71 protein-coding genes and 5 pseudogenes are annotated in these 82086 nt (G+C 65.5%); 40 read left to right on the top strand and 36 right to left on the bottom strand.

What is annotated here, in order from left to right:
* The 4 genes and pseudogenes from BO1_RS52685 to BO1_RS25065 all read left to right on the top strand — a co-directional run.
* Window positions 1-780, top strand: a pseudogene (locus BO1_RS52685) (ABC transporter permease); the annotation flags it as partial.
* A 2-nt stretch (window positions 781-782) separates the two neighbouring features.
* Window positions 783-1001 (top strand): annotated as a pseudogene (locus tag BO1_RS57905) (TolC family protein); the annotation flags it as partial.
* 144 nt (window positions 1002-1145) lie between these two features.
* Entirely contained in the window at window positions 1146-1595 is a 450-nt protein-coding gene (locus tag BO1_RS25060; protein WP_028219894.1) for a universal stress protein, read from the top strand.
* 90 nt (window positions 1596-1685) lie between these two features.
* Window positions 1686-2060, top strand: a complete 375-nt coding sequence (locus BO1_RS25065) for a hypothetical protein (RefSeq protein WP_028219895.1) — start codon at window positions 1686-1688, stop codon at window positions 2058-2060.
* Between the two features lie 137 nt (window positions 2061-2197).
* Here the strand turns inward: BO1_RS25065 and BO1_RS25070 are convergent, their stop codons facing one another.
* The 3 genes from BO1_RS25070 to acs all read right to left on the bottom strand — a co-directional run bounded on the left by BO1_RS25070 (window position 2198) and on the right by acs (window position 5388).
* Entirely contained in the window at window positions 2198-2638 is a 441-nt protein-coding gene (locus BO1_RS25070) for a hypothetical protein (RefSeq protein WP_028219896.1), read from the bottom strand.
* A gap of 143 nt (window positions 2639-2781) precedes the next feature.
* A complete protein-coding gene (locus tag BO1_RS25080; protein ID WP_028219897.1) occupies window positions 2782-3378 on the bottom strand; it encodes an acetate uptake transporter in 597 nt (198 codons plus the stop codon).
* 33 nt (window positions 3379-3411) lie between these two features.
* Complete coding sequence (gene acs, locus BO1_RS25085; RefSeq protein WP_028219898.1) at window positions 3412-5388, bottom strand: acetate--CoA ligase; 1977 nt, start codon at window positions 5386-5388, stop codon at window positions 3412-3414.
* A 303-nt stretch (window positions 5389-5691) separates the two neighbouring features.
* Between acs and atpD the strand changes: the two genes are divergently transcribed.
* The 10 genes and pseudogenes from atpD to BO1_RS61330 all read left to right on the top strand — a co-directional run.
* The gene (gene atpD, locus BO1_RS25095; RefSeq protein ID WP_043286395.1) at window positions 5692-7128 is read left to right on the top strand and encodes a F0F1 ATP synthase subunit beta; all 1437 of its coding nucleotides are present in this window, start codon (window positions 5692-5694) and stop codon (window positions 7126-7128) included.
* Window positions 7129-7138: 10 nt separating this feature from the next.
* A complete protein-coding gene (locus BO1_RS25100; RefSeq protein ID WP_028219901.1) occupies window positions 7139-7597 on the top strand; it encodes a F0F1 ATP synthase subunit epsilon in 459 nt (152 codons plus the stop codon).
* Window positions 7594-7899: an AtpZ/AtpI family protein gene (locus tag BO1_RS62080; RefSeq protein WP_043286398.1), complete on the top strand. Its 306-nt coding sequence runs from the start codon at window positions 7594-7596 to the stop codon at window positions 7897-7899. Before BO1_RS25100 ends, BO1_RS62080 begins: the two co-directional genes overlap by 4 nt.
* Window positions 7892-8191 (top strand): ATP synthase subunit I, encoded by a 300-nt coding sequence (locus tag BO1_RS52695; protein WP_043286400.1) that lies wholly within the window; start codon window positions 7892-7894, stop codon window positions 8189-8191. Before BO1_RS62080 ends, BO1_RS52695 begins: the two co-directional genes overlap by 8 nt.
* A complete protein-coding gene (locus BO1_RS52700; protein WP_043286402.1) occupies window positions 8188-8886 on the top strand; it encodes a F0F1 ATP synthase subunit A in 699 nt (232 codons plus the stop codon). The genes BO1_RS52695 and BO1_RS52700 overlap by 4 nt, the downstream gene beginning before the upstream one ends.
* Window positions 8883-9128: a F0F1 ATP synthase subunit C gene (locus tag BO1_RS25120; protein WP_028219903.1), complete on the top strand. Its 246-nt coding sequence runs from the start codon at window positions 8883-8885 to the stop codon at window positions 9126-9128. Before BO1_RS52700 ends, BO1_RS25120 begins: the two co-directional genes overlap by 4 nt.
* Window positions 9129-9138: 10 nt before the next feature.
* Window positions 9139-9888 (top strand): F0F1 ATP synthase subunit B family protein, encoded by a 750-nt coding sequence (locus BO1_RS25125; protein WP_028219904.1) that lies wholly within the window; start codon window positions 9139-9141, stop codon window positions 9886-9888.
* Window positions 9875-11422 (top strand): F0F1 ATP synthase subunit alpha, encoded by a 1548-nt coding sequence (locus tag BO1_RS52705; RefSeq protein WP_043286405.1) that lies wholly within the window; start codon window positions 9875-9877, stop codon window positions 11420-11422. The genes BO1_RS25125 and BO1_RS52705 overlap by 14 nt, the downstream gene beginning before the upstream one ends.
* Window positions 11419-12324 carry a F0F1 ATP synthase subunit gamma gene (locus BO1_RS25135; protein ID WP_028219905.1) on the top strand — a complete coding sequence of 302 codons (906 nt, stop codon included), beginning with the start codon at window positions 11419-11421 and terminating at the stop codon, window positions 12322-12324. Before BO1_RS52705 ends, BO1_RS25135 begins: the two co-directional genes overlap by 4 nt.
* 105 nt (window positions 12325-12429) lie before the next feature.
* Window positions 12430-12646: pseudogene (locus tag BO1_RS61330) on the top strand (BON domain-containing protein); the annotation flags it as partial.
* 96 nt (window positions 12647-12742) lie between these two features.
* Here BO1_RS61330 and BO1_RS25145 read toward each other — a convergent pair.
* Window positions 12743-13324, bottom strand: a complete 582-nt coding sequence (locus BO1_RS25145) for a hemerythrin domain-containing protein (protein ID WP_028219907.1) — start codon at window positions 13322-13324, stop codon at window positions 12743-12745.
* A 400-nt stretch (window positions 13325-13724) separates the two neighbouring features.
* Here BO1_RS25145 and BO1_RS25155 point away from each other — a divergent pair, with 400 nt between their 5' ends.
* Together BO1_RS25155 and BO1_RS25165 are read left to right on the top strand one after the other, a co-directional pair.
* A complete protein-coding gene (locus BO1_RS25155; protein WP_043286431.1) occupies window positions 13725-15494 on the top strand; it encodes a PHA/PHB synthase family protein in 1770 nt (589 codons plus the stop codon).
* 268 nt (window positions 15495-15762) lie between these two features.
* Window positions 15763-16800: a zinc-dependent alcohol dehydrogenase family protein gene (locus BO1_RS25165; protein WP_028219910.1), complete on the top strand. Its 1038-nt coding sequence runs from the start codon at window positions 15763-15765 to the stop codon at window positions 16798-16800.
* Window positions 16801-16902: 102 nt separating this feature from the next.
* On the opposite strand, the gene BO1_RS25170 is transcribed toward BO1_RS25165, so the two are convergent.
* Genes BO1_RS25170 through fdrA form a run of 6 tightly spaced genes read right to left on the bottom strand, consistent with a single transcriptional unit; the run spans window position 16903 to window position 24882 of the window.
* A complete protein-coding gene (locus BO1_RS25170; RefSeq protein ID WP_028219911.1) occupies window positions 16903-18492 on the bottom strand; it encodes a gamma-glutamyltransferase family protein in 1590 nt (529 codons plus the stop codon).
* Complete coding sequence (locus BO1_RS25175; protein ID WP_245643902.1) at window positions 18489-19937, bottom strand: YlbE family protein; 1449 nt, start codon at window positions 19935-19937, stop codon at window positions 18489-18491. Before BO1_RS25175 ends, BO1_RS25170 begins: the two co-directional genes overlap by 4 nt.
* Window positions 19938-19951: 14 nt before the next feature.
* The gene (locus BO1_RS25180) at window positions 19952-20860 is read right to left on the bottom strand and encodes an oxamate carbamoyltransferase subunit AllH family protein (RefSeq protein ID WP_028219913.1); all 909 of its coding nucleotides are present in this window, start codon (window positions 20858-20860) and stop codon (window positions 19952-19954) included.
* Complete coding sequence (gene arcC / locus BO1_RS25185) at window positions 20857-21807, bottom strand: carbamate kinase (RefSeq protein WP_028219914.1); 951 nt, start codon at window positions 21805-21807, stop codon at window positions 20857-20859. Before arcC ends, BO1_RS25180 begins: the two co-directional genes overlap by 4 nt.
* Window positions 21804-23285 (bottom strand): YlbE family protein, encoded by a 1482-nt coding sequence (locus tag BO1_RS52710; RefSeq protein WP_084688179.1) that lies wholly within the window; start codon window positions 23283-23285, stop codon window positions 21804-21806. The genes arcC and BO1_RS52710 overlap by 4 nt, the downstream gene beginning before the upstream one ends.
* Before the next feature lie 16 nt (window positions 23286-23301).
* Complete coding sequence (gene fdrA, locus BO1_RS52715) at window positions 23302-24882, bottom strand: acyl-CoA synthetase FdrA (protein ID WP_043286413.1); 1581 nt, start codon at window positions 24880-24882, stop codon at window positions 23302-23304.
* Between the two features lie 304 nt (window positions 24883-25186).
* On the opposite strand from fdrA, the gene BO1_RS25200 reads away from it, so the two are divergent.
* Window positions 25187-26137 (top strand): LysR family transcriptional regulator, encoded by a 951-nt coding sequence (locus BO1_RS25200; RefSeq protein ID WP_028219915.1) that lies wholly within the window; start codon window positions 25187-25189, stop codon window positions 26135-26137.
* A gap of 7 nt (window positions 26138-26144) precedes the next feature.
* Here the strand turns inward: BO1_RS25200 and BO1_RS25205 are convergent, their stop codons facing one another.
* From BO1_RS25205 to BO1_RS25230, 6 genes are all read right to left on the bottom strand, one after another.
* Window positions 26145-27254 (bottom strand): porin, encoded by a 1110-nt coding sequence (locus tag BO1_RS25205; RefSeq protein WP_028219916.1) that lies wholly within the window; start codon window positions 27252-27254, stop codon window positions 26145-26147.
* Window positions 27251-28078 carry a cysteine hydrolase family protein gene (locus BO1_RS52720; protein WP_084688182.1) on the bottom strand — a complete coding sequence of 276 codons (828 nt, stop codon included), beginning with the start codon at window positions 28076-28078 and terminating at the stop codon, window positions 27251-27253. Before BO1_RS52720 ends, BO1_RS25205 begins: the two co-directional genes overlap by 4 nt.
* A gap of 89 nt (window positions 28079-28167) precedes the next feature.
* Complete coding sequence (locus BO1_RS25215; RefSeq protein WP_028219917.1) at window positions 28168-29091, bottom strand: ABC transporter permease; 924 nt, start codon at window positions 29089-29091, stop codon at window positions 28168-28170.
* The gene (locus BO1_RS25220; protein ID WP_245643903.1) at window positions 29084-30205 is read right to left on the bottom strand and encodes an ABC transporter permease; all 1122 of its coding nucleotides are present in this window, start codon (window positions 30203-30205) and stop codon (window positions 29084-29086) included. The genes BO1_RS25215 and BO1_RS25220 overlap by 8 nt, the downstream gene beginning before the upstream one ends.
* Window positions 30198-31817 carry an ABC transporter ATP-binding protein gene (locus BO1_RS25225; RefSeq protein ID WP_028219919.1) on the bottom strand — a complete coding sequence of 540 codons (1620 nt, stop codon included), beginning with the start codon at window positions 31815-31817 and terminating at the stop codon, window positions 30198-30200. The genes BO1_RS25220 and BO1_RS25225 overlap by 8 nt, the downstream gene beginning before the upstream one ends.
* 4 nt (window positions 31818-31821) lie before the next feature.
* Window positions 31822-32811, bottom strand: coding sequence for a BMP family protein (locus BO1_RS25230; RefSeq protein ID WP_028219920.1), 990 nt, complete (start codon window positions 32809-32811; stop codon window positions 31822-31824).
* 367 nt (window positions 32812-33178) lie between these two features.
* Here BO1_RS25230 and BO1_RS25240 point away from each other — a divergent pair, with 367 nt between their 5' ends.
* Together BO1_RS25240 and BO1_RS25245 are read left to right on the top strand one after the other, a co-directional pair.
* Window positions 33179-34477, top strand: coding sequence for an amidohydrolase family protein (locus BO1_RS25240; RefSeq protein WP_028219921.1), 1299 nt, complete (start codon window positions 33179-33181; stop codon window positions 34475-34477).
* A complete protein-coding gene (locus BO1_RS25245; protein WP_028219922.1) occupies window positions 34474-35025 on the top strand; it encodes a DUF1097 domain-containing protein in 552 nt (183 codons plus the stop codon). Before BO1_RS25240 ends, BO1_RS25245 begins: the two co-directional genes overlap by 4 nt.
* A 44-nt stretch (window positions 35026-35069) precedes the next feature.
* Here the strand turns inward: BO1_RS25245 and BO1_RS25250 are convergent, their stop codons facing one another.
* From BO1_RS25250 to BO1_RS25280, 7 genes are all read right to left on the bottom strand, one after another.
* The gene (locus BO1_RS25250) at window positions 35070-35459 is read right to left on the bottom strand and encodes a carboxymuconolactone decarboxylase family protein (protein WP_028219923.1); all 390 of its coding nucleotides are present in this window, start codon (window positions 35457-35459) and stop codon (window positions 35070-35072) included.
* 77 nt (window positions 35460-35536) lie between these two features.
* On the bottom strand, window positions 35537-36952 hold the full coding sequence (locus tag BO1_RS25255) for a purine-cytosine permease family protein (RefSeq protein WP_028219924.1): 1416 nt from the start codon (window positions 36950-36952) through the stop codon (window positions 35537-35539).
* 116 nt (window positions 36953-37068) lie between these two features.
* A complete protein-coding gene (locus BO1_RS25260; protein WP_028219925.1) occupies window positions 37069-38538 on the bottom strand; it encodes an aldehyde dehydrogenase in 1470 nt (489 codons plus the stop codon).
* Between the two features lie 12 nt (window positions 38539-38550).
* Window positions 38551-39588, bottom strand: coding sequence for an LLM class flavin-dependent oxidoreductase (locus BO1_RS25265; RefSeq protein ID WP_028219926.1), 1038 nt, complete (start codon window positions 39586-39588; stop codon window positions 38551-38553).
* An 11-nt stretch (window positions 39589-39599) separates the two neighbouring features.
* Window positions 39600-40535 carry a flavin reductase gene (locus tag BO1_RS25270; protein WP_028219927.1) on the bottom strand — a complete coding sequence of 312 codons (936 nt, stop codon included), beginning with the start codon at window positions 40533-40535 and terminating at the stop codon, window positions 39600-39602.
* Between the two features lies 1 nt (window position 40536).
* On the bottom strand, window positions 40537-41364 hold the full coding sequence (locus BO1_RS25275; protein WP_028219928.1) for an alpha/beta fold hydrolase: 828 nt from the start codon (window positions 41362-41364) through the stop codon (window positions 40537-40539).
* The gene (locus BO1_RS25280; RefSeq protein ID WP_028219929.1) at window positions 41333-41935 is read right to left on the bottom strand and encodes an amino acid synthesis family protein; all 603 of its coding nucleotides are present in this window, start codon (window positions 41933-41935) and stop codon (window positions 41333-41335) included. The genes BO1_RS25275 and BO1_RS25280 overlap by 32 nt, the downstream gene beginning before the upstream one ends.
* Before the next feature lie 110 nt (window positions 41936-42045).
* Between BO1_RS25280 and BO1_RS25285 the strand changes: the two genes are divergently transcribed.
* The 10 genes from BO1_RS25285 (at window position 42046) to BO1_RS62085 (ending at window position 51204) form a co-directional block, all read left to right on the top strand.
* On the top strand, window positions 42046-42336 hold the full coding sequence (locus BO1_RS25285) for a DUF1330 domain-containing protein (RefSeq protein ID WP_028219930.1): 291 nt from the start codon (window positions 42046-42048) through the stop codon (window positions 42334-42336).
* 141 nt (window positions 42337-42477) lie between these two features.
* On the top strand, window positions 42478-43164 hold the full coding sequence (locus tag BO1_RS25290; protein ID WP_028219931.1) for a GntR family transcriptional regulator: 687 nt from the start codon (window positions 42478-42480) through the stop codon (window positions 43162-43164).
* Between the two features lie 259 nt (window positions 43165-43423).
* A complete protein-coding gene (locus BO1_RS25295) occupies window positions 43424-44386 on the top strand; it encodes a flavin reductase (RefSeq protein WP_028219932.1) in 963 nt (320 codons plus the stop codon).
* A 45-nt stretch (window positions 44387-44431) separates the two neighbouring features.
* Entirely contained in the window at window positions 44432-45463 is a 1032-nt protein-coding gene (locus BO1_RS25300) for an ABC transporter substrate-binding protein (RefSeq protein WP_028219933.1), read from the top strand.
* A gap of 136 nt (window positions 45464-45599) precedes the next feature.
* Window positions 45600-46484, top strand: coding sequence for an ABC transporter permease (locus BO1_RS25305; RefSeq protein WP_028219934.1), 885 nt, complete (start codon window positions 45600-45602; stop codon window positions 46482-46484).
* Window position 46485: 1 nt separating this feature from the next.
* Window positions 46486-47286: an ABC transporter permease gene (locus BO1_RS25310; protein WP_028219935.1), complete on the top strand. Its 801-nt coding sequence runs from the start codon at window positions 46486-46488 to the stop codon at window positions 47284-47286.
* 12 nt (window positions 47287-47298) lie between these two features.
* Window positions 47299-48405: an ABC transporter ATP-binding protein gene (locus BO1_RS25315; protein WP_028219936.1), complete on the top strand. Its 1107-nt coding sequence runs from the start codon at window positions 47299-47301 to the stop codon at window positions 48403-48405.
* A gap of 12 nt (window positions 48406-48417) precedes the next feature.
* Window positions 48418-49125 carry a GntR family transcriptional regulator gene (locus BO1_RS25320; RefSeq protein WP_028219937.1) on the top strand — a complete coding sequence of 236 codons (708 nt, stop codon included), beginning with the start codon at window positions 48418-48420 and terminating at the stop codon, window positions 49123-49125.
* 127 nt (window positions 49126-49252) lie between these two features.
* Window positions 49253-50713, top strand: a complete 1461-nt coding sequence (locus BO1_RS25325) for an NAD-dependent succinate-semialdehyde dehydrogenase (RefSeq protein ID WP_028219938.1) — start codon at window positions 49253-49255, stop codon at window positions 50711-50713.
* A 350-nt stretch (window positions 50714-51063) separates the two neighbouring features.
* Entirely contained in the window at window positions 51064-51204 is a 141-nt protein-coding gene (locus BO1_RS62085) for a glycine zipper 2TM domain-containing protein (protein WP_377784818.1), read from the top strand.
* Between the two features lie 86 nt (window positions 51205-51290).
* Here BO1_RS62085 and BO1_RS25330 read toward each other — a convergent pair whose 3' ends face one another.
* Together BO1_RS25330 and BO1_RS25335 are read right to left on the bottom strand one after the other, a co-directional pair.
* A complete protein-coding gene (locus BO1_RS25330) occupies window positions 51291-52700 on the bottom strand; it encodes a cation:dicarboxylate symporter family transporter (RefSeq protein WP_028219939.1) in 1410 nt (469 codons plus the stop codon).
* A gap of 26 nt (window positions 52701-52726) precedes the next feature.
* Window positions 52727-54097: a class-II fumarase/aspartase family protein gene (locus tag BO1_RS25335; protein WP_028219940.1), complete on the bottom strand. Its 1371-nt coding sequence runs from the start codon at window positions 54095-54097 to the stop codon at window positions 52727-52729.
* Window positions 54098-54257: 160 nt separating this feature from the next.
* Between BO1_RS25335 and BO1_RS25340 the strand changes: the two genes are divergently transcribed.
* The gene (locus tag BO1_RS25340; protein WP_028219941.1) at window positions 54258-55007 is read left to right on the top strand and encodes a GntR family transcriptional regulator; all 750 of its coding nucleotides are present in this window, start codon (window positions 54258-54260) and stop codon (window positions 55005-55007) included.
* A 102-nt stretch (window positions 55008-55109) separates the two neighbouring features.
* Here the strand turns inward: BO1_RS25340 and BO1_RS57915 are convergent, their stop codons facing one another.
* Both BO1_RS57915 and BO1_RS25345 read right to left on the bottom strand, forming a co-directional pair.
* Entirely contained in the window at window positions 55110-55391 is a 282-nt protein-coding gene (locus BO1_RS57915; protein ID WP_084688184.1) for a hypothetical protein, read from the bottom strand.
* Between the two features lie 106 nt (window positions 55392-55497).
* Window positions 55498-55968, bottom strand: a complete 471-nt coding sequence (locus tag BO1_RS25345) for a YbhB/YbcL family Raf kinase inhibitor-like protein (protein WP_028219942.1) — start codon at window positions 55966-55968, stop codon at window positions 55498-55500.
* A 762-nt stretch (window positions 55969-56730) separates the two neighbouring features.
* Between BO1_RS25345 and BO1_RS62310 the strand changes: the two genes are divergently transcribed.
* Window positions 56731-57891 (top strand): methyl-accepting chemotaxis protein, encoded by a 1161-nt coding sequence (locus BO1_RS62310; protein WP_281179199.1) that lies wholly within the window; start codon window positions 56731-56733, stop codon window positions 57889-57891.
* A gap of 8 nt (window positions 57892-57899) precedes the next feature.
* Here the strand turns inward: BO1_RS62310 and BO1_RS61335 are convergent.
* Window positions 57900-58166, bottom strand: a pseudogene (locus tag BO1_RS61335) (aromatic ring-hydroxylating dioxygenase subunit alpha); the annotation flags it as partial.
* 366 nt (window positions 58167-58532) lie between these two features.
* Here BO1_RS61335 and BO1_RS25360 point away from each other — a divergent pair.
* The 5 genes from BO1_RS25360 to BO1_RS25380 all read left to right on the top strand — a co-directional run bounded on the left by BO1_RS25360 (window position 58533) and on the right by BO1_RS25380 (window position 66804).
* Entirely contained in the window at window positions 58533-59702 is a 1170-nt protein-coding gene (locus tag BO1_RS25360) for a porin (RefSeq protein ID WP_028219943.1), read from the top strand.
* Between the two features lie 207 nt (window positions 59703-59909).
* Window positions 59910-60284, top strand: coding sequence for a hypothetical protein (locus BO1_RS52735; RefSeq protein ID WP_043286443.1), 375 nt, complete (start codon window positions 59910-59912; stop codon window positions 60282-60284).
* Window positions 60285-60856: 572 nt separating this feature from the next.
* Window positions 60857-63127, top strand: coding sequence for an outer membrane protein assembly factor BamA (gene bamA / locus BO1_RS25370; protein WP_084688188.1), 2271 nt, complete (start codon window positions 60857-60859; stop codon window positions 63125-63127).
* A gap of 142 nt (window positions 63128-63269) precedes the next feature.
* Window positions 63270-65546: an LPS-assembly protein LptD gene (locus BO1_RS25375; RefSeq protein WP_043286424.1), complete on the top strand. Its 2277-nt coding sequence runs from the start codon at window positions 63270-63272 to the stop codon at window positions 65544-65546.
* A gap of 121 nt (window positions 65547-65667) precedes the next feature.
* Window positions 65668-66804 carry a glycosyltransferase family 9 protein gene (locus tag BO1_RS25380; RefSeq protein ID WP_028219946.1) on the top strand — a complete coding sequence of 379 codons (1137 nt, stop codon included), beginning with the start codon at window positions 65668-65670 and terminating at the stop codon, window positions 66802-66804.
* 29 nt (window positions 66805-66833) lie between these two features.
* Here the strand turns inward: BO1_RS25380 and BO1_RS25385 are convergent, their stop codons facing one another.
* Window positions 66834-69515 (bottom strand): excinuclease ABC subunit UvrA, encoded by a 2682-nt coding sequence (locus tag BO1_RS25385; protein ID WP_028219947.1) that lies wholly within the window; start codon window positions 69513-69515, stop codon window positions 66834-66836.
* 123 nt (window positions 69516-69638) lie between these two features.
* On the bottom strand, window positions 69639-69887 hold the full coding sequence (locus tag BO1_RS25395) for a hypothetical protein (protein ID WP_028219948.1): 249 nt from the start codon (window positions 69885-69887) through the stop codon (window positions 69639-69641).
* Window positions 69888-70192: 305 nt separating this feature from the next.
* On the opposite strand from BO1_RS25395, the gene BO1_RS25400 reads away from it, so the two are divergent.
* Window positions 70193-70573 (top strand): TraR/DksA family transcriptional regulator, encoded by a 381-nt coding sequence (locus tag BO1_RS25400; RefSeq protein ID WP_028219949.1) that lies wholly within the window; start codon window positions 70193-70195, stop codon window positions 70571-70573.
* A 28-nt stretch (window positions 70574-70601) separates the two neighbouring features.
* Here the strand turns inward: BO1_RS25400 and aspA are convergent, their stop codons facing one another.
* From aspA to BO1_RS25415, 3 genes are all read right to left on the bottom strand, one after another.
* Window positions 70602-72029 carry an aspartate ammonia-lyase gene (aspA, locus tag BO1_RS25405; protein WP_028219950.1) on the bottom strand — a complete coding sequence of 476 codons (1428 nt, stop codon included), beginning with the start codon at window positions 72027-72029 and terminating at the stop codon, window positions 70602-70604.
* A gap of 87 nt (window positions 72030-72116) precedes the next feature.
* The gene (locus BO1_RS25410) at window positions 72117-73331 is read right to left on the bottom strand and encodes a tryptophan leader peptide (protein ID WP_245643904.1); all 1215 of its coding nucleotides are present in this window, start codon (window positions 73329-73331) and stop codon (window positions 72117-72119) included.
* Window positions 73332-73664: 333 nt separating this feature from the next.
* Complete coding sequence (locus tag BO1_RS25415) at window positions 73665-74210, bottom strand: hypothetical protein (protein ID WP_028219952.1); 546 nt, start codon at window positions 74208-74210, stop codon at window positions 73665-73667.
* 214 nt (window positions 74211-74424) lie between these two features.
* Here BO1_RS25415 and BO1_RS52740 point away from each other — a divergent pair, with 214 nt between their 5' ends.
* Window positions 74425-75411 carry a D-alanyl-D-alanine carboxypeptidase family protein gene (locus BO1_RS52740; RefSeq protein ID WP_084688185.1) on the top strand — a complete coding sequence of 329 codons (987 nt, stop codon included), beginning with the start codon at window positions 74425-74427 and terminating at the stop codon, window positions 75409-75411.
* A gap of 20 nt (window positions 75412-75431) precedes the next feature.
* Entirely contained in the window at window positions 75432-77936 is a 2505-nt protein-coding gene (locus BO1_RS25425) for a glycogen/starch/alpha-glucan phosphorylase (protein ID WP_028219953.1), read from the top strand.
* A gap of 70 nt (window positions 77937-78006) precedes the next feature.
* Here BO1_RS25425 and BO1_RS25430 read toward each other — a convergent pair whose 3' ends face one another.
* Entirely contained in the window at window positions 78007-78681 is a 675-nt protein-coding gene (locus BO1_RS25430) for an HAD family hydrolase (RefSeq protein WP_028219955.1), read from the bottom strand.
* A 382-nt stretch (window positions 78682-79063) separates the two neighbouring features.
* Window positions 79064-80068 (bottom strand): annotated as a pseudogene (locus BO1_RS52745) (glucokinase); the annotation flags it as partial.
* Between the two features lie 240 nt (window positions 80069-80308).
* On the opposite strand from BO1_RS52745, the gene fucP reads away from it, so the two are divergent.
* Window positions 80309-81619, top strand: coding sequence for an L-fucose:H+ symporter permease (gene fucP / locus BO1_RS25440; RefSeq protein WP_043286453.1), 1311 nt, complete (start codon window positions 80309-80311; stop codon window positions 81617-81619).
* A 211-nt stretch (window positions 81620-81830) separates the two neighbouring features.
* Here fucP and BO1_RS61790 read toward each other — a convergent pair whose 3' ends face one another.
* The gene (locus BO1_RS61790; protein WP_281179200.1) at window positions 81831-81959 is read right to left on the bottom strand and encodes a hypothetical protein; all 129 of its coding nucleotides are present in this window, start codon (window positions 81957-81959) and stop codon (window positions 81831-81833) included.
* Window positions 81960-82086 lie beyond the last annotated feature (127 nt).

Here is an 82086-nt window from a genome sequence, read left to right on the forward strand (position 1 = left end):
CCGCTTTACTCGGGCGCGGCGCTCGTGAAGCTGCGCGACGGCACCTATCAGGCGGCCACGGTCATCGGGCTCGACGACACCACGCTGTACGGCTGGCCGAAGATGAAGACCGGCCGCATCGAGGACATCTTTGCGGAAAACGGCTTCATCGCCGTGCAGGACGCGGAGTTCTACAAGCTCGGCAGCCCCGCGCCCGGCACCGACTTCGAGTTGAACGACCACCGCGCGGTGGTGGTCGGCATCGCCACGGTGGCGAGCGGCAGCCTGTTTGGCACCCCTACGCTTTACACGACGTACAGCCGCGCCATCCAGTACGTCCCGTCGACCCGCTACACCACCTCGTACATTCTCGTCGAGCCGAAGTCGGCCGCCGACGTCGCGCACATCAAGGCCGAGGTCGCGGCGCTCGGCTACATCGCCTACACGAAAGATGAGTTCATGCAGCACATCGCGGACTTCTACAAGTACGAGACGAGCCTCGGCACCAACATCCTCCTGATGACCGTGATCAGCTTCGTGGTCGGGCTGTCGATCTCCGGGCAGACCTTCTACACGTTCATTCTCGAGAACCTCGAAAAATTCGGCGCGCTCAAGGCCATCGGCGCGAAGCGGCGCGAGCTGGTCGCGATGATCCTGTTCCAGGCGGCGCTCACGGCGCTCACCGGCTATGGCCTCGGCGTCGGCCTGTGCGCGGCGTCGATCAGCCTCGCGCGGCTGCGCATCCGCGATTACGCCGCCATGATCACGTTCGGCAATCTCGCGATCGCGTTTGCGATGGTGGGCAGACGCGCGCGCTGGCGGCGGCACAAGAGGCGCTGCGGCTGCTGCGCGCCGACTATCGCGCGGGAACCGTGGATTACCTCCAGATCCTCGTTGCCGACGGCCAGTTGCACCAGGCGCAGATTGCCTGGCTCGAAGCCGACGCCCAGCGCCTGCAGGACACCGTCGCGCTCTATGCGGCATTGGGCGGCGGCTGGGGCGAGGCGAACGTCACGCGCTGAGCGGCTGATGCCGCACAGGGCATGCGTTCGCCCCCGAGCCCGATTGTCTCTTGATGCAAATCAACGGCGCGATGGAGCGCGATCCGATGATGGGTCAGGCAACGCAATGCGAGACGGGGGCGTCCCCCGGTGAGGAGAAAAAGCATGTACGAGAGAATTCTGATGGCGTTCGACGGCAGCGAGACCTCGAAGCACGCGCTCGGCGAGGCGCTGCGCTTCGCGCATCTGGCGGGCGCGCAACTTTGCGTGGCGCACGTGATCGACGTCGTGGCGCCGCTGGGCATGGGGCTGACCTACGTTCCCGCGGATCTGATCGCCACGTATCGGGAAGAAGCCAAAAAGCTGCTCGAAAGGGCGCGCGCCGAAGCGAAGGCGGCAGGCGTGAGCTGCGAGACGGAATTGCTGGAAGTGCAAGGCGTCACCGACAGCGTGGCCGACTGTCTGAACCGCTGCGCCACGCGCTTTGGTGCGCAGCTCGCCGTGCTCGGCACGCATGGCCGGCACGGCATCAAGCGTGCCTTCATCGGCAGCGTGGCGGAGGCGTTCGTGCGCGAGGCGCAGTGCCCAGTGCTGCTCGTGCGGGGTGACTCATGAGCCCCTCGTCCCTGGACGAGGAACATCGCTCGACGAGTGATCCGTGCGCTGCGCCTCGCGAGACGGGACTCGATTGATCAGGAGATTGAAATGAGAGACATCCCCCATGACGTGCCGGTTGCACCGCCTTCCATGCCGGCCGTGGGTGCGCGCATGATGCAGCTCGGCTTCGATCAGTTCGCGGCCGCGCAGGGCCTGCAGGCAAAGCGCGCCGAACGCGACCGCGCCGCGGCGCAACGCGCATGTGAGGCGTTTCAGCATGCATGCAGCAACGACGTGAAGTCCTTCGCGCAGACGTGGCAAATATTGATGCGCGAATACCTCGCGGCGAGCGTGGGCTTGTGGGAGCAAAGCCTGAGCGCGGCCGCGCGCAACCAGGCCGCCTATGGGGCGTTGCTTCGCGACATGGTCCTCGATGCCGAACAGGCCTGGACGCGCACGGGACTCACGCCGAAACAGGCGTAGCCGCGCCGAACCACGGCACCTCGCTCTCCAGGCAGTCTGTCCACAATTCCCATCCAAACGGGGTGTCGTCGAACAGCCGCTCTCTCATGGGCGCCGCGAGCTGCTGTGCGCAACGGCACGCGTACGGCGCATGCTTTTCAGCATGCCGTATCCGGCCGGCACGAGGGTTCCGGCAACTGTCCCCAGCCGACTGGCGCGTAGACGGCGCCACCCGCGAGTTCGACCAGCTCGGTAAAACGCTGGAGCGTCGCGCCCGCCATGATGTGCACGGTCGGCCCGCTGAAATAGCTATCGGTGCGCAGCCACGGTGCGCGCCGGTCGTTGATCTCCTGAACACTGAAGGGGTGCGCGTGCTCGCCCGTTTCCGGCGTGAGCAGCGCAGCGTCGAAGGCGACCTTGAGAATCTGGTCGGGTTCGCCGCCATAGGGCAGGCCTGCCACGGAGGTATAAGGCGCGCGCTCCCAATGATCGCCCCATTGCTGATCGAGCGGCGCGCGTGTGAAGTACGCCCACGGTGTGCATACATAGCAAAGGCGATAGGTCTCCTGAACCGCAGTCAGATCAACGCGTGTAGTCATTGCAGTTTCCTCCTTCGCCAGGCCGCCGTGCGCCGCTCAGGCCGCCGGCCTGCCGACGGTCTGCGCGAGGACGGGGACTTCGTCCTCGTTCAGGCGCAACGCGTCGGCGAGCAGCCGATGATGGATCCAGCCAGTCGCTTGTGTCACGCGGTGCGCGCGGCGGGGAGGTCCTCGGCGCCGGCGCTCGCGGGCGCGCCGGTTGGCAGGACGCGCCGCCCGTGCGTTTCGTTGATGATCTCCGCCGCCGAGAGATAGAAGGCGACGAGGGCCGTGAGGAGTCCCGCATATCCGCCTGCGTGGTGCAGGGTCAGCGATCCGGTCCACTCGCTGAAGGCGAGCAGGAAAAAGGTGATCCACAGCACCGCGAACAGCAGTTGCAGCGCGCGCGCCGCGCGCCACGTCGCGATCCACATATAGAACGTGAAGACGCCCCACAGCAGCAGATACCAGCCGACGAAAGCCGGCACGACGTGCTCGTGCAGGAACTGGAGATACAGCGCGAGCGACCACCAGAATGCGCCATAGGCGATGAACGCGGTGGCGCCGAACGTGTTGCCGCGCGGAATCTCGATGAGTCCCGCGATGGCCTGCGCGGTGCCGCCGAACGCGAGCGCGCAGGCGAGCACGAGGCCGAGCGAATCGCCGCCGAACCAGCCGGCGTTGATCATGCTGAGGAGCCACGTCGTGAGGGCGAATCCGGCGAGGCCGAGCGACGCGGGGTTGGGGGCAGTGGGCTTCATGTGGCTGTCTCCTGGATGATGGCTTGCGGGGGCTTAAGCGGCCTTGCTGAACTGCACGATGACGCCCGGGTTCTCGACGGTCGAGGTGTCCTGTTCGAGCGCCTCGCCCTTCGCGACCGAGCGCAGCAGGCGGCGCACGATCTTGCCGGAGCGTGTCTTGGGCATGGCGTCGCCGAAGCGGATCTCGCGCGGCTTGGCAATCGGCCCGATCTCGCGGCCGATCCACGTGCGCAGCTCGTCGGCGACGCGCTGCGCCTCGCCGTCGCGAGGGCGCGGCCCCTTGAGCACCACGAAGGCCACGATGGCCTCGCCCGTGGTCGCGTCGGGGCGGCCCACCACGGCGGCTTCGGCCACCTGCGGGTGGGCGGCGAGCGCGGACTCGATCTCGGCGGTGCCCATGCGGTGGCCGGAGACGTTGAGCACGTCGTCCACGCGTCCTGTGATCGTGAAATAGCCGGTCTCGGCGTCGCGGATCGCGCCGTCGCCGGCGAGATAGAGCTTGCCGCCGAGCTCCTGCGGAAAGTAGCCGGCGCGATAGCGCGCGGGATTGCCCCAGACCGTGCGCAGCATCGACGGCCAGGGCCGCTTGATGACGAGCAGGCCGCCATTGCCGTTGGGCACGTCGCGGCCCGCCTCGTCGACGATCGCCGCCTCGATGCCGGGCAGCGGCAGCGTGCAGGAGCCCGGCACGAGCGGCGTGACGCCCGGCAGCGGCGTGATCATGTGGCCGCCGGTCTCGGTTTGCCAGAAGGTGTCGAGCACGGGGCAGCGGCCGCCCCCCACCTGCGCGGCGAACCAGCGCCACGCATCGGGGTTGATGGGCTCGCCCACGGTGCCGAGCAGGCGCAGCGAGCTCAGGTCGTAGCGCGCCGGGTGCACGTCGGGATCGGCCTGGGCGGCCTTGATGAGCGAGCGGATGGCCGTGGGCGCCGTGTAGAAGATCGACACCTTGTGGCGCTCGATCATCTGCCAGAAGCGGCCCGCGTCCGGCCAGGTGGGCACGCCCTCGAAGATCACCTGGGTCGCGCCGGCCGCGGTCGGGCCGTAGCAGATATAGCTGTGGCCCGTGATCCAGCCGATGTCGGCGGTGCACCAGAACACATCGGAGGCGCGAATGTCGAAGGTCCACTTCATCGTCAGCGCGGCCCACAGCAGATAGCCGCCCGTGCTGTGCTGCACGCCCTTGGGCGTGCCCGTCGAGCCGGAGGTGTAGAGGATGAAGAGCGGATGCTCGGCGTCGACCCATTCGGGCTCGCAGGTGGCGGGCTGCGCGGCTTCGAGCTCGTGCAGCCAGACGTCGCGCTGCGCATGCCACGGGACCGCGCCGCCCGTGCGCCGGTAGACGATCACCGTATGCACGCTCTCGCCGCCGCCCATCGCGAGCGCTTCGTCGGCGATGGTCTTGAGCGGCAGATGACGGCCGCCGCGCACCTGCTCGTCGGCCGTGATGAGCACGCACGCGCCCACGTCGGCCATGCGCTCGTGCAGCGACTTCGCGGAAAACCCGCCGAACACGACCGAATGCGGCGCGCCGATGCGCGCGCAGGCCTGCATCGCCACCACGCCCTCGATCGACATGGGCAGGTAGATCATCACGCGGTCGCCGCGCCGCACGCCGCGTGCGCGCAGGGCGTTCGCGACGCGGCAGACGCGGGTGTGCAGCTCGGCATAGGTGAGCGTCGTGACTTCACCGCCGTCGGCTTCGAAGACGATCGCGATGCGGTTTGCGCCGCCGTTGGCGAGGTGCCGGTCGAGGCAGTTGTACGAGGCGTTGAGCATGCCGTCGTCGAACCACTTGAAGAACGGCGCGTTCGAGGTGTCGAGCGTGCGCGTGAACGGTTGCTTCCAGTCGAGGTGCTCGCGCGCAAGACGGGCCCAGAACGCTTCGGGGTCGCGCTGCGCCTCGTCGACGAGCGCGCGATAGGCGGCCATGCCATCGATGGCGGCGCCCTTGATCAACGGGATCGGGGACAGGGCGGGGCCGCTGGCAGTCAGTTCAGGTGTGGACATGGTCTCCTCGCATGGGTGATTCGGTGGCGGCATCAATGCATCTCTCGCGACGCCAGGACTTGCCTCCAGCGTCGGGGCTTGGATGTGCCGCTTCAGTCTCGACGCCGCCTCGTGGGGCGCGATTGACTCAGATCAATCAGGGTTATGCGCAACGCCAATGCGGCCCAATTCAGGGACCGGTGCGCAGCGAATTGACCGAGATCAGTCGAAATGCGCATCGAGCGCTTATCCTGGACGGATCGAAGCCTTGCATTGCGGAGAAGCGCCGTGCCGCCCACCAGCACCCTCGACTCGAACGCCCCCATGACGCTGCCGGCCGGGGCTGTGCCGTTTGCCACTGGCCGCGTGAGCGCGGTGCGCGGCGCGGTGCTGGACGTGGTGTTCGAGGAAGGACCGCTGCCGGGCGTGGAAGACGCGCTGTGGATCGTGCGTGACGACGGCGCGCAACTCGCCGCGGAAGTCGAGGCGCATCTCGGCCCCACGGCATTGCGTGCGCTCGCGTTGCAGTCGACGGCTGGATTGCGGCGCGGCGCACGCGTCGAGGCAGCGGGCGGACCGCTCGAAGTGCCGGTGGGCGAGGCGGTGCTCGGCCGCCTGCTGGACGTGCGCGGCACCGTGCATGACGGCGGCGCGCCGCTCGACGCCACGGCGCCGCGCCGCCCGATCCATCGCGCGGCGCCGCCTCTCGCGGCGCTGCGCGGCTCCACCGAGATCTTCACGACCGGCATCAAGGCGATCGATTTGCTCGCGCCAATCGCGCAAGGCGGCAAGGCCGCGATGTTCGGCGGCGCGGGCGTCGGCAAGACCGTGCTCGTGATGGAGCTGATTCACGCGATGGTTCAGCGCTACCAGGGCATTTCGGTGTTCGCGGGCGTAGGCGAGCGTTCGCGTGAAGGCCACGAGATGCTCTCGGAGATGCGCGATTCGGACGTGCTCGCGCGCACGGTGCTGGTGTACGGCCAGATGAACGAGCCGCCCGGCGCGCGCTGGCGCGTCCCGCTCACGGCGCTCACGATCGCCGAGCATTTTCGCGACGAGCTGCGGCAAAACGTGCTGCTGATGATCGACAACGTGTTCCGCTTCGTGCAGGCGGGCGCGGAGGTGTCGGCGTCGCTCGGGCGCATGCCTTCGCGCGTGGGCTATCAACCCACGCTCGCGAGCGAGGTGGCGGCCTTGCAGGAGCGCATCGTCTCGGTGGGCGGCGCGGCGGTGACCGCCGTGGAGGCCGTCTACGTGCCGGCCGACGATTTCACCGACCCCGCCGTGACGACCATCGCCGCGCACGTGGACAGCATGGTCGTGCTCTCGCGCGCCATGGCCGCCGAGGGCATGTATCCGGCCATCGATCCGATTGCCTCGTCGTCGGTGTTGCTCGATCCGCTCGTGGTGGGCGCGGAGCACGCGGCCATCGCCATCGAGGTGCGGCGCCTCATCGAACATCATCGCGAGCTGCAGGACGTGATTGCGCTGCTCGGCGTCGAGGAACTGGGCGCCGAGGATCGTCTGCTCGTGCAGCGCGCGCGCCGCCTGCAGCGTTTTCTCACGCAGCCTTTCGCGGTGACCGAGGCGTTCTCCGGGCAGCCGGGCCGCTCGGTCGCGATTGCCGACACGCTCGCGGGCTGCAAGGCGATTCTCGCCGGCGAGTGCGACGACTGGCAGGAGCGCTCGCTGTTCATGGTCGGCACGCTCGACGAGGCGCGCGAGAAGGAACGCGCCTCAGCGACGGGCGCAACCGCATAGGAGAGCACACATGGGCGGCACGCTGCTCGAACTGACGATTGCCACGCCGCTCGACATGGTGGTGAACCACGCCGCGGCGCGCTCGCTGCGCGCCGAGGACGCAAGCGGCTCATTCGGCGTCCGGCCCGGCCATGCCGATTTCATCACGATGCTCGCGCCCTCGGTGGTGCGCTGGGTCGGGCCGGACGGCGCGCGGCGCTTTTGCGCCGTGGACGGGGGCGTCATGACCGTAACGGGTGGCTGCGTGGTGGCCGTTGCGTGCCGCGAGGCGATTGCCGGCGACGAGCTCGAATGGCTGGAGCGCGAAGTCGCGCGCGTGCGCGCGGCCCAGCTCGACGCCGAGCGGCGCGTGCGTGTGGAGAGCGTGCGCCTGCATGCGCAAGCGGTGCGGCAGATGCTGCGCTATCTGCGCGGGCCGGTCGTGCCGGACGGGCAGGACATTGCGGCGGCGCAGGAGCGCGGGCAATGAGCGATCCCTCGCGCGAGCCCGATCACATGGCACGCGCCGCGCGCGATGCCGCCGGACGCGAGGCGCGCGGCCGCGCCCAGCCCGAGCCCTCGCTCGGCAGCCGGCTCGGGCAGATCGGCATTCTCGGCTGGACCATCGTCCTGCCCACGCTCGCGGGACTGGCGATCGGCCGCATGCTCGACCGGCTGTTCGGCACGCGCGTGTTTTTCTCGGCGCCGCTGCTCATGCTCGGCGCGGCGGCGGGCCTCTGGTTCGCATGGAAGTGGATGCATCGACAAGAACGGAGTCATCAGGATGACTGAGCATTGGGCGATCTGGGCCTCTATGGCGGGCCTTGCAGCCGGCGTCGGGACCGGCGCCGCGCATTTCGCGGCGCTGTGCTGGAATGCGCGGCTCTTCGCGTCGGGACGCGTCGGCTTCGCGCTCGGCGCGCAGGCCGTGCGCTGCGTGCTGACCGCGCTGCTGCTGTTCGCGCTCGTGCGCGCGGGCGCCGCGGCCGTGCTGGCGGGCATGGCTGGTCTGCTGCTCGCGCGCCATGGCGCGCTGCGTCTCGTCACGTCTCGCGGCGGCGACGCCGCACCGGTGCAGCGATGAAAGCCTCGCCGCTCGCCACTGTGCCGCTCTGGCACCTCGGCGCGCTCTCGGTCACCGAGCCCGTCGTGGTGACGTGGGCCATCATGGCCTGCCTCGCCGCCGCCGCTGTGCTGCTGACGCGGCGCCTCGCGCTCGCGCCGTCGAAGACCCAGGCCGCGCTGGAGCTTTTCGTCACCACGCTCGACGCCCAGATCCGCGACACCATCGAAGCCGATCCCGCGCCCTACCGTGCGCTGATCGGCACGCTCTTCGTGTTCGTGCTCGTGGCGAACGCGTCGTCGCTGCTGCCGGGCGTAGAGCCGCCGACCGCGCATCTCGAGACCGACGCGGCGCTCGCGCTGATCGTGCTCGCCGCGACCGTTTTTCATGGCCTGCGCACGCGCGGGCTGCGCGGCTACCTCGCGACCTTCGCCGAGCCGACCTGGGTGATGATCCCGCTGAACGTCGTCGAGCAGCTCACGCGCACGTTCTCGCTCGTCGTGCGTCTGTTCGGCAACGTGATGAGCGGCGTGTTCGTGGTGGGCATCGTGCTCTCGCTCGCGGGCCTGCTCGTGCCGATACCGCTGATGGCGCTCGATCTGCTCACGGGCGCCGTGCAGGCCTACATTTTCGCGGTGCTGGCGATGGTGTTCGTCGGCGCCGCAGCGGGCGGCGCGCAGGCCGGCGCCGGCCATCATGCTCAGGGAGCGCCATGAACCTCATTGAAATCGTCAGCATTGCCGCCGCCGCGCTCGCCGTCTCGTTCGGCGCCATCGGACCGGCGCTTGCCGAAGGCCGCGCCGTTGCCGCCGCGATGGACGCCATCGCGCGCCAGCCCGACTCCTCGGGCACCATCTCGCGCACGCTGTTCGTCGGCCTCGCAATGATCGAGACGATGGCGATCTACTGCCTCGTGATCGCGCTCCTGCTGCTGTTCGCCAATCCGTTCGTCAAGTAAGGCACCGGCCATGCATATCGACTGGTCGACGCTCGCCCTGCAGACCGTCAACGCGCTCGTGCTGGTCTGGCTGCTCGCGCGCTTCCTGTTCCGGCCCGTGGCGGAGATCGTCGCGGCGCGCCAGAAGGCCGCGCAGTCGTTGCTCGCGGATGCCGAGGCGAGCCGCCGCGCGGCGCAGGCGGAGCAGAGCGCCGCGCACGACGAAACGGCGCGGCTCGTGGCTTCGCGAGAGGCGACGTTGCAGGCCGCCCAGGCCGACGCCGACGCGCACAAGGCCGCGCTGCTCGCCTCGGCACGGGCCGAAGCCGCGCAACTGCGCGCGGATGCCCATGGCGAGATCGAACGCGCGCGTGCCGCGCAGGCCCACGCCATCGAGGAGGACGCCGTGCGGCTTGCCATCGAGGTCGCGGGGCGGCTGCTCGAGCGCATGCCGCCCGAGGCGCGCGTGGAGGGCTTTATCGGCGGCGCGGCTGAGGCGCTGGCGGCGCTGCCGCCCGAGACGCGCGCGGCATTCGCTGCACAGGGCGCGCCGCTCGCGCTCGCCGCGCCACGCGCGCTATCGACCGCCGAGCAGCGCGCCTGCGAGGCGGCGTTCGGCGCGGCGCTCGGCAGGACCGTCACGCTGCAGGTGCGCGTCGATCCCGCGCTGATCGCGGGGCTCGAACTCACGAGCGCGCACGCGGCGGTGCGCAATCATCTGCGTCACGATCTCGACGCCATCCGCGCAACGTTGCTGGAGCAGAACGGTGAGCGCCGCTGAAACCGAAACCGGCGACTTCGGCAACTGGCTCGCGCGCCAGCGCGGCGCGCTCTCACACGTGCGCCTGGTGGCCGACGCGAGCACCTTCGGGCGCGTGGAGCGGGTGGCCGACGGAGTCGCGCGCATCTCGGGGCTGCCCGACGTCGCGCTCGACGAGACGGTGCGCTTCGCGAGCGGCGCGACGGGCTACGTGCGCACGCTCGACACCGAACTCGCAAGCGTCGTGCTGCTGGACGGCGCGCAGGGCGTGGAGGCGGGCGAGCGCGTCGAGCGCACCGGCGCCGCGCTCCACGTGCCGGTGGGCGAAAGCCTGCTCGGGCGCGTGATCGATCCGCTTGGCCGGCCGCTCGACGATGGCGAGCCGCTCGCCGCCGCGCAATGGCTGCCGGTGGAGCGGCCCGCGCCCGCCATCGTCGAGCGGGCCGCCGTGAGCGAGCCGCTCGAAACCGGCGTGCTGATCGTCGATGCGCTGTTCGCGATCGGGCGCGGCCAGCGCGAGCTCATCATCGGCGACCGGGCGACGGGCAAGACCTCGCTCGCCGTCGACGCCATCGTCAACCAGCGCACGAGCGACGTGATCTGCGTGTACGTCGCGGTGGGCCAGCGCGCCACGGCGGTGCAGCGCGTGATCGACGCCGTGCGCGAGCGCGGCGCGCCGCAGCGCTGCGTGTTCGTGGTGGCGCCGGCGTCGGCCTCGCCCGGCATGCAATGGATCGCGCCGTTCGCGGGCTTCTCGGTTGCCGAGTACTTCCGCGACCGCGGCCAGCACGCGCTCGTCGTGATCGACGACCTCTCGAAGCACGCGGCCACGCATCGTGAGCTCGCGCTGCTGACCGGCGAGCCACCGGGCCGCGAGGCGTATCCCGGCGACATCTTTTATCTGCACGCACGGCTGCTCGAGCGCGCGGCGAGGCTGAGCCCGGCGCTCGGCGGCGGCTCGCTGAGCGCGCTGCCGATCGCCGAAACCGATGCGGGCAATCTCTCGGCCTACATTCCGACCAACCTGATCTCGATCACCGACGGCCAGCTCGTGATGGACGCCGCGCTGTTCGCGTCCAACCAGCGGCCCGCCGTCAACGTGGGGCTGAGCGTCAGCCGCGTGGGCGGCAAGGCGCAGGCACCGGCGCTGCGCCGGGTGGCGGGGCAGCTGCGGCTCGACTACGCGCAGTTCCTCGAGCTGGAGATGTTCACGCGCTTTGGCGGCCTCACGGACGCGCGCGTGAATGCGCAGATCGTGCGCGGCGAGCGGATTCGCGCCTTGCTCGCGCAGCCGCGCTTCAGCGCGCTCGGCACGCGCGACCAGGTGACGTTGCTCGCCGCGCTCGCCGATGGCGTGTTCGACGCGGCGCCTGCGGCCGTGGCCGCGCAGATCCGCGAGCGCCTCGCGCAGCGGCACGCAGAGACTTCGTCAAATCATTCGGATGACGAGTCAGCCGAGAGCGCTGCAGGGCTACGCGAATGGGTGCGCGCACTGATGCCTGACGTGGCGCCGGTCGATGAGCGAGGCAAGGCGCCTGGCAAGGAGCAGGGATGAGCGGCAGGCTCGGCGAGATCGAGAACCGGATCGCAGCGACCCATCAACTCGATGCCGTGATCGCGGCGATGCGCGGCATTGCGGCCTCGCGCTCGCGTGAGGCGCACGAGCGGATGGCCGGCATTCGCGCGGCGGCGGCGACGGCGGGCGCGGCGATCGGCGAAGTGCTCGCGTTCACGCGCGAAAGCGCATTGGCCGGAGATCCGGCGGCCGGCGACCCGGCGGCCAGCAACCCGGCCGCGCGGGACGGCGCGGCCGGTGGCGACATCGGCATCGTCGTGGGCACGGAGCAGGGCTTCGCTGGCGCGCTCAACGACGCGCTGGCGGAGGAGGCGCAGCGCCTGGGCGGCGCGCGCGCATGCCACTGGCTGCTGGTGGGCTCGCGCCTCGTGAGCGCCGCCGCCGCGCGCGGCGTGGCCTGCGCGTGGTCGGCGCCGATGGCGGCGCACCCGGACGCCATTCCGCCGCTTGCGGTGCGCATCGCCGACGCGCTCTATGCACGCCTCGCGACTGGCGAGCGCGCGACGCGCGTGACGGTGCTGAGCGCACAGCCCGGCGAGCCGCGCTTGCGCATCGCGCAGCGCGCGCTCATTCCGTTCGACTTCACGCGCTTCCAGGTGCCTGCGCGCGCGCAGCCGCCGCTCGTCAACGTCGCGCCTGCGCGGCTCTTGTCCGGGCTCGTCGAGTTTTATGTCTTCGTGGAATTGTGCGAAACGCTGATGCTCGCGTTCGCCGCCGAGAACGAGGCGCGCGTGCGCGCGATGCTGGCGGCGCGCGCGAACGTGCAGCAGCGTCTGAGCGATCTCACGCAGCGTTATCGGGCGTTGCGGCAGGAGGAGATCACATCGGAGATCGTCGAGCTGAGCAGCGGCGGACAGGCCGCGCGCCGCACAGCCGATTGATCGAAGTCAGCCGTGCGGCGCGATGCGCGAATTCATAGGGATAACGTCACGTTGTCGGGGTGGGTGCCCGACTATGCGCAGAAGCTCACGGTCGAGCGCGCCGCCGATGCCGCGTTGGAGGTCGCGCGCCCTATCAGTGCGGCGCTGGCCCGTCGCGCGCAACGCGAGTTCGCCGGCATCCACGTCGACGAGCGCAACGGCGTGGTGACGCTGAGCGGCACGGTCGCATCGCTGCGCGAGCGGCCTGCGGCCTGCGGCCTGCGGCGCCGCGTGGGCGACGCGTGGCGTGTGGGCGGTGGTCGATCGGCTGACCGTGCAATGAGTGGCGGCCTGCCGCGGACAGTGTGGAGGGGGGTGAGATGAACGTGCCATCACGGATCCTCGTGGTCTTCTATTCGCGCAGCGAGACGCCCGCTGCTCAGGCGCGTGCATCGGGCAGCGTCTGGACGATCAACGTGTAGAGGTCGTCGAGATTGTCCTCGGCCGCGAGGCCCTCGAATGGATCGCGATTCGCGCCGAACGCTTCGTCGATCTCCACCCAGTCGGCTGCCGTCAGACAGTGCTGTGCGCCGGGCAGGATGACCGACTCTTCAAGTTGCCGGTGCCTCGCGTAGAAGTCCGCATACGCGCTCACTTCGGCACGCAGCGCGGGAAGCATGCTGGCACCGCCCAGTTCATAGCGTGTAAGGGCGCGTTCGAGTGCGCGAACACGCATTGCGCCTTCTTCATGCTGGCGTCCGAGTTCCTCGATGACGGCGTCCAGTTCGTCGGTGCGCTCGCGCAACCGCGCAAACAGGTAGCGCTCTTCCTTCGGATGATGAATTTGCTCGGGGAATTCCTGGATGTAGTAGAGCATCGCGCGCATGAGCATGGCGCCCGACGCACCCGCGCCCGATGCCATGCCGTCGACGACGCGCTGCATGCCATTGACGATGCTCGTCAGGCGCCGGTGCTCGCTCAGCATCACTTGTATCGCGCTACGTCGCGTGGCAGCTTCCATGTCGGACTCCAGGACGGGGGCGGCCGGGCAGGTTATGAGACGCAGGAGATGCGCCGAAATGGCGCCGCGTGGGTGGCCGCTATTTTTTTACTATGCGCGGCAGCCAGGAGGATGCATTGATCTTCATCAATTCGAGTCGGTAGTGCACGAGGGTGCCCGGAGGATCGACGTGACGAGCCGCTTGAAGATGGGCTGAGGTGCGCGGGCCGGCGCGGCTCGCCCACACGCTTGACTTAAGTCAACGGGGCGGGCACACGGTGATCGCACAGTGGAACGGTTGTGTCCGCCTGGGCCTGGTCAGGCGGCATGCGATGTGCTGTCGGTCAACCGGGGCGGATCAAAAAAAGGGGAGAGGACGATGAAGACGGTCGTGCGCGATGCCGAACCACATATCGAGGGGATGGCGCGATCCCTTCCAGGTGTGCCTGCAAGCGCCGGCGAGTGCGCCCGGTCCGGGATGACGCCGGCCGATGAGTGGAATCGGGCGGCGCATGCGGTCGTGGCCACCATGACTTTCGGGCTTTCGCCCATCTCGCTGGGGCTGGCCGCGATCGACTGGGGGGCGCATCTCGCGATTGCACCGGGCAAGTGCCTGGACCTCGCCGCGAACGCATGGCGTGCGGCCTGCCTCTTGCCGGCGGTGTTGCCTGAATCCGGTGACGACGAGGGCGAAAGCGGCGTTGCGGTGCATGCCGGGGATGCCGACCCGCGCTTTGCCGCCGCTGCATGGTCGAGTTGGCCTTTTCATCTGTATCGCGACGGCTTTCTGGCAGTCCAGCGCTGGTGGCGCGAGGCCACACGCGGCGTGCCGGGCGTGGAGCAGCATCACGAACAGCTGGTGGCTTTCGCGGCGCGCCAGTGGCTCGACGCCTGCTCGCCTGGCAACTTCATCGCCACCAATCCGCTCGTGCTCGACACGACGGCCCGCACCGGCGGCGCGAATCTCCTGGCCGGCCTGCGCCATTGGCTCGAGGACGCCGTGGCGCTGGCCGCCAGCCGCTCCGGGGTGCACGCGCGCACGGCGCAAGCCTTCGTGCCGGGGCGCGACGTGGCGGTGACGCCGGGCCGGGTCGTGTGGCGCAACGCTCTGTGCGAACTGCTCCAGTACGATCCGATGACGCCCGACGCCGCGCGCGAGCCGATCCTGATCGTGCCGTCGTGGATCATGAAGTACTACATCCTCGACCTGCAGCCGCATGACTCGATGATCCGCTTTCTCGTCGAGTCGGGCTTCACCGTGTTTGCAATCTCGTGGCGCAACCCTGGCGCAGAGGCGCGCGACCTCGGTCTCGAGGACTATGTGCGCGATGGCTTCTTCGCGGCGCTCGAAGCGGTCCGCTCGCGCTGCGGCGAAGCGGTGCACGCCGTGGGTTATTGCCTCGGCGGCACGCTGCTCGCGATCGGGGCGGCGGCGCTCGCCCGCGACGGCCGGCGCGATGCACTGCGCACGGTCACGCTGCTGGCCGCCTTGACCGACTTCAGCGAGCCCGGCGAACTGGGGCTCTTCATCGATGCGAGTGCGCTCTCGGCGCTCGACGCGCTGATGTGGCGCCAGGGCTATCTCGACGGCGCGCAGATGTCGGCCGCGTTCCAGTTGCTCAATGCGCGCGACCTGATCTGGTCGCGCATGATGAGCGAGTACTTGCTCGGGCGGCGCACGAAGGGCAACGACCTGATGTCGTGGAATGCGGATACGACGCGCATGCCGTACCGCATGCACACCGAGTACCTCAACCGGCTCTTTCTCGACAACGATCTCGCGGCGGGCCGCTACTGCGTCGACGGCCAGCCGGTCGCGCTCCCGGACATCGAGGCGCCGATGTTCGTGGTCGGGACCGAGCGCGATCACGTCTCGCCGTGGCGCTCGGTCTACAAGCTGCATCTGCTCACGCACAACGCGCTGACTTTCGTGCTGACGGCGGGCGGCCACAACGCGGGCATCGTGTCCGAGCCCGGCCATGCGCGCCGCTACTATCGATGCACGACGCGCGAGCCCGAAGGGGCGTACCGCAGCCGGCACGAATTCGTGCGGGGCACGCCCGCAGTCGATGGCTCCTGGTGGCTTTGCTGGCGCGACTGGCTGCGCGCGCGCTCCTCGGGCGAGGTGCCGGCGCGCACGCCGGAGGCGGGGCTCGGCGCGGCGCCGGGCGATTACGTGCTTGAAACGTGAGCGCGGGCGGCGCGCCCGCTCGCCCCGCGTGACCGTGCATTGCACGAGCTAACCCTGTTCGAGCGGATGACGCTACGCCCGTGCTTGACCTGCATCAATCGGCGGCGAGCGGTGCCGACTTGATCGAAGTCAATTGTGCAGCGCGGCCGCGGCGCATGATGGAATCCGCTGGCGCGCCTTCGATAGGCAGGCGCGATCGTCTTGCGCACGCTTCGGGCGTGCACGCGCGCGCCACGCCAGCCCATTTTCGAATGCCGATGGAGGGAACATGAAAGCACTGGTTTACAACGGCCCGGGCCGCTTCGCGGTCGAGACGCGCCCGATGCCGGAATTGCAGGAGCCCGGCGACGCCATCGTCAAGATCTCGAAGACGACGATCTGCGGCACCGATCTGCACATCCTCAAGGGCGACGTGCCGACCTGCACGCCGGGGCGCATCCTCGGCCACGAAGGTGTGGGCGTCGTGCACGCGGTCAGCAGTGGCGTGACGACACTCAAACCCGGCGATCACGTGCTGGTGTCGTGCATCTCGAGCTGCGGGCAGTGCGAATATTGCCGGCGCGGCATGTACTCGCACTGCAAGACGGGCGGCTGGATTCTCGGCAACCGCATCGACGGCACCCAGGCCGAGTATGTGCGCACGCCCCATGCGCAGACGAGTCTTTACAAGATTCCCGCGGGCCTCGACGAAGCGGCGCTCGTGATGCTCTCGGACATCCTGCCTACGGGTTTCGAGTGCGGCGTGCTCAACGGCAAGGTGGAGCCGGGCAGCACGATGGCCATCGTCGGCGCGGGGCCGATCGGGCTGGCGGCGCTGTTGACGGCGCAGTTCTATTCGCCCGCGCAGATCATCATGATCGACATGGACGCGAACCGTCTCGCGTGCGCAAAGCGCTTTGGCGCCACGGCAGGGATCGATCCGCGCGCCTCGGACGCCGTCGAGGCGGTGATGAAGCTCACGGACGGGGTGGGCGTGGACTGTGCGGTCGAGGCCGTCGGCGTGCCCGCCACCTTCGAGCTGTGCCAGCAACTCGTGGCGCCGGGCGGCACGATTGCGAACATCGGCGTGCATGGCGCGAGCGCGTCGATCTTCCTCGACAAGCTCTGGGACCGCAACGTGGCGATCACGACGCGTCTGGTCGACACGGTCAGCACGCCGATGCTGCTCAAGACCGTGTGCGCCGGGCGCATCGATCCGGGCCGGCTGATCACGCATCGCTTTGCCTTCGAGGACGTGCTCAAGGCCTACGAGACGTTCTCGCACGCAGCCAGCACGCAGGCGCTCAAGGTCATCATCGAAATGTGATGCGGCGCGGGTGGCGGCGGCCGCCCGCGCCACCGCTGTGTTCTTCGCTGTGACAGGCAGCCGAGGCTCCTCAACGCGCATGATCGACGTAACGTGAAACGCTCACCAGGCCGCCACCGCCCCATCGGAGCGCGGATCGGTTGCGCCGGCCAGCACGCCGTCCGGGTGATGCACGATCGCGCCTGCGTGGCCCATGAGGTCCGCATACTCGCCCACCACCTCGAGCTCGTGCCCGGCGCGCCTCAATGCGTCGATCAGCGCGGAATCGAAGCGCGCTTCGATCTTGAGCGAGGTGCTCGCCTGCCCCCATGTCCGGCCGAGCAGCCAGCGCGGCGCCGAGACAGCCCGTTGCAGGTCCGTGCCGAACATCGCGTAGCGGCTGAAGACGGCGGCCTGCGTCTGCGGCTGGCCGTCGCCACCCATCGTGCCGTAGACCATGGCCCGGCCGTCCTTCAGCCGCGCGAACGCGGGATTCAGTGTGTGGAAGGGCCGGCGGCCCGGTGCGATGCACGACAGTGCGCCCGTGGCCAGCGAGAAGCTGCTGCCGCGGTTCTGGCAGGTGACGCCGGTATCGGCGAGCACGACGCCTGAGCCGAACTCCCAGAACGTGCTCTGGATATAGCTGACCATGAGCCCCGAGTTGTCCGCGGACGCGAGCCACACGGTATCGCCCTTGCCGGCGGGTTCGGGCCACGGCTGTGCCCGGTCCGGGCGAATGGCGCGGCGGTGGGCCTCGAGCGGCTCGGGGGCGAGGAAGGCGCTCCAGTCCCTGGCGCGCTCGCCCGCATCGTGGATGCGCCGGTTGCGTACCAGGAAGGCCTGCTTCGTGGCCTCCACGAGCCCGTGGACGTAGGAGAACGATTCGGCCTGGGTACAACCGAGCCGCTCGAAGATGCCGAGAATCAGCATCGAGGCGAGCCCCTGCGTGGGCGGCGGCAGGTTGTAGACCGTGCCCGTCTCCAGTTGCAGGCTGAGCGGCTCGACGCGGCGCGCGGCGTAGCCATGCAGGTCGTACGCGCGCAGCGGACTGCCGAGGCGTTGCAGCTCGTTGGCCATGGCGTCGGCGAGATCCCCGCAGTAGAAGTCCTGGAGCCCCGCGCGCGCGCACTGATCGAGCGTCGCCGCGAGCGCGGGGTAGGCGCGCATCGAGCCCGCGGCGGGGGCCGCACCGTCGTTGAGGAAAGTCTGCGCGAAGCCCGGTTGCCCGGCCAGCTCGTGCGCGACGCGCCCGGTGAACGCGGCCTGGCTGCGCGTGACCGGTGCGCCATGCCGTGCATACCACCGCGCGTCTTCGAGCAGGCGTGCGAGCGGCAGGCGCCCGCCCGCGCGATGGCTGATGCGCAGCGCCTCCTCCCAGCCGGCGATCACGCCCGGCACCGTATTGACCGCAAGCGGGCCGCGCGATGGAATGCTTTCGAGGTGACGTTCGGCATAGAACGCCGGCGTGGCGAGCGCCACGGCATAGCCGGCCGCGTCGATCGCGACGGGCGGCTCGCCGGGCGCGGCGATGAGCCAGAAGCCGTCACCGCCGATGCCGTTCATGTGCGGATAGACGACCGCGATGGTGGACGCCGCGGCGATCATCGCCTCGATCGCATTGCCGCCGTCGCGCAGCACCGAAAGACCCGCCTGCGCGGCAAGATGGTGCGGCGCCGTCACCATGCCGCGTGCCGATGTGAGCGTCTCGATCATGCTGCGCCCTCCGCGTAACGTTCCTCGAGTGCCAGCACCGCGCTGCTGAAGCAGTGCAGCGGGGCGCGCACGATGCCGGCGCCGATCTGGCCGACCCCGGCTTCGCGGTGCGCGATGCCCGTCGTGATCACGGGGCGGATGCCCGTATCGACGACCTTGCGCACGTCGATGCCCGTGGGCGAGCCGAGGAAGTCGAGCAGCGGCAGCGACATCGCCGGATTGTGCGTCTCGGTGATGTGATACATCTCGCGCGAGTACGACACCGCTTCGGTCACGGTGCCGCCCACGAGCTGCACGAGCGCGGGCGAGGCGGCGAGCGACGCGCCGCCGAAGCCGGCGGTTTCGGCAATCGCGCTGTCGCCGAGATCGGGGTTCGCATCGTCGGCGCTGAAGCCGGGGAAGTAGAGGCCGCGCGGCATGTCCGAGGCGGCTTCGAACCAGCGGCTGCCGAGTCCGCTCACGCGGATCGCGGTCGTCACGCCGTTGCGCGACATCGCCGTGACGATGCTGCTGCCTTCGACGCCATGTGCGGCGTCCATGGTCGCCTTGCAGCAGGCCATCGAGAGGTTCAGGAAGAACTGCGAGTTGGCGCCGATGAAGTCGAGAATCTGCCGCACGGACTGGCGCTCGATCTCGCTCGCGACGAGCGGCACGGCAATCGCCGCAAAGAACAGTGACGTGGCCGCGCTGTTGCGGCTATGGACTTCGTCACCCATCAGCAGCGCCTGCGACTGGATCGGCTTGAGCTCGATGCCGCCGGGGATGGCGGCGAGCGCGATTTTGAGTCCCGGCGCGAGCACGCCTTCGATCCATCGCAGGCGGTCGAGCACCTCGCTGCTGTTGGCGCCGAAGCGCAGCACCTTGCCCGTGCCTTCACTCATGTTCGAGTACGCGTAGTTGCCGTTGGTCTCATTGCGCACGGCAAACAGCGGCATGGACGGCGAAATGACGCCGGACATCGGCCCCACGGCTGCCCGGTCGTGACAGGAGCCAAAGCGCACGCCACCGGCCGCGAGCAGCGCGCGCGCCTCGTCTTGCGTTTTCGCCCAGCCCTCGTAGAGCACCGCGCCGATCATGGCGCCCTGCATCGGCCCGCACATATCGGGCCAGGCGATCGGGGCGCCTGCGTGCAGCAGGGTGCGCTCCATGTCGGGCCACACGTCGCGTGCGTGCAGGATCACGTCGACCAGCACCGGCTGTGCTTCGATCATGCGCCGGGCCGCGAGCGCATTGGCCGCGTCGATGAGCGAGCCCGCACAGTCCGGGTCGGCGCGGTCGCCGGCGAGCCGCGCGAGCGCCCAGCCCACGGCAGCATCGCCGTCCGCGGGCGGGCGCCAGTCGAGCTGGAGCGCCGCGACGCCTTGCCCGGCCAGCGTTGCCGCGAAGCTTTCGACCCCGACGTTGACGGCGGACAGCGCGCCGTCCAGCAACATCTTGTCCATCATGATTCTCCATTCGGTTATTGGATGCCGGGCAAGCTGCCCGTGATTGCCGTGATGAATCCGCTCAACATGTCCCAGCCCGAAGAGCTGCCAATCGCCGTCAGCTCGTGCGCGGCGAGCGCCATATCGAGGCCGTCGCGAGCGCTCCCGCACGCATACGCGTGCACGGCGTCGGCAAGCCGGTGCAGCCGCGCGAAGCTGCGGCCTTCGAGCAGGTCGCCGAACAGCGCGGCCCCGATGGGATGACTCGCGAGCCGCGCCTGCGCGGCCAGCTGCCCGCTGGCTTCCTGCATGTCGCCGCACAGGACCCGCCGTGCAAACAGGGCGGCGCCGACAAAGTCATCGCCGGAAGGGGTGAGCCCGGGGCCCACACCGAGCAGCCGCGCCGATGCTTCGCAGACCTGATGAATGTCGCGGTCTGTAAGCGCGCGGGCGAGGCGGCGCACATGCGGCATGCCGAGATCGAGAGGAAACTCGAGCGCGACGCCGCTCAGCAGTCTGCCGAAACCTCGCGGCGAATCGAGGCGCGCTGCCTGCGCGAGCAGGACGAGGCCTGCCTCGCGCAGTGCCGCCACGTCGCGACAAGGCGCTTGCGGGCTCGGCGGATGCCATGGGCATTGGCCCTGCGGATCGAAGCGCAGCGGCAGACGGGACGCGAGCGCCGCGTTGCCGGCCTGCGCGGCGAGCAGCACGGCGCGCGGATGCAGCGCGTGCGCGCCGGTGCCGGCCCAGATCAGCTCGCCAGCTGCGAGCAGATAGCCGCATGGCGCACTGCCCGGCATCGCCGTCGCCACGCCGCCGCTGCGCGAGAGTGCCGCGTGCGCCTTGTAGCCGATGCGCAGAATCGGGCCGATTTGAACGACGGGGCCGCTGGCTTCGGTCCACGGGCGCGCCGCTGGCGCCGCCCGGGTTGCGAGCGTGCTCATGGCACGATCCGCGTGCCGGCCTCGCCATGCAGCGCGTCATACACGCGGTCGAGCGACGTGATGACGACCTTGCGTCCCCCGTGATCGAGATACTGCAGCGCGGCGGCGATCTTCGGACCCATGCTGCCGGGCGGGAACTGCCCTTCGTCCAGATACTGGCGCGCTTCGTCGGCACGAATCTCGTCGAGGAAGCGTTGGGTCGGTTTGCCGAAATCCAGCGCGACACGCTCGACGCCAGTGAGCATGATCAGCGTCTCGACGCCGAGCTCCGCGGCCAGCAGCGCACTCGTGAAGTCCTTGTCGATCACGGCCGGCACGCCGTGCAGCCCGCCGTCGCCGTTGCGCACCACGGGGATGCCGCCGCCGCCCGCGGCAATCGGGATCACCCCGGCGTCCAGCAGCGCCTCGACCGCGGGGAGATCGAGAATGCGCAGCGGCCGCGGTGACGGCACGACGCGCCGGTAGCCGCGTCCCGAATCCTCGACGAAGACCCAGTCGCTTTCCGCGCTCATGCGCTCCGACTCCTCCTGGCTGAAGAAGCGGCCCACGGGCTTGGTGGGATCGGCGAACGCGGGGTCGGCGGGATCGACCTCGACCTGCGTCACGACCGACGAAACCGGCGCGGCGATGCCATGCGCGCGCAGCACATTCAGCAGCGTCTGCTGCAGCATGTAGCCCATGCCGCCCTGCGAGTGCGCGACGCAGATGTCCATCGGCATCGGCGCCAGTTCGCGCGCCGTGCGGGCCATGCGGAACAGGATGTTGCCGACCACCGGGCCGTTGCCGTGCGTGAGCACCAGCCGATAGCCGCCTTCGATGATCCCCGCGAGATGTTCGCAGGCTTTCTCGATCAGCGAGAACTGTTCCTCGGCGAGGCCCTTGATGTTGGGCGGATAGCTGGCATTGCCGCCGAACGCGATCAGGATGCGTTGAGAGTCGGTCGTCATGAACGTGCTCCGGAGTGGCTGGCTTGCATGGCGGAATCGGCGGCGGGGTTCGCCGCGTGCGGCTGATCGCAGAGGGCGTGGAGCGCGGACGTGAAGCACGCGAGCGGCGCGCGCACGATGCCGGCGCCGATGATGCCCTTGCCAGGCTCGCGGTGTGCCGTCGCGGTGTTGATGACGGGCCGGCTGTTCTCGTCGAGCACGCGGCGCACGTCGATGCCGACCGGCGCGCCGACGAAGTCGAGCGCGGGCAGCGTAAAGCCCGGATTGCGCGCGATGGCGATCTGCTTCATCTCGGTCGAGTAGCGCAGCGCGTCGGCGGGCGTGCCGCCGACGAACTGCACCATGGCCGGCGCCGCGGCCATGGCGAATGCGCCCAGACCGGCCGTTTCGGTGATCGCGCTGTCGCCGATGTCGGGATTCGCGTCGGCCTCTGTGAAGCCGGGCAGATAGAGCCCCTTCGGCACCTCCGCCGGGCCCGTGAACCAGCGCTCGCCGAGCCCGCTCACGCGGATGCCGACCTCGACCCCGTTGCGGGCCATTGCCGTGACCATGCTGCTGTTGGGCACGCCGTGCGCGGCGTCCATGGTCGACTTGCAGGCGGCCATCGAGAGGCTCAGGAAGAACATGTCGTCCTGGCGGATCATCTTGAGCACGGCGGCGGCCGTTGCGCTGTCGAGGCCGCTCCTGGCAAGCTCGCAGGCGACCCAGCGCAGCAGGATCAGGCTCGCGGCCGTATTGCGGTTGTGCAGGTCGTCGCCCATGTGCAGCGCCTGGGCGATGATGGGCTTCAGCGCGAGGCCATCGGGCGCGCCGCGCACGACCGCCTGCAAGGTCGGCGCCACGGTGTTCTCGATCCAGCGCAGGTGATCGAGCACCGGCTGCGAGTACGCGCCGAAACGCAGCGTTTCGCGGCCGCCGCTCTCCATGAACGGCGCCCAGGCGAGGTTGCCGGCCGTGCGGTTGCGCACGGCGACGAGCGGCATCGAGGGCGAGATGATGCCGCTCATCGGGCCGACCGCACCGTGCTCGTGGCACGGCGCGAATGCGACTTCGCCGCGGCGCGCGAGCGCTTCGGCATGCTCCGGCGAGCTGGCCCAGCCTTCGTAGAGGATCGCGCCGATGACGGCGCCGCGCATCGGCCCGCACATCTTCTCCCAGCCGATCGGCGGGCCGGCGTGCAGCAGCGTGCGGCCGAGATCTGGCCAGACCTCGCGTGCATGGAGCGCGACGTCGACCCACGCGGGCTCGGCGCCGATCACGCGGTTGACCGCTTCGAGGTTTGCCCGGTCGATCCCGGAGCCGAAGCACGCGGGGTCGTCCTTGTCGCCGGCGAGCTGGGCGAGGCGCCAGGCGAGCTCGGCGGACGCGTCGCCCGCGGGCTGCCAGTCGAGGCGCATGAGCGCCGCGCCGCCGCCCGCCGGGCCCTCGTCGAGGGTCGCGACGCCGACGCTGATCACGGAAAGAACGTCGTTGAACATGACGAGGCTCCTGTCGTTATTGAGTGCTCGCGCACGACGCCACCGGCTCGTCGGCCGGCAGCATCGCGACGATTTCGGCCGCGAGCCGCGCGGCCTGCGTGCTGCCGCCCACGACGCGCACGCCGGCGTCTTCGAGCGTCTTCTGCTGAGCGGAGCGGCGCTGCGGATCGTCTTCGGTACCGCAGACGAAGCCGATGACCACGAGTCCGCGGCCTTCGCTGCGCGCCGTGCGCAGCGCGTCGACGATGGCGGGGGCGTGCGCGCCAGCGGGGTCCGGGTGGCTGCCGTAGCCGAGCACGAAGTCGAGCACGATCACGGCGACGGACGGGTCGCGAGCCTCCTGGGCGAGGCGCTCGAGGCGCTGGCCGCAGTCGATCATCGGATGCGGCCGGCCGACCGTGAAGGCGTCGTCGCCGAGGTCGAGCGCGCAGTGGCCTTCGCTCTCGAGCGCGTTCGGCAGCGCGCAGGCGGGGTCGAGCGGCGTGTTCGAAAGCGTGCGGACGCCCGCATCGCGCCAGATCGCCTGCGCCTCCGCGCAGAATGTGCCGCCTGAATAGAGCGCGCGCACATAGCGCTGCCCCGGCGCGAAGGCGGGCAGGCCCGCATGCGACGCGGCGTGTCCCGTTTGGGGCGCGGGCGCTTCTGCGCGTGCGAGCGCGACCGCCAGGTTGGCCGCCTCTTCGAGTGTTTCGACGAAGTGGATTGCGCGGGACGGCGAAGTCTGGGCCCGCGCGCCGAGGAACAGCACGACCACGGGCTTGCCGAGCGTCTGCGCATACGTGATGAGCGCGTCCGCGACGGGGCGTGCCGGCGGCTTCGAGACGATCACGATGACCTCGGTTTGCGGGTCGTTCGCGAGGCGCTCGAGGCCCTGGCGCATGGTGCGGCCGCCCACCTGTTCGTAGACGTCGCGTCCGCCCGTGCCAATCGCCTGCGAAATGCCCTCGCCCTGGCGATCGATCTGGCAGGTCACCTCCTGAAGCCCGGTACCCGATGCCGCCACGACGCCGATGCGCCCGCGTCTCACCACGTTGGCGAAGCCGAGCGGCACCCCGTCGAGAATCGCCGTGCCGCAGTCCGGGCCCATCACGAGCAAGCCCTTGCGTTGCGCGAGCTGCTTGAGCGCGACTTCCTGGTCGAGCGCAACGTTGTCGCTGAAGAGGAATACATTCAGCCCGAGGCGCAGCGCCTTGAGCGCTTCCGCGCCCGCATAGGCGCCCGGCACCGAGATCTGGGCGAGGTTCGCGCCCTCTGCGCTCGCGACGCCCATGGCGATAGAGCGCGGCTGCAGCGTTTCGCCGCCGCTGGACGACGACTTCACCGCTTCGCCTTCGAGCAGCGCATCGATCTCGCGGAACGCGGCGTCGATGGCCGTGGGGTCGTCGTCCTCGACCACGGCCATGATGTCGTTCGGCTGCGCGGCGTCGAGTTCGGATTGCAGCAGGTTCGCCTGCGCGAGGATGTCCTTGTTGCCGCGCGTGCCCATGAGCAGGGTGGTGCGCTTGACGCCGATACGCGCGACGACCTGCTGGCAGATCAGCATGAGCGCGACCGAATCCTTGTACAAGTTCTTCCTGATTCTGGATTGAATGGTCATGTCCGTTCCCGTTAAAAAGGAGTGCATATCGATAGTGTGTCGAGCCATTCCCTGCAACGACACGCCGTAGTTCGACATCCGTGCGATGGGGCATCTATGTCGTCGAACAAAATTTACGAAGCGCCGGGGGGCCTGTCTACGCAGCAAGCGATATCGGGATTATTCATGCGGTGGATAGGCGGCGCGCGTGCGTGCGGCCGCATGGATTGGGACTTTACCTAGGCAGCATTTGCGCGCCGCATTTGCCACAATGCGACGATTCGCATGTTCCGTCCGTGCCGCTTCCCTATCCCGCAGCCTACCCATGGACCTGTCATCGATCGACCTGAACCTGCTCGTAGCCTTCGACGCGATTGCCAAAGAGCGCAATATCACGCTCGCCGCAACCCGTATCGGACGCAGCCAGCCGGCCACGAGCGCGGCGTTGTCGCGCCTGCGCAAGATCTTCAACGACCCGCTGTTCGTGCGCACCATCAAAGGCATGCAGCCCACGCCCTACGCCGAGCAGCTGGTCGAGCCTATTTCGCGGGCGTGCGACCTGATTGCCGGTGCGCTGCAGGTGGATTGCGGATTCGACCCGCTCTCCACCACGCGCAAGACGTTCACGGTCTACATGAACGAGATTGCCGAGGTCGTGTGCCTGCCGAAGATCCTGCAGCGGCTTCAGACCGTGGCGCCCGGCATCGGCATCAAGGTCAGCAGGATTCCCGAGAAAGGGGCACATGAGGCGATGGCCTCGGGCGAGGTCGATCTGGCATTCGGTGTTTTTTCCAACCTGAAGGCGGGCTTTTTTCAGCAGCGGCTCTATACCGACCGGTTCGTGTGCATTGCGCGCGGCGATCATCCGTCCATCGGCGCGGCCCTGAGCCTGCAGGAGTATCTCGACGGCGTGCATGTCACGGTCGCGTCGACCGGAACGGGGCACGACACGATTCTCGAGCAGGTCCTGGCCGCACAGCACCTGGAGCGCAAGGTCGCGCTGACCGTGCCGCATTTTCTCGTGCTGCCCGTCGTCGTCGCGCAGACCAACGCGATCGCCACGGTGCCGTACCGCATGGTCTCGCCGCCGGTGTCGTTCCACAACATCCGCGTGCTCGAGACGCCCGTGCCGTTTCCGCAGATCGAGATCCGCCAGCACTGGCACGAGCGCTATCACCACGACGCGGCCAACAAGTGGCTGCGCCAGCTCATGGTGCAGCTCTTCAGCGACCCGCGGCGGCCCGCTGCGCGCGCGCCGCGGGCACTCGCCGCCTGAGGCAGGCCTAGAACTTCGCGCGCATGCCCACGCCGAAGGTGTCGCCAACGGGCTCGCCAGACAGCTTGTCGTGCATGTAGGCCGCGTAGACGTCCGTGCGTTTCGACAATGGATGGTCGTAGCCGATCGCCCAGGTGTTGCGCGACTGCTCCATGCCGCCCGAGTCCTTCGACCAGGCCCAGGAGGCCAGCACGAAGTCGAGGCCGACCGGCAGCGAGACACCGGCCTGAGCCGTGTTCACGTGGTAGTGGCCTGCGTCCAGCGCGTTGTCGGTGAACATGTACTGGGCGTACAGCTTGACGATGCGAAAGTCATAGGCGAGCCCCGCCTGCGCGATGCTCTGGCTGTGCAGGCCCGGCACGACGCCGGACGAGGCGGGATCGGCGAAGTCGCCCGCCACGTTGCTGTAGTTCACGTACTGATAGACGGCTGTGGCCGAGAACGCCTTGCCAAGATACAACAATTGCGCGCTGTCCTTGTGCTGGCCGCCCGCGCCGGCCGCGTTGCCGAACGCGTACATCGCGGTGCCTGTCAGCCCGTTGAAGCTCGGCGAAGCGTATTCGACGGCGTTGCTCCATCCCGAGTCGCCAATCGCGCCCTGGTCGGTCGCAAAGGGCTGGAACGTGCTCGTGCCGAGATAGGTGTGATAGATCATCGGCGAGAACTGGTACGAATCCGCGAACGGATTGAACAGGATCGTCGAGATGAAGAGGGGCGTCGTGATGCGGCCGGCGACCAGCGTGCCGTAGGGCGACTCGGCGCCCAGCCAGGCGTTGCGGGCGAAGAACGTGTCGCCGCTGAAGCGGCCCATGCCGCCGTTCTGCGGGCGGAAGAACGCTTCGAGCGAGAACACGGCCCGCGTGCCGCCGCCGAGGTCCTCGCCGCCCTTGATGCCCCAGTACGACGTGGACATCCCGCCGCCGCCGAGCTCCCATGCGCGCTGGCCGCCCGGAAACTTCTGCGAGCCGACCCATTCATCGATCTGACCGTAAAGGGTCACCGACGATTGCGCGGCGGCGAAGCCAGGGGCGAGCAGGAAACCAAGCGTTGCCGCCGTGCACGCGCGCCGGCACAGTGGGCCCGTCATCGTGGGTGCGTGTGATGGGGACGCTTTCATGAACGGTTGGTCTCCAGTGCGTCGAGCACGCTGGCGGAGTCGGTGACGAATCCGTAGCACTTCCTGACATTGAAGAGCGTGGCTTCGGTGCAGAAGTCGGGCGAGGTGGTCGCGCAGCAGTCGCTCACGAGCACGCAGCCATAGCCGAGGAAGTTGGCGTCCTGCAACGACGCCATGACACACTGGTCGGTGTTGACGCCGCCAAACAACAGCGTCTTCGTGCCGAGGTTGCGCAGGATCCCGTCGAGCGGCGTGTCCCAGAAGCCGCTGATGCGGTATTTGTCCACGCAGATGTCTTCGGAACGGATCTCGAGTTCATCGACGACGGCGGCGGCCCAGCTATCCTTTTCGAGCACGCGGGCGCCGTGGCCGGGCAGCGGGTCGCCGAGACCGACGCCGCTGCCGTGCGGCTTGTACAAATGCAGCTGGTTCGGCGGCATGTTCATCAGGTCGGCGCGGTTGCCCCAGTTGAGCCAGATGATCGGCACCGAGGCGGCGCGCAGCGCCGGCAGCAATCGCGCGAGCGGGTCAATGGCCGCGCGTCCGGGGAGGGTCTCGATGCCGAGATGGTGGACCCAGCCGCCCTCCGTGCAGAAGTCGTTCTGCATGTCGACGACGATCATCGCGGTCCGCTCGAGGTCGAACGTGACGCGCTGCGGCGTCGACTCGATGGTCAGCGGGCGGGGTGGCGGCGGCGGCGCCGACATATCCACGTGCGCGGCGTCCACGCGCCAGTGATAGCCGGGCCCCGTGCCCAGGCGCTTGAAGGTCGTGGACGCGCCAGCGAGCGGCGGCGGGTTCGTGGCAGGATCTCTTTCGGCCATGTTGCGTGTCTCCGTGTCGATATTGATATGTCGATGCCTCGGTGTTTCACGGGTCGTGCGGGTGCAGCCAGGGGGACTGGCGCGGCCGTTCAATGACGGCTGCGCAACGGCAGGGTGAGCGCGGCGGGCTGGCGGGCCGAGCCGACCAGCCCGCCGATCGCGCAGAGCGCGAGCACGTAGGGCAGCATCAGCAGCAGCGCGACGGGCACGTCGAGGTTCAGCGCGGGCACGAGGAACTGCAGCGCGGTCGCGAAGCCGATCAGCAGGCACGCGCCGAGCGTCTTCCACGGCGCCCAGCCGCCGAAGATCACGGCTGTGATCGCGAGATAGCCTGTGCCCTTGCTCATCCCCTCGGTGAACGCGTTGCTGTCCGCGATCGAGAGCCAGGCGCCGGCGAGGCCGGCCATCGCGCCCGCGTACAGCACGCCCAGGTAGCGCGTGCGGCGCACGTTGATGCCGGCCTTGTCCGCCGCCTGTGGCGCTTCGCCCGAGGCGCGCACCGACAGGCCGAATGAGGTGTAGCGCAGCAGCGCCCACGTCACGACCACGAGCAGCAGCCCCACGTAGACCAGGCCGCTTTGGGAAAAGAGCGCCGGGCCGACGATCGGTATGTCGCGCAGGACCGGCAGGTCCAGCGGGCCGAAGCTCGGCACGGTTTGCCGCGACAACGTGCCGAAGATCTCGCGATAGAGAAAGGTGGTGCCGCCCGTCGCGAGAATATTGAATCCGATGCCGACCACGAGCTGGTTCGCGCCGAGCGTGATGCTCAGGATCGCCTGCATGCCGGCGAGCAGGAGGCTCGCCACGAGCGCGATGCCGAGCCCGATGAGCGGCGAGCCGCTCACGAAGGACCCCCACGCGGCGGCGAACGCGGCGCTCAGGATCATGCCGTCGAGGCTCAGGTTCAGCACGCCGGCACGCTCGCTCACGAGCTCCCCGGTGCTCGCGAGAATGATAGGCGTCGCGAGCCGCAGCCCCGATGCGATGAAGACGATCAACGGTGCGTCAGCCATGTTTCGTTCTCCTCTCGGTAATGAAGGCGGACCCCGCGACGGCGATCACGATGAGGCCCTGGCAGATCAGCACGACCGCGGAGGGCACGTGCGCGGTAATTTCCATGGAGATGCTGCCCGAGCGCAGGAAGCCGAACAGCAGCGCGCCGAGCACCACGCCCAGCGCGGAGCCGCGCGAGAGCAGGCCGACGACGAGGCCGTCGAACCCGTATCCCGACGAAAAGTCGCTCGTGAGGTAGTACTGCTGTCCCTGAATCAGGATTGCGCCGGCTACGCCGCCGAATGCGCCGGAGACGGCCATCGCCATGGTCATGAGGCGCGTGGGCTGGAGGCCCGCGCGGCGCGATGCGAGCGGGTTGAGGCCCACCGCGCGCAGCTTGAGCCCGATCGAGCTGCGGTTTAGCACGATGCCCGTCACGATGACGGCGATGACCGCGAGCGGCAGTCCGTAGTGCAGCGGCGAGGTCGGATCGCTCGGGAACAGCATGGGGAGCTTCGTGGCGTCGGGAATCTCAGGCGATTCCGGCAGGGCGGAGATCGGGCTGAGCGGCTTGCGCAGCAGATGGAACGATTGCACCGACCAGTACACGATCGGCAAGCCGATGAACGTGAGCAGCAGTGTGCTGATCACTTCGTTGACGCCGCGCCTGGCCTTCAGCACGCCGGCCGCGCCGCCGAGCACGGCGCCGCCGAGCCCGCCCGCGATGAGCGGTACGACGAACGCGAGACCGAAGGGCAGGACGGCCGCGCCGTGCAGCGCGGCGGCGGTGGCCATCATGCCGCCGATCGCGATCTGTCCTTCGCCGCCGACATTGGTGAGGTTCGCGCGGTTCGCGAAGATGAAGCCGAGCCCGACTAGCGCGAGACAGAGGGCCCGGTTCACGGACGCGCCGATGTTGTAGCTCGAACCGGTCATGCCATCCCAGAAGGCGGCGATCGCGTCGCCGACGGGAGCGCCCGTGCAAGCGATGATCAGGAGTCCGACGGCAAGCGCCGCCGCGGTCGCGATAAAGGGCGCGAGCGCGGCCGGGCTCAGGAGCGCGCCCACACCGGTGCGCAACCGGGCAGCCAGGTTCGGGGGCGAGTTGCTGGTCAGCATGGAATTTTCAGGCATGTTCGTGTCCCGACATCATTGCGCCGATGGCTTCCCGGTTCGCGGGATCGGCGTCCATTTCACCGACGATGCGGCCGCGATACAGCACGACGACGCGGTCCGACATCGCAATCAGTTCGCTCAGGTCGCTCGTGATCAGCAACACGCCGAGTCCCTGGCTTTTCGCCGTGCGGATGCGCCTGAACACCCCCTCGACCGCACCGACGTCGAGCCCGCGGCTCGGCTGTGAGGCGAGCAGGAACACGAGCGGATCGAGCGACAGCTCGCGCGCGAGCACGGCCTTCTGCTGGTTGCCGCCGGAGAGGCTGCCGATCGGCACGTCCGGGCCCATCGCGCGCACGTCGAACGCCTGCATGAGCGCCGCGGCATCGCGCTTCATGCGCGTGCGGTCCAGCCAGCCGAAGCGGCTGTACGTGGCAAGCGTATGAAGGCAGAGGTTTTCGGCAATGCTGAGCGCGTTGATGCAGGCTACGGCATGGCGGTCTTCCGGCACGATGGCGGCGCCCGCGGCCGTCACCTCGGCGGGGGGGCGTCCCGTCACGTCGATGCCGCCGATGCGGATGCGCCCGGCGTCCGGCGTGGCGAGTCCCGCGAGCAGCGCTTCAAGCTCCACCTGGCCGTTGCCTTCCACACCGGCTACGCCGAGAATCTCGCCGCACCGCACCGAGAGCGTCACGTCGTCGACACGCATCACGCCGGTCGCGTCGCGAAACGACAGGCCCTCGACCTCGAGCGCCGCGGCGCCGGCGCCCGCGTGGCGCCGCGCGGGCGTGGCGTGCGTCGCGTGCACCATCGACATTGCGGATGACGTCAGTGGCGCAGTTGGGGCGTCGTTCGCGCCAGCCTCGGGCGTCTCTTCGACGATGCCGAGTGTGGCCGCGAGCACCGGGTCTTCGGACTTGACTTCGCGTCCGACCATCGAGCGCACGAGAGCCTGCATGTCCGCGTTCGCGGCCGGGACCGACTCGACCACCCGGCCGTGGCGCAGCACGGTGATGCGTCCGGCCACCTCGGCGATCTCGGCGAGCTTGTGGGTGACAAGCAGCACCGAGCGCCCGCTTTGCGCGAACTGGCGGCAGACGGCGAGCAGCGCCGCGACCTCCGCAGGCGGCAGCACGGCCGTGGGCTCGTCGAGCACGAGCAGGCGCGGATTCGCCAGCAGGCACTTGACGATCTCGACGCGCTGGCGCTCGCCGACCGAGAGCCGTTCGACGATCGCGTCGGGGTCGAGCTCGAGCCCGTACTCCGCGGCCAGCTTGAGCGCGCGTTCGCGCAGCGCGGCCGGCTTGAGGATCGGCCGCGCGCGCCCGAGCATCAGGTTTTCGAGCACGCTCATGTCGGGCACGAGGCTGAAGTGCTGATGGACCATCGCGATGCCGTGCTGCAGCGCATCGGAGGGCGCCTGGGGGCACCAGGGGCGGTCGTCGAAGAACAGCTCGCCGTTGTCCGCGTGGTGCACGCCGAAGATCAGGTTGCACAGCGTGGACTTGCCCGCGCCGTTCTCGCCGAGCAGGCAGTGCACTTCGCCGCGCGCGATTGCAAGGTTCACGTCGCTCAGCGCGCAAAAGGCGCCGAAGCGCTTTGTCACGCCGGTCAGTTCAAGAAGGCTCATGGCGTCATCCCACGAGGATCTTGATCTTGTCGGAGACGAGGTCGTGCTCGATCGAATCGATGCGCGCCTGCATCTCGGGCGTCGCGCTGCCGCAGATGTCAATGCCGGCCGAGCGCGGTCCCATCGCGAGGCCGAAGCGCTTGTATTCGGGCTTCCACGTGCCGGCCATCATCTGGTCGATTGCGTACTCCACCATGAAGCCGATGCCGCTGACCGTATATGCCACGTAGAGCGGATTGTGATCGCCGCAGTAATTCGAGTAGCCGCCGATCAACTTCGTGCCGGCGTCGTGCGCGGCCTGCTCCATGCCGCGCACGCCGAGATTCAGGATGCCGTAGTGGACATCCGCGCCCTGGGCGATGGCCGTGATGGTCGCTTCCCTGGCCTTGGCCACGTCGTCGAAGTCGCCGGTGTAGCTCGTGAGGCAGCGGATATCGGGACGTACAGACTTCGCGCCATGGGCAAATTCGATGCCCGTATTGACGACTGCCGGAATCTCGAGCCCGCCCACATAGCTGACCGCACCGTGCTTCGAGAGCATCGCGGCCACCGCGCCCGCGACATAGCCGATCTGGGCCTGCAGCACGTCGTACTGCGCGACGTTGGCGGTGGGCTGCCCGGTGGGCCCAACGATCGTGAAGCGCACGCCGGGGAAGCGCTTCGCGACCTTCAGGACGGCCGCCTGGGTCTGGCCGGCCGCACCGATCACCATGTCGTTCTTCGAAGCGAGTTCGACGAGCGCCTGCTCCATATCGCCGAACTTCACGTTCTCGATCCACGTGATCTTCGCCTTGTCGCCGTAGCGCGCCTGTGAAGCCTTCACACCGCCATAGGCAGACTCCATCCAGCCGTGATCGTCCTTCGAGCCGGGAATCAGCACGCCGATCCTGACCGGGTTCGATGCTCCCCATGCGCGTCCGGACGGTGCGCTCATGGCTGCGGCGCCCAGCGAGATGCCAACGTTCAAGAGGAATGCTCTGCGATCGATCGTCATGTCGAGGGTCTCCTTGTCTATGCGAATAGTGGATGTGCAGGACAGCGCGCATCGGGCCGGGTCTGGCCGGGTTTGAACCCGAGGTGAGTGGATAGTAGGGAACGCCATTCCGGATGGGTAGACGACTTCCGATATGCGCTTCATTCGTGCGGTGGATACGCGGTGCAGTGCACGTTCGCCGCGCTGCGGCAATCTCCCGAAAGCAACGCCGCTGCTTGGTTTGGCGGCATCCGCGTGGAGCGCCGCGAGGCCCTGCGCCACGCAAGTTTCGGGTAAACACGGAAGCTTCATGCAATTGCGTTGCGAGCGGCAGGCGACCAATACTTGTCCGCACGAATCGACACTTGCCATCGACGAGGAGCATCACATGAATGTAGATCTACTGATCAATAACGTTTGCCTTGAGGACGGCGAGCCGCTGAAGGACATTGCAATCGACGCAGGACGTATCGTTGCAATCGAAAGCGGCATTGAAGCGCGCGCGACGGAGACCATCGACGCAGCGGGGCGCGCGGCCGTGCCGGGCTTCGTCGAGCCGCACATGCATCTGGACAAGGCGATGCTGCACCGCCGGCTGCCCGCCCGCTTCGGCACGCTCGAGGAGGCCATCCGCGTAACGGGCATCCTCAAGGGCAAGCAAAAGCGCACGGATGTGCTCGAACGTTCGCGCGCAGTCCTGGATGCGGCCGTGCGCAACGGCACAGTGGCGATTCGCGCGCATCCCGACGTTGACCTGATCCAGGGCCTGATCGGCGTCGAGACGCTGCTCGAGCTGCGCGACGAATACGAGGACTTGCTCGACCTGCAGATCGTCGCGTTTCCGCAAGAGGGCATCCTCAAGTCCGCGGGTACGCTTGACCTGATGGAGCGGGCGATGCGCCTGGGCGCCGACGTGGTGGGCGGGTGCCCGTACAACGAACTGAACTGGAGCGACACCAAGGCCCACATCGACGCCGTATTTGCGCTGGCCCAGCGCCACGACGCGCCGATCGACATGCATGTGGACTTCTCGGACGAACCGTCCGACCAGCGCTTTGCCGCCACGTCCTACATCGCGCGCAAGACGCTCGAAACGGACTGGCGGGGCCGCGTGTCGCTCGGCCACGTGACGAGCCTGGGCGCACTGAAGCCCGACGAGCTGCAGCCGATCATCGAGCTTCTGCACAAGGCCGATATCAGCGTCGTGACGCTGCCGGCCACCGACCTCTATCTGGGCGGACGCCAGGACGCCTCCAACCCGAGGCGCGGGCTCACGCCGGTCAAGGCGCTCTACCAGGGCGGCGTGAACGTGGCGTACTCGTCCAACAATATCCGCAATGCGTTCACGCCGTTCGGCAACGCCGACATGCTCGTGATCGGCAACATGCTCGCGCACGTCGCGCAGTTCGGCACACCCGAACATCAGTTGGCGATCCTGCAGATGGGCACCCGCAACGCGGCGAGCGCAATCGGCATGGAACGAGACTACGGCATCGCAGTGGGCAAGCAGGCCGACCTCGTGATTCTCGACACGTACAAGGTCGCGGACGTGCTGCTCGACATTCCCCCACGCGCGTGGGTGGTCAAGCGGGGCAGAGTGACCGTCGTGACGCGCCACGAATGCCATATCCACCGCCATTGCTGCGGTCATGCAACCGTTTCGAACCACACGGATAGCCAGCCATGAAACGACTCCCACCCGAAATCGTCGCGTCATCCCTCGCGGTCACGACCATCCTGATCGCATTGCCGCACTATCACCTGCCGCCCTGGGCGATCTTCATCAGCTGGGCGGCGACATTCGCGATGGGCGGACCCACGCGGGAGAATCTGGGCAAGATCTGGCCTGTCATGCCGATCGGATCATTGTTCGCATTCCTGATCGTCGTGGGCTTCGGCATGGCGGCACGGATGACAAGCGGTGCCCTGCTGACCTTATGTCAGATGTTGATCCTTTTTACGCTCAACGCGTCAATGATGGCGCTCGCGCGGCTGCCCGGTCTCGGCTTCATTCCGGGCATGTTTTTCGGTTTCGCGTCGTACTTCGCCACGATATTCGGCGGCTTCGGTCCGGTACCCTACGACCCGGTGGCCGCCCTTCTGGCAGTGATTCCGATGAACGCGCTGGGACCCGTTTACGCATGGGTGAAAGACCGCTATTCGCTGCCCGATTCGCCACCGCGCACGTGGCGCGGCTGGCGCGGCCACGGCAAGATTTCTTCCGGGCGGGGATAGCCGCGTTACGCCGGCCGGCGCAAACTTCTTCCAGTCGTCGGCGCTTACTTCAGCACCCCTTCCGCCACCAGCACTTCGTGTGCGGCCTTGAACGCGCTGAGGCCGTGCGGGATGCCCGAGTAAGCGGTTGCGTGCAAAAGCGCCGCTTTGATTTCATCAACGCTCACACCGTTGTTGAGTGCGCCCTTGACGTGCAGTTTGAGTTCGTTGGTGTGACCCGTGGCGGTCAACATGGCGAGGTTGAGCAGGCTGCGCGTCTTGCGATCGAGCGTCTCGTCACCCCATGCCCATCCCCAGGCCCATGAGGTGGTTGCACGCTGGAACGCCATCATGAAGGCGTCGGCCTTTTCCATCGATGCATCGACATATTCCGCGCCGAGAACTTCTCGTCGAATCGGCAATCCCTTCTGGAACAGCGCATCATCTTCTTTCATGGTTGAAATCCTGTGTTGAAGCCAGAGCCTGTTTCAAATTCCTGATTCGAGACGGCTCCAGCAAGCGGCTATGCCATTCACTCCACGGCTTGGGCTGCCGCCGGACATCTGCGGCGGGCACTCGAACCGTCCTTCGATGCAAGCAGGTAGTAGGTCAGTGCAGTCGCCACCAGTCCAACCATCCAGGACACGTCCGCCCCTCCCAGGATCGACGCCCAGGGGCCATGAAAAAAACTCTCTTCCATGAACGGCACCTGGATCGCAATGCCGAAGAGGTAAATCGCGATGGCCTTGAAATTGAATGCCCCATACACGCCGCCGTTGCTGCTGATGATCTCCGCGACGCGGTAGTGTCTGTCGTTGACGAGATAGAAGTCGATCAGATTGATCGCCACCCAGGGCGCGAGAACGATCCGTAGCGCGAAGATCGCATTGAGGAAAATGGCGATGAAGTTGCTCGAGGCCCACAGCGCAGTCACGGTTGACGCAACCAGCAGGATCGTCGATACGACGACCCGGACGCTTCGGCCGGGAACCCAGTGCGGGCGGAATGTCTGTGCGGCGGTGATGAACGACAGCACCGCGCCATACAGGTTCATCCCGTTGTGGCCGATGATATTGACCAGAAAGAGGAAGATCAGGACGTAGCCGAACACGCCCGTCTGTTCGCGGATGGCGAGCATTGCGTCGGTGGAGTGCCCGGTGCTGACCGCGAGCACGCCGAACAGGAACGCGAAGATCGTGCCCAGCGACGTACCGAAGTACGTATACGCGAAGGTCTTCGCGAAGCCGGCGGAAGTCGGCAGGTAGCGGGAATAATCGGATGTATAAGGCGCGAAGCTGATTTGCCATACCGCGCACAGTCCGAACATCGCAAACCAGTTGGCGAGATCGAAATGGCCCTGCTGGAAGATCTGGGCGTCGAGGCGAGGCGCCATCAGCGCGATACCGACTAGAAGCGCGCCGCCCATGAACCAGGCGCCCACCTTGTTGAAGCGATGGATGAAGTGACAGCCGATCACGCCGACCAGCGTCGCCAGGACCGCGCCGATGACGGTCGCAACCGGCGTCGGCACCGAAGGCGCCGCCGTGTGCAGCGTCTTGCCCGCGAGAATGATGTTCGAGACGAAGAAGCCGAGATAAATCAGCGTGGTGAATCCCACCACCAGCAAAGACCCATAGCGGCCGAATTGCGCCCGGCTCTGAATCATCTGCGGCACGCCGACGAGCGGTCCTTGCGCGGAGGTGAGGGCGTGGAAAAGGGCGCCGAAAAATTGCCCGGCCGCGATGGCGAGCATCGCGCTCACCAGATCGAGGTGGAAAACCAGCACCGAGGTGGCGCCGGAAATCACGGCCAGCGGCGCGACATTGGTGCAGAACCACAAGGTGAAGAGATCGGCCGGCTTTCCGTGCCGAGCCTCCGGTGCAACATACTCGATCGAGTTGCTTTCGATCGCCAGAACGCTGTTGTTGTCGTTCTCCGGGTGTTTCATCGTGTCTCCATCTTTATTGCCGGGCTACGCCGCGCCGCGCACGAGAGCGGCGCGGTGCGGCGTAGCCTCTACAGGCGTTGAACCGGTACTGCAGGTGAGCCGTTCGCGCTCGGCACTCAGCGCATCACAAACGGATCGCTGATCGGCTCATCCGATGTCCGCAGCCACACCGACTTCGTCGTCGTGTATTCGAGCGCGGCGCTCAAGCCACCTTCGCGGCCATGCCCGGAAAGTCCGAAACCGCCGAACGGCACAAGCGGGGAAACCGCGCGATAGGTGTTGATCCAGACGATGCCGGAGCGCACGCGCTTCGAAACGCGATGAGCCCGCGTGAGATTGGTCGTGAAAATGCCCGCCGCGAGACCGTAGGCCGTGCTGTTGGCTTTGTCGATCGCTTCCTGTTCGGTCGTGAACGTGTCCACCGAGAGCACCGGGCCGAACAGTTCTGTCGTAATGCTGTCCGCGTTCGCGACGCCGGTGCAATCCAGAATGGTGGGCGCATAGTAATACCCATCGCGCTCCAGCTTCTTTGCGCCGGCGAGCACAGTCGCGCCTTGACGCACGGAGTTCGCGACGACTGACTCGATGTTGCGAAGTTGACGCTCCGTACACAGCGGGCCGTACTCCGTCTCCATCTCGTTGGGCGAGCCCACGCGAATGCGCGAAACGCGCTCGACCAGCAACGCCAGGAACGGCTCCTTCACGGATGCCTCGATCAGCAGGCGCGAACCCGCAACGCAGCTTTGGCCGCTTGCCGCGAAGATGGCCGCGACCTGCGCATTGACGGCGCTCTGGATATCGGTATCGGCGAAGACGATGAACGGCGATTTGCCGCCGAGCTCCAGCGAGACCCTGGCGAGGTTGTTGGCCGTGTTCCTGACAATGTGGCGCGCGGTCTCGGGGCCGCCGGTGAAGGCGACCTTGTCCACGCCCGGGTGGCTGCTCAGCACCGCGCCGCATTCGGGGCCGAAGCCGGTAATGACGTTGACGACGCCGGCGGGAAAGCCTGCTTCGTGCACGAGGCGCGCGAACTCGAGCAGGGGGCCGGGCGCTTCTTCGGACGCCTTGAGCACCACGGTGCAGCCGGCCGCGAGCGCCGGCCCGACCTTGACCGCGGAAAGAAACAGCTGACTGTTCCAGGGGACGATTGCGGCCACCACACCAACGGGCTGTCTCTCGAGCCAGACCTGCATGTCCGGCTTGTCGACGGGGATGTTGCTTCCTTCGAGCTTGTCCGCAATGCCGGCGTAGTACCGGTAGTACTCCGCGACGTAAGCGATCTGGCTCGACGTTTCCCGGATGATCTTGCCGGTATCGTTCGTTTCAATTTCAGCCAGTCGCGGCGCAGCTTTTTCGACGAGATCGGCGAGCTTGTAGAGCAGCTTGCCGCGTGCCGACGCAGAGAGACCCGCCCAGCTGGGATCGGTCAACGCGCGGCCAGCCGCCGCCACGGCCCGGTTGACCTCGTCGGTGCGCGCTTCCGGCATCTGTGCCCACACCTTGCCGGTGGCGGGATTCACGCTGCCGAACGTGGCGGCGCCGGGCTCGAACTGGCCGTCGATATAGAGCTGAAAATGAACATTCATGGCATCAAGACCTTATTGGAACGCAGGCATCACGTCGTGGATCATCCGCTCGAGTGACGCTTTCTTGCGCTCGAAGCTCATGCCGGTGTCGATCCAGAACGAGTACTCGTCGAAGCCGAGCGCTTCGTACGCCTTAAGACGTGCGATCACTTCTGCTGGCGTGCCGATCACGTTGTTCTTGCGCATGGCCTCCGGCGTGTAGAACGGGTGAGCAGCCATCTCTTGCTGGCTCAGTGGCTTGATCATGCCGCGGCTGACCGGACGCTCGTTCTTGAACCACGCGCCGAAGTAGTTGTAGAACACGTTCACTTCCTCGGCGGCGATTTGGGCATCGTCTTCGCTGCTCGCCACATAAGTGTGACGCAGAAGCATGACCTGCGGGCGAGGCACATTGCTGAACTTCTCGCATGCGGCGTTGAAGTGGCCCACGAGCTTCTCGACCTCTTCGTCGCCCAGGTGCAGCGGCGTGACCTGCACATTGCAGCCGTTGGCCACGGCGAATTCGTGGCTGTTCGGGTCGCGCGCGGCCACCCAGATCGGCGGATGCGGTTGTTGCAGCGGCAGCGGCGAGGAGGTCGTCGAGGGGAATTTCCAGAACTCGCCTTCGTGCGCGTAATCGCCTTCCCAGAGTTTTTTGACTGCGGGAATGAGCTCGCGCATGCGCTGTCCGGCGCCCCAGGCGTCGAGCCCCGGCATCAGGCGCTCATACTCGAACGAGTAGGCGCCCCGGGCGATGCCGAGTTCGAGACGGCCGCCCGTGACGATGTCGGTCATTGCGGCTTCGCCGGCAAGCTTGATCGGGTGCCAGAACGGCGCGATGATCGTGCCCGTGCCGAGCCTGACGCGCCTGGTCTTGTTGGCGAGATCGACGAGGTTGATGAACGGATTGGGCGCGATCGTGAAGTCCATGCCGTGGTGCTCGCCGGTCCAGACGGCGTGCATGCCGCCGCGGTCGGCGATCTGGCACAGCTCGACCATTTCCTCGTAGAGCTGCTTCTGGCTGGTCTGGTCGGAGACGCGCTCCATGTGAACGAAAAGCGAAAAACGCATGATGTGACCTTTCAGGAAAGAAGCGGGCGGACGGTGCCGGTGCTATGGTCGCCGAAGTACAGGCCGTAGCTCTTCAACTGGCTCTCCTTGCGGTAGCGTTCGAGCATGCTGGCCAGTGCGCTGTCCTGGAACGCTTCGGTCTCGATATCGTCGAGGCTCACGAATTCGCCCGCGACGGCAAGCTCGTCCGGTGCGCTGCAGAGGAACGAGATGTACTGGTAATTCGTTTCGGTATTGTTGTAGACCGAATAAATGAAGTTTGCCGATGCGTCCGGCTGGTATTGCCTGAAGAGTTCGGCCAGCGCCTTATCGGCGCCTTCCTTGCCGATCTCCTTCGAAGGCAGTCCCCACTTGTTGCCGGCCGTCTTGACCAGGAGCACCTTGTCGTCGCGCGTGATGATCGCGCTCACGATGACCTTCGGGCCGGCGATGACCTCGGCCGACAGGCTGGCCGGCGTGAAATAGCCGCCGCGGTAGTAGCCGAGGCCCGCGTAGCCTGCCGAATGGAATGCCTCGACCTTGCCAATGATGAGTGCGTGGTCGCCCGCATCGATCACCGCGTGCGTCGTGCAGTCGAACCATGCGCTGACGTCGGCGATGAGCGGATTGCGGTTGGCGCTCAGATGCCAGTCCACCCTGGCGAAGCGATCTTCGCTGGGCCGGGCGAAGGTGTTGGACAGCTCCTTTTGCCCCTCCGCGAGAATGTTGATCGCGAAGTGCCCCGTGGTGGAAAACGTCTGGTAATTGCCCGACGTCTTCGCGATGCTCACGAGCAGCAACGCGGGGTCCAATGACACGGACGAGAACGAATTCGCGGTGAAGCCGAGCGGCTGACCATCCTCGCGAGCGGTGGTGACGATCGTCACGCCGGTCATGAACGCGCCGAACGCATCGCGCAACTCCCGGGTGTTGATCGTGGCGGCTTGCTGGCTTGTTGCCTGGCTCATATCATGCTTCCGATTTTTCCGACTTCAGGGTTTGCGCCTGCGGCTCGGTCTGCAACCAGGCACGCAGGGCGCGATTGACTTCCTCGGGCGCGGTCAGGTTCACCATGTGGCGCTCGTTCTCGATCACGACGGCCTTCCCGGCATGGGCGGCCTGCGCCATTTGCCTCGCCATCTCCGGCGTCGAATTCGGGTCATCCGAACCGGTGAGCACGAGAGCAGGGCAGGCAATGCTGTGCCAGCCATCCGCATACACGGTGTCACCCCTGGCGAACGCCGTGTACGCCGTGGCGTAGCCCGCGAGGTCGACGGACTGCAGCCAGGATTCGACCTTTTGCGCGGCGATCTGCTGCGCCTCCTCGGCATTGAACCAGCGCCGCAGCGGCGTTTGCACGTCGATGGTTCCCGAGCGCAGCTCGGCGGCGCGTTGCAGGACGGCTTCGCGGGCCTCTTCCGTGCGACGGTACACACCGTTCAGGACTGCCACGCGCTTGACCAGGTCGGGCCGGGTGACGGCAACGCCAGCCGCAATCAGCGAGCCCATCGAGTGGCCGGCCAGATTGACGGGGCCGGCGTGAAGCGCCTCGATGAACTCGCTCGCCCACTGCACGAACTGTTGCAGGTCTGCGTTCTCGTCGAGCGCATCGCTCGCGCCGTGGCCCGGCATGTCGACCGAGATCACGCGGAATTCGCGCGAGAGGTCGTCGATCTGCGGATACCACGCGCTCGCCTGCATGCCCACGCCGTGAATCAGGACCAGCGGTTCGCCGCTGCCCTGCTCGAGCCAGTGGGCAACGCGGTTATTGGACAGCTGCAGGGTTCTTGACGTCATTTCCGAGCTCTGCGAGGTCTTTGTAGCGATCGCCAATGCGGTGATGCGGGCGGCCAGCGGTGGAGGCGCCAATGGCGATGACGAGTTCGTCGGCCGCCGGCGCGTCGGGAATCGCAAACTGGAGCGTCAGGTAGTGCGAGCGGCGGCCCTCGTCGTTCTTGTCCATCATCGGAATGAGCAGGGGCGCATTCGCGGGACCGCGCGTGTTGTTGAAGGCGAGGTACGACTTGGCGCCCACGGCCGAGCGATAGATGTTGCCGAAGTGCAGCGTGTGGATCAGCGCGGACGCATGCTCGATCTCACCGTCGAGTCCGACGATCGCGCTCTTGCCGAACGCCTCGACGGCTTCGCCCGAGCCGGCTTCGTCGAGGATCAGTCTGGTGAGGTGCTCGCTGAGTTGCGGCCCGAGTGCACGAATCTCCGGCGACAGGTCCTCGACATAACCGCGGCCTGCCCAGGGATTCTTGATCACCGCGGCTGCCCCGATCATCTTCAGCGGCTTTGCCGCGGCCTTGTCGCCATCGACATAGACGGTCTCGACATGGAGGATGGTTTTGCGAATCAGGCTCATGGCACCTACCTTTTCGTGCGTTGAATGTGAGGTGAATTTTGGTATACCATGTTACGGCATGCCATGAGTGTTAACCCTCGACCGATGATTTTCGAAATGAAGGTGGAAAAATGACTGCGTACTGGATTGCCCATGTGAAGGTCCTCGATCCCGCGAAATACAAGGACTACACGGATATCGCGCCACAGGCGTTCAAGAAGTTCGGCGCCGTTTTCCTGGCGCGCGGAGGCGCGTCGCAGGTTCTGGAGGGGGAGTCGTTCGAGCGCCACGTGGTGATCCGGTTTCCCGATATGCAAACGGCGCTTGACTGCTATCACTCGCCCGAATATCAGGCGGCCAGGCAAAAGCGGGAGGGGCATTGCCGGGCGCAGGTGGCGATCGTCGAGGGCTTGGGCGACTGATGGCGCTATAACGCCAACGGTATGGAAAGCTGGATGTCAGTTAGGTCATAATATGGCATTCCATGCTTGTGCCCGGCTCGTGTCCGCTTGTACCCGCTTGTACCCAAGCTCGGGCCCCTATCCGTTTCCAGACCGTCGCCCATGCAAGACCTCAAAATTGACCGCAATGCCAAAACCCTGCGTGAACTGACGCTCGACAAACTGCGCGGCGCAATCGTTCAAGGGTATTTCCGGCCGGGTGCGCGGCTCGTCGAGCGCACGCTGTGCGATGAGCTTGGCGTGAGCCGCACGGTGGTGCGCGAGGTGCTGCGGCATCTGGAGACCGAAGGGCTGGTCGAGACCGTGTCGCGACAAGGGCCCATCGTGGCGCGGCTCGACCCGGCGCAGGTGGGCGAGATCTACGAGTTGCGCGGCCTGCTCGAAGCCAATGCCGCGCGCGCCTGCGCCGAGGCCGCGACACCCGAAATCGTGCAGCAACTGCGCGAGATCCGCACCGTCATTGAAGAGGCGTTCGAGAAGCAAGAACTGCCGCGCGTGCTCGAGTACACCGAGCGTTTCTACGAAACCCTGTTCGAAGCCTCCGGAAAGCAGGTGTCGCTGACGGTCGTCAAGACGCTCAACGCGCGCATCAACCGGTTGCGCGCGTTGACCATCGCCATGCCGGGGCGCAGTGGCGACTCGAACCGCGAGATGAACCAGTTGCTCGACGCGATCGAGCGGCGTGATGGCGACGCGGCCTCTGCGGCTTCGTTCGCGCACATCAAACGGGTGTCCGAACTGGCGTTGTCGGCGCTCGCCCAGCAGAACGAGGCAGCGGGCGATAGCTGACGCATTTCGCAACGCCCGTTTCGCAATACGCGGTTTGATACCCAAGGCCGCCGGCAAAAAAACCGGCGGCCTTTTGTTTTGTCTGCTGATTCCCGTCAACCGAAGTGTCGCCGCGCGCGAGCTTCCCTGTAGTCCAAAGCGTGCCAGGCAGTCCCGTCTGACGACTCATGGTATTCCATAATACGCAAAGCGCTTGCGTGGACCATAAGATGGTATACCATAATCTCATCAAGCATCGCAGGGACCACGGGAGACCGCCATGGCTGAGCCCATTACCGGACAAACCACGCAACAGGCCTTTGACATCGCCGAGTTTCGCCGCGCGCTCGGCGCGTTCGTCACGGGCGTGACCGTCGTCACGACGATCCAGCCCGACGGCTCGCCGCGTGGCTTCACAGCGAACTCGTTCACCTCGGTGTCACTCGACCCGCCGCTGATTCTCGTGTGCATCGCGAAGACGGCGTCGAGCTATGCGGTGTTCTCCGAAACGCGCCGCTTCGCGGTGAGCGTGCTCGCAGAAAGCCAGAAGCCTGTCTCTGGCGTATTTGCCTCGAAGATGGCCGACAAGTTCGCGCAAGTGCCCTGGAGCACACGTAAAACGGGCGCCCCCGTGATGGACGGCGCGGCGGCGAGCTTCGACTGCCTGACACATGAGGTTGTGGACGCGGGAGACCACATCATCCTGATCGGCCGCGTGGTCGACTTCGTTCAGACGAGCGCCTCGCCGCTCGGCTATTGCCGTGGCGCGTACGTGAATTTCAGTCTTTCGCAGGACGCGCTTGCCGCAACCGGAATGCGCGCGCAGGTGGGCGCGATCCTGGAACATCGCGACGGACTCGTGCTCGTCGACACGGCACAAGGCGTGCAGCTGCCGGCTGGCATCAAGCTCGAACCGGCAAGCGACCCCTCGAGCCTGCGCGGCGTACTCGCGAAGCTCGGTCTGCAGGCGCATCTCGACTTCCTCTTCGCCGTATTCGAGGGGAACGGCGAGCGCGAGCCCGGTGTGCATATCTATTACCGCGGCCGCGTGATTCACACCGGTTCGCCCTGGCTCGACAGCAGCATCCGCATCGTGCCGCTCTCGCAGATTCCCTGGGACGAAGTGACCGACGACGCGGTGCGCTCGATGCTCGAACGCTACGTGCGCGAACGCAGGCAGGACGCGTTCGGCATCTATGTCGGCGATACGGAAGCCGGGACCGTGCAGCCGCTCGCCGCCTGAACCTACCTCAGCCACTGAACACAACGATTTCCCCTGGAGAGAGACATGAGCAACAGAAGCATCCATCTTTGCGCACCGCTGGCCGTACTTTGCGTGACGACGCTCGCGGCAGCACCGGCACTCGCCGCGGACCCGATCGTGTTCACGAGCTGGGGCGGCACGACACAATCGTCGCAACAGAAGGACTGGGCACAGCCGTTCACGCAGGCGAGCGGCATCAACGTGCTGATGGACGGCCCGACCGACTACGGCAAGCTCAAGGCGATGGTGGACAGCGGCAACGTGAGCTGGGACGTGGTCGATGTGGAAGGCGACTTTGCCTACGCCGCGCAAAAGGACGGCCTGATCGAACCGATCGACTACTCCGTGGTGAAGAAGGCCGACCTGGACCCGCGCTTCGCGACCCCCGACGCCGTGGGCAGCTTCTACTATTCGTTCGTGCTCGGCTACAACAAGGCGAAGTACACGGGCGCGCAGCCCCAAACCTGGGCGGACCTCTTCGACACCAGGCGCTTCCCGGGTAAGCGCACGTTCTACAAGTGGTCGGCGCCGGGCGTGCTGGAAATCGCGCTGCTTGCCGACGGTGTGCCGCCCAACAAACTCTATCCGCTCGACCTCGACCGCGCGTTCAAGAAGCTCGACACGATCAAGAGCGACATTGTCTGGTGGAGCGGCGGCGCGCAGTCGCAGCAACTGCTCGCTTCGGGCGAAGCGCCCATCGGCATGTTCTGGAATGGCCGTTTGCACGCGCTGGCGCAGACGGGTGTGCCGGTGGGCATTTCGTGGAACCAGAACCTGACCGCTGCCGACATGCTCGTGATTCCCAAGGGCGCCAAGCATCGCGACGAAGCGATGAAATTTCTCGCCGCCGCAACGAGCGCGCAGGCTCAGGCGAAATTCGCGGCCAACACGGGCTACGCGCCGATCAACGTGAAGTCGGCCGCACTCATGCCGCCCGCGATGGCCAAGACGCTGCCCGACCAGTACAAGACCTCGCAGATCGATCTCGACATGAAGTACTGGGCGGAGAATCGCGACGCGATTGCGAAGCGCTGGTACGCGTGGCAATCGAAGTAAGCAGGCCCGGACAGAGTCTGGACGTGAACGCTGCTCAGTATTCCGAATCAAAGCGAACCGGGACGGCTGAGCAACCGAGTTGCATGGGGCCAGGGCAAGCGTTCAAGCGCCGACTCTGGCCGACACAGGAGACGCCATGCCCAACGTATTGAGTACCGTCGCGCATCCCCCTGCGACGGCCGCGCGCAAGCGGCGCGACTGGCGCAGCATCCGGCTGCTGGCGCCGGCCATGCTGCTCCTCGTGATATTTTTTCTGCTGCCCGTGCTCTCGCTGCTCTTGCGCAGCGTGCTCGAACCGACGCCGGGTCTGCATAACTACCAGCAATTGCTCGGCTCGACGACGTATCTGCGCGTATTCGGCAATACGTTCCTCGTCGCCACGGTCGTGACGCTCGTGACGCTGCTGGTGGGCTTTCCGATGGCGTGGCTGCTTGCCATCGCGCCACGCAAGCTCAGCTCGCTGCTGTTCGCGATCTTGCTGCTGTCGATGTGGACCAATCTGCTCGCGCGGACCTTCGCATGGATGGTGCTGCTGCAGGAGACGGGCCCGATCAACCGCGCGCTAATGGCGATCGGCGTGATTCATGAGCCGCTCTCGCTTGTGAACAACCTCACCGGCGTGACGATCGGCATGACCTACATCATGCTGCCGTTCCTCGTGATGCCGCTGCATGCCACGCTGCGCGGCATCGATCCCTCGACGCTGCGCGCCGCGGCCGTGTGTGGCGCGAGCCGCTGGCAGGCATTCTGGCGCATCCTCGTGCCGCTCGCCATGCCGGGCGTGGCCTCGGGCGCGCTGATGGTGTTCGTGATGGCGCTGGGCTACTTCGTCACGCCGGCGCTGCTGGGCGGCCCGTCCTACATGATGCTCGCCGAGCTCATTGCGCAGCTCGTGCAGGAACTGCTGAACTGGGGCCTTGCCGGCGCCGCGGCATTCGTGCTGCTCGCCGTGACGCTCGCGCTCTATGCGTTGCAACTGCGCTTTACGGGCAGTGCGCGCGCAAGTCAGGGAGGCCGTTGACATGTTGCTCGACTTCGATCGTCTCGGCGCGCTGCGCTGGATGCTGGTGGCCGTGGGCGCTGCCGTCTCGCTCTTTCTCCTGCTGCCGATCGTCTTCATCGTCGCGCTTTCGTTCGGCGATTCGCAGTGGCTCATCTTCCCGCCGCCGGGCTGGACGCTGGAGTGGTATCGGCAGCTTTTCACAGACCCGGGCTGGATCGATTCGCTGCTCACGAGCGCGAAGCTGGCGGTGATCGTCACGGCGCTTTCCGTGTTGATCGGCTTTCTCGCCTCGCTTGCGCTCGTACGCGGCAAGTTTCGCGGCCGCGAGGCCGTGCGGGGCTTTTTCCTCACGCCGATGGTCCTGCCCGTCGTCGTTCTGGCCGTCGCGCTCTATGCGTTCTTTCTGCGCGTCGGCCTGAACGGCACGATGACCGGGTTCGTGATCGGTCATTTGATCATTGCGTTGCCGTTCTCGATCATTTCGATCAGCAATTCGCTCGTGAGCTTCGACACGGCGCTCGAAGACGCGGCGCTCATCTGTGGCGCCTCGCCGCTCACGGTGAAGCTGCGTGTCACGCTTCCCGCGATCCGGCTGGGCCTCTTTGCTGCCGCGATATTCGCGTTCCTCGCGTCGTGGGACGAAGTCGTGGTGTCGATCTTCATGTCGAGCCCGACACTGCAAACGCTGCCCGTGCGTATCTGGTCGACGCTGCGGCAGGACCTGACGCCCGTCGTGGCGGCAGCGTCTTCGCTGCTCGTCGGATTGACGACCGTATTGATGCTGGCGGGCGCCTTGCTGCGCCGCGCGCGTGCCAACTGAGGTAAACAAGCCATGACTGCATTCCTGCAAATCCAGCGTCTGCGCAAGACCTACGACGACGTCGTCGCCATCGACCATGTTTCGCTCGATGTGCGCAAAGGCGAATTCATGACCTTCCTTGGGCCTTCGGGTTCGGGCAAGAGCACGACGCTCTATATCGTCGCGGGCTTTCAGGAGCCGACCGAAGGCCGCGTGCTGCTCGACGGCAAGCCGCTGCTTTCGGTGGCGCCGAACAAGCGCAACATCGGCATGGTGTTTCAGCGCTATACCTTGTTCCCGCATCTCACGGTGGGCGAGAACGTGGCTTTCCCGCTGCGCGTGCGCGGTCGCCCCGACGCCGAAATCAAGGCTAAGGTGGAGAAGATGCTCAAGCTCGTGCATCTCTCCGAGTGCCGCGACCGGATGCCGGCGCAGCTATCGGGCGGACAGCAGCAGCGTGTCGCCATTGCGCGGGCGCTTGCCTACGATCCGCCCGTGCTGCTCATGGATGAGCCGCTCTCCGCGCTCGACAAGAAGCTGCGCGAGGAAATCCAGCTTGAATTGCGCCGCATTCATCAGGAGACCGGCGTGACGATTCTTTATGTCACGCACGATCAGGAGGAGGCGCTGCGTCTGTCCGACCGCATCGCCGTGTTCAACAAAGGCTGCATTGAACAAGTGGGCACAGGCGAAGAACTCTATGCGAATCCGGCGTCGCGCTTTGTCGCGAGCTTCATCGGCAATTCGAATTTCCTGCCGGTGAAGGTGATGAAGAACAGTGGCGGCCGCATGAATGGCGTGTTCCCCAACGGCCATGAAATCGCCTCGGACGCCCTCAATCCGGCGCTCGCCGCCGGCGACGAAGGCGCGTTGATGATTCGCCCGGAGCAGATGCGCCTGAGTTCGCTGCAAAGCGCAAGCGGCGCAAGTGGCACAAGTGGCACGGCGGGCCTGCCGGTGACGGTGCGCGATATCACGTATCTTGGCGACGCGATGCACTACGCCGTGGCGACGCCCTGGCAGCAGGAGATCTCGATTCGCATGCCGGCGGCGCATCGGCACGACAGCGGCATTGCGATCGGTGCACAGGCGCTGGTCGACTGGGATGCGCGCGACGGTCGTCTCTTTGCTCTTGCTTGACGGCGACAAGCCATGAACGAAACACTGCCATCGCTGAAGGTCCAGCGCCCCACGGTCACGCTACGGGAACTTGCGCTCGAAAAAATGCGCACGGCCATCCTGGAGGCGCGTTTTCATCCGGGCGAGCGGCTGGTCGAGCGTTCCCTGTGCGAGATTCTCGGCGTGAGCCGCACGGTTGTGCGCGAGGTCTTGCGGCATCTGGAAACGGAAGGGCTGGTCGACTCGATACCGAACCAGGGGCCCATTGTTGCCGTGCTCGACTTCGAGACAGCGGCGGAGATCTACGAGATACGCGCGTTGCTGGAAGGCGAGGCCGCCATGGCCTGCGCGCAGCATGCCGACGATTCCATCGTCGCGGAGTTGGGCGGCAATATCGACAAGATCGAGCACGCTTTCGAATCCCGGGACTATCAGGCCGTGAAGGCGCTCACCACTGCCTTCTATGAGCGCATGTTCATCGGCGGAAAAAAGCAAGTGGCCTGGGAGATCGTGCAGTCGTTGACCGCGCGTATCAACCGCTTGCGCGCGCTGACGATCGCGTCCGATGACCGTGGGCGCCAGGCGGTCAGCGAGATGCGCCGGATTCTCTCCGACATTCAGGCGGGAAACGGAGCAGGGGCGCGCGAGGCTGCCATCGCGCATGTCGACAGGGTGGCCGAGATCGCACGAAACCTGTTGGCCCAAGGGCACGAGAACGCTTCGTGGCGTCAGGCGGGGTAGGGCGGCCCGCTTTACAGCGCTCAAACCCCGGGCGTTGCATTGAAGTTGAGTTGCTTTGTGGGGTGTGTCATTAGCAATACGAAGTAGAAGCTCCGATTGAAGCATTTTTATCCCGGAAGGAACAGTCATGGAATTGAAAACCCTGTTGAAGGACGCGGCACTCTTGAGCCATCAGGCTTATATCGATGGGCAATGGTGCACGGCCGATTCGGGGGCGAGCTTCGACGTGTTCGACCCGGCAACGGGCGCAACGCTGGGCAGCGTTCCTTTGATGGGAGAGGCTGAAACAACGCGCGCGATCGCCGCCGCGAATGCCGCGTGGCCTGCGTGGCGGGCACGGACCGCTAAGGAGCGCGCGATCGTGTTGCGTCGCTGGTACGCGCTCATGATTGAACACGCCGACGACCTTGCGCTGATCCTCACGGCCGAGCAGGGCAAGCCGCTTGCCGAAGCAAAAGGCGAAATCCTCTATGGTGCCTCGTTCATCGAGTGGTTCGCCGAAGAGGGCAAGCGTGTGGCGGGCGACACGCTCGCCACGCCGGCGTCGGACAAGCGCCTCGTGGTGGTCAAGGAGCCCGTAGGCGTTTGCGCTGCGATCACGCCGTGGAATTTCCCGAATGCGATGATTACCCGCAAGGTGGGGCCGGCGCTCGCCGCGGGCTGTCCCATTGTCGTGAAGCCCGCGGAAGCGACGCCATTTTCCGCGCTCGCGCTCGCGGTTCTCGCAGAGCGGGCGGGCGTGCCCAAGGGCGTGCTCAACATCGTCACCGGCGACCCCAAGGCGATTGGCCACGCCATGACGAGCAGCCCCGTGGTCCGCAAGCTTTCGTTTACGGGTTCGACAGGAGTGGGCCGGCTGCTGATGGCGCAAAGCGCGCCCACGGTGAAGAAAGTGACGCTCGAACTCGGTGGCAACGCGCCCTTCATCGTGTTCGACGATGCCGATCTCGACGCGGCAGTGGAAGGTGCGATCGCTTCGAAGTATCGCAACAACGGGCAGACGTGTGTCTGCACCAATCGCTTCTACGTGCACGACCGGGTGTATGACGCATTCGCCGCGAAGTTGGCTACGGCTGTGAAGGGCCTGAAGGTGGGTCACGGAACAGAAGGTGGCGTAACGCTCGGACCGCTCATCAACGAGGCGGCGGTCAGGAAGGTCGAAGCGCATATCGCGGACGCACTCGACAAAGGTGCGACGCTCGCCACCGGCGGAAAGCGGCATGCACTCGGGCAGGGTTTCTTCGAACCCACGATACTCGTGAATGCCACTGCGCACATGGACGTTGCGAGAGAAGAAACGTTCGGACCGCTCGCACCGCTGTTTCGCTTCTCGAGCGACGAAGAGGTGGTGAAGCTCGCCAACGACACGGAGTTCGGACTGGCCGCTTATTTTTACAGCCGCGATATTGGGCGCATCTGGCGGGTTGCCGAGCAGCTTGAATACGGCATGGTCGGCATCAATACGGGCCTGATCTCGAACGAGGTCGCGCCATTCGGTGGTGTGAAGCAGTCGGGCCTTGGCCGCGAGGGTTCGCACTACGGCATTGACGACTACCTGGTCATCAAGTACCTGTGCATGGCGGTTTGATGGGGTAGGGGGCGACCAGACCGCGCCCTGTGCACTGTGATCTTTCGACAGGTACGCCTCTTGCGCAATCAATGCCGTCAGCATCGCCAGCAATCGTGTGGCGGGATAGCGAGGAGGGCGTTGTGACCCTGCTTCTGGTCCGTACTGATTCTTGATCGGGGCGTTTCCCGTGGGGCCGCATGGCCGAAGTTGGGGTGCGCGCTGTCCGGTGTAGTTTGAGGTCAGATGATGGGGTTGTGCTGAATTGGATACGTAGTCCTAAAGGGAGGATCAAAATGAACAAGCAAAGTGTCTTGTCAAAGGGTGTTGTGATCGTCTTGGTGGTGGCGGGATTGACGGCTTGCTCGGATATGTCACACCGAGGCGTGGATACTGCGGTCGGGGCGGGGGTTGGCGCAGTCGGTGGCGCTGCGCTCACTGGGGGTAGCGCACTCGGAACGGTTGGCGGGGCTGCCGTTGGCGGTGTAGTGGGCAATCAGATCGGAAAGTGATGGGCACGAGCGCCGTGCCCCGCAGCCACAATGAGCTGATGCTTCGACTGACGCGGCCGGCGGATTGCGGGCCGCGTACCTGGAGCCTAGCGTGAAGCGTTGGCGCTTTTCAGGGAAATGCCGGAAGGATGGGGGTTTCCTTCATCTGTATCCTCGGGAAGCAGATTGCCGTCATCGAGGCCAGCATCCGCGCGCGCCGTCTCCGGGTAGCGCTCGGGATGCAGATGGCGCGCCAGGGCTTCCCGATCGAGCGTCCCCGACCATCGCGCGACGACCACCGTCGCCAGGCTGTTGCCGATTGTGTTGCAGGTCGCGATCGCCATCGACATGAAGCGATAGACACCGAAGATGATCGGCAGACCTTCGACGGGCAGAATACCCGTGGACGTGACGGTCGCCGCGAACACGACAAACGAGCCGCCTGAAACCGTTGCCGCGCCTTTCGACGTCAGCAGCATCAGCAGCAGAATGGCGATCTGCTGGTGTAGCGTGATGGGCACGTTGTACGCGTGCGCGATGAACATCACGCCCATCGACATGAAGATCGAGGTGCCGTCGAGGTTGAACGCATAGCCGGTGGGCAGAACGAGGCCCACCGTCTGTTTCGCGCAGCCGAGCCGCTCGAGCTTGATCAGCAGACGCGGCAGCGCGCTCTCCGAGGACGCCGTGCCGAGCACGATCAGGACCTCGTCGCGGATGTAGCGCAGGAACCGCCACATGCTGAAGCCGGCGAGGCGCGCTGCGATACCCATCACCACGATGATGAACAGGACGATGACCGCGTAGAAGCTCAGGACGAGCTGGGCGAGCGCGACGAGCACCGCGGTCCCGTTGCTGCCCACGGCATAGGCAATGGCGCCGAAGGTGCCGAGCGGCGCGAGCTTCATGACGATGTTGATGAACGCGAACAGGACCTCGGATACGAGCTCGAGGCCCTCATTGATACGTACACGCCGGCTTTCCGGAATCGCCAGGATGCCAATCCCGACCATGATCGCGAGCACCACGACCTGCAGCAGTTCGCCCTTGGCGAACGCGCCGATGAAGTTGCTGGGCACGAGATGCATGACGAACCCGGTGAAGCCTTCTGGTGCGGCCTTCGCGGCCATTGCCGGCATCGCACCGTGCGCGGCGGCTGTCATGCCGTTGCCGGTCTGCAGCAGGTTGCCTGCGAGCAGCCCAACGGCGAGGGCGATCGTGGAAATGACCTCGAAGTAGACGATCGAACGCCAGCCCACGCGGCCCGCGCTCCGGACGTCGCCTGCGGAGGCCACGCCATGCACGATGGTGAGAAACACCAGCGGCGCGACGCCAGCCTTGATCAGGTCGAGAAAAATGTCGCCGAGAATCTTGAGCTGGGCGCCGAGCTTCGGAAAGATCAGTCCCAGTGCGACGCCCAGCACCAGCGAGACGAGCACCTGCATGCCCAGCCTGCGATACCACGGCCGCTTCACCTGCGCGGGCAGGGCGTTGCGCGATGCGCTGTCGTTGTTCATGATGCGTGCTCCTCCACGATTGCGGCTCAGATCCGGCTGGACAGTTCGATGGCGCGGTCGACCATCTGTGGCGCGAGGCCGAGATAGTTCGCGGGGTCGGTCATGCGCTCGATGGCGTCGCGTTCGAAGTAACGCGTGACCGCCGGCAATGCCGCGAGCGCTTCGGCGAGCGTGCCGCCGCGCTCGTTCACCGTGCGGCATGCGTCGTAGACGATGTCGTGCACCGCTTGACGCCCCGTGTGCGGCGCCATCTGCATCATCACGGCCTCCGCGACGATGAGCCCCTTGCTGATGCCAAGGTTGTGCTTCATGCGCGCGCTGTCCACAATCAGGCCGCCCAGGGCGAACTTCGCCTGATGCAGGGCTCCCGACGCGAGGATGAAGCTCTCCGGAATGGCGATCCATTCGGCGTGCCACGGCCCGGTTGCGCGCTCGAAGTCCTGGATCATTGCGTCCATCATCAGGCCCGCGTGCTGGCGCACGGCCTTCGCGGCGGCCAGCATCAACTCGCTCGAGATCGGATTGCGCTTTTGCGGCATGGTGCTGCTCGCGCCGCGCCCCTTGACGAACGGTTCGTAGACCTCAGCAAACTCTGTCGAGGCCATGATCATGATGTCGGTCGCGATCTTGCCGAGCGATCCCGTAACGAGTGCGAGCAGATTGACCGCTTCCGCCAGGCCATCGCGCGCCACGTGCCAGGTCGTGGCCGGCACGCCAAGACCGAGTTCTTCGGCCATCGCTGCCTGTACCTCAAAGCCCTTGTCGCCCAGTGAGGCGAGCGTGCCCGCTGCGCCCGCGAATTCGACCACGGCGACCCGCGGGCGCAGTGCCGCAAGGCGTTGCTGATGGCGGTCGAACATGGCGAGCCAGATCGCAGCCTTGTAGCCGAAGGTGACGGGCAGCGCCTGTTGCAGATGGGTGCGGCCGGCCATCGGCGTATCGCGGTACTTGCTGGCCAGACCGGTCAGGATCGCGCGCAGTTCGCGAATATCGGCATCGATCGCATCGAGCGCGTCGCGCACCTGCAGGGCGACCGCGGTGTCCATGATGTCCTGGGTTGTCGCGCCCCAGTGCACGAAGCGCCCCGCGTCGCCGCACATGCCGACCAACTGGTGCACGAGCGGCAGGATCGGATAGCCGACGATATCCGTCTCCTCGCGCATGTGGTCGAAATCGATGCGCTCGATGGAGGCTTCGCGCGCAATGACTTCGGCGGCTTCGGACGGAATCACGCCCACACGCGCCTCGGCTTTCGCGAGGGCGACTTCCACGTCGATGTAGCGCTGCACAAGCGCGTGATCGGAGAACAGGGCGCGCATTTTTGCGGTGCCGAACGCGTCCCGGAACAGGATGGAATCGACCACGGTGCTGGAAACGGGAAGCGTGCGGCTCGTCATGTGGACCTCTTGGAAATCGAAAAAGCGGGGCTGAAAACGGGACATATCGTCGATGCTCGCCGTCAATATGTCCGGACATATTGACGATATTATGTCCGGACATATGATTCAAGCTATGATTAACCTTGGCCTTCCCGCAACGACAGACCTGCACAACTCCATGAACAAGCCTCACTTCGCCGACATCGCCCGGGACCTGAGCGAAGCAATCACATCGGGCCGTCTTCCGGTGGGGGCGTATTTGCCCACTGAGCTGGAATTGCGGGATCAGTACGGGACCAGCCGGCACACCGTCCGGGCGGCGCTGAACGAGCTGCAGCAGCTGGGTCTCGTGTCGCGGCGCAAGAACGCCGGCACGCGTGTGGAGTCGGCGCGGCCGCGCAACGATTTCCGGCCGTCGCTCGCGTCGATCGATGACGTAGTCCAGTTCGGCACCGAGCATCTGCGGGTCGTGGAGTCCACGGGTGAAATCTCGGCCACCGGCGAGCTGGCCAGGCTGTTGGGTTGTGAGGAGGGCGAGCGCTGGCTGCGGGTGTCGAGCTTGCGCGTGGACCGGGACAGCAGACGGCCGCCGGTTGGCTGGACGGACGTTTATATCGACCCGGCCTATGGCGATATCGCGCAGGCGGCCCGTGCGGAGCCGGATACGCTAATCAGTTCGCTGATCGAGGCGCGCTACGGCCGCTGTGTGACGGAGATCCAGCAGGACGTCCGGGCGGCCAGCGTTGGAACGGAGTTGGCAGGGCGGCTGCAGGTGGCGCCGGGAAGCCCGGCGCTGGAGATCGTGCGTCGATATCTCGATGCGTCGGGGGTGGCCTTCGAGGTCTCGGTGAGTGTGCATCCCGCCGAACGGTTTTCGGTGTCGATGCGCCTGAAACGCGCGGGTACGCTGCCCGCCGCTTCCCGGTGACCGGACTCCGGGCCCGCAGCGAAGCGAGTTGCCCCACCATCGGCAAAGGCACTGCGCTTTCGCTCGATACCCATTCCCGCCAGTCGGCCGTTTTTACCAGCGTCAGACGGCCGGGCGCACGACGGTCGACGCGGTGCGCGCGGCGAGAATGCTTCGGATGGCCGCCAGGGATTGTTCCGCCACCGCACTCGGGTTTTGTCGCCGCGGCAAAGGAAACTCGGGAGTCTTGACGCCCAGCTGTCGGCAGACAGAGGAAAGGTACGGTTTGCCCGGTCCCGTGCATCGTGCGACGGCGGCAGCAAGGGCTGCGTCGCCAACGTGCCGGCGCAGCCATTCGAGCGTTTTACGGTCCCTTTCGTTATAGATCCTGACCAGATGCTCCATTGTCGCCTCCCGAGAGTACTGTATAAAAATACAGTTACCTGTAAATTTATACAGGTTTCGGGCTGATTGCAACCACTGGGGATCGGCTATGAGAGACGACTGCGTGTTATTTCTGGAATGTGCCGAGCAACTCGGTGTGTGCCACGACATGGCCCGTCATCGCCTTTTCCAATGCTGCCCTGATGGGCTGGTGAAGATCGGGCAGCACGGTGTCGAGCGCGTAAAGCCTGTGGAAATATCGATGACGGCCAACGGGCGGGCAGGGGCCGCCATACGCAGTGCGACGGAAGTCGTTGGTGCCTTCAAGTGTGCCCGCTGGAAGCGCCCCCGCCGCGACGCCCTCCGGAAGGCCGGGCGCCGTCACCGGGATGTTGTAGAGCACCCAGTGGACCCAGGTCATCCGTGGTGCGGCAGGGTCGGGCGCGTCGGGGTCGTCGACGATCAGCACGAGGCTTTTCGCGTTGACGGGTATATCCGACCACGCGAGCGGAGGCGAGACGTCCGCGCCCTTGCAGGTGTAGCGCCGGGGGATCTCGCCGCCTTCATGGAAAGCCTGCGAGGTGAGGGTGAAGGCCATGGTGCGCTGCCCGGCGTCAGTCCGCGCCGCCCGCTAGTGCCTGCGATGCATCCAGCGCATATGATGCGCGTCGAGCCACCGGCTCAGGCTCTCTTCCGGGTGATCGCGCCGGTAGCGACTCGAGAGGGCCCATGCAACGACAACCAGAACCACTAGGCCAACCCAAAAGCTGATCATTGATTGAGTCATGGCAGCCTCCTTCTGGAATGCGACCATGCCTGAATTCTAGTCATTGCTGGCCGGACTGGCTCAAGCATGAAGGCATGGGGGTTGATGCGTGGGATGCGCGGCAACGGTGCCGGATGCAGGAAACACTCTTTGGCGAAGCCAGTGAAAGCACACACTGCCGATACGGCTGCGACAAGGAAAAATGCGATTGAACCGATCACTTAGTCATCCAGAATTAAGGTGTCGCTTACGGAGGATACGCCCCGCTTCAAGCGTCGGGAGATCGCCACGGCGCCAGAAACTGTGATCAACGACGACGAATCAGACGCGCTCTTCGCACGCGGTCTACTACGAGCGTATCGGCCCGCCAACAGCTCGTTTTGCAGGCGGTCGCGGGTCGGCGCGAGCATGGATTGGGGGTAAACACCACTGTCGACGCCAGATCCCGGGCCGTAAACGAGGGGTCAGGGCGTAGTCGCAAAGCTGCGGCTACGGCGACAGTGGGCGCAACCAGCGCCCGTCAATGCCACACATCTCACCCCGCGTTCGTCTTCATGATGCCGCCGCGTGTTGCTCATTCACCAGGGAAGCGAAGTGCCAAAATCTGCGCTCACGATCAGACTCAAGTTCATGTTCGCGTTCGGCGTCATTGCAGCTTTGATGCTGGCCGTCGGACTCATCGGAATAGTCGGTCTATTGCACCTTGATGCCAATGCCGCTCCGCTATCCCGCTGGGCGTTGACAAGTCTGGTTGCGCTCGCGTCAGTGGGCTTTGCTGTCGCGCTCTACGCCGGCCTCCATCTGCAGGCCGTGGTATGCGGCGGCCTGTATCGCATCGCCAGGAAGTTCGAGGACATCGCGGTGACGCTCGATTTGTCGGCGCGGTCTTCACCGCCGCGCCTGGACGAGTTTGGCCGCTCCGCCGTTGCGTTCGACAAGTGGATGAGACGCATGGAAGAGACGATGTTGTCGGTCCGCTCCTCGACCGAGCTGGTTACTTCGGCGACGCGTGACATCGCTGCCGGCAACCTCGATCTGTCCGCCCGCACGGAGGAGCAAGCCGCGTCGCTGACCGAGACCGCCTCGAGCATGACGCAGCTGACCGGAACTGTGAAGCAGAACGCCGATAGTGCACGTGAGGCGAGCGGCCTTGCCGCCGACGCGACGGACATCGCCGATATGGGCAGCGATGTCGTGCAGGCGATGGTGGCGACGATCGACAAGCTATCGGGCAGCTCGAACAAGATTTCCGAGATCACGGGCGTGATCGAGAGTATTGCGTTTCAAACGAATATTCTCGCGCTCAATGCTGCAGTCGAAGCCGCTCGCGCTGGTGAACAGGGGCGAGGCTTCGCTGTGGTCGCGAGCGAAGTTCGAAGCCTCGCTCAACGATCGGCCACCGCGGCCAAGGAGATCAAGGACCTGATTGCCTCTTCCGTCGCGACCGTCGAGGCGGGCTCGCAGCAGGCCAGCGAAGTCAGCACCGCGATGAGCGAGATCAAGGGCGCCATCAAGCGCGTTTCGGCAATCGTCCGCGAGATCGCCAGCGCGTCGGAGCAGCAAAGCCGCGGCATCGAGCAGGTTAATCAGGCCGTCATCCAGATGGACCAGGTGACGCAGCAGAATGCGGCGCTCGTCGAGCAGGCGGCAGCGGCAGCGCGCTCGCTCGAGGAGCAGGCCGGGAGACTGAAATCGACGGTGTCGTCATTCAAGCTTTCCGATACGACGCGTCTCGCGATCTCGATCGATGCATAGTGCAGGCAGGCGTCAACCCGCGTGCCTTCGTGCGCTCCAGTGCCAGCTGGTGCCATTCCCGAGTCCATCCGAAGAATGGCGGGCAATGTGAATTCATAGATGTCCCATCGATCGACCTTGCCGGGCCAGCCCTTTACCGCGGCCGCGAACGCGGGCGCATCGGTATTCATGGCCCAGAGCGTGATGCGCGCGCCTTCGTCTATCCGTTCGACTTTCGGCTGCACTTGCGCGTAATCTTCAGCGCCACCGAGGGTGGTCGGATGAACGAATGGAAGCGACTTCTCGCATCTCCTAACCAGCGCTCAACAGCGCGCAAGGTATCCGTAATCGCATTACCGCGTTTGACATTCGTTTCGCACGACGCGCACGCCGCGGCGCGTCTCGCCTTTATCAACAGGATTTTACAGAACGTGACAGCAAACGGATCAAGGGTTTCTGGTCCGTTGAAGCCATTTGTAAATTCGATGCATAGGCAACGTTATTATTACGCGCACACCTTGCCGAAATAGCCGGTAAACACCGCCGTTGCATATTACCAACTGAGCAGATATTGCGCCGTGCCTTAATGGCGAATCCCGTTCGCGCCAAGAATCTGGACGACGGGATAACGGAAATTTGAGCGATATCTGTGGAGAATTCAGATGAAAAAACTCGTTGGTAAAACGCTCGCAGCAATGGCTTTGCTCGGCATGTTCAGTGCCGCGGCGCGAGCGCAGAGCAGCATCACCCTGTACGGCATCATCGACGAATCGATTCAATACACGCACAACGCCACGCCTGCGGGCAGCAACCAGATCGGACTCTATTCCGGCAATATTTCGGGTAGCCGTTGGGGCCTGAAGGGTTCGGAAGATCTCGGTGGCGGCCTGAAAGCGATCTTCCAGCTCGAAGATGGTTTCGACGTCAACAACGGCAAGATGGGCACGTACAACGGCACGTCGTCGCTGTTCGGGCGGCAGGCCTACGTCGGCCTTGAAAGCGACCGGTATGGCACCGTCACGCTCGGGCGGCAGTACGATCCGCTCGTCGACCAGGTGCAGGGCCTCACCGACGACGCCTACTTCGGCAGCTCGTTTGCCACGGCCGGCGACGTAGACAACTACGACAACAGCTCGCGCACCAATAACGCCGTGAAATATGTCTCGCAGAACTATGCGGGGCTGCAGGTCGAGGCCATGTATGCGTTTGGCGGTGTAGCGGGCCAGACGGGCTCCGGCCAGACATGGTCGGCAGCCGCTTCGTATAACAATGGCCCGTTCTCCATTGCCGCGGGTTACTACGTGGCCGACAACACCAGCACCACGGCAGCCGTGCGGACCGGCTGGTCGTCGACTTCGGATGGCACCTTCGACGGCCCGGTCAACTCGGGATACGACACGGCGAAGTCGATCAATATCGGGCGCGTTGCGGCGAACTTCAGGACTGGACCTTACACCTTCGGCCTGTCGTATAGCAATTCGAATTACAAGGCCGATGCACAATCGGCGTTCCTGTCATCGGAGATCTTCAACACGGGGCAGGGCTTCTTCAACTACCAGGTGAATCCGGCGCTGCTGCTCGGCCTCGGCTATAGCTATACGCACGCGAGCGGCGACACCAACGCCTCGTATAACCAGATCTCGCTGGGTGCCGATTACAGCCTCTCCAAGCGCACGGACGTCTATCTCGTCGGCGCGTGGCAGCACGCGAGCGGCTCGCAACTCAATGCCGATGGCACAGTTTCGAGCGCCGAGGCATCGATTGGCTCTTATGGCGTAGCGGGAACGAGTAGTCAGGATATTGTCAGTCTCGGTATCCGCCATAAATTCTGATTGAATCATTCACCGGCCGTCGCTTTGGGAGCCACGGCCGATTTTACTTCGACTGGAAATAGGGTTGCGCAATCAGCGGCTTTTAACACGTGGAAATAAACATGAAATTCGGAGTCGATCAGTATGAACTAACCTGTCAATACGGCATGTGTCTGAACGACATAATGCGGCTGGCATTTCAGCTGTCGAACGAAGAAAGGTTTGCTCATGTATCACGCGTTGCAACTGGATGTCACTAGCGAAACCGGAACAACCGTAGTCAGGTTCACGATTGCCGGTGAATCGTCGATACTCGGCGCGCAGGATATCGAGGCGATGATCGAGCAACTGGCCAATATTCGCGCGGCGATGCAGCCCGCCCGTCCGCTGTCTCCTCCCTCCGGCACGTATCCCATGGAACTCGACCCTTGCTGGCGCGTGGACCGCCTGAGGGACTTTGACGGTGCGGTATTGTCGTTGCGTCACGTCGGCAAGGGATGGACGGCCTTCGCGCTGCCTGCATCCAGCCTCGCAAGCCTGTTTGAAGCGCTTTCCTCGTTGCCCCATACGACGCCCCGCGGGGAACGGACCATGCTCAACTGACGCACGCTCCGGGCGCACTTCTTTCTGTTACGGCAATGCGCTTCCTGTAAACATAATACTACGCATTACTAATAAATAAAAACACCTGCACCGTTCAAGCTGGTCGATTTGACTCTCAATGCCTGATTCAGGAGAACCTGAGAAATGGATAATACTTATCTGGACGCTACTAGCGCGTGGTGCCACTCGTCATCCGAAACCACCGACGAGGATTTTCGCGTAGCGGGTCTGCCGCATATAAAAGACGCCGCTGGACAGCGGCCGGTTGCGCGCGCGCTGACGCGATCGCAATGGACCGCGCTGCGGTATCGGACGAGATTCTCCGTCTGCTCCCAGGGCCATTACGCGGCAGATTTCCCGCCTGCTTCGTCCCCAGTGGGCGGCTATGCTTCGGTTCATCAGATCGCGGCATCACATGTCTGCGCGGTCCTGAGCATGCCAGCGGCGGCTTCGTGCGGGAAGGCATGGCCGAATTCCGCGGCGTTTGGGCCGATCGTGAATTGGGATCGCGCATGCGCGCGTTGAGGCTGAGGCTCCGCTGGTTTGCCAGGCTCAGCCTGGCGGCGCCGGTGATGCTTTCACTCAACGCACCTGTCATCGCAGTCGCCCAGACGTCGGCAGGCGTGGTGATTCGCGACATCCGAGTCGACGGACTGCATCATATCGAGCCCGGCACGGTATTCGCGAATCTTCCATTCAAGCCCGGTGACACATTCAACGACGACAAGGCCTCCGAGGCGATCCGGGCGCTCTATGCGACGGGCTTTTTCAACGACGTGCGCGTCTCGATCGAGGGTGACGTGGTCGTGGTCAGCGTGGATGAACGGCTCGCGGTCGGTTCGATCGACTTTGCGGGCATCCACGAGTTCGACAAGGACAACCTGACGAAGGCGTTGAACTCGGTTGGGTTGTCGATTGGTCGCTACTACGACAAATCGCTGGTCAGCCGGGCCGAGCAGGAGTTGAAGCGGCAGTACCTGACACGCGGCTATTACGCCGCCGAGGTCAACGTGACGGTGTCGCCGATCGACCGCAGCCGCGTGGGCCTGCTCTTCTCGGTTGTGGAAGGGCCGAGCGCAAAGATTCGCCAGGTCAACTTCATCGGCAATCACGTGTTCGACGACGCCACCTTGCACGAGGAAATGCAGTTGTCCACGCCGAACTGGTTCTCGTGGTACACGAAGGACGATATTTACTCGAAGGACAAGCTCACCGTCGATCTCGAGCACTTGCGCTCGTACTATCTCGACCGCGGCTACCTGGAGTTCAACATCGATTCGACACAGGTATCGCTCTCGCCCGACCGCAAGGACATGTATCTGACGCTGACCGTACACGAAGGCGAGCAGTACACCATTACGGACGTGGGCTTGACGGGCGATCTGCTGGGGCGAGAGGTTGGGCTCCAGAAACTGGTCGCCATTCACGCGGGCGAGCTATTCTCCGCGGCGAAACTGAAGGCGACCACCCAGGCGCTTGTCGACAGGCTGGGCGAATACGGCTACGCGTTCGCGACGGTCAATGCGGAGCCGCAAGTCGATCAGGTGCACCACACGGTCAAGCTGACGCTGCGCGTCGAGCCGGGCCGCCGCGTGTATGTGAGACGGATCAACGTCATCGGCAACACGCGTACGCGCGACGAGGTGGTCCGCCGCGAGATGCGTCAGATGGAGAGCGCGTGGTTCGATTCGCAAAAGCTCGCGCTTTCGAAGGACCGCATCAACCGGCTCGGCTACTTTACCGACGTCGAGGTCTCGACGGTTCCTGTCGAAGGCACGAACGACGAGGTGGACATCGACGTGAAGGTCACGGAGAAGCCCACCGGGACGATCTCGCTCGGGCTCGGCTACGGCTCGGGGGAAGGCCCCATCATTTCCGCGGGCATCTCGCAGGACAACGTGTTCGGCACCGGCAACACGCTTTCGCTGAATGCCAATACGTCGACCACGGCGCGCACCCTGAGCGTGACGCAGATCGACCCGTACTTCACGATCGACGGCATCAAACGCATTACCGACGTTTACTACCGCACGAGCGAGCCGCTCTACTATTCGAGCACGACCGACACCAGCTTCCGGATCATTTCCTACGGCGCGGACATGAAGTTCGGCATTCCGTTCTCGGAAGCGGACATGGTGTACTTCGGTCTGGGCATCGAGCAGGACCGCCTGGACGTCGATGCCTCCACGCCGCAGAGCTATATCGACTATGTGAACACATTCGGCCGCGTCTCGAACATCGTGCCGTTGACGATCGGGTGGTCCCGCGACGCGCGCGACAGCGCGCTGGTGCCGAGCCGCGGGTATTTCGCGCAGGCGAATGCGGAATACGGCACGCCTGCGGGCGGCGTTCAGTATTACAAGACCGATATTCAGGCTCAGTACTACTACTCGTTTTCGCGCGGCTTTGTTCTGGGGCTCAACTTCCAGGGTGGCTATGGCAATGGCATCGGCAGTGCGTATCCGATCTTCAAGAATTACTTCGCGGGCGGCATAGGCACCGTGCGCGGGTACGAGCCCGGTTCGCTCGGGCCTCGCGACGTGACGACGGGCGACCCGATCGGCGGATCGAAGATGGTGGTCGGCAACATCGAATTGACGATGCCGCTGCCGGGTACGGGCTACGACAAGACGCTGCGCGTGTTCACGTTCATCGACGGCGGCAACGTCTGGGGAACGGAGGGCAACAGCGTCGGCGCGAACGGATTGCGCTACAGCTACGGCACCGGGCTCGAATGGATCTCGCCAATCGGCCCGCTCAAGCTCGACTTCGCGCTGCCGATCGTCAGGCATGCCGGCGACCAGTACCAGAAGTTCCAGTTCCAGATCGGGACATCGTTCTGATTCCCTGAGCGATCCGGCAGGAAGCGGGCGCTTCGCGCCTGCTTCGCTCTATCAACCCGCATCCGCGTATTTCACTTTGCAACCCACGACCGCACGATTCGGCCGGCTCAAGGCGCGAACGATCACGTTGAGCCTTTATCTGATGCTTTCGCTGCCCCCAGGCGGGCGCGGCTATGCCCAGGCGCAGGAACTGGGGGCAGCGGAGCAGCCCGCGCAAGCCGACGACGTCTGGGCGCTGCGACTCGCCCCCCAGCTTGACGAACATCCGGTCGCGGTCGGGCAGGCGCCAGCGGTGTTTGGCGAAGGCGACTCGGCAACGGGCACGGCGAATCAGGATCTCGCGCTAAAGGGCGCGGCGCAACTGCGCCGGGCACAGTCGGTCGTGAAGGCCGACGCGATTCACTACGACGAAGATACCGACATGGCCGATGCCTACGGGCACGTCGAGCTGACCAACGACGGGAATACCTTCATCGGTCCGGAAGCCCATTACCAGCTCGATAGCGGCACGGGCACGATGACATTGCCGCACTGGCATTTCACCGTGACGAACGGCTCCGGGAGCGGCGTGCGGGCCGACCTGCTCGGCGACCAGCGGGAAACGGTGTACGACGGGACCTACACGACATGTTCCTGCACCACCTCGCCCGCGTGGTATCTGAAAGCATCGCGGCTGGATCTGGACAGCGGCGCCAACGAAGGTGTCGCGCATGACGGCGTGCTGTTCTTCGGCGGCGTGCCGATCTTCGCTTCGCCGTGGCTGTCGTTTCCCATGAACGGGGACCGGCGTAGCGGCCTGCTGCCGCCGACTTTCTCCATCAGCTCGACGAACGGCTATGACCTTGCCGTGCCGATCTATTTCAACCTCGCGCCCAATTACGATCTGACGCTCACGCCCCGGCTCCTCAGCAAGCGCGGCGCCATGCTGACGACCGCGTATCGCTACTTGAGTCCGACCTATGCGGGTGCGTTTTCGGTGGCCTTCCTGCCGGATGACGCGCAGACCCATACCAACCGGTACTCGATTTCGTTCCAGCACCACGAGACCCTGGGCGACGGATTCGCGGCCTACGCAATCTACAATCGCGTCTCTGACGCTTCGGTGACCACGGATCTCTCCGACGCCACCGCCTTCGTGAACGGCTCGCAGACGCTATTCCAGCAGGAGGCCGGCGTGACCTACAACCACGGGCCGTGGTCCGTGCTGACGCGCGTGCAGAACTGGCAGTCGTTCACGACCGCGCCACCCTACAATCGCGAGCCCGAAGTCGATGTGAAATACACGCGCTACAACGTGGACGGATTCGATTTCGGCGCCGACCTGAATGCCACACGTTTCACGATCCCCACCGCCGATTCGACTGAAGGACAGCGCCTCACGTTCGATACCTACCTGGCTTACCCGATCGTGGCGCCCGGTTGGTTCGTGACGCCCAAGGTGCAATGGCATGCCGCGTCGTACGACTTGTCCTCGATCGGCAGCGACGCACCGGCAGGGCAGCCGCGTACGTTCAACTACAACGTGCCGACGCTGAGCCTCGATACGGGTGCTGTCTTCGAGCGGGCGGTCAAGCTGTTCGGCATCGCGATGACCCAGACGCTCGAGCCGCGGCTGTACTACGTCTACACGCCCTATCGCAACCAGACCTACGCGCCGATATTCGACACGGCGCCCGAGGATTTTGGGCTGGCCGAGATCTATACGAGCAACCGCTTCGTGGGTGGCGACCGCGTGAGCGACATGAACCGCGTGACCGCCGGTGTCACCTCGCGCTTCATCGATACGGCGAGTGGCGCGGAGCTGGCGCGCTTCGTCATTGCTCAGGATTACTACTTTCGCGAGCCGCAAGTGACGATGCCGGGCGACACGCCGCCTTCGGTCGGCCCCGCGGACCTGATCCTGGGCGCGAGCCTGCACATAGGCCGCGACGCGCAGATCGAGCAGGCGCTCGAATACAACCAGTCGAGCGAGGTGCTGACGCAGGCCACGACGGGTTTCAGCTGGAAGCCCGCTGAGGGCACGGTGATCAACGCGGCCTACCTGTATGCCCGGGCGGACGCGACGCTCGGCGACGAGGCGATGAACCAGGTCATGTTGTCCCTGCAATGGCCGCTCACGCGCCGGCTTTCGGGCGTGGGCCTGATCGACTACGACGTGGTGAGTCACCGGATCATTTCGGGCCTGGCCGGGTTCCAGTACGACGCGGATTGCTGGTCGGTCAGCCTCGCGTTCGAGAAGTACACCAACGACACGGGTACGACCACCCCCAGTACAGGCACACGCTTTTTGATGCAGTTGCAGCTCAACGGCGTGAGCCGGATCGACAATGGGCTGCTGCAGCAGTTTCGTGCGAATGTGCCTGGCTACTCGACACCTGAGCCGCCTTCCATGCCTTCACGATTTACGGATTATCCCTGAGCGGCGACGACGCTATTGGGCAGGTCAATTGACAAGCGCTTTCAATGTGAGCCAGCGTTCGCGTAATGCCGTGTAAAACTCGGCTTGCCCCGCCAATTTGCTTTGTTGGCACAATCGCCGCATGGGCAGACTTCACGGCAGGATCATCGTCTTCACGCGCGCGTTGCCGAAGCTCGTCTTCAAGGCGCTGCGGCGCAAACCTGCGCAGCCGGCGCGCATTCTCATCGCGCATCAACTGTTGCTCGGCGACGCGCTGCTGCTGACCGCGTTGATTGCGAAAACGCGCCGGCAGTATCCGTCTGCGCAGATCGTGCTCGCCTGTCCAAAGGGGATTGCGCCGCTCTACGCGGGTCGCCCGCTCGGTGTGACCGCGCTCGCATTCGATCCGCGCGACAAGGCGTCCATCCAGCGGCTGACCGATTCGGGGCCGTATGATCTGGGCATCGTCGCGGGCGACAACCGTTACAGCTGGCTCGCACTTGCTGCAGGGTGCCGCTGGATTGTGGCGCACGGCGGTGACAGGCCGGCATGGAAGAACTGGCCGGTCGACGAGCCCATTGCTTATCCGGATGCACCCGCCGCGTGGGCAGAGCTCGCGGCGGGGCTTGTGGAAGGCGCGGCGCCGCGGCCATACCGTCTTGACGACTGGCCGACGCCACCGGTGAGCACACCATTGCCCACCGGTTTACGCGAGCGGCGGTACGTCGTGCTGCATCCCGGCGCAAGCAGCGCAGTCAAGCGCTGGCCGGCGCAGCGCTGGCGCGAGCTTGCTCAGCGAATCGAGGCGCAGGGCTATACGATCGTCTGGAGCGGCGGGCAAGGCGAGACCGCGCTGGTTGCGGAGGCCGCGCCCGGCTCAACCCACCTGAATCTGGCGGGCCGCCTGGACCTGGCCGGGATGTGGCACCTGTTGGCCGGGGCGCACGCGGTCGTGTGCCCGGATACCGGCATCGCGCATCTTGCCCGTCTTGTGGGCGTGCCGACTGTCGCACTGTTTGGCCCGGGGAACCCTGCCATTCACGGCGCGGGCCGCTACTGGCAGAATGCGCCGTTCGTTGCGCTCGCTGCGGCGAATCTGGCGTGCCGCGATCAGACGACGCTGTTCCGCCGTCGAGTGTCCTGGGTGCGCCGCTGCAGCCGTAGCGCGGCGACCTGCGTCGCCTGGCGAGACGGTCACGCGGATTGCATGACCGCCCATTCAGTGGATGCCGTTTATCGTGCGCTACAAAGCGCCATGGCGCTCGCACGAGCGCGATGAGGGGTGGCCGTGGCGCATGGATATGCTGGCTATTGACAGGCGTCGTGTTTGACTGCTGACGTGCCGGTCGCCCGCGCCAGCTCCTGCGCGAGAAAAGGCGCGGTTCGGCTGCCCGACGCCCGCGCCACCTGATGCGGCGTGCCGGTCGCCACCACGCGGCCACCCGCGTCGCCCGCGCCGGGTCCCACATCGATCACCCAATCGGCTTGCGCCACTGCGCGCATGTCGTGCTCGATCATCACCACCGTATTGCCCGCATCGACCAGACGCTGCAACTGCACCAGCAGCCGGTCGGCATCCGATGCATGCAGTCCCGTCGTCGGCTCGTCGAGCACGTACAGATTGCGGCCGCGCTGGCTGCGCTGCAGCTCCGTGGCCAGCTTGATGCGCTGCGCTTCGCCCCCGGACAGCTCGGTGGCCGGCTGCCCCAGGCGCAGGTAGCCGAGCCCGATCTCCCGCAGCAATTGCAGCGGGCGCGCTACCACGTCCTCGTTGGTGAAAAACTCGCGGGCTTCGTCCACGGTCATCTGGAGCACCTCCGCGATATTGCGCCCGTTCCAGAGCACCTTCAGGGTGGCTTCGTTGTAGCGCGCACCGTGGCAAGTTGGGCAGGGCGCATACACGCTCGGCATGAACAGCAGCTCCACGCTCACGAACCCTTCGCCCTCGCAGGTTTCGCAGCGCCCCTTGGGCACGTTGAACGAAAACCGGCCCGCGTCGAAGCGGCGGCGGCGAGCATCGGGCGTGGCGGCAAAGAGCTTGCGCACGTGATCGAACAGGCCGGTATAGGTGGCCAGATTCGAGCGCGGGGTACGGCCGATCGGCTTCTGGTCCACCTGCACCACGCGCTGCACCGCGTCCACAGCGCCGGCCAGGTGGCCGCCCGTGGTTTCGATCACGGCCGGACCTTCGCTCGTGGCTTCGGACGCATCGTCCTCGGGCTCGTGGCCCAGATGCAGCAGCACCAGCTCGGGCAGGGCTTGCGCGAAGAGGCTGGACTTGCCGGAGCCCGAGATACCCGTGACCGCAGTCAACACGCCCAACGGAACGCGCGCGTCCACGCCGTGCAGATTGTGGCGATGAATTCCCTGCAGCTCCAGCCATCCCGTGGGCTCGCGTTTGCGGTTGAGCGGCGCGGGAATCTCGTCGAACAGGTAGCGTGCCGTGCGCGATTCGGCGATCTCGCGCAGGCCCGCGGGGTTGCCACTATAGAGCACGCGGCCACCGCGCTCGCCGGCTTCCGGTCCCACGTCGACCAGCCATTGCGCGCGGCGCATCAGATCGAGGTCGTGCTCCACGACGAACACTGAGTTGCCCGCGTCGCGCAGCTTGTCGAGCGCGTCGTACAGGGCATGGCTATCCGAAGGATGCAGGCCCGCCGAGGGCTCGTCGAGCACGTACACGACGCCGAATAGCATCGAACTCAATTGCGTGGCCAGCCGCAGCCGCTGAAGCTCACCGGCCGAGAGCGTTGGCGTGGCGCGATCCAGCGTCAGATAGCCGAGGCCCAGCGCCCGCAATTGGCGCAGGCGCGCCACCACGCCCTCGGCGAGGCGTTGTGCGGCCAGGCGCTTTTCCTCCGATAGCGCGGAAGTGCGCCGCACGTCCGGTGTGATCGCATGCGTGGCGCGGCCCGATGCGGCGCGCTCGGCGCGGTCGCGCTGGGTCGCCTGCTTGTCGGTGCCGGCGCCGGCGGCATGCGCGCGGAAATCGCCTTGAGCGATGGGTTCGAGCAGGCTGGCCAGGCGGTCCAGCGGCATCTGCATGAATTCGCCAATGTCCATGCCGGCGAAGGTCACCGAGAGCGCCTCGGGCTTGAGCCGCTTGCCATGGCAGGTGGGGCATAGCCTGCCTTCCATGAAGCGCGACACGCGCTTTCGCATCAATGCGCTTTGCGTGTTGGCGAAGGTATGCAGCACATAGCGCCGCGCTCCGGTGAAGGTGCCCATGTAGCTCGGCTCCAGCTTGCGCTTGAGGGCGAGGCGGGTTTCAGCGGGCGAGAGGCCCGCGTAGACGGGCGCCGTGGGTGTTTCCTCGGTGAACAGAATCCAGTCGCGGTCTTTCTTCGGCAGGTCCTTCCACGGCCGGTCGACGTCATAGCCCAGGGTCACGAGAATGTCGCGCAGGTTCTGCCCATGCCAGGCCGGCGGCCAGGCGGCGATGGCGCGCTCGCGGATGCTCAGCGACGGGTCCGGCACCATGGTGGCTTCGGTCACCTCATACACGCGGCCCAGGCCATGACAGGTCGCGCACGCGCCCTGCGGCGTGTTGGGCGAGAAGTCCTCGGCATAGAGCATCGGCTGGTTCGCCGGATACGCGCCCGCGCGCGAGTACATCATGCGCACGAGGCTGGAGAGCGTCGTCACGCTGCCGACCGACGAGCGCGCATTGCTGGCGCCGCGTTGCTGTTGCAGCGCCACCGCCGGTGGCAGGCCGTCGATGGCATCCACGTCCGGTACGCCCACCTGGTCGATCAGGCGCCGCGCATACGGCGCCACCGACTCGAAGTAGCGCCGCTGCGCCTCGGCGTAGAGGGTGCCGAAGGCCAGCGAGGACTTGCCGGAGCCTGAGACCCCTGAGAACACCACCAGCGCGTCGCGCGGGATGGAGACGTCCACGTCCTTGAGGTTATGCTCGCGCGCACCGCGCACTTCCACGAAGCCGCTGGCCGCAGCGGTACGTGAGGACTCACCGGAAGACTTTCCTGGCATTATTTTCCCTGCAGTTCTTGATCGCGCTGATCCCGCGCGAGTGCCAGACAGATCGTACAGGACGCGCTCGTCTGCAAGGGCACGAGCGCATCGAGCGTGACGGAGCGCGGCTCGCTCACGCACTCAACTGTCGTCTACGTTGTCGGCGTAATGATCGACCGCGACTTTGCATTCGTCCACGACGACCTGTAGCGCATCCGGGTCGAGCGATTCCACCCAGCGCTCCACGTGCAGGAAGCGGTCGGTGCCGAGGTCGGCGATGCGCGCGGCGTCCGTGGTGGTGATGGTGACCGTCGCGAGCCCACGGTTGTTCGGAAGCGGCGTGAGCGTCGTGGCGATCTGGAAGCGGCGGTACGTTGTGCTGGGAGACATGGCGATGGACCTCATGTACGGAGTTTGCGGGAGCGCGGCAGGGGCGTTGCCTGCCGCCGCTGCTTGCCACGATGCACGTTTCGCTCGAAGCGCTGTGTCAGTTTAAGATAGGCAATGGCAATGCACATGCCAGCACGAATCGTCCGATATTAACTATCGGTCCAGGCCCGGCCGCGGCGGCCAGGCATGATTGATGCAGCTATTGCAGTGATGACGATGACGGCGAGTCTCTCTGCGCGCTTCAAGTGGCTGGCTCGCCAGTGTCGGGCAGTCCCAATGTCGATGTAACCGGATGGAGGAACATGATGTCTGATCAGAGTGCGGGTCTGGGCGAAGCCTTCATTGCGAAGCAGCGTGATCGTCTCGAGGCGTTGCAGCGCGCGTTGCTGGGCGGCGAGGAGGGCACCATGGCGAACGAGCGCACGTTCGAGGAAGAGCACGGCGAAGAGGCGCACGAGTATGAAGACGAGGGGCAGAGACTGGAGCAGGACGTTGCCAACCAAGCGCTGCGCAATACGAACGACCAGCGTATCGCCGACATTCAGCGCGCGCTCGAGAAGATCGCCGAAGGGACTTACGGCTACTCCGACGAAAGCGGTGACCCGATCCCCGTCGAACGGCTCGAGGCCGTGCCTGAGGCGATTTTGACCGTGCAGGAGCAGGCGGCGCGCGAAGCGCATCGTTGAGGCGCGGCCATCCTGCAGGCCTGCCCACTCACTGCGGCTTCACGAGGACGTCCAGCGGCGCCGGCTGCGTGAGCGTCTCGGGCCGCAGGATCCGGTCGAGCTGCTCCTTCGACAGCAACCCCTTGCGCAACACGATCTCATAGACGCTGCCGCCGGTGGCGTGCGCTTCCTGCGCGACGGCCGTCGCGTTCGCGTAGCCAATGTACGGATTGAGCGCCGTCACCACGCCGATCGAATTCTCCACGGTGGCGCGCAGTTTGTCCGCATTGGCCGTGATGCCTTTGACGCAGCGTTCGGCCAGCGTCAGGCAGCCGTTGCGCAGGTGGCTGACGCTCTTGAACAGGCTGTGTGCGATGATCGGCTCGAACGCGTTGAGCTGAAGCTGCCCGGCTTCGGCCGCGAAGCTGACGGTGACGTCGTTGCCAATCACTTCGAAGGCAATCTGGTTCATCACCTCGGGGATCACCGGGTTCACCTTGCCGGGCATGATGCTCGAGCCGGCTTGCATCGGCGGCAGGTTGATCTCGCCAAGCCCGGCGCGCGGGCCGCTCGCTAGCAGACGCAGGTCGTTGCAGGTCTTGGAGAGCTTCACCGCCACGCGCTTGAGCACGCCGGAGAGTTGCACGAATGCGCCACAATCTTGCGTAGCCTCGAACAGGTTGGGCGCGGTCTCCAGCGCAATACCGGTGATGTCGCGCAGGCGCCGCAGCACCACCGGCGCATAGGACGGATGCGCCGTGATGCCGGTGCCGATAGCGGTCGCGCCGAGGTTGATCTCGCAAATCAGCAGCGCGGCTTCACGCAGGCGCTGCTCGTCCTCTCCGAGCATCACCGCATAGGTGCTGAACTCCTGGCCGAGCGTCATGGGCACGGCGTCCTGCAACTGCGTGCGGCCCATCTTGATGATGTCGGCGAACTCGTCGGCCTTCGCCTCGAAGGCGCGGCGCAAGACCGCCATGGCATCCACGAGGCCGGCGATCCCGAACCATGTGGCGATCTTCAGTGCGCTCGGATAGACGTCGTTGGTGCTCTGGCCGATGTTGACGTGCTCGTTGGGGTGCAGGTGCTGATACTCGCCCTTCTGGTGGCCAAGCAACTCGAGCGCGCGATTGGCGATCACCTCGTTGGCATTCATGTTGGTCGAGGTGCCGGCGCCGCCCTGAATCACGTCGACGACGAACTGCTCGTGGAGCTTGCCCGCCATCAGCTCCTGGCAGGCCGCCACGATCGCATCACAGCGCGGTTTGTCGAGCAGACCGAGCTCATGGTTGGCGAGTGCGGCCGCTTGCTTGATGGCGGCGAGTGCCTTGATCAACTCCGGGTAAATGGAGATCGGCGTGCCGGTGATCGGGAAATTCTCGATCGCGCGTAGCGTGTGTACGCCGTAGTAGGCATCGGCGGGGACTTTGCGATCGCCCAACAGGTCGTGCTCGCTTCTGAAGTGTCCAGCTTGCATGGCTACGCTCCTCGTGTTGTGGGTTCCGGTATTGCCGATGCCACGGGCAATGCAAAGAACGTATCGGCTATCACGATCAGGCCACGATCAGGCCGGCGGCTGTCCCGGCGTGCCGTCCAGGATCCGGAGCTTGTCGGTCATATCGGGAAAGTTGTGACCCGCCGCGCGAAGCTCGCTCACGAGCCGGTGTGCAACCGCCCTGCAGTGAGCCAGCGTCTCATGCAAGCGGGGCTCTGCCTGCAGGCCGGTCACCGCCTTCTCCAATTCAGCCGGAGACTCGCTCAGCAGAGCGGGCACCACTTCCTCCGGTGGTATCAGGGAGCCGTGGCTCAACAATTGTGCGGTCCAGTCGCATCCGAACAGCAGTGCACGCCGCTGGGCTTTGCGCGCTTCGTCCTGATCGAGCGTGGCGAGGCTGTGCCGGTTCTTCTGAATCTCAGCGCGCCACGTCGCGAGGACGTCCGCACGCAACGCCGCTATCGCGTCGCCGAGCGACGCGTTCTGCCCGGCCGCCACGAGGCGACGCTCATCGAGTCTGTCGAGATGGTCCAGATAGTTTTCGAGGTACGGCTGCCAGTTCAACGGCAGCGCCGGCTTCTCGAAGAACGCGCGGCTGACTTCATTGAGTTCGTTGCGAATATCCTGAAGCGCCTGGTTGTCGGCAAGACGCGCTTCATGAACGTCGTGGGCCGTCACCATCTGCCGGTGCAGCGGAAAGAGCGGATTGCTGTGGCGGCGTTGCAGATGCCGTTCAGCCGCGCCCGGACGGCTGCTCCATTTCCAGTTGGGCAGCGATTTCGCGTCGAATTCGACCGCCTCTATCATCGGCCGGAAAACCGCTAGCGCTTCCTCCGTGGCATGGCGAAAGCAGTCTGCCAGCTTGTAGTCATTGCCTTGCAGGGGGACGTCCGCATTCCCCGCATAAGGCGAGTCGGGCCTCAGCCTGAGGGCGCCGGTGGCCAGAAAGAATTCCATCGGGAGTTCCACGGACAGGCCTTCCTGCCTGAACGTGCGCTGCTCGCCGGAAATGGCCTCGACGGAATGCGCGAGGCGGTTCTCGAAGTCGAGGAGCTCATCAATGGCGTCCCCTGACGACGGCTGCGCCGCATCGGCAAGCAGGCAAAAACTTTCGCGTGTCATCCTCGCCGCGATGGTGCCGTGCTTCTCGGCAAACAGCCAGAACCACAGGGCGAGCTGGTAGCCCTTGACCCCGTTTTGGGCGGTCGCTTCGACCTCGGGCGCGAACGCAATGCCGGGCGCGGCCCAGCGCGCGAACGGCGGGGTTCCCGCGCCCTGGTACATGCCCAGCAGTTGCCGTAACGACTCGTGCGTATCGGTGGGCCAGTTGCGCGCCTCCTCGGGGCGCTTCTCTGTTTTCCAGAACCTCCAGTCCATTCTCTACCTCGCAAGAGAGCAAGCGTATTGGTGCAACGCGCTGCGAGGGATACTTGCACACTCCGCCGAGGGCGTAAACCGGTGATGTCCTTCGTTGCCCGCTGTGTCCCCAATGGAATGGCAGAACCGATAGCCCGCTGCCTTCTGCGCGGCAAGGGTTGTGCTACAGCTTCGAATTCGTGACCTGGCTGTGCGACGGCCGCGGCGTGGCTCGACGCGCAACCGACGCAGGCGATTGCGCTATGAGTATTTACCCACGCCCGCATTGCCCTGTTTGTGTCGCAAGAATCTGCGCAGCACCCACGCGGCCGCAAGCCCCGGAAAGAGCACGGCGAACGGTGGCGCCAGCACGAACGCTGCATCGCGACCGATGGGTGCATACGAGGTCTTGAGATCGTCCTCGGCAAACTGCCAGTGAAGCTGGTCCGCGACTTCCCTCGCGCTGACGTTGCGCGGCACCCCTTCAATCCGCTCGCCATCTCCGAGGCTCAACGTCAGCGAGCCGTCGCTGGCGGTCTGGATGGCGATATCGAGGCGCGAGTCTTGCCCAGGCGGACTGGCGGCGCACTTCCCTGGAGGCGGCGACTCGACCGCGCTCCCGGCATCGTCATGACCGAGACAGTCGAGCTGGTTCTGGACGGCCCGTTGAATCTCAATCGCGCTGGGCGTTAGCGGGGCGGTGAAATAGTGAGGCACCACGACCCATAGCGTGCCGACGATCCAAAACAGTGTAGCCACGGCCCAAAGGCGCAGCAGCGCGCGTCCCCATGCGATTCGTCCTGGCATTGGTCTGTCTCCTGGCTCCATTGCCGCCGCGCCCGCCGTCGATTAGCCGTCGCCCAGCGCAATGCGTCCAGGATGGCATAGCTACCAGGGACGAAAAATTCCGTCCTCTTTCGCACACTCATTCCTGCAACGAGCAACTACAGTTTAGGTGTTGGGGACAATCCTGCACGCTTGACCGGCCGTCGTCTGATCGCTGTCCCACGGTGTAAACGCCATGAAAAATCTCGTCAGCGCGCTAGTGCTCGCCTCTGCGCCGTTCGTCGCGTGGGCCGATCCGCCATTCCTCTATTCACACAGCGCAATTGTCTACGACGTCGGGCGCGGCCAGGTCCTGCTGGAAAAGAACGCCGACGACGTCCAGCCGATCGCCTCGCTCACCAAGCTGATGACGGCGATGATCGTGCTGGACAGCGGCCAGTCGTTGGGAGACACGGTGAGCGTCGACGATGACGACATCGATCGGCTCAAGCACTCGGGCTCGCGCATCCCGATCGGCGCGTCGCTCGAACGGGGCGAGATGCTGCGCCTGGCGCTGATGGCGTCCGAGAACCGCGCGGCGTCCGCGCTCTCGCGTGCGTTTCCGGGCGGCCAGCCGGCGTTCGTCGAGAAGATGAACCAAAAGGCGCGCGCGCTGCATATGGCCGATACGCATTTCGACGATCCGACCGGCCTCTCGCCGGACGATCGCTCGAGCGCACGCGACGTCGTGAAGATGGTGGCGGCCGCGTCGCACTATCCCTTGATCAGCGAATACACGACGCTGCCGCGCTACGAAGAGGAGATCGGCACGAGGACGAGGTTCTATCACAACACCGACCCGATAGTGCGCTCAGCCGATTGGGACGTGCTGGTCGCCAAGACTGGCTATATTCGCGAGGCGGGGCGCTGCATCGTAGTCGATGCCTACATGCCGAACGGGCAGGTGATGATTGCGCTGCTCGGCTCGCAAACATCGTGGGGGCGCTCGACCGATCTCGTCACGATACGGCGCTGGTTGAACGGCGACGAAACACCGGTTGTCGCGCCGCCGCACTATTACGCCAGCACCCGGCTGCATCATCACCATGCGTTGCTCGCGCATTCGCATCGCGTCAAGGTGCGGCTCGCCTCATACCGGACAGGCTCGGCAGCCAGCGTGCACCGGCAGACCGTCAAGCACCATGCCGGCAAGCGGGAACACCATACGCCTGTTGCCGCCTGAGCTGAACCTGGGGAGGCATTGTGACCACTACCCCGACACCCGGCGCGAACCCTGGCGCCGAGCCCGCGCGTAGCGGCCTGAGCATCGACGCGCTGCGGCGCGGCGTGCTCGACAATCTGGTCTGCCTGCAGGCCCGCACGCCGGGCATTGCGACGCCGCAAGACTGGTACATGGCGCTGGCCTATAGCGTGCGTGACCGCATGCTGGCGCGCTGGGCCGCGACGATCCAGACCTATGCAGCACGCGATTTGCGCGTGGCGTGCTATCTCTCCGCCGAGTTCCTGATCGGACCGCAACTGGGCAACAATCTCATCAATCTCGGGATCGAGGACAACGCGCGCGCCGCCATGCGCGCGCTCGGCCAGGATCTCGACGAACTTCTCGCGCTCGAGGAAGAGCCGGGGCTCGGAAATGGCGGCCTCGGCAGGCTCGCGGCCTGTTATCTGGATTCGCTCGCGACGCTCGAAATTCCGTCCGTGGGCTACGGCATTCGCTATGAGTTCGGCATCTTCAATCAGGTCATCCGCGATGGCTGGCAGGTCGAAGTCACCGACCTCTGGCTGCAAAACGGCAATCCCTGGGAGATCGTGCGCCCGAACGTGAACTACTACGTCTCGTTCGGCGGGCGTACCGAAATGTGGCACGACGAGCAAGGCCGCCTTCGCGTGCGCTGGCTGCCCGCGCGCATGGTCAAGGGCGTGGCGTGCGATACGCCCATGCCCGGCTTTCGGGTCAATACCTGCAACACGCTGCGCCTGTGGAAGAGCGAGGCGATCGAGTCCTTCGACCTGCAGGACTTCAATGCTGGCGACTATTACCAGGCCGTGCAGGAAAAGGTGATCTCCGAAACGCTGTCCAAGGTCTTGTATCCGAATGACGAGCCCGAAGCCGGCAAGCGCTTGCGCCTCGCACAGCAGTACTTCTTCGTCTCGTGCTCGCTGCAGGACATGCTGCGTCTGCTCGATCTCAAGGGCGAACCCGTTGCGCGTTTCGCCGACATGTTCACCGCGCAATTGAACGATACGCATCCGGCCATCGCCGTTGCGGAACTGATGCGCCTGCTCGTGGACGAGCGGCTGCTCCCCTGGGACGAGGCATGGGACATCACGCGCCGCACGCTCGCGTATACGAACCATACGCTCCTGCCTGAAGCGCTGGAGACGTGGGGGCTGCCGCTTTTTAGCCGGTTGCTGCCGCGTCCGCTCGAGATCATCTACGAGATCAACCGCCGCTTTATCGACGAGGTGCGGCAGACATTTCCCGGCGACGAAGCGCGTGTGGCGCGCATGTCGATCATCGACGAGGACGGCGAGAAGAAAGTGCGCATGGCCCATTTGTCGACCGTCGGCTGCCACGCGGTGAACGGTGTGGCCGCGCTGCATTCCGCGCTCCTCACGCAGACCGTGCTGCGCGACTTCGCGCAGATGTGGCCCGAACGTTTCCACAACGTCACGAACGGCGTCACGCCGCGCCGCTTTATTCTGCTCGGCAATCCGGGCCTTGCCCGGCTGCTTGACGAAACGGTGGGCGAGGGCTGGGTCACCGACCTCACGCGGCTGCGGAAGCTCGAGGCGCATGCCGGCGATCCGGCGTTTCTGGAACAGTGGCGTGCGGTCAAGCGTGCGAACAAAGCGGTGCTGGCGGAGCGCATCCGCCACGTCACGAATGTCATCGTGGATCCCGACACGCTGTTCGATATTCAGGTCAAGCGTATTCACGAGTACAAGCGACAGCATCTGAACGCGCTTTATATCATCACGCTTTACCAGCGTCTGCGCCGCAATCTCGAGCAGGGCAGCGCGCCGCGCTGTTTTATCTTCGGCGGAAAGGCGGCACCAGGCTACGCCATGGCGAAACTGATGATCCGGCTGATCACGGGCATCGCCGAGGTCGTGAACAACGATCCCGTCACCGAGGGCAGGCTCAAGGTCGTGTTCTATCCCGACTTCAATGTCAAGAACGCGCAATTCATCTATCCCGCCGCGGATCTCTCCGAGCAGATTTCAACGGCCGGCAAGGAAGCGTCCGGCACCGGCAACATGAAATTCATGATGAACGGCGCGCTCACGATCGGCACGCTGGATGGCGCCAATGTCGAGATCCGCGAAGAAGTGGGTGACGAAAATTTTTTTCTGTTCGGCCTGACCGCACAACAGGTGGAACGCATCAAACGCGAAGGCTATCGGCCCGCGCATTATGTCGAAGGCAATGCGGAACTGCGCGAGGTGTTGGACCTGATTGTCGGCGGGCACTTCTCGCGCGGCGACTCGCAGGTGTTTCGTCCGCTCGTCGAGAACCTGCTGCACGCCGATCCCTTCCTCGTGCTCGCCGATTACGCCGACTATGTGGCGTGTCAGGAGCGCGTGAGCGAGGCCTGGAAAGACGCGGCGCGCTGGACGCGCATGTCGATTCTCAACACGGCGCGCTCGGGGAAGTTCTCGTCGGATCGCGCGATTGGCGAATACTGCGAACGGATCTGGAACATCGCTCCCGTCAGCATTGGCCTTGATCGCGAAACCGCATAGCGACGCGGCTAGCGACACTGCCGCAGCGATGCTCGCTGGGCGGCAAGCGAGCGCTCGCCGCTTGATGCCTTCACGCGGGAAGCGCTTCTATGCCGAACCACGTGGGCACGCACGCCATCGCCTGATCGAGACTCTGAAGCATCGTCATGCTCACGCCGATGACCTCTTGCGTCGGCGGCTTCAGGTCGGGCACCGTTACGACGCGTATCCCCGCGCGATGTGCGGCAAGCACGCCGTTCTCACTATCTTCAAACGCCAGGCAATCGCCCGGCGATTTGCGCAGACGCGAAGCCGCCAGCTCATAGACGGCCGGATCGGGCTTGCCACGGGCGACTTCATCGCCCCCTGCAATCGCATCGAAGAAGTCGAGCACGCCAACGCGTGCAAGCCGCGCCCGAATCTCCTGCCCGCCCGATGACGACGCTACCGCGCAGGGGATGCCGGCATTGGCCAGCGCGCTCAGCAGGCCATGGACGCCCGTCTTCAGTGGGTACACCGGTGGATTCGTTGGAGAGTGCAAGCGCTCCCGAACGCGCACAAGCGCTTCCTGAAAGAGCGGCTCGGCGCCGATCATCGTGGCTAGCATCGCGTGGCACTCAGGCAGCGACCTGCCGATGATCTCGGCATAGTCGACAGGGCGGATCTGTACCCCAATTTCTTGCGCGACGGCGATCCACGTGTTCATGATCGTTCGCTCCGAATCGATCAGTAACCCGTCCATGTCGAAGATTGCCGCAGAGAACATATTCAAAGAATCCGAAGTGCTTGAGTCAGCTGCCACTATAGCCGCACGGTGGCGCGCCATGTGGTCAATTACGACGGAAATCTGCCTTGCCGCGCAACTTGTCGGGTATGTCGACGCGGAGCAAACGGTCGAGTTTGGCGGAGCATTGCAGATAGCGACGACGGCAAACCGAGCTGATGCCGGTTTCCCTGGCCCGCGCGGCGCATCGCGAAAGCCAGATGGGCGGCGAGCGATGCATCCCTGACGTAGACGATCGGCAAGGGGAGCAGCATGGCCTTTTGAGCGTGCTTGCGATTTTGCATCGTTTCCTCGACGTGTCCCTGGCGAACGGGACAACGCGCGCTTGAAGGCGTCAGTCGTTGCCGGCGCCACGTTCTGGGGCGCTCGCCAGGTGCTCGGCGAGGATCGCCGACACGCCGAGAAATGCCGGGTATTCGGCGGTGATGACATAGGTGGGCACGTTCGCGAGCCAGGCGTCGAAGCGGCCCTTGGCCTCGAAGCGCTGGCGGAACGACGAGCGCATGAATAGCTCGCCGAGTTTCGGTACGACCCCGCCGCCGAGATAAATGCCGCCCTGCGCGATGAGCGTCACCGCGAGGTTGCCCGCGAAGCTGCCGAGCATGCCGCAGAAGCATTCGACGGTTTCTGCCGCGAGCGCCTCGCCGTCGTGCGCGCGCTTGACGATTTCGGCCGGGTCGATGGTCGCGGCCAGCTTTTTCTCGTCGCGCGCGGCGAGCGCGCGATAGATCAGCTCGATGCCGGGGCCCGCGCACACGCGTTCGAACGACACGTGCGGCCACTTTTTGCGCGCGAACTGCAGCACGATGTCCTCGCGCTCGTCTTGCGGCGAGAAGCTCGCGTGGCCGCCTTCGCTGGCGAGCGCGATCCAGCGGTCGCCTGAGGGAATCAGGCCCGAGACGCCGAGGCCCGTGCCCGGCCCGAGCAGGCCGATCACGCTGTTCTGGCGGCGCTGGCCGCCGCCCACCTGGGTGCGCTGCGTGTCGGTCAGGCCCGGCAGCGCCATGGCGAGCGCGGTGAAGTCGTTCACGACCCGCAGCGTGTCGAAGCCGAGGGCGCGGCGCGTGGCCTCGATCGAAAAGGTCCAGTCGTGATTGGTCATGCGCACCTGGTCGCCGTCGACGGGGTTCGCGATGGCGATGGCCGCGTGGTTCACGCGGACGACCTTTGTGTCCTGAAGGTACTGCTGGAGGACCTGGGCGACGCCCGGATAGCCGGCGCACGGATACACGCGCACCTGGCCGATCTCGCCCGGGCCCGTCTCCAGCGCGAAGCGTGCATTGGTTCCGCCGATGTCGGCGAGCAGCCGTGGTCCGTCGGCGTGCGGGCCCGCGCCAGGGGCGGGATTGTCAGGTGCATCAGTAGACATCGAGTCTCACTCCTTCGTCGTTCGCCAGCCATGAGATGGCGTTGTCCCGTTCAATCCCCTTCTTCGAGGCGGCAGGTGCCGCGCAGCCTTGATGGGTGCGTAGTGAAAGGAAAAATAAGATTGACACTGTGATGTAGTTTAACTACAGTCGAGCGCCATGAACAGGACCGAGGCGAAGAAAAGCTGAGCGATGCCGCTCACCCGACCATTCGCCCCCCAGGAGACAAGACTGTGGCCGACATGATTTCAAGCAGCGCGCGCGCTGGCAGCCGCCGCCCGGCAATGGCGCGCAGCTACAAGACCCCGCTGGTTATTCTGACCTCACTGTTTTTCATGTGGGGTTTCATTACTTCGCTCAACGACATCCTGATTCCGCATCTGCGCGCCGTCTTTACGCTCAGTTATGTGCAGTCGATGTTGATTCAGTTCTGCTTCTTCGGCGCCTACCTGATCATGTCGTTCCCCGCGGGTTTCCTGGTCGAACGGCTGGGATACAAGGCGGGCATCATCCTCGGCCTGTCCACGGCGGGAACCGGCTGCCTGCTGTTCTACCCGGCCGCGGAACACGTGTCGTATCCGTTCTTTCTGGGCGCGCTGTTCGTGCTCGCCTCGGGCATCACGCTGCTGCAAGTGGCGGCCAATCCCTATGTCGCGATCCTCGGGGCGCCTGAACTGGCATCGAGCCGCCTCAACCTGACCCAGGCCTTCAATTCGCTGGGCACGGCTCTCGCGCCGTTTTTCGGCTCGGCGCTGATTCTCTCGGTGGCCATCAAGACATCCGAGGAATTGCAGAGGCTGAAACCCGCGGAACTGGCGTCCTATGGGCTCTCGCAGGCCAGCGCCGTGCAAGCCCCCTATATCGCGCTTGCTGTGGTGTTCTACGTGCTGGCTTTCGCGATCGCGATGGTGAAACTGCCGAAGATCGCCGAGCCCGAAGCGCCGGCTGAGGTGTCCGAGGCCCATGGCGTCTATCGTGCCCACACGAACGTCTGGGGGTATCGGCACCTGGTGCTGGGCGCGCTCGGCATCTTCCTGTACGTGGGTGCCGAGGTCAGTATCGGCAGCTTCCTTGTGAACTTCATGGGACAGCCGCAGATTGCTGGCCTGCGTGAGGAAATGGCTGCCCGATATCTGTCGCTCTACTGGGGCGGAGCGATGGTGGGGCGCTTCGTCGGCTCGGCATTGCTGAGCCGGATACGCCCCGGCTATTTGCTGGCCTTCAACGCGGTCGTGGTCGGCGCGCTGCTCGTGATCGCCATGCTGGCATCGGGCGCGATGGCGATGTGGGCCGTGCTCGCGATTGGCCTGTTCAATTCGATCATGTTCCCGACGATCTTCACGCTCGCGATCGACGGGCTGGGCAAGCATACGGGTGAAGGCTCGGGGATCCTGTGCATGGCGATCGTGGGTGGTGCGATCGTCCCGCTCATCCAGGGCTTCATGGCTGACCACATCGGCATACAGCTTTCGTTCTGCGTGCCGGTCGTGTGCTACCTGTATATCGCCTGGTTCGGGCTGAAAGGTCACTACGCCGATTTTGCGGCCCGGTGAGCGTCAGGAGGCCCTCAGGTGAGCGGAACGCGCGGCGTGCTCAAGCCGCTCCCCGCGCGAGTGGGCCGCAGGTGGCGATCAAGGGTTCAATTAAACCCTCACGAGCAACGGCATCCCGCGCGAGGAGGACCTCGCCCGCAACAGGAATGGTACGTCCCACCCACGCGCCAGGGATTCGTCGAACAGGGGCAAGATCGCTCAACTGGCGCCCTCAGGCGGCGCGAACCCGAGCGGCCTTGCGCGAGAGCGCGCGCGGCGCCGCGGTCGAGCCGCGAATCACCGGCTCCGGCGCCAGCGTGATGCGCAGCGGCGCGGCGCTGGACGTGGCGATCCCATTCATCTGGCGGCGCTGCGCGCCGTGGGACATAACCCAAACCGGGGGGCACGCGTATTCGTAGGACTCCAACGTATTCACTTTGCAGTACTACCGCATATTCGTCAGGCAATACGGTCGGTTTTCTTGCATA

The organism is Paraburkholderia oxyphila NBRC 105797 (genome assembly GCF_000685075.1).
In the GTDB taxonomy this organism is placed as follows: Bacteria; Pseudomonadota; Gammaproteobacteria; order Burkholderiales; family Burkholderiaceae; genus Paraburkholderia; species Paraburkholderia oxyphila.

Excerpts from the sequence above, each read along its gene's own strand:
- BO1_RS25060 (WP_028219894.1), top strand. The coding sequence starts at position 1,146 with ATGTACGAGAGAATTCTGATGGCGTTCGACGGCAGCGAGACCTCGAAG.
- BO1_RS25065 (WP_028219895.1), top strand. The coding sequence starts at position 1,686 with ATGAGAGACATCCCCCATGACGTGCCGGTTGCACCGCCTTCCATGCCG.
- BO1_RS25070 (WP_028219896.1), bottom strand. The coding sequence starts at position 2,638 with ATGACTACACGCGTTGATCTGACTGCGGTTCAGGAGACCTATCGCCTT.
- BO1_RS25080 (WP_028219897.1), bottom strand. The coding sequence starts at position 3,378 with ATGAAGCCCACTGCCCCCAACCCCGCGTCGCTCGGCCTCGCCGGATTC.
- acs (WP_028219898.1), bottom strand. The coding sequence starts at position 5,388 with ATGTCCACACCTGAACTGACTGCCAGCGGCCCCGCCCTGTCCCCGATC.
- atpD (WP_043286395.1), top strand. The coding sequence starts at position 5,692 with ATGACGCTGCCGGCCGGGGCTGTGCCGTTTGCCACTGGCCGCGTGAGC.
- BO1_RS25100 (WP_028219901.1), top strand. The coding sequence starts at position 7,139 with ATGGGCGGCACGCTGCTCGAACTGACGATTGCCACGCCGCTCGACATG.
- BO1_RS62080 (WP_043286398.1), top strand. The coding sequence starts at position 7,594 with ATGAGCGATCCCTCGCGCGAGCCCGATCACATGGCACGCGCCGCGCGC.
- BO1_RS52695 (WP_043286400.1), top strand. The coding sequence starts at position 7,892 with ATGACTGAGCATTGGGCGATCTGGGCCTCTATGGCGGGCCTTGCAGCC.
- BO1_RS52700 (WP_043286402.1), top strand. The coding sequence starts at position 8,188 with ATGAAAGCCTCGCCGCTCGCCACTGTGCCGCTCTGGCACCTCGGCGCG.
- BO1_RS25120 (WP_028219903.1), top strand. The coding sequence starts at position 8,883 with ATGAACCTCATTGAAATCGTCAGCATTGCCGCCGCCGCGCTCGCCGTC.
- BO1_RS25125 (WP_028219904.1), top strand. The coding sequence starts at position 9,139 with ATGCATATCGACTGGTCGACGCTCGCCCTGCAGACCGTCAACGCGCTC.
- BO1_RS25135 (WP_028219905.1), top strand. The coding sequence starts at position 11,419 with ATGAGCGGCAGGCTCGGCGAGATCGAGAACCGGATCGCAGCGACCCAT.
- BO1_RS25145 (WP_028219907.1), bottom strand. The coding sequence starts at position 13,324 with ATGGAAGCTGCCACGCGACGTAGCGCGATACAAGTGATGCTGAGCGAG.
- BO1_RS25155 (WP_043286431.1), top strand. The coding sequence starts at position 13,725 with ATGGCGCGATCCCTTCCAGGTGTGCCTGCAAGCGCCGGCGAGTGCGCC.
- BO1_RS25165 (WP_028219910.1), top strand. The coding sequence starts at position 15,763 with ATGAAAGCACTGGTTTACAACGGCCCGGGCCGCTTCGCGGTCGAGACG.
- BO1_RS25170 (WP_028219911.1), bottom strand. The coding sequence starts at position 18,492 with ATGATCGAGACGCTCACATCGGCACGCGGCATGGTGACGGCGCCGCAC.
- BO1_RS25175 (WP_245643902.1), bottom strand. The coding sequence starts at position 19,937 with ATGATGGACAAGATGTTGCTGGACGGCGCGCTGTCCGCCGTCAACGTC.
- BO1_RS25180 (WP_028219913.1), bottom strand. The coding sequence starts at position 20,860 with ATGAGCACGCTCGCAACCCGGGCGGCGCCAGCGGCGCGCCCGTGGACC.
- arcC (WP_028219914.1), bottom strand. The coding sequence starts at position 21,807 with ATGACGACCGACTCTCAACGCATCCTGATCGCGTTCGGCGGCAATGCC.
- BO1_RS52710 (WP_084688179.1), bottom strand. The coding sequence starts at position 23,285 with ATGTTCAACGACGTTCTTTCCGTGATCAGCGTCGGCGTCGCGACCCTC.
- fdrA (WP_043286413.1), bottom strand. The coding sequence starts at position 24,882 with ATGACCATTCAATCCAGAATCAGGAAGAACTTGTACAAGGATTCGGTC.
- BO1_RS25200 (WP_028219915.1), top strand. The coding sequence starts at position 25,187 with ATGGACCTGTCATCGATCGACCTGAACCTGCTCGTAGCCTTCGACGCG.
- BO1_RS25205 (WP_028219916.1), bottom strand. The coding sequence starts at position 27,254 with ATGAAAGCGTCCCCATCACACGCACCCACGATGACGGGCCCACTGTGC.
- BO1_RS52720 (WP_084688182.1), bottom strand. The coding sequence starts at position 28,078 with ATGGCCGAAAGAGATCCTGCCACGAACCCGCCGCCGCTCGCTGGCGCG.
- BO1_RS25215 (WP_028219917.1), bottom strand. The coding sequence starts at position 29,091 with ATGGCTGACGCACCGTTGATCGTCTTCATCGCATCGGGGCTGCGGCTC.
- BO1_RS25220 (WP_245643903.1), bottom strand. The coding sequence starts at position 30,205 with ATGCCTGAAAATTCCATGCTGACCAGCAACTCGCCCCCGAACCTGGCT.
- BO1_RS25225 (WP_028219919.1), bottom strand. The coding sequence starts at position 31,817 with ATGAGCCTTCTTGAACTGACCGGCGTGACAAAGCGCTTCGGCGCCTTT.
- BO1_RS25230 (WP_028219920.1), bottom strand. The coding sequence starts at position 32,811 with ATGACGATCGATCGCAGAGCATTCCTCTTGAACGTTGGCATCTCGCTG.
- BO1_RS25240 (WP_028219921.1), top strand. The coding sequence starts at position 33,179 with ATGAATGTAGATCTACTGATCAATAACGTTTGCCTTGAGGACGGCGAG.
- BO1_RS25245 (WP_028219922.1), top strand. The coding sequence starts at position 34,474 with ATGAAACGACTCCCACCCGAAATCGTCGCGTCATCCCTCGCGGTCACG.
- BO1_RS25250 (WP_028219923.1), bottom strand. The coding sequence starts at position 35,459 with ATGAAAGAAGATGATGCGCTGTTCCAGAAGGGATTGCCGATTCGACGA.
- BO1_RS25255 (WP_028219924.1), bottom strand. The coding sequence starts at position 36,952 with ATGAAACACCCGGAGAACGACAACAACAGCGTTCTGGCGATCGAAAGC.
- BO1_RS25260 (WP_028219925.1), bottom strand. The coding sequence starts at position 38,538 with ATGAATGTTCATTTTCAGCTCTATATCGACGGCCAGTTCGAGCCCGGC.
- BO1_RS25265 (WP_028219926.1), bottom strand. The coding sequence starts at position 39,588 with ATGCGTTTTTCGCTTTTCGTTCACATGGAGCGCGTCTCCGACCAGACC.
- BO1_RS25270 (WP_028219927.1), bottom strand. The coding sequence starts at position 40,535 with ATGAGCCAGGCAACAAGCCAGCAAGCCGCCACGATCAACACCCGGGAG.
- BO1_RS25275 (WP_028219928.1), bottom strand. The coding sequence starts at position 41,364 with ATGACGTCAAGAACCCTGCAGCTGTCCAATAACCGCGTTGCCCACTGG.
- BO1_RS25280 (WP_028219929.1), bottom strand. The coding sequence starts at position 41,935 with ATGAGCCTGATTCGCAAAACCATCCTCCATGTCGAGACCGTCTATGTC.
- BO1_RS25285 (WP_028219930.1), top strand. The coding sequence starts at position 42,046 with ATGACTGCGTACTGGATTGCCCATGTGAAGGTCCTCGATCCCGCGAAA.
- BO1_RS25290 (WP_028219931.1), top strand. The coding sequence starts at position 42,478 with ATGCAAGACCTCAAAATTGACCGCAATGCCAAAACCCTGCGTGAACTG.
- BO1_RS25295 (WP_028219932.1), top strand. The coding sequence starts at position 43,424 with ATGGCTGAGCCCATTACCGGACAAACCACGCAACAGGCCTTTGACATC.
- BO1_RS25300 (WP_028219933.1), top strand. The coding sequence starts at position 44,432 with ATGAGCAACAGAAGCATCCATCTTTGCGCACCGCTGGCCGTACTTTGC.
- BO1_RS25305 (WP_028219934.1), top strand. The coding sequence starts at position 45,600 with ATGCCCAACGTATTGAGTACCGTCGCGCATCCCCCTGCGACGGCCGCG.
- BO1_RS25310 (WP_028219935.1), top strand. The coding sequence starts at position 46,486 with ATGTTGCTCGACTTCGATCGTCTCGGCGCGCTGCGCTGGATGCTGGTG.
- BO1_RS25315 (WP_028219936.1), top strand. The coding sequence starts at position 47,299 with ATGACTGCATTCCTGCAAATCCAGCGTCTGCGCAAGACCTACGACGAC.
- BO1_RS25320 (WP_028219937.1), top strand. The coding sequence starts at position 48,418 with ATGAACGAAACACTGCCATCGCTGAAGGTCCAGCGCCCCACGGTCACG.
- BO1_RS25325 (WP_028219938.1), top strand. The coding sequence starts at position 49,253 with ATGGAATTGAAAACCCTGTTGAAGGACGCGGCACTCTTGAGCCATCAG.
- BO1_RS62085 (WP_377784818.1), top strand. The coding sequence starts at position 51,064 with ATGTCACACCGAGGCGTGGATACTGCGGTCGGGGCGGGGGTTGGCGCA.
- BO1_RS25330 (WP_028219939.1), bottom strand. The coding sequence starts at position 52,700 with ATGAACAACGACAGCGCATCGCGCAACGCCCTGCCCGCGCAGGTGAAG.
- BO1_RS25335 (WP_028219940.1), bottom strand. The coding sequence starts at position 54,097 with ATGACGAGCCGCACGCTTCCCGTTTCCAGCACCGTGGTCGATTCCATC.
- BO1_RS25340 (WP_028219941.1), top strand. The coding sequence starts at position 54,258 with ATGAACAAGCCTCACTTCGCCGACATCGCCCGGGACCTGAGCGAAGCA.
- BO1_RS57915 (WP_084688184.1), bottom strand. The coding sequence starts at position 55,391 with ATGGAGCATCTGGTCAGGATCTATAACGAAAGGGACCGTAAAACGCTC.
- BO1_RS25345 (WP_028219942.1), bottom strand. The coding sequence starts at position 55,968 with ATGGCCTTCACCCTCACCTCGCAGGCTTTCCATGAAGGCGGCGAGATC.
- BO1_RS25360 (WP_028219943.1), top strand. The coding sequence starts at position 58,533 with ATGAAAAAACTCGTTGGTAAAACGCTCGCAGCAATGGCTTTGCTCGGC.
- BO1_RS52735 (WP_043286443.1), top strand. The coding sequence starts at position 59,910 with ATGTATCACGCGTTGCAACTGGATGTCACTAGCGAAACCGGAACAACC.
- bamA (WP_084688188.1), top strand. The coding sequence starts at position 60,857 with ATGCTTTCACTCAACGCACCTGTCATCGCAGTCGCCCAGACGTCGGCA.
- BO1_RS25375 (WP_043286424.1), top strand. The coding sequence starts at position 63,270 with ATGCTTTCGCTGCCCCCAGGCGGGCGCGGCTATGCCCAGGCGCAGGAA.
- BO1_RS25380 (WP_028219946.1), top strand. The coding sequence starts at position 65,668 with ATGGGCAGACTTCACGGCAGGATCATCGTCTTCACGCGCGCGTTGCCG.
- BO1_RS25385 (WP_028219947.1), bottom strand. The coding sequence starts at position 69,515 with ATGCCAGGAAAGTCTTCCGGTGAGTCCTCACGTACCGCTGCGGCCAGC.
- BO1_RS25395 (WP_028219948.1), bottom strand. The coding sequence starts at position 69,887 with ATGTCTCCCAGCACAACGTACCGCCGCTTCCAGATCGCCACGACGCTC.
- BO1_RS25400 (WP_028219949.1), top strand. The coding sequence starts at position 70,193 with ATGTCTGATCAGAGTGCGGGTCTGGGCGAAGCCTTCATTGCGAAGCAG.
- aspA (WP_028219950.1), bottom strand. The coding sequence starts at position 72,029 with ATGCAAGCTGGACACTTCAGAAGCGAGCACGACCTGTTGGGCGATCGC.
- BO1_RS25410 (WP_245643904.1), bottom strand. The coding sequence starts at position 73,331 with ATGTACCAGGGCGCGGGAACCCCGCCGTTCGCGCGCTGGGCCGCGCCC.
- BO1_RS25415 (WP_028219952.1), bottom strand. The coding sequence starts at position 74,210 with ATGCCAGGACGAATCGCATGGGGACGCGCGCTGCTGCGCCTTTGGGCC.
- BO1_RS52740 (WP_084688185.1), top strand. The coding sequence starts at position 74,425 with ATGAAAAATCTCGTCAGCGCGCTAGTGCTCGCCTCTGCGCCGTTCGTC.
- BO1_RS25430 (WP_028219955.1), bottom strand. The coding sequence starts at position 78,681 with ATGTTCTCTGCGGCAATCTTCGACATGGACGGGTTACTGATCGATTCG.
- fucP (WP_043286453.1), top strand. The coding sequence starts at position 80,309 with ATGATTTCAAGCAGCGCGCGCGCTGGCAGCCGCCGCCCGGCAATGGCG.
- BO1_RS61790 (WP_281179200.1), bottom strand. The coding sequence starts at position 81,959 with ATGAATGGGATCGCCACGTCCAGCGCCGCGCCGCTGCGCATCACGCTG.